Genomic DNA, 115,343 nt, shown 5'->3' on the forward strand with positions numbered 1-115,343 from the left:
TGACTGAAAAGTCAATACTCTTTTTCACCTGGCGCCGATAACGCGTATTATGCTGCGACCTTTTTAGCGTTTTCCGGAGTCGTTTTGTCTGCAACCCCGCTTAATCCCTGGCCCATCTACGATTTGCACAGCCATACCCGCGCTTCAGACGGCCTGCTAACGCCGGAAGAGCTGGTGCTCAGAGCCGTTGAGCACCGCGTCGGCGTGCTGGCTATCACCGATCATGATTCGGTGGATGGCATAGAAGCGGCCCGCGAGGCTATCGCAAAGCATCAGTTGCCTTTACGGCTTATCGCAGGCGTGGAAGTTTCTTCGCTATGGGAAAATCATGAAATTCATATTGTCGGCCTGGGCGTGGACAACCAGCATCCTGTACTGACACAGTTTTTGCAGGAGCAGAGCGATCGCCGTATGGAGCGAGCGCGGCTGATTGCTGAAAGGCTGGAAAAAGCGCGCATTCCCGGCGCGCTTGAGGGCGCGCTGGCGCTGGCCGACGGCGGAGCCATCACTCGCGGCCATTTCGCCCGTTTTTTAATCGCGCAGGGCAAAGCCGATAATATGGCGCAGGTTTTTAAAAATTATCTGGCGCGCGGTAAAACCGGCTACGCGCCGCCACAGTGGTGTACAATTAAACAAGCTATTGATGCCATTCATCATTCTGGCGGTCGCGCGGTACTGGCCCATCCGGGCCGCTACGGGCTTTCCGCTAAATGGCTGAAGCGTCTGATCGCCCACTTTAAAGAAGAGGGTGGCGACGCGATGGAGGTCGCACAGTGCCAGCAGGCGCCCAACGAGCGGACGCAGCTGGCACGTTACGCGCAGGATTATCAGCTGGCCGCGTCGCAGGGATCTGATTTTCATCAGCCCTGTTCGTGGATCGAGCTGGGAAAAAAATTATGGCTGCCGGCAGGCGTGGAAGCCGTCTGGCTGCGCTTCCCTGAAATTTAATCCGTTCGCCCGCTGCGCGACGGAGTTGAGGTTAACAATGAGTCAGTTTTTTTATATACACCCGGAAAATCCCCAGCCGCGCCTGATCAAGCAGGCCGTAGAGCTGTTGAACAAGGGCGCCGTTATCGTCTATCCCACTGATTCCGGCTATGCGCTGGGCTGCCGGCTGGAAGACAAAAACGCCATGGAGCGCATCTGCCGCATCAGGCAGTTGGACAGCGATCATAACTTTACGCTGGTTTGCCGCGATCTGTCTGAGCTTTCTACCTATGCTTACGTGGACAACACCGCGTTTCGCCTGATCAAAAATAATACGCCGGGTAATTACACGTTTATTCTCAAGGCGACCAAAGAGGTACCGCGTCGTCTGATGAACGACAAGCGTAAAACGATTGGCCTGCGCGTGCCGTCAAACCCGGTAGCGCTGGCGCTGCTGGAGGCGCTAAATGAACCTTTAATGTCGACTTCGCTGATGCTGCCGGGTAATGATTTTACCGAATCGGATCCAGAAACGATTCAGGAAGAAATAGGCAAACAGGTGGATTTAATCATGAATGGCGGCTATCTGGGACAGCAGCCGACCACGGTCATCGATCTGACCGAAAATACGCCACAGGTAATTCGCGAAGGCGCAGGCGACGTGAAGCCTTTTCTCTGAATAATGCGCGGCTCGCCGGTCAGCAGGCGAGCCATTAATAAAATAAGCATTAGTTCATCACTGGGGCTTAAGGTAAAATTAAGCTTTCCTTAAGAAGTGGTTTTCTGTAACCAATCCTTGAAGTCTTCATAAGGAATATAAAGCGAAACATCTTTCAGCGGGCCGCCAGCTTTATGGCGTTTAATTTCATTGGTAAAACCGACAATAACGCCGCCGATAGTATCGTCTTTGTTATAAACCGCACCGCCCGACATGCCTTTCACTACGCCCGCGTTAGAAGCCATCGCCACGCAGGGACGCTTATTCCACTCGTTGCGAATACCGGTTAGCGCCAGATTCACGCCGGAAGATTCCACCGGCATCGCGGTAATAAAGCTGTAGCCATACATTTTAACCGGCGCGCCGATTTCGCCTTCGCGGAATTTCGGCAGGGTTTTTATGTCGTTTTTATGGTAGATAATTGCCAGATCGCAGTAAGGATGATAGGCCTTAACGCGCTGTACCGAGAGCTTCGCCACGTGAGCGGCTGTCAGGCTGTACTCTGGCGTAATCGGAATGCTGGTGCCCAGCGAGCCAACGCCAAGCACGGTAGGGATGCCGGTAAAGTTCATATCGACACGTTTCAGGGCTTCGCTGCTGTACTCATATTTGCCTACAGAGCAGCCGGTCAGCGTCAGCAAAGCCAACGCCGCCAGGGGCATTATTTTTTTCATAATAGTCACGCTTATTCGGGCACGTCAGTAAATCCCTGGTGAGAACTGACGACGTGCAAGGCCGATGCCGATCGAAACCGGCGTTTTTCAGGGAGTCTGGCTCCCCTGTTTTTTGAAACTAATGTTTACTGCAAAATAGTTTTTTTACTTAACTTAAATTTTAATACGACTGCTTAACAGTTCATATATCAGGCTCTCTTTGGCCTGGGTGAATTCTACACAATCCTATTAATGGATCAAATAAATATAGGCGGGAAAATAAGGAAAGTGGTCAGCGTGAAGAACTAACTCAATCTGGTGCTAATATAACCTGCTTATTTAACGCTCTGTTTAGCTGTTATTTGTATGGTTTGTGTTAAGTCAGCTTTAAGCACTGGTATAATGGTAAAAGCTGGTTTTAACATCCAGAAAACATTTTGCTTAAAGGATTCAACTTCTGCGCAGCGAAAAAATTTGGCTTTATTTTGGATTATTTTCGGTAGCGGCGCAGTATCGGCAGAAATTACCCGAGCTTTAATTTCGCTTAATATAGCTGGCTAATTATTAACAGGGTAATAACATTTGCCTTAATCATGTTCTGAGAAGCGTGAATTAAATTGGCTTAGGGAAAGCGATTAGGTAAGCAAAAGCAATCAATAAAATGATTAGCGGGATTAACGGCGATGAGGGTAAAGCACGGCACGATACCTCCGCGGTTTTTTCCCGTTCGGACAGGCCGGTAGCGTTATCAATAGCCGATAACTTAGTGTAGAATGCGCTTCCCCTGAAAATGAGGCGAGCGTTACGGGCCATCTACCGTAAAAAAACCTTGCCTCCTGAGTAGCGGCACCTATTCATCTGATGACGCCTGGGAAGGCGACAAAGAGGCAGCGCCATGAGCGAAAAATTACAGAAAGTCTTAGCGCGCGCCGGGCACGGTTCCCGCCGCGAAATTGAAACCATGATTTCTGCCGGACGCGTCAGCGTGGACGGCAAACTGGCCACGCTGGGCGACCGCGTAGAGCCGAGCAAAGCACTGAAAATCCGTATCGATGGCCATCTGGTTTCCATCGCGGAATCCACCACCGAAGTATGCCGCGTGCTGGCTTATTATAAGCCGGAAGGCGAACTCTGTACCCGTAACGATCCTGAAGGCCGTCCTACCGTATTCGACCGTCTGCCAAAATTGCGCGGTGCGCGCTGGATCGCCGTAGGGCGTCTGGATGTTAACACCTGCGGCCTGCTGCTGTTCACCACCGATGGCGAGCTGGCTAACCGCCTGATGCACCCAAGCCGCGAAGTCGAGAGGGAATACGCTGTACGCGTCTTTGGTCAGGTAGACGACGAGAAGCTGAAGCAGCTGAGCCGCGGTGTGCAGCTGGAGGATGGCCCGGCATCGTTCAAAACGCTGAAATTTACCGGCGGCGAAGGCATCAACCAGTGGTACAGCGTCACGCTGACCGAAGGCCGCAACCGCGAAGTGCGCCGCCTGTGGGAATCCGTAGGTGTGCAGGTCAGCCGCCTGATCCGTACCCGCTACGGCGACATCACGCTGCCGAAAGGGCTGCCGCGCGGCGGCTGGACGGAGCTGGAGCTGGCGCCAACTAACTACCTGCGCGAGCTGGTCGGTCTGCCGCCAGAAACCACCAGCAAGGTAGCGCTGGAGAAAGATCGCCGCCGCACCAAGGCTAACCAGATCCGTCGCGCCGTGAAGCGCCACACTCAGGTCAGCGGCAATCGCCGCCCGGCCAGCAAGCGTTAAGCAAAAAGGGCGAAGAGATTCGCCCTTTGAGGTTGATGACAAACCCCAGGTCGCGTTTAAATCAGTGACAGAGCAGCAGAGGCAGATCGGAACACGGACACGCCGTAAATACTTCCATGTAGGCTCGGTTGGCGCGTCCATGCGCCAAACGGTCCGTTTATCCGCTCAGCCTCTGCCGCTATCAAGCTGCGGAGTTGCTATAAAAAAACTGATGTTCACTTAGGCTTTTTTAGCTTTGTCAGCAGTCTCAAAGGGCGAAGAGATTCGCCCTTTTTTATGCGCAGTTACCAGTCAATACCTTGCTGCGCCTGGATGCCTGCATCGAAAGCGTGCTTCACCGGACGCATCTCAGTTACGGTATCCGCCAGCGCCAGCAGCTCGCGATGACAGCCTCGGCCGGTGATAATCACGCTTTGATGAGGCGGGCGATTACCCAGCGCAGCGATAACTTCCTCCAGCGGCAAATAGTCAAAGCTCACCATATAAGTCAGTTCATCCATTACCACCAGATCCAGCGTCGGATCGGCCAGCATGCGTTTGCCGTGCTGCCAGACTTCCAGGCAGGCCGCCGTATCGGTTTCGCGATTTTGCGTATCCCAGGTAAAGCCGGTCGCCATCACCTGAAACTCTACGCCGTGCGGTTCCAGTAAATTACGCTCGCCGTTAGGCCATTCGCCTTTAATAAACTGGATCACGCCCACGCGTTTCTGATGGCCGACAGCACGCGCGGCGGTGCCGAAAGCAGCGGTAGTTTTTCCTTTGCCGTTGCCGGTGAACACCATCACAATGCCGCGCGTTTCGGTCGCGGCAGCGATGCGCGCCTCGACTTTTTCTTTCAGTTTCTGCTGGCGCTGCTGGTGGCTACCCATTACTCCGCCGCTCCGGGCTTGCGGCCCGGCTGGGCATCGAAACTTTTGCCGGTTTCCTGGCAGTCTGCGCCCATTGCGTAAAGGTAGGTTGGCATAATATCCGCAGGCGTTTTCAGCTTATCGGCATTCTCCTCAGGAAACGCGCTGGCGCGCATTTTGGTACGCGTGCCGCCGGGATTAATGCAGTTCACACGTAGCTGCCCGCGATACTCCTCGGCGAACACCTGCATCATACCTTCGGTAGCGAATTTAGAAACGGAGTAAGCGCCCCAGCCCGCGCGACCCTGACGGCCAACGCTGGAGGAGGTGAAGACCAGGGAACCGTTTGGCGATTTCAGCAGCAGCGGCAGCAGCGCCTGAGTCAGGAAAAAGGTGGCATCGACGTTAACGCGCATCACCTGCTGCCAGACAGCGGGATCCTGCTGCGCCATTGGCACCACGTCACCCAGCAGCCCGGCGTTATGCAGCACGCCATCCAGCCGGTCAATCTGGCCGGAGAGCTTATCCGCCAGCTGGTGGCAGGCTTCCGGCGTGGCGCTGTCCAAATCCAGCGTAAAAAATAGCGGGGCGGCTTTGCCGCTGGCGGCTATCTCATCCGCTACGGTTTGCAGTTTCTGCACGTTACGGCCCAGCAAAATAACCTGCGCGCCATGGCGGGCATAGGTCACAGCGGCTTCGCGGCCAATACCGTCGCTGGCGCCGGTAACAAGAATAATGCGGTCGTTCAGCAAGTTGCTGGCAGGTTGATAATCCATTGATGAGCCTCTGGCGATTCTTAGTGCGAAAGGCTACAGGGTACCGCTGCTGCTGCCCGGACCGCAACCGCCAGACGCTTTTATGCCTGGTCTTTGCGCGGCACGGCCGTCTTAAAACGGATCCGGGCGACGCCGGTCGCTGACTCAGCTACACTAGTCACTGATTTAATTGGATGTTAAACAAGGCGGAATGCGTGGAACTACTCTCTTATTATGGGCTTTTTCTGGCCAAGACGGTCACAGTGGTCGTGGCGATTGCGGCCATCGCTATTCTGATCACCCACCTGGCCGTACGTAAACGCAGCCAGGATGGCCAGCTGCGCCTGACGCGGCTCAATGAAGCATACCAGGATATAAAGGATGAAATGGCGCTGGCAAGCATGAAGCCGCAGGACAAAAAGCGCTGGCACAAAGAGCAGAAGAAAAAAGAAAAACAGCAGGCGAAAAACGCCAAAGCCGAGGCCAAACAGGGGATCAAACCCGCTGAAAGCAAGCCTACGCTTTACGTAATGGATTTCAAAGGCAGCATGGACGCCCATGAAGTCGCTTCGCTGCGCGAAGAAATTTCAGCGGTGATGACCGTAGCCAGACCTCAGGATGAAGTACTGCTGCGCCTGGAAAGCCCCGGCGGCGTAGTGCACGGTTACGGGCTGGCATCTTCCCAGCTCCAGCGCCTGCGCGATAAAAATATTCGCCTGACCGTAGCGGTAGATAAAGTAGCCGCCAGCGGCGGTTACATGATGGCCTGCGTGGCCGATCGCATTGTGGCAGCGCCATTTTCAATCATTGGTTCAATTGGTGTCGTCGCGCAGATCCCTAACTTCAACCGCCTGCTAAAACGCAACGAGATTGACGTGGAATTACATACCGCTGGCGAATACAAGCGGACGCTGACGCTGTTCGGCGAAAACACCGAACAGGGCCGCGAAAAATTCCGGGAAGATCTCAACGAAACACACCAGTTGTTCAAAGAGTTCGTTCATCGCATGCGTCCAACGCTGGATATCGACAGCGTGGCAACAGGCGAGCACTGGTTCGGGACTCAGGCGCTGGAAAAAGGGCTGATAGATGCCGTTGGCACCAGCGACGATCTGATTATCGACCAAATGAAAGATCGCGAAGTCATCGCCGTCCACTATGTGAAACGTAAAAAGATGATGGATCGTTTCACCCAGAGCGCCAGCCTCAGCATTGAACGCCTGCTGCTGCGCCTCTGGCAGCGCGGCGAAAAACCGCTGCTGTAATGACGAAAGCGCCCGCTCAGCGGGCGCTACGCCTCTAAATGATAAAGCGGCGACAGCTCAGTGGCTAAAAACTTAAAAACGTTAAACACCGTCGTGCTTTTCTTGCCCGGCAAACCTTGCTCATCCAGAAAATAATCGCCGCGAAACACCAGCACATCGCCTTTTTGCTCAACATCGGTAGCCTGCAGGCCCGGGAAAAAATCGTCGTGGGCGGCGATCAGCTCGTTGGCTTTTTGCAGCAGGCTGGCTTTATCAATGGCCTGAGTTTGCTTCACAGAATGCTCTCCTTTATAGAAGGGGGTAGTGAGCGGTATATTACGCCGCGCTGCCGCAAAATCTCAATGTTCAAAGGCATCTGGCGGCGCTCACGCTTTTATCTGTCCGGCTGGCGTAATCCGACAGCTGATGCTAATTAAGTTGCGTATCAGATTTTATCAGGTACAGTGTGGGCGTTTCGGGTTCCGGGCGTAAAACTGGCTTTACGCTTTGTTAGTGATTCGCTTAACAGGTTGTAAAAGGTGTCGTTAATCAGCCAGTTGGCTTTCTGGACGGAAAGCGTTAACAGGGAAAGCGCCGGGGGTTCGCCGTCGGCCATGCAGGTTATCACGCGCTGGATTGCCCCAGGCTTTCGGCACAATTTACTCTCGGATGTTTTAATCAGGTAAAGGTAAATATGGGTAAAGCTCTCGTAATAGTTGAGTCCCCGGCAAAAGCCAAAACAATCAATAAATATCTCGGAAACGACTACGTGGTGAAATCCAGCGTCGGTCATATCCGCGATTTGCCGACCAGTGGATCAACAGTTAAAAAGAGCGCTGACTCTACAACCAGTAAAACCACCAAAAAGGTGAAGAAGGACGAAAAAACGGCGCTGGTCAGCAGGATGGGCGTCGATCCTTACCACGGCTGGGAAGCTAACTATCAAATCCTTCCCGGCAAAGAGAAGGTAGTATCCGAGCTGAAGGCGCTGGCGGAAAATGCCGACCACGTCTATCTGGCAACCGACCTTGACCGCGAAGGGGAAGCCATAGCCTGGCACCTGCGGGAAGTGATCGGCGGCGATGATTCGCGCTTCAGCCGCGTGGTATTCAACGAAATCACCAAAAATGCGATTCGTCAGGCTTTTGAAAAGCCGGGCGAACTGAATATCGATCGGGTTAACGCCCAGCAGGCGCGCCGTTTTATGGATCGCGTGGTGGGCTATATGGTCTCGCCATTGCTGTGGAAAAAAATCGCCCGTGGACTGTCGGCCGGACGCGTCCAGTCGGTTGCCGTACGCCTGGTAGTTGAGCGCGAGCGCGAAATCAAAGCCTTCGTGCCGGAAGAGTACTGGGAGCTGCATGCCGATTTGAACACGCCGGAAGGCACGCTGCTGCCGATGGAAGTCACGCATCAGCACGACAAGCCTTTCCGCCCGGTTAACGGCGAACAGACTCAGGCTGCCGTCAGCCTGCTGGAAAAAGCGCGTTATCAGGTCACCGACCGCGAGGACAAGCCGACCAGCAGCAAGCCCGGCGCGCCATTTATTACTTCCACTTTGCAGCAGGCGGCCAGTACCCGTCTGGGCTTTGGCGTGAAGAAAACCATGATGATGGCGCAGCGTCTCTATGAAGCGGGTCATATCACCTATATGCGTACCGACTCTACCAACCTGAGTCAGGACGCGGTGAGCATGGTACGCGGCTATATTGAGAACGAATTCGGCGAAAAATACCTGCCGAAAGCAGCCAATACCTACGCCAGTAAAGATAACTCGCAGGAAGCGCACGAGGCGATCCGCCCTTCGGATGTCGCGGTGCAGGCCGAACAGCTGAAAGATATGGAAGCCGATGCGCAAAAGCTCTATCAGCTGATCTGGCGTCAGTTCGTTGCCTGCCAGATGGTTCCGGCACAGTATGATTCCACCACGCTGACCGTGACCGCTGGCGATTTCAAACTCAAGGCGAAAGGCCGCACGCTGCGCTTCGATGGCTGGACAAAAGTTATGCCCGCGCTGCGCAAAGGCGACGAAGACCGCACGCTGCCAGTGGTAGAAGTCGGCAAAGAGCTGGCGCTACAGCAGCTTAAGCCAAGCCAGCACTTTACCAAACCGCCGGCGCGTTTTAGCGAAGCCTCGCTGGTACGCGAGCTGGAAAAGCGCGGCATCGGTCGTCCTTCCACCTATGCGTCGATTATCTCCACTATCCAGGATCGCGGCTATGTGCGGGTGGACAGCCGCCGTTTCTATGCCGAGAAAATGGGCGAGATAGTTACCGATCGGCTGGAAGAGAATTTCCGCGAGCTGATGAACTACGATTTCACCGCGCACATGGAAAACAGCCTGGATCAGGTCGCCAACAACGAAGCGCAGTGGAAAGGTGTACTGGATAAGTTCTTCGCAGATTTCAGCCAGCAGCTGGAAAAGGCAGACAAAGATCCGGAAGAGGGCGGCATGCAGCCTAACCAGATGGTGCTGACCTCGATCGACTGCCCGACCTGCGGCCGCAAGATGGGCATTCGTACCGCCAGCACTGGCGTCTTCCTGGGCTGTTCAGGCTACGCGCTGCCGCCGAAAGAGCGCTGCAAGCAAACCATCAATCTGATCCCTGAGAATGAAGTACTGAATATTCTCGAAGGGGAAGATGCGGAAACCAACGCGCTGCGCGCACGCCGCCGCTGCGCAAAATGCGGCACAGCAATGGACAGCTACCTGATCGACAATCAGCGTAAGCTGCATGTCTGTGGTAACAATCCGAGCTGTGACGGCTACGAAATCGAGCAGGGCGAGTTCCGCATCAAAGGCTATGATGGCCCGATTGTAGAGTGCGAAAAGTGTGGTTCCGAAATGCACCTGAAAATGGGGCGCTTTGGGAAATACATGGCCTGTACCAACGACGAGTGTAAAAACACCCGTAAGATCCTGCGTAATGGCGATGTGGCGCCACCGAAAGAAGATCCGGTGCCGCTGCCAGAACTGCCCTGCGAAAAGTCGGATGCTTATTTTGTGCTGCGCGACGGTGCGGCAGGCGTCTTCCTGGCGGCCAACACCTTCCCGAAATCAAGGGAAACGCGTGCGCCGCTGGTGGAAGAGCTGCAGCGCTTCCGCGATCGTCTGCCAGAAAAACTGCGCTATCTGGCCGATGCCCCGGTTGCTGATGAAGAAGGCAATAAAACGGTAGTGCGTTTTAGCCGCAAAACCAAACAGCAGTACGTCAGTACCGAAAAAGAAGGCAAAGCCACGGGCTGGACGGCGTTTTACGTCGACGGCGAATGGCAGGTAACCGAAAAAGCGGCCGCCAAAGCCGGTAAAAAATAGTACTCCGGGCCGACAGCCGTCGGCCCGTTTTTTCTCTCCCCGCATATACATTCCAACCAGCTTTGGTATGATTGTTATAGATATACCTTTCCTTATTATAAAATCGCATTAGGCCAACAAGCTGTGCGTTTGTTTGCACGGGCTGTCGGCGCGCGGCGCCAAACTGGACGGATCAACTATGAAATTGCAGCAGCTGCGTTATATCGTTGAAGTGGTAAATCACAACCTTAACGTCTCCTCGACGGCCGAGGGCCTTTACACTTCGCAACCCGGGATCAGTAAACAGGTTCGTATGCTGGAAGACGAACTGGGCATCCAGATTTTCGCCCGCAGCGGTAAGCACCTGACTCAGGTAACGCCCGCCGGTCAGGAAATTATCCGCATCGCCCGAGAGGTGCTGTCGAAAGTAGAAGCAATAAAATCGGTGGCGGGCGAGCATACCTGGCCGGATAAGGGCTCGCTTTACGTTGCTACCACCCACACTCAGGCGCGCTATGCGCTGCCGAACGTGATCAAAGGCTTTATCGAGCGTTATCCGCGCGTTTCTCTGCATATGCACCAGGGCTCGCCAACGCAAATAGCGGAGGCGGTATCCAAAGGCAACGCGGATTTTGCAATAGCGACAGAAGCGCTGCATCTTTACGATGACCTGGTTATGCTGCCCTGCTACCACTGGAACCGTGCGATAGTGGTCACGCCGGATCATCCGCTGGCAGGTAAAGAAAAAGTCTCTATCGAAGAACTGGCGGAATACCCGCTGGTGACTTACACCTTTGGCTTTACCGGGCGTTCAGAGCTGGATACGGCCTTCAACCGCGCAGGTCTTGCGCCACGTATCGTGTTTACCGCCACGGATGCCGATGTGATTAAAACCTATGTACGGCTTGGACTGGGCGTGGGCGTGATTGCCAGCATGGCGGTAGACCCGGTTTCCGACCCGGATTTGGTCAGAATCGAAGCCACGGATGTCTTTACCTACAGCACCACGAAAATTGGTTTCCGCCGCAGCACCTTCCTGCGTAGCTATATGTACGATTTTATACAACGTTTTGCACCCCATTTGACCCGTGACGTCGTGGACACCGCTGTCGGCCTGCGCTCGAATGAGGATATCGAAGCAATGTTTAAAGATATTAAATTACCGGCTAAATAATTCCTCTCTTTACTATCCCGCTAACAGAGCCGCCGCGCGGCTCTGCGATTATCATTGGCCCTGCCTGTTATTGCGATTGATAAAATCTTTTTATTCTTTTTCGTAAATGACGCATTCATCACATGTTTTTCCATTGTTATTCATTAAATGCGAAACAGTACACATTTTTCAGCGGGCAACTTTGCGCACCTCCAGGATGATTCTCATACTCTGATTATCAGAGCGCGGCGAGGCCGCAACAAATGGGAGGATGTTAATAAATGCTGATTTATCAATGGTGCGGAAAAGCGGGCTGTGCCAGCTAATTTGGCTTAAGGTCTAACAGACTGAAAAAGTTTTGGTTAAGTCAGATCGACAAGTTTCATAAACTTTAATGAATACTATTAATCGTTCTGCATAATAAAAATAGCTGGATTTCGCGCCATAAAATGTTTAGGATTCCTCCTAATTTCTGATTGCTCAAAACAATCGTTTTAATGAGAGTGATTATCAAAAACTATGGCTAGCAGACTTACTGTAGAAACCGATTTCGGTCACAAAGCTTTAAAGGTTCAGCGTAACGGCAATCTGAGACGCAAAGCCTGGTTAGCGGTATTCGCCGGTTCAGCGCTGTTTTGGGGAGCTGTTGCAGTCGTGATTTGGCATATATGGGGGTAACGATGTACCTGCAGTATTTGAATCAAAAAACACAGCAAGCTGGCAAACTGAAGAAAGTGGATTGTAAAAGCAAGGCGAGAGAAGTTGTTATCCCGGAAAGCTGGGGCCTGAGCGAAACGCAACGCAACTTCATTAATTTTATGTCGGACAAAAGTAATAAAGCTTAAGGCTTACGCTTATTTCCGTTACCTTTTTTAACCATGACAATTATAAATATTAACTTTATTTAACAGGCCATCTATTTCTGGTCGGGGGCAAGCTGCGGCCCGCCATTGGCAAGTCAGCATTAAACGGTAAAACCTGCTCGCTGAAGCGGGAGGTTTTGAGGTAATACGTTTTGGTCGTAAAGACCTGAGAGAGGGCGAGAATGAATTTAACTCAAATGACGTGGTTCAGTGCCTGGACGTTTTCAGCCTTATTCTGGGCCAGTCTTCTCTGGATTGGCATGGTAATGCACTAAGAGTGCATACAAATTAACAACGCCTCGCTGAGCAATCAGCGGGGCGTTTTTTATTGGGCGCTACCCGCGACAACAGGTTCGATGTTATCAAAACGTTACGCTTACTTTGTACTATCTTTAAATCAAACCCTGCACTTACTCAGGTTATGAAAAGATAAACAAAGGAGGAGTCATGTCGTCTACCCTACGAGACATAACAAAAGACGCGCTGGAAGTAAAAGGTCAACGTTATCACTATTACAGCCTGCCTAAAGCTGCCGAACAGCTTGGCGATCTCTCCCGCCTGCCTAAATCCCTGAAAGTTCTGCTTGAAAACCTGCTGCGCTGGCAGGATGGCGATTCTGTCACCGCTGAAGATATCAGCGCGCTGGCCGGCTGGCTTAAGCAGGCGCACGCCGATCGCGAGATTGCCTATCGGCCAGCCCGCGTATTGATGCAGGATTTTACCGGCGTGCCAGCCGTAGTGGATTTGGCCGCCATGCGCGAAGCCGTGAAGCGACTGGGGGGCGATGTAGCTAAAGTTAATCCACTTTCTCCGGTGGATTTAGTTATCGACCACTCCGTTACCGTTGACCGTTTCGGCGATGATGACGCCTTCGAAGAAAATGTGCGGCTGGAAATGGAGCGCAACCACGAACGCTATGTATTTCTGCGCTGGGGACAAAAAGCATTTAATAAATTCAGCGTGGTGCCGCCTGGCACCGGCATCTGTCATCAGGTTAACCTGGAATACCTGGGCCAGGCCGTCTGGCATGAAAATCTGGACGGCGAAGAGATTGCTTATCCTGATACGCTGGTCGGTACGGACTCACATACCACTATGATTAACGCCCTGGGCGTGCTGGGATGGGGCGTAGGCGGCATCGAAGCCGAAGCGGCTATGCTGGGCCAGCCGGTTTCCATGCTGATCCCGGACGTGGTCGGTTTCAAGCTAACCGGCAAGCTTAATCCCGGCATTACCGCTACGGATTTGGTACTGACCGTTACCCAAATGCTGCGCAAACACGGTGTGGTAGGTAAATTTGTCGAATTTTATGGCGATGGTCTGGACGATTTGCCGCTGGCCGACCGCGCAACTATTGCCAATATGGCGCCGGAATATGGTGCAACCTGCGGCTTCTTTCCACTGGATGAAGTGACTGTAGGCTATATGAAACTCACCGGTCGCAGCACTGAGCAGGTAGCCCTGGTGGAAGCCTACGCCAAAGCGCAGGGGTTGTGGCGCAATCCTGGCGATGAGCCTGTTTTCACCAGTTCACTGGCGCTGGATATGGGCACCGTCGAGGCCAGCGTGGCGGGCCCAAAACGTCCCCAGGATCGCGTGTCGCTGGACGAAGTGCCACAGGCCTTCCAGGCCAGTAACGAGCTCGAAGTCAATCAGGCGCAGAAGCAGCATAAACCGGTCAGCTATAGTGACAGTGCAACAGGGCAGGAACATGAGTTAGAGGATGGTGCGGTAGTGATTTCCGCTATTACTTCCTGTACCAACACCTCTAATGCCAGCATATTAATGGCGGCGGGCCTGCTGGCGAAGAACGCAGTAACGCTTGGGCTGGATCGCAAGCCGTGGGTGAAAGCCTCGCTGGCTCCGGGCTCAAAAGTGGTTTCCGATTATCTGGCTGCGGCGCGGCTGACGCCTTATCTCGACAAACTGGGTTTTAACCTGGTCGGCTATGGCTGCACGACCTGCATCGGTAACTCCGGGCCGCTGCCGGATGAAATCGAAGGCGCAATCAAAAAGGGCGATCTGACCGTAGGCGCAGTACTGTCCGGCAACCGCAACTTTGAAGGCCGTATCCATCCTTATGTTAAAACCAACTGGCTGGCCTCGCCGCCGCTGGTGGTAGCCTATGCGCTGGCTGGTAATATGAATATCAATCTGGCGACGGATCCGCTTGGTAACGATAAAACAGGCAAACCCGTATACCTGAAAGATATCTGGCCATCGCCGGAAGCGATAGCGGAAGCAGTCCAGCTGGTTTCCACCGATATGTTCCATAAAGAGTATGCGGAGGTTTTCGAAGGCACGCCGGACTGGCAGGCAATCAGCGTCAGCGAAGCCGCTACCTACGACTGGGACGAGGGGTCTACCTATATCCGCCTTTCGCCGTTCTTTGATGATATGGAAAAAGAACCTAAGCCGGTTGTCGATATCAAAGGCGCCAGGGTTCTGGCGATGCTTGGCGATTCGGTGACCACTGACCATATCTCGCCAGCGGGCAGCATTAAAGCGGAAAGCCCAGCGGGGCGCTATCTGCTTTCTCACGGCGTAGAGCGAGGGGACTTTAACTCCTATGGATCGCGTCGCGGCAACCATGAAGTAATGATGCGCGGCACCTTCGCCAATATCCGTATCCGTAATGAGATGGTGCCGGGCGTGGAAGGCGGCATTACTCGCTTTGTGCCGGGCGATGAGCAGCTGGCTATCTATGATGCAGCTATGAAGTATCAGCAGCAGGGCACACCGCTGGCGGTGATCGCGGGCAAGGAATATGGCTCAGGATCCAGCCGCGACTGGGCGGCAAAAGGCCCAAGGCTGCTTGGCGTACGGGTCGTAATTGCCGAATCATTCGAGCGTATTCACCGCTCAAATCTGATCGGCATGGGCATTCTGCCGCTGGAATTCCCGCAGGGCGTGACGCGTAAAACGTTGGAACTGACCGGCGATGAGTTAATTGATGTAGAAAATTTAAATCAGCTGAAACCCGGCGGCACGGTGCAGGTAACCTTAACGCGCGTGGACGGTAGTCAGGTTGTATTGCAAACGCGCTGCCGTATCGATACGGGCAATGAGCTGACCTACTACCGCAACGACGGCATCCTGCACTATGTGATCCGTAATATGCTGGTGACAAGCTAGCCGAACACTGCTTCTGATTATTGTTCTTACAATGCCCCTTTCAGGGGCATTGTGCTATTGGTTGCTTTTCTAAGCTGCCTGTACGGCAGTGCGCTTTAAGCGGTAGAGAATGCGGGAGCGCTGGCGTGCTGCGGCGGTTCGGCATCGTGCTGATGTAGAAACTGAAAGCAAAAACGGGACGCTAAGTCCCGTTTATCCTGCTTACTCTTTCGACAGCAGATGGCCCATTTTCTCGGCCTTGGTATCCAGATAGTGCGCGTTTTCCGGATTACGGCCCACGATCAGCGGCACGCGCTCCACGATATTAATCCCCGCTTCGCTGAGGATCTCTACCTTACGCGGATTATTGGTTAACAAACGCACTTCGTTAACGCCCAGCAGCTTAAACATATCGGCACACAGCGTGAAGTCTCGCTCATCGGCGGCGAAACCAAGCTGATGGTTAGCCTCTACCGTATCAAAGCCCTTATCCTGCAGCGCATAGGCGCGGATTTTGTTCAGCAGGCCGATATTGCGGCCTTCCTGACGATGATAGAGCAGCACGCCGCGCCCTTCCTCGGCAATATGATTCAGCGCGGCTTCCAGCTGAAAGCCGCAGTCACAGCGCAGGCTGAACAGGGCATCGCCCGTCAGGCACTCCGAATGCACGCGCGCCAGCACCGCTTCGCTGTCCGTAATATCACCATAAACCAGCGCCACGTGGTCGTGACCGGTCGCGATTTCTTCAAAACCAACCATAAGGAAATCTCCCCATGGCGTGGGCAGTTTGGCTTCTGCTACCCGTTTAAGCTGCATGTGACTCTCCAGATACATCAGGGGCTGCGCTGGTTATTGCGCCGTCAGCAAGCTGACACCATTTAATCCAGCCATTTTGCCACAATTGGGCTGCGGACGGTTAACCTCTTCGAGCGATTGTTTTAATACCGCACAATTAACGCCATCTCAATCAGTATGTTATTATTTTTTATCATGTTGTCATCAAAAAAACGTTAATAAGCCGCGCTGCGCGCCAGGGAGAGTCATGTTTGAGATAGTCAAACGCACCACAGTAGGTGCCTTGCTGCTGTTAATTATGCCCGTTGGCGTATTGCTTACCGGCTGGCGATGGCAGCCGGGCGAAACCGGTGTCGGTCATCAGCTACTGTTCTGGCTGACCGAAACCGTTACCAGTCCCTGGGGCACGCTGACCAGCGCTATTCTTTGCGCCTGGTTTCTCTGGTGCCTGCGCTATCGCCTTAAGCCAGCGCTAATTCTGTTACTGATTTTGATATCGGCGATCCTGCTCGGGCAATACACTAAATCCTTTATCAAAGATCAGGTTCGCGAGCCGCGCCCTTACGTACTGTGGCTGGAACAAAATCACGGGCTGAATGAACAACATTTTTACGAGCAGAGCCGCAAGCAGCGCAGCCTGATAGTACGCGAGGCGATAGCAGAAGATCCGCGTCTTCCGGACTGGCTGAAAGCGCACTGGGAATTTGAAACCGGCTATGCTTTCCCCTCCGGCCATACTATGTTTGCTGCTAGCTGGGCGCTGCTGGGCATAGGCTTGCTCTGGCCGCGTCGTCGCATCGTCACGCTAATCGTACTCACGGCCTGGGCTGTTGGCGTAATGGCCAGTCGCCTGGTGCTGGGCATGCACTGGCCGCGGGATCTGATTACTTCCACACTGATAAGCTGGCTGCTGGTGACCCTCGCGACCTGGCTGGTGCAGCGTTACAGCGGGCCGCTGACCGTGCCGCCGGAAGAAGAGCAGGAAATAAGCGAACGGCAGCAAGAGTGATTGCGTTGCCGCCGTTTGCCCCCATAACCTGAAGTTAGCGCGGGCATTTCATGCGGGCGAAGCGCATCAGGCAAGCAACAGGGCTATTTTTTTGGCATAATTCATCTGGTTATCACCAGACTACGGGACGGACTGTGAAATACTTGCTGATTTTTTTACTGGTTTTAGTGATCTTTATTGTCTCCATCACGCTCGGAGCGCATAACGATCAGGTTGTCACCTTTAACTACCTGCTGGCTCAGGGGCAATACCGCGTCTCAACGCTGCTGGCTACGCTGTTCGCCGCAGGCTTTTTGATCGGCTGGGCGATTTGCGGTCTGTTCTGGCTGCGTCTTCGCGTTGCGCTGGCTAACTCACAGCGTAAACTGAAACGTCTTCAGCAGCAGCTGGGACAGGCAGAAGAAGCGGCGGCTCCGCCTGCCGTCAAGGAATAACACTCTATGTTAGAACTGCTGTTTCTGTTGCTGCCCGTTGCCGCTGCCTATGGATGGTATATGGGACGCAGAAGCGCGCAGCAGGACAAACAACAGGAAGCGAGCCGCCTGTCGCGCGATTACGTTGCTGGCGTCAACTTCCTGCTTTCTAATCAGCAGGATAAAGCCGTCGATCTTTTCCTGGATATGCTGAAAGAAGACAGCGGCACGGTGGAGGCGCACCTGACGCTGGGCAACCTGTTTCGTTCCCGTGGCGAGGTCGATCGCGCAATTCGTATTCATCAGGCGCTGATGGAAAGCGCTTCGCTCACTTACGATCAGCGCCTGCTGGCCGTGCAGCAGTTAGGGCGGGACTACATGGCGGCCGGTTTTTATGACCGCGCAGAAGAGATGTTCAGCCAGCTTACCGACGAAACGGATTTTCGCGTCGGCGCGCTGCAGCAGCTGCTGCTGATCCACCAGGCAACCAGCGACTGGCCAAAAGCGATTGAAGTCGCTGAGCGGCTGGTCAAGCTGGGCAAAGAGAAGCAGCGCATGGAAATAGCACACTTCTACTGCGAGCTGGCGCTGCAGGCAATGGGCAGCGACGATCTGGATCGCGCTATGGGCCTGCTGAAAAAAGGCGAATCGGCAGACCGGCAGAGCGCCCGCGTCTCGATAATGATGGGCCGCATCCATATGGCGAAAGGCGACTACGCCAAAGCGGTCGGCTTTCTGCAACGGGTTATCGAGCAGGATAAAGAGCTGGTCAGCGAAACGCTGGAAATGCTCGAAACCTGCTACCAACAGCTGCAGCAGCCGGAAGCCTGGGCAAGTTACCTTAAGCGCTGCGTGGAAGAAAACACCGGCGCAGCGGCCGAGCTTTACCTTTCCGACGTTATAGAAAAAGACGAAGGAGGCGAGGTTGCGCAAATTTATATCAATCGCCAGCTACAGCGTCATCCAACCATGCGGGTTTTTCATCGGCTGATGGACTACCACCTGCATGAAGCGGAAGACGGCAGGGCTAAAGAGAGCCTGATGGTGCTGCGGGATATGGTTGGCGAGCAGATCCGCACCAAGCCGCGCTATCGCTGCCAGAAGTGCGGATTCACCGCGCACGCGCTCTACTGGCACTGTCCTTCCTGCCGCGCCTGGTCGTCAGTGAAGCCAATTCGCGGCCTTGACGGCCAATAACAAGAGTCCGGACTGCGTGGCAGCGCCGGATTTTTTTAAAGACCTCAATAGTTACAACATACTAATAAAGCAGTACTAAACCGGCGATTTCAGCGGCGGCTTAGCAGGAAAAAGAGAAACTCGCCGCTAAACTGTGAATTCAACCGTGTCGCAGGTAGAATGCTTGCCGTTTATCTCCTGCACCTTGCGGTGCGCTATTTCAGAGGGTTTTAACATGCAATCACCTCACGGCCCCCGGATCCTGGTGGCGCTGGACTACGCTAACCACGCCAGCGCCATGGCATTTGTCGACCGTATCGATCCGCGCAGCTGCCGCCTCAAGGTTGGCAAAGAGATGTTTACGCTGTTTGGCCCGCAGCTGGTGCGGGATCTGCAGCAGCGCGGCTTTGAGGTGTTTCTTGACCTGAAATTCCACGACATTCCGAATACCACTGCACATGCCGTAGCGGCGGCGGCGGATCTTGGCGTCTGGATGGTCAACGTTCATGCCAGCGGCGGAGCGCGTATGATGACTGCCGCTCGTGAAGCACTGTTGCCCTTTGGCAAAGATGCGCCGCTGCTGATCGCCGTTACCGTGCTGACCAGCATGGAAGCAGAAGATTTGCGCGGCATCGGCATCGAGCTGTCGCCTGCCGATCATGCGGAGCGCCTGGCGCGCCTGACGCAGCAGTGCGGCCTGAACGGCGTTGTTTGCTCCGCGCAGGAAGCGGCCCGCTTTAAGCAGGCGCTGGGCAGCGAGTTCAGGCTGGTGACGCCGGGCATCCGTCCGGAAGGCGCCGCCGCAGGCGATCAGCGCCGTATTATGACGCCACAACAGGCGCAGCAGGCAGGTGTTGACTATATGGTGATTGGCCGTCCTGTTACCCAGGCCGCCGATCCGGCAGCAGCGCTTAACAACATTCTCGCATCGTTACAGGAGGCGTAATGGCGGATAACAACAGCCGTTTGGTTTACTCCACCGAAACCGGGCGCATCGATGAACCTAAAGCGGCGCCGCAGAGGCCGAAAGGCGACGGCATCGTACGTATCCAGCGCCAGACCAGCGGCCGTAAAGGCAAGGGCGTCTGTCTGGTCACCGGCGTGGATCTTCCTGATGCGGAGCTGGAAAAGCTGGCGGCCGAGCTGAAGAAAAAATGCGGCTGCGGCGGCGCGGTGAAAGAGGGCGTGATTGAGATTCAGGGCGACAAGCGCGACCTGTTGAAAACGCTGCTGGAAGCTAAAGGCATGAAAGTTAAGCTGGCGGGCGGCTAAATACAAAAGGCCGCGTCTGGCGCGGCCTTATATTTCAGACTGCGGATTAGCGGCTAATCTGATGGCCGATAATACCGCCAACTGCGGCGCCGCCGACGGTGCCCAGACCGCTGCCGTCAGAAAGAATCGAGCCGCCGATAGCGCCCGCGCCCGCGCCGATGGCGGTATTGCGATCGCGTTTCGACCAGTGTGAGCATCCGCTCAACGAAAGCACCAGAGTGGCGGCCAGCAGGCCAGCGGTAATACGTTTAATTGTTACTGACATAGTCACTTCTCCATCATTGCTGCTGCAGGAATTACGTTATAAGTATAGTGACGAACCGGACTCACAGTCCGGATAGCGTCCATTTCTTAGCGGTTTATCTCACGAATTTGACACGGCGCTAGCGCGCTTTTGCCCGCCCGCTCGTGAAGCAATACTTACACATTTGTTAAGTTTCAGACTTATTTCTGTAAAGGTATTGCTGGCACGTATTCTAAGCATAGTCGATGCGCTTCACAGGTAAAAAATCTTAATTTCCTGCCGTTTCCGGCGCGACCCAGCTATTTTCTGCCACGCATCCAGCGATTGCCTCCATACCCGGATAGCAGGTCTGCGGGGACAATGGGGAAAAAGCGGGAGAAACCAAATGCTGGAACAATTGAAACAACAGGTGCTTGAAGCTAACCTGGCGCTGCCGCGCCACGGGCTGGTGGTCTTTACCTGGGGCAACGTAAGCGCCGTCGATCGGGAACAGAACCTGATGGTGATCAAACCCTCCGGCGTCAGTTACGAAGCAATGAAGCTGGAAGATATGGTGGTGGTCGATCTGCACAGCGGCGAGGTGCGGGAAGGTGCCATGCGGCCATCTTCGGATACTGACACGCATCGCGCGCTTTATCTTGCCTGGCCGGAAGTAGGTAGCATTGTCCATACGCACTCCCGTCATGCCACTATCTGGGCGCAGGCCGGAAAAGAGATCCCTGCCTGGGGTACCACGCATGCCGATGACTTCTATGGTGCCATTCCCTGTAGCCGCCAGATGACGGCGGAAGAAATAGGTTCCCGCTATGAGTGGGAAACAGGCCAGGTGATTATCGAAACTTTCCGGCAGAAGGATCTGGATCCGCTGGCGGTTCCTGCCGTGCTGGTCAACTCTCACGGCCCGTTTTGCTGGGGAAAAACGCCGGAAAAGGCCGTCCATGCCGCCGTGGTGCTGGAAGAAGTTGCCTGTATGGGCATTTATAGCCAGTTGTTAACTCCTTCGCTGCCCGCCATCCAGCAGCCGCTGCTGGACTGCCACTATCTGCGCAAACACGGCAGCAATGCCTGGTATGGTCAGACAAAGTAATTTAATCAGAAAAAATAACTTAATTTCTGCCTGAGTATCGCTGCCGTAAAAAGCAGCGATTAACTCCGCTTTTTTCATCTAAAAGAGCGGAAAAGGGTAAGAATTTATCTGTTAAATCAAACGAAAGTTCAGCCTTCTCGCACTCTGCATTACGCTTGTGGCGCGCTTAAGCGTACCTATAAACAGAGGATGAGAATATGACCGTAATTAATCAGACCACCTGCAGGCTGTTTAGCGAAGCTGGACAAACCACGCAACTCTCCGCTTATTACGAAGAGGGACGGCGTACCCTGTGGATGATGTTGCGGGCGCAGCCGCGACCTAGTTTCAATCACGAGTTGATTGAGGAGATCATGAACCTCAGCTATGCCGCGCAGCGTTCAGGTTTACCCATCGATTTCTGGGTTACAGGCTCGCTGGTGCCGACGATGTTTAACGCCGGTGGCGATTTGGGCTTCTTTGTAAACTGCATCAAAAACGGCCGTCGTGAAGCGCTGCGCGCCTATGCGCGCGCCTGCGTGGATTGCATCCATGCGGCGGCAAGAGGATTTGATACCGGCGCGGTGACGATTGCCATGATTGAAGGCAGCGCTTTGGGCGGCGGCTTCGAAGCCGCGCTGGCGCACCACTTTATCCTGGCGCAGGACACCGCTCGCATGGGCTTTCCGGAAATTGCTTTTAACCTCTTTCCGGGCATGGGCGGCTATTCACTGGTGGCCCGCCGTTCCGGCATGAAGCTGGCGGAAGAGCTGATTTGCGATGGCGAATCACATACCGCAGAATGGTTTGAAACGCGTGGGCTGGTGGATCGGCTGTTTCAGCCGGGCGATGGTTATCAAACCACCCGCACCTTTATCGATACCATGAAGCCCAAGCTTAACGGCGTCCGGGCGATGCTGAAAGCGCGCCAGCGTGTACTCCAGCTGACGCGGGCGGAATTAATGGATATCACTGAAGACTGGGTGGATTTTGCTTTTTCTATCGAGCCAAAGGACATTGCCTATATGGAAAGGCTGGTTCAGCTGCAGAATCGCCACAGTGCGCAGGTAATGCGCAAGGCCGGTTAAGCCCCGGCATAGCGTTTTGCCAGCCACTGCTCCAGTTCTGCTGCGGGCATAGGCCTGGCGTATAAAAACCCCTGGCGGGCGTCTACATCGCTCGCCAGAATAAATTCCTCTTCTTCCGGCGTTTCTATTCCTTCGGCAATAACTCGCAGGTTCAACGCTTTAGCTACAGCGACAATAGCACGCACCAGCGACTGCGACACCGGCTGCCTGTTAACGCCGCGAATAAAGCTCTGATCCAGTTTGATAGCGTTAATCGGCACGCGCGCCAGCTGCGAAAGCGAAGAGTAGCCGGTGCCGAAATCATCCAGATGCACTTCCGCGCCCAGCTGCTGAAACTGCTTCATCAGCGCCAGCGCCTGCTCTTCGTTTTCGATCAGACAGCTTTCGGTCAGTTCGATATCAATCGGGCAGCGCGCCATCTTCGCCTTACCCAGCGCGCGTTTTAAATCAAGATAAATGCTCTCATCTATTAGCTGACGTGGCGATACGTTGACCGCCACGCGAAGATTGATGCCTTTTTCGCGCCATGCCGCTATCTGCGCAAGGGCGGTCAGCATCACCCAGCGGCCAAGCGGCACGATCAGCCCTGATTCTTCGGCATAGGCGATAAAATCCGCCGGCGAGATCAGCCCGCGTTCCGGTGAAACCCAGCGCACCAGCGCCTCCACGCTGTGCACCTCGCCAGCCTTATTGAGTTTTGGCTGATAGTGAATAATCAGCTGATCCTGCTCCAGCGCCTTGCGCAGGTTGGTATCCAGCCACAAATATTCGAACACGCGCTGGTTCATTTCGGCGGCGAAAACGCAATACTTACCGCGCCCGTTTTCTTTTGCCGTATACATTGCCGTATCGGCGTTACGGATCAGGCTCTCCCGATCTTCGCCGTGCTGCGGACTTAGCGCGATGCCGATAGAGCAGCCGGAATAAACCTCGATCAGGCCAATCCTGAAAGGCTGTTTGAGCTGGCTCAGGATACGCTTAGCCATCGCCTCCAGCTTTTCCTGCGTGGTATCGACGGCCAGCACCAGAAACTCGTCGCCGCCCAGCCGGGCCAGCGTCTGATCTTTGCCAAGGCAGCTTAAAATCGCCAGCGACACGGCTTTTAACAGCTGATCGCCAAACATATGCCCATAGGCGTCGTTAACCTTTTTGAAATTATCCAGATCGAGATAAACGATGCCGATTTGCTGCTTCACTTCCTCTGCCAGCGCCTCGGCGATGGCGTTATTGATCGCATTGCGGTTTGGCAGGCCGGTAATATTGTCGGTATTCGCCAGCACGCGCAGCCGCTCCTGAGCGCGCCGCTCTTCGGTGATATCGGTACCGGAGCAGATTAAATAGATCTCATTTTTGCCGCTGCCGCTGTGCACGAACTTATTGCGGAACAGAAACAGCCGCTGGCCCTGACGGGTTTTTACCCAGCGTTCGACTTCATAGGAGCTGCCGTCACGGAAAAAGCCGCTGATATTACGCCGTGACGAGGCCGCCTCCTGCCTGGTCATAAACAGCTGGAAGACGTTGCGGCCAATCACTTCCTGCTCTTTCAGCCCGGTGTACTCTTCGCTTTTCCGGTTAAAACGCTGAATATTGCCGCGCTGGTCGAGAATAACGATAACTGAATTGGCTTCCGAAACCACCTGCTCGGCAAAAGAGAGGCCCAGTGCCAGATCGCGCGCCACGCTTTCCGTATCGCCCCATGCGGATGCGCTGCCGGCCCATTCGGTCTGATTAACGCGACGGCCAACCAGATGCATAGGAATAGCCTCGCCATACAGCGATACCGTCAGATTGACGCTGGAGGTGATCACCGTCATGGCTCGCAGCAGATTAGCCTGAGAAGGCGTTAAGGGAATGACCACGTGCGTAGCCGCCGATTCATCCTCAGCAAACAACAGCGCATCGCTGTCGGCTTTTAAACGCCAATGAGGGCTGTTAGTACCAAACCAGGTATAAAGTAATGATTGCCCTTGCTCATCGGTCATCAGATTTCTCCCTGGAGGATGCAATGCAGGCTGTATCTTCTTATTTTAGCAACAGTATTCGGCAAACAGCATAATCTCAAGCGCAATGTTTAAGATATTTTTTCTGACGGAAATTAACGGTGGCGAAAAAAGCCCCGATCTGACGATCGGGGCCGGAATCAGCAGGGGCATTTTCCCACTTTTCCCGCGACGGAGGGAAAGCGGGCGTCGAGACAGTAACGATGAAATTCCTTTTCAGTCATAGGTTTGAGGTGAGGGTGGCGCGATTGCATATGGCGCAGGTAGTTTTGATAATCCTGCACGCCCACCATCAGACGAAAACACTGTGCCAGCCGCGACATTAGCAATGGTAACGTTAATCTCTTTTTAGTGACGATTGTGGGAGATGGCCCACAGCGCAGCACCCGGAACGCGTTCCTTTTAGGATGAGAAAAAACGGCTTTACCCATGGCGCGCCTCGCTTCGCAGAGATAGTTCGGCCTCGCGTACCGTGGGTTCTGTGCTATTCAGCGCACGGCGGATAACGAAAAATGCTGCAATCAGCATGGTCACCGCAACCAGCATAAAAAAGGCGCAGAGCGCGGCATTGATTTGATTGCTGAACACTATGGTCTGCATATCCGCTACAGTTTTGGCTGGCGCGATAATGACGCCGTTCTCAATACCTTGCGAAAACCTTTTGGCCTGGGCAAGGAAGCCAATAGCGGGCTTTTCATGAAAGATCTTTTGCCAGCCTGCATACATCGAAGTAATAAAAAGCCAGACGGTAGGTAAAATTGTCACCCAGGCGTAGCGCTGCTTTTTCATCTTGAATAACACTACGGTGCCAAGGATTAACGCCATTGAGGCCAGCATCTGATTACCGATACCGAACAGCGGCCACAGCGTATTAATACCGCCAAGAGGGTCGACCACGCCCTGGTAAACAAAGAAACCCCAGCCCGCAACCGCAACGGCGGTGCCAGCCATATTGCCGAGCCAGGAACGGTTATTCGCCAGCGAGGGAACCAGGGTGCCGATCAGATCCTGCACCATAAAGCGGCAGGCGCGAGTGCCCGCATCCACCGCAGTCAGAATAAACAGCGCTTCGAACAAAATGGCGAAGTGATACCAGAATGCCATCATGGCGCGGCTGTTAAATACCTCAGTAATAATATGCGCCATGCCCACGGCAAAAGTAGGCGCGCCGCCCGCACGGGAAAGAATAGTGCTCTCGCCCACGTCTCTGGCTATGCCGCTCAACATTTCCGGCGTAAGTACGAAGCCCCAGCCATTAATAGCCTGCGAGGCTGACTCAACGGTAGTCCCGATCAGCGCGGCGGGCGAATTCATGGCAAAGTAAACGCCGGGATCGATTACCGAAGCACAAATCAGCGCCATAATGGCGACGAAGGATTCCATCAGCATGGCGCCGTAGCCAATCATGCGAATATGGCTCTCACGTTCAACCAGCTTAGGCGTGGTGCCGCTGGAGACCAGCGCGTGAAAACCTGAAATAGCGCCGCAGGCGATAGTGATAAACAGAAAAGGAAACAGGCTGCCGGCGAAAACCGGGCCGCTGCCGTCGATAAAGCGGGTCACGGCGGGCATTTTCATCTCTGGCATGGCGAACAGAATGCCCACGGCCAGCCCGACGATTACGCCGATCTTCAGAAAAGTAGAGAGGTAATCACGCGGTGCCAGCAGCAGCCAGACGGGCAGCGCCGAGGCCACAAAGCCATAAACCACCAGCACCAAAGTGAGCGTAGTGCCTTTAAGAGTGAAAAACGGTCCCCAAAATGGATGCTGAGCGATATCACCGCCATAAATGATGGCCGCCATCATCAGCACGAACCCAATCACCGAAACTTCCGCGATTTTACCTGGCCGTAGAAAGCGCATATAGATGCCCATAAACAGCGCAATAGGGATGGTCGCGGCAATGGTAAAAAGCCCCCATGGGCTATTAGTCAGTGCCTTAACCACCACCAGCGCCAGCGCGGAAAGGATAATGATCATTACGCCCAGCGCGCCAAGCATGGTCACAACGCCAGCGAAGGCACCGAGCTCTTGCTTCGCCATCTCACCAAGCGAACGGCCATCGCGGCGGGTGGAGATAAAAAGGATCAGAAAATCCTGCACTGCGCCAGCCAGCATAACGCCGATTAAAATCCACAGCGTGCCGGGCAAAAAGCCCATCTGCGCCGCGAGGATTGGGCCAACCAGCGGCCCGGCACCGGCGATGGCGGCAAAGTGATGACCAAACAGCACCCATTTATTGGTAGGGACATAGTCCAGCCCGTCGTTAAGTCTTTCCGCGGGCGTCAGACGACGATCGTCAAGCTCAAATACATTTTTGGCAATAAAGCGGCTGTAAAACCGCCAGGCGATGCTGTAACAGGCGACGGCGGCAACCACCAGCCAGAGCGCGTTGACCTGCTCGCCGCGATTGAGCGCCAGCATAGCGAAAGCGCCCGCGCCAGCTATCGCCACGCCGACCCAGATCACCGCCGATTTGACATTGTTCATCACAAAACTCCTTGTTATCTCCCAGAGAGGTAAAGCTAAAGTAATGTTGATATTTCGTTAGTGAAAGCAATGCAGCAGAGAAGTGTGAGGCGGGCGGTTTTTTCGGCGCGGCTGATTGCGTCCCAGTGATAGAATCTACTAAAGCTCGCTGGCTAAAGGGAAACTCAAATTTCAGAATGATTTATCAGCCGGTTTACTCGGCATTTGTGAATTACGTTGAACGAGTGTGGCTGGTTCTTTGTAAACAGCCCACTTTCCATGCAGCCTCTGCCACATTATGTTCAGGTAACTTTTCTCTTGCGTACAATCCTGACAGACACAAAAAATCGCTATGGGCGGTAGCCAACCTTAACTGCATTTACGAAGCGGGTATTATTAAATGACAGCAGTTCTTGAAGAGTAAGCCTAACTATAGGTACACTTTTAAGCGACACCAGGCTACTGAACTCGTTTTAGCCCATTGTCACTGTTCAAAAATTTGCAGGTTTCTGAACCTTCGAAAAAACCACGTTGCCGGGTGGTTTTTGCCTTTACAGGGTAGCAAATTATGTCCTGATCTTTTATATCTCAAGAAGAAATGGCTACGTTGCTAAACCGATCTTGATAACTCCAGAATCACAAGGAATACTCTATGGCTGTATCTGGGATAAATTCTGAAAAAAACTTGCCGAGCTATGATTTTGCGAGAATGACAGGTTACGGAGCAGCAGACTTTGATTTTAAAGCGCTCAGCGCTGCTATGGACTGTAACCGCAATTTTTATCAAGCGGGTATTATCTATTCTGAAGGCTCCCGGCGTTATCTGGTAAGACCCAGCCAACGACATCCAAATGGACAAAGCGGTATCGTAACGCATGTAATCGTAACTAAAACAGCTCCACAACTTTCAACATACAGAGCCGGCAAAGCCCTGACTGAAGCAGTGGCCTTCAGCTCGATGGGGACTGAAATTGCTTCTACAGTACTCTCATGTGGTGCCATGATTATTACCGGAGCTGTTATCGTTGCAGGCTCTGCAGCAACACCGCTTACCGCAGGAGGCAGTAGTGCATTGGTTGCTATCGGATATGCCGGAACCGTCGCTACCGGTTTTCAATGTATTAACGGCTTATACCGTATCTATGATTTAATCGAAAACGGCGGTGACAATGTTGCATGGCTTGACTCCCAGGAGTGGTACATTGCCACCTCTACCTCGTTAGATGTCATTTCTCTAATCAGCGCAGGTGGGGCTTTAAAAGAAGCTATAATCACCTGGCGAGCGATGAAATCCGTATCATCCTTAAAAGCGTTAGAGTGGTTGAAAAGTTACCCCCGGCAGGATCGTGCAAGATTGACTGAGTTGATTATCCGCGCACAAAACCCTGGTATCAGTAATAAAGAAATCAAAGCTGTAATTCGCGCCGGTCTCTACCCCAAACGCTTCCCAACCGCACCGATACAGATAGAGATAACCCGGCAAATTGGGCAAGTCGTCACCAGCGCTGCGGCACTAGCTGGAAGCGCAGTTAGTGGTGTGATTGCTGCGCCAGGAAACATTCCGCGTACTGGTAAATACGTCGTTGGCACTATTCAGTCACTGGCGGTGTTCTGATGCAATTTTTGTCGCTGCTAACCGGCAGTATTTTTTATGAGTTACTACAGCATGGCCGGGAAACCGAAAGCGCTATTGAGCGCAACGACACCGGTCTGCTTAATCACTTTACACCTGAACCAGAGCGCTATTTTTCCCCTCAGCCCGGTGAGCATCTCCGGCAGAACGCTCTTCCAGTAGCGGCATTGCTCCCATTATTTGTGATAGCTTTTGCTTTTAACCTGCTTCCCTTCCTTCATGCTCTTCCCGGCCTATCGCCGCAGCTTCATGCATTGAGCTTTTTTGTGCCGTCACTGATGATGCTCGTCGCGCTAATAACAACAAGCGTACTTCTGGCTCGTGGTTTTACCAGAGGACTGACTGGATTCTTATATCTGTTCCTGATTCTGTTAGCGCTGACGGTATTACAGGGATTACATCAGCTGCTTGCTGGAACCGGAGGAGGGTGGCCCCTGGTAATTGCCGCCTTTGCAATACTGGGTTGCCGATTGCTGTTCAATAGCCGGGGATTTGTGCTGTTTACGATTTATTGCCGTACTCGACGTCTGACAACTGTAATGGCAAAAATACGCCAAAAAAACCATTAACTTCTTATCAATATGGTGCAAAGTTCTGGACTGTCTCGATATTTCCCCCCCTATTCATCTGCAATATACTCAATAGCCACGGTGAACAGCAATAGGATCCAGCAACCGTATGGCGCGTAGCGCTGGCAGGTCAAGGTCAAGCTGACGACACAATACGCTCTGGTGGCGTCAGGAAGACTGGAAAGCGTACAACGACGCATTCATCAATTCTGAAAGTTATCAGAAAACGCAGAAAGAGTTTGGTACCGGCAGCGCCATTCAGCAGGGTATGCAGGCGGCAACGGCGGCAGGACAGGGTTTACTGGCAGGTAATGTACAGGGCGCGGTTGCAGGAGCTTCAGCCCCTTATCTTGCAGGGCTAATCCATAAAGATAAACCGCCAGGGAACGGTATCGGTTAACCAGACCCCGTTATCGGCCTGATAAAACTTAAAGCCCTGTTCGTACATGTTCAGGGTTTTTATTTTTAATACTATCGGTTTACCATGACGTTGGCCTACCTGAACTGCTGTTTCTTCATCAGCTGAAAGATGTACATACTGGCGTGATAAAGGTATCAGACCTTGTTCCCGAATTGCAGACATAAAACGGGTGGCTGTTCCATGGTATAAATTGTCGGGAGGCGTTTTCTCTTCGTAGATGATATTAACTTGATTTGTTGAGTGTCCCTGAGCGGCCCGGATACGCAACCCATCTTCAGAAATCATAAAGCGTTTTTTATCACTGCTATCAACAATGTTACAAATAATATCATTGTTGAGTATATAGCCTTGCTGAGCGGAACAAAAAATAAGATCTTTTATAACAGCCCATCCCTCTTTATCTAAAAATAATCCAATGGCTTCTGGTTGATGACGCAATGTAAAACTTAAAAACTTGCTGATATCTTTATCTTTATTACTCATGATATTAGTCTCGAAAGAACCAGCCAGCTGGCTGGGGTATGTGCTTTATAACCAGCCAGTTATCCTGAAGAGACCACCACTCAACCCTTCCTGGCTGGCTCCTCTACGGCGTGGCGATGGCTTTGATAAACTCTACATCTGCTGCTTGCGTGAAGTCAGCTTCTTACAACCAGCGGCTGTCCAGCATGATAGCCAGTATCTAAAATGATTTCTTCATTATACCCAGTTTTAATCTTTAACGGACTAATTTTCATATAGACTTTTGTGCCAAAACCTGTGACCAGCAGTTGAACTGCCACGGTCGACAACAACACCATTCAGCATCCGTCTTACGCGCTGCATCGGCAGGTTAAGGTCAGTTTCAACAGCCAGATGCTGGTGGTTTTGAACCGGCGACCAGATGTCAGGGCATCATGCATAAAATAAACAGACCAGGTCTGCTTAAGCCGCTCCGTTACTGCTGGCGTAGCATACAGGCAGAAGCTGTCTGCCTTTCGGGCAGACCGAACCTCAAAAAATAAATGGTAAGGTTGCGCGTAATGACCACCATAAGGAGGCAAGCCTACTATAATTTTCATATACTAAAATGTTTATTCCAGAAAATAAGTCGGTAACCTGGAAAACAAGGGCTGCCGGTTTTTTGACAACCTGGCGTTGTTAGTTTAACAGAGGGGAAAATAATGCCATTGCTATTTGGTGAGTTATCTGGCTTTCCATCATGGGTGCCTGCTGTATTGCTCGTCACGCTCTCTCTCGCACTGGGTTTTTTACTGCGCTTTATGCTTCTCAGATTTATCCGATACTGGCAGGATCGGGACAGAAAACTGTTTAAATCACTTGAAAAACACCTTCATGGCTCAATGTTTCTTTTTATTCCTCTGCTGTTGATAAGGGCGGGGGTTAATTATGTCAATATTGAACCAGGATCCATTGATTTTATTACGAGTGCTGCGCATATCTTTATTATATTATCATTTTGTTCAGTTCTTATTCGACTAATTAATGTCGCGCAGGATATGCTGTTTATTCGTTATGACATTAACCTCTCCAATAACCTTCGTGCTCGTAAGATCCGCACCCAGATAATTTATGTAAAAAAAGTCGCTATCGTCATACTGGTGACATTATGTCTATCCCTAATCCTGCTCAGTTTCCCTGGCGTAAGGCAGTTCGGCACTACCATCCTCGCAGGGGCCGGGGTTGCCGGGATAATCATTGGCTTTGCCCTACAGAAATCGCTTGTTAACTTGTTTGCCGGCATTCAGATAGCCTTTACGCAACCGATTAAAATCGATGATGCTGTAGTCGTTGAAAAAGAATGGGGCTGGATCGAAGAGATAAACCTGACCTATGTGGTGGTACGTCTCTGGGATTTGCGCCGACTGGTCTTGCCCATTACCTATTTTACAGAAAACCCGTTTCAGAACTGGACGCGCAATAACGCCCAAATTTTAGGTTCTGTATTTCTTTATCTTGATTACTCAATGCCATTGGCGCCGCTCCGTGAGCACTTTGAAAAAGTACTCAGTGAGACCAGGCTTTGGGATCAGGAAACCCAGGTGCTTCAGGTTACCGATACTGACGATAAAACCATGACTATCCGATTATTGATGACGGCACAAAATTCGCCTACGGCCTGGGATCTGCGCTGCTATGTGCGGGAGAAAATGATTGAGTTTATTCAGCAAAATTATCCTCAAAGTCTGCCTCGTTTTAGAGCGACGCTGACCGATTCCGATAATTGATAGTCTGACAATAAACTGATGTGAAAGAGGATGAAAGGCCGTTACCGGTCGGGCAAACAGGGGAATTGTTCTCAGGAAGAGCAGGCGGGATCAAGCCCCCGCCTGAGGTTGATGACAAAGTATGCCGGTGCCGGCTCAGGAGGGCCTGTGTCTTCCGTAAAGACGCAAAAAAGCGCCGTCCGTGGCAGCTCAGTACGGGCCGTCCATGGCCCGTAATGCTTTACTCCAGTCACAGGCCCTCCATCGCTTCAGGTTCGTCAGCAATCTGAGGCGGGATCAAGCCCCCGCCTGTAAAGCCGTTAAGCGACCGGGCGAGCCACGATGCTGCGGGTTTCCATACGGACTTCCGCGATAGTGACCTCAATCAGATCGGTAACGCGATAAACTACCTCGCCTTTAATCTGCACCGAGCCGTTCTCCTGGCTGCAAACCAGCTCATCACGCACCGCGTGAATAAACGGCGCAGGAATAAAGGCCACGGCACCGTTCTCTGTCAGGCGCACGCGCATGCCGCCGCGGGAAACATCAATAATCTCCGCCGCAAAGCGGGTATCGGTGCCAGCTGATTTCTGCAGGAAGCGCGAATAGAGCCAGTCACCAACGTCGCGCTCCGCCATGCGGTTCAGACGGCGACGTTCGCTCATCTTCAACGTGATCTCATCCTGCGGACGCTCGGCCGCTTCGCCTTTGATCACCGCTTTCAGCAGGCGATGGTTAATCATATCGCCATACTTACGAATCGGTGACGTCCAGGTAGCATAGGCTTCCAGACCAAGACCAAAATGCGGACCTGGCTCGGTGCCGATTTCGGCAAAAGACTGGAAACGGCGAATACGGCTGTCCAGGAACTGGGTCGGCTGCGCGTCCAGTTCACGGCGCAGTACGCGGAAGCCTTCCAGCGTGGCGATGGCCTGTGGATCCGCTTCCACACCGTGATTTGCCAGCACGTTAGCAGCCTGTTCGGCATTTGCCGCATCAAAGCCGTGATGAAGGTTATAAATACCGAAGCCCAGCTTCTCGCGCAACACGGTAGCGGCGCAGATATTAGCCGCGATCATGGCTTCTTCCACAATACGGTTAGCGATGCGGCGATGTTCAGCGATGATATCCAGCACTTCGCCTTTTTCGCCTAACAGGAAGCGGAAGTCCGGGCGGTCTTTAAAGACCAGCGCGTGCGTCTGACGCCATTCAGCGCGGGACAGGCACAGCTTGTGCAGCAGGCGGATCTGCGTGGCGATTGCCTCGCTCTGCGGCTGCCAGTCGCCTTTCTCTTCCAGCCAGTCGGAAACCTGGTCGTAAACCAGTTTGGCTTTGGACTCGATCCAGGCGGCAAAGAAATGCATATCTTCGCCCAGCGTGCCGTCAGCAGCAACCGTTACGCGGCAGGCAAGTACCGGACGACGCTCGTCAGGGCGCAGCGAACAAAGATCGTCGGAAAGCTGGCGCGGCAGCATCGGGATATTAAAGCCCGGCAGATAGTTGGTAAAGGCTCGTCCGGCAGCAATGGCATCCAGCTCGCTGCCTGCCGCAACATAAGCGGTAGGATCGGCGATAGCGATAGTCAGCTGCAGCTTGTCTTCCGGCAGTTCCTCAACATAAAGCGCATCGTCCATATCTTCCGTGCTGGCGCTGTCGATGGTGACAAAATCCAGCGCGGTTAAATCTTCACGCTCAAGCTGCTCGTCCAGCATCTCGCCGGTCACGGCTTCCGGCGCTTCGCGCTCCAGATTATGACGTGAGAGCGTCACCCACCACGGCGCCAGATGATCTTCGCCGGTAGTGATAAATTCCGTTAGCTCTGCATAGAAGGTGCGATCGCCTTTCAGCGGATGGCGCTTCATCTCCGCCACGGCCCAGTCGCCGGCCTGGAAGTCATGTTTCAGATTGCGGTCAGGACGGCACTGAATGGCATCTTTCAGCAGAGGATGATCGGGTACGATAGAAAGACGGTCGTCTTTCTTCTGCACGCGGCCCACAAAACGAGTCAGGAAAGGCTCAACGAGTTTTTCCGGGTCGGCGACCTCACGGTCTTTATCGGTTTGCAGCACGGCAATAATGCGATCGCCGTGCATCACTTTTTTCATAAATGGCGGCGGAATAAAGTAGCTTTTTTGCGCATCAACTTCCAGAAAGCCGAAGCCTTTTTCGGTACCTTTTACCACACCTTCAACACGCGGCGTCTGGGAGTGGAGTTTCTCTTTGAGCTGCGCGAGCAGCGGGTTATCCTGGAACATAATCTCAACGTTTTCGTGGCCTAAGAGCGGCAGACAGTTTTACGCGATTAACCGCCGCGCGGCAAGTAAAAAGCCCGGCAAAACCTTAAGGAATCCCACCTGGCAGCGTAAAAAAGCAGCATGCCTGAGCGACATTTGCCAGGGGTTACTTTCAGCTCTTCCTTGCCGAACCGGTTACGGGCGACTAAGCCAGCGCAACAGGTTAAAAAATGCTGATAGTTCAGCTTGTCTGGTGACTCACTGAAGTAAAGAGGAATTTAATGCTGGTTATATAGCTTAAGGGGAGGCATCTAACCTTTGCGGCGGAAAAAATAAGCAGGAAACTAACAACTTTTTTAGGTATTACTCTGAGAAGAAGTAAATCACGCTGTTGAATAAAAGATTAAAGAAAGTGAAAAAACTGTACGGGTATTAATCAGGAACTGATGCTTTAAGTAGAAAAAATTAAAGGTTTCAGACAAAAAAAACGAAAAAAAACCGCAACTTAAAATCCGAAAAATGGGTTAGAGCTTATAAAGCATTGGTCTGGGTACGTTTGTGGCAGAAAAAGGCTGTCAGAATCGAGCTCAACAAATAAAAAATTGCTGAATGAACAAGGTGAGAGAAAAAAGACGTAAAATTCAAAAGATCGGCCAGGCTTCAGGTAGCTGACGGTCATAACAGCACGCATGAAAAAAAAATTATCTTTTACAATTATGAAAGTTTATAAAGGGATTGACTGTTTTGATTGAAAAAAGTAGAGCGCCGATAAGTCAGCGTGGACTTTACATAACATTGCACAAGCTAAATAAAATCTGGCGAAATCGAGGTGGATCTTAAGGGATAATAAATTTTCATGCTGCATAAACGGGCTAATGAGTCTTAAAGCCCACGACATACAGGTTTACTTTCTATGCAGCGAAAGCCCGATTATCGGCTCTTGATATTGCGGTATTGCCTCATCCCTTAAGGCCGGAACCTGAATTTTCATAATAATTCCATTAAGCCATCACTATTAAAATAAAAAACAGTATGACGGCTGCCGCCATAACAGTGGATGGAACAAAGTTTCGTAAAAAACGGGGAGGTAATTATTTTGTTAATATCAAGTAATTGCGAATGATTATTTCTTGATAATGAGTTAATTTTTTCTTGATTTTATGGATTTATTCAGAAAAAAGTAGAGGCTTCTTCTTAAGAAAGCGGACGTTTTTTGCAAGATTTATGGACTCAGGCGCTTCACTATGACTGAACAACCACCAAAATGAGGAGAACTAAAGTGTCTGTAGGCTCTTTTACACCCGTTAATTCAAAAATATTCAATCAGATTGAACAGTGTGCAATCAAGGCTCAGAACGCAGGAAAGGTTACCAAATCAAACCTGAAAAACCTGGTTCGAATCTGCAATAGTGCAGAAAAATTATCACTGCAGGAAGCTGTCGGAATTAAATCTCAATTTGGCAAACTGGCGGAGGTACTCAAAAAACAAGGTTCAAAAATAGAAGGAAAAAAATCGGCTATGCTCGATAAGGCCTTTTCATCGCTCAAAGAAAAATTGCCTGAGAATGCGCTTGAGAAAATGGATCAGACCAGAGTAGTTAAGAACGTAATAAAACACATAGGTGAAGACTTAAGTATCGCCGTCTCTGAGCTAAAAACGAAAATTGAAGATAAACTTAACCTGGCGGAGGATTTAATAGAGAAACTGCTCGATCGGAACTTAGGAGAAAAGGTTAAGGACTACCTTAGCAAGGTATCGCCTGCCTGTGCGGAAAAGAAATTCGGTCAGCTTCGGCACCAGCTGCAAGCGGCACCCGTTGCTAATAATAACGAAAAAATCACCAGGCCAGATTTAGGGGGGCATGAAGATCTTAGTAAGCTCATTAACAGCCTGATCAGGGACGAAGCAAGGCTACAAAAAGCTGAAAATATGCAAAATGAAAACTTAGAGCAGGCTATTGGATTAGAGAAGGATCGCTTCGGCAATATAGTACAACTTGATAAAGTTGCAGAACTTTTAGAAGGGGACAACAAACTCCTTAAACGTAGCCATATCAAAGTGGTCCGCTGAAATGAGTTTAGCCCGGCTCCATGCTTTTTTCCTGCCGATAAAAAGGAGCGCGCTCAGGCGTGCTCCTTTATTGTCATTATCAGGCGATACGCAGTCCTTGTTTGACTTCTGACAGCGTAATTTTTACCGGCACCGATTTAGAGGTCGGCGTACCGCTGCCGTCGCCAAAGCTGGAGAGCGGCACCAGCGGATTGGTTTCCGGATAGTAAGCTGCCAGGTTACCTGCAGGGATGTTGTAAGGCACCAGCTTAAACTCGGTGACTTTACGCGTAATGCCATCGTTCCACAGCGTCTCAATATCCACGTTATCGCCCGCGGAGAAGCCCAAACGTGCCATATCTTCCGGGTTGATAAACAGCACTTCGCGCTGGCCGTACACGCCGCGATAACGGTCATCCAGGCCGTAAATCGTGGTGTTGTACTGGTCGTGCGAGCGCAGCGTTTGCAGCGTAAACGGCACTTCCTCATCCAGCTGCGGGAACAGCGAATCCGGCAGGCTGGCCGCGCTGAACTGCGCTTTGTTATTCAGCGTGTTAAAGCGGAACTCAGCTGCTGCGTTACCCAGGTAGAAACCACCTTTGATTTCGCACTTGGCGTTAAAATCAGCAAAACCTGGAATAGTCGCGGCGATATGGTCACGGATCAGATTGTAATCTGCCGCCAGTCCCAGCCAGTCAACTTTTTCCGAACCCAACACCGCGTGCGCGATACCGGCAACGATTGCCGTTTCGGAACGCTGCGTGTCGGCGATAGGCTTGCCAACGCCTTCAGAAGCGTGAACCATGCTGAAAGAGTCTTCAACGGTAATAAACTGCGGGCCGCTCGCCTGAATATCCTGCTCGGTACGACCCAGCGTAGGCAGGATCAGCGCGTCAACGGCGCCAGGGCAGAGGTGGCTGCGGTTCAGTTTGGTGCTGATCTGCACGGTCAGACCGCAGCGGCGCAGCGCCTCTTCGGTACGCGGGCTGTCTGGCGCGGCAGCGGCCAGGTTGCCGCCTAGTGCGATCAGAACTTTGATTTCGTCGCGCAGCATCGCTTCCAGCGCTTCCACGGTGTTATGACCGATTTCGCGCGGCGGTTCAAAGCCGAAGTGGTTAGCCAGGCTGTCGAGGAAAGCCTGAGAAGGCTTCTCATCGATACCCATAGTGCGGTTGCCCTGCACGTTACTGTGACCGCGAACCGGGCAAAGGCCTGCGCCTTTTTTGCCCAGCTGGCCGAACAGCAATTGCAGGTTAACGATCTCACGCACGGTATCTACGGAGTGCTTGTGCTGAGTCACGCCCATTGCCCAGGTACAAATCACGCGTTCGGCGCTCTGGTAGATAGCTGCGGCTTCGCGGATCTGCTGCTCGGTAAGGCCGGACTGCTGAACGATATGCGACCACTCGGTAGCAGCGACTTCGGCCAGATAGGCATCCATCCCTTCGGTTTTCGCATTAATAAAGACTTCGTCAAAAATGCCCGGTTCGCCAGCCGCAATACGCGCGTTGTGGATTTCCGCCAGCGCTTTCACCATACCGCGCACCGCAGCCATATCGCCGCCAAGGTTCGGCTGGTAATAGGTTGAGCTGATGGTGCCCGCTTTGCTGGTAACGACTTCCAGCGGCTTTTGAGGATCCGCAAAGCGCTCAAGGCCGCGCTCGCGCAGCGTGTTGAACGTTACGATTTTTGCGCCGTGATCGGCAGCGTGACGCAGGCTGTGCAACATGCGTGGGTGGTTAGTACCAGGGTTCTGACCAAACACGAAAATCGCATCCGCATGATCGAAATCATCCAGACGAATGGTGCCTTTACCCACACCGATGCTGCGCTTCAGGCCGGTACCGCTGGCCTCGTGGCACATATTCGAGCAGTCAGGGAAGTTGTTGCTGCCGTTCATGCGGCCAAATAGCTGATAGAGCCATGAGGCTTCGTTGCTGGCGCGACCGGAAGTGTACAGCTCCATCTGGTCAGGATTATCCATTGCTTTGATATGTTTAGCGATCAGAGCAAAGGCATCATCCCAGCTGATGGGTTCATAATGATCGGTTTCACGGTTATAGCGTAGCGGCTCGGTCAGGCGGCCCTGATATTCCAGGAAGTAGTCGCTCTGCTTATAAAGCGCGGAAACGCTGTGCTGAGCGAAAAAGCCGGCATCGATAAAGCGACGCGTTGCTTCCCAGGTTACGGCTTTGGCGCCGTTCTCGCAGAAGCTAAAGGTGCTCTTGTTGTCATCGCCCCAGGCGCAGCCGGGACAGTCAAAGCCTTTGGCCTTGTTCATGCGCATCAGGTTGCGCATATTCTTCAGAACTTGCTTGCTGTCAAAAACGAAACGGGTTGTCGCTTCCAGTGATCCCCAGCCGCCCGCCGCCGCCTGGTAGGGTTTGATTGCAGTTTTAAATTTCATAGTGCTTCGCAGGTGATTTGAATGTTTTTGTCTTGTTAAGAAGTTATTACTTCTTTTATCGGCACAGTCTGTGACTTCTTAACAAAATTGTCTAATTGATTGCTTTAATCATGCGATAGGTAAGGTTTATCGCTAAAGCGTGAGATATATCAAAGAATCACCCGGAAACTTGTGCGTTTCTCCGCCGCCCGCTTTGCGCTGGATCATACTCAGGCTTTCAGCCGCGAAAGAAGAGGGGCCTGTGAAAGAATTTGCCAGCAAAATTCATGCGTTCGGCAAGGCGCTGATGATGCCGATCTCCGTTATCGCCGCCGCAGGCATCTTCCTGGGCGTGGCGGCGGCGCTGCAAAATCCAGCTATTACCGGCGACGCTTTCGCCAGTCTGCATATACCGCAGTTAATTATCGGGTTTATTCGAAAAGTTGCAGGCGCGCTATTTGCTAATCTGCCGCTCTTTTTCGCCGTTGCCAGCGCTATCGGCCTGGCGAAAGCAGAAAAGCCTACCGCCGCTTTCGCTGCCGTTATCGGTTTTATTGCCATGCATGTCGGCGTCAGCGCTACGCTGGCTGCGCAGGGGCTGACGGCAGCCACGACCACACCAGAAGCGCTACAGGCAAAAGGCATGGCGCAAACCGCTGCGATGATGACCTCAGCGGAATATATTCCGATGCTTGGTATCTTTACCTACAATATGAGTGTAATGGGCGGGGTAATTGCCGGGCTATTAACCGCCGCTATCCATAATCGTTTCTATACCACGCAGCTTCCTACCGCTATCAGCTTCTTTGGTGGCCGACGTCTGGTGCCCATTATTACTGTATTGGTGCTGCCGCTGACAGGCGTATTACTTGCGGCGGTCTGGCCGACTATTGGCGCGGGTATCGCATGGATAGGCGAGCTGATTGGCAAAAGCGGGCAATACGGCGCATTTTTATATGGTACCAGCGAAAGGTTGCTGATCCCCACCGGGTTACACCATATCCTCAACGAAACGGTACGCTTTACGCCTATTGGCGGCGTTGCCACAGTAGATAACCAGACTATCGTAGGCGCACTAAATATCTTTAATACTGCGCTGACTCATCCCGGTTCAGTGCCGGATAACGTTATTCGCAACGCTACGCAATTTTTGGCCCAGGGTAAAATTCCGGTGATGATGTTCGGTTTGCCTGCGGCGGCGCTGGCGATCTATCACTGCGCTAAACCCGAGCACAAGCAGCGAGTTAAAGCACTGATGCTGGCGGGCGCGCTCACTTCTTTTACCACGGGTATCACTGAGCCGCTGGAGTTCTGTTTTATTTTTGTTTCCCCAGCGCTTTATCTGCTGCATGCCTTTCTCAGTGGCCTCTCTTTTATGCTGATGTCAATGCTACACCTGATGATCGGCAATATTCAGGGCGGCGCTATCGATCTGGTGGTGTTCGGCATCCTTGGCGGCAGCAAAACCCAGTGGTGGTGGACGCTGGCTCTGGGCGCAATCTATATACCGCTTTACTACTACGGTTTCCGCTTTATTATCCTGCGGATGCGGGTGGAAACGCCAGGCCGTGAAACAGAAGAAGCCCAGCCGGACAGCAAAACAGTTACAGCCGACCAGCGTACTCAGGTCATCATTAGCGGGCTGGGCGGCGAAAGCAATATAGAGGAGGTCGATTGCTGCTTTACCCGGCTGCGCGTAAGGGTAAAAGAGATGAAAGAGGTGGTCGACCAAAAGCTGATGACCACAGGCGCCAATGGGGTTAACCGCGTCAGCGATCACGATGTGCAGGTTATTTATGGCCCGCAGGTAGAAAAAATCGCCAGCGAGGTGAAAACCGCGCTGGGCGTTACCTGACAGAGAGAGGTCTAACAGTGGCGGCTATGTTTGCAGAACATTTCCACCAGACTCTTTGGCGTCAGGCTTTCGCAGCATGTGCGGCGGCTACCAGTCCATCCAGCCACTCCTGATGTCCGTTAATCATCGGGTTTGGCGAAGCCTTTGCCAGTTCTTTGGCCGGATTGCCGTTCTGCGTCTCCTGCGTCAGGATCCGCACGCGACCGCCGGAAAGATCCTCCAGCAGCCAGGCGTGATGCACATCCAGCCGCGTCTCGCCTTCGCCTGACCAGCCATGCCAGGCTATGCGAGCCGGTTCGCCTGCGGCAGGCGGCACGTATTCAGTAACCCGGGCCTCCACCGGAAAACCAAAAGTCGTGAAATAAAAGCGTACATCCTGCTCCAGCATTGGCCCTTTTTTATTATAAAAGCGAATATCGGCAGAGTTCTTGTAATAGGTCGGCCACAGCGATGGCGTGTTCAGCAACGGCCAAATCTCTTTTACGGAAAGACCGGCCATAATGACCTCATTGGAAGCGAAGTTATCGCAGAATCCTGGAATATAGCCTTCGGGCCAGATAATAGCGTTCATGGTTTTCCTTCTTTTAAAGAAAATGGCGACGGTCGCCGTTCGGTAAGGGCAGTATGCTGGTGGCGTAGATATAAGACTAATCATGGTTAATGATTGCTGATATCATGCAGGCTTATATCATCGGCAGGAGCGGCAAGTGAAAAACGACATCCGTAGCATGGATTTAAATCTGCTGAAAGCGCTGGACGCGCTGCTGGATGAGCGAAGCGTAACGCGGGCGGCAGTCCGGCTCTCGTTAACCCAGCCAGCCGTTAGCGGCATGCTGGTAAGGTTGCGCGAATGTTTTAACGATCCTTTGTTTAATCGTAGTCAGCGGGGCATAGAGCCAACGCTGCGCGCGCTGGAACTTGCCGCGCCGGTAAAAAGAATACTTGCAGAGACAGAAGCGTTGTTGCAGCCAAAGGTTTTCGAGCCAGCGAGCGCAGCAATGACTATAACTATTGCCGCAACGGATTATGCGCTTAAAGCGGTTATCGTCCCTTTTATCGCAGCGCTGCGGCTCAGGGCGCCCACTATTAAGATTTCCGTGGTGGCGGTTAACTACGAGCGGCTTGCAGAGCAAATGGCGCGGGGTGAAATCGATTTAGCCCTGATTACGCCAGAAACCACGCCGCCGGATCTGCATGCCCGCGCGCTTTTCGATGAACAATATGTCTGCATGATGCGTGCAGAGCATGCGGATGCCGGGCCTAAGCCTCTGACGCTGGATCGCTTCTGCGAACTTGATCAGGTATTGGTTTCTTTTACTGGCGACAAATTTTCTGGCGTAACGGATGAGGCCTTAGCCAGGCTGGGCCGGGCGAGAAAAGTGGTTATGGCCGTCAACAGTTTTCTGATGCTGCCGGAAATTCTGCGGGTCAGCGATCTTATTACGGTGGCACCTTCACGTCTGGCAACGGGCATTGATGGCATAAGTGTTAAACAGCCGCCGCTTATGATTAAGGGATTTACCAAAACCCTGGCCTGGCACGAACGTACTCATCGGGATGCCGGCAATCGCTGGCTGCGCTCGCTGCTGGCAGAGCTTTTTAGCGATCCGCAAAATAGCGAGTCAGCAAATTAAGCGCAGCGCTAAATATCATAAAATATCCTGAAAGATATGTTTACACCTATATTTCTCCAAATCTCGTCGTGAGAAAAGTAAATATTTCATTGAGAATTGTCTTATTTATACATCGGTAGCTAATCTTAAAAAAATCGTTATTTAGCCTTGCGGCCTGGCCAGCTATTGCTATAGTTATTCATGCACGACGTTCATCGGCGTTCGGTAAAATAGCGTTAACCGAGCTACAGATTATCCGGTGAGAAATTTGTTACACGAAGAGGAAATTTATATGACTCAGCATCGTGGAAATTCCGGCAACTTTGCCGAAGATCGTGAAAAAGCATCAGAAGCAGGTAAAAAAGGCGGCCAGAGCAGCGGCAGCGGCAGTTTCAAAAACGACCGTGAGAAAGCCTCCGAGGCCGGTAAGAAAGGCGGCCAGACCAGCCGCCGCAGCTAGATAACGTCATCAGACAGGCCAGCCAGGGAGCAGAATAGGGCGGTACTAAATAAGGAAAGTTAATCAGGCACGTTATCAGTTAAACCCGCATCCCTCTGTTTCAGGGTTAGCGGGTTTTATTCTTTTCCTCCCGGTAAATTATTCTTAAGATTGTCTTTCGAAATAAAAAATGCGAAAAAATAAGTTGTCTGTTACTGGAGCAACTTATGTCTACACCCCATTCTATTGGCCTTCTGTTATTCCCCAATCTGACTCAGTTGGATCTGACCGGCCCCTTCGAAGTTTTTGCGCGCGCGCCCGGAACCACTGTGCATTTAATCTGGAAAACGAAAGAGCCGGTTATATCCGATCGCGGTATGGCTATTCTTCCTTCTACGACATTCGCAGACTGTCCGGCACTGGATGTGATTTGTATACCCGGTGGGCCGGGACAAATTGCGCTAATGGAGGATGAGGAAACGCTGGCTTTTATCCGGCGTAAAAGCGAGCAGGCCAGTTTGACCACTTCCGTCTGCACGGGCTCGCTGGTATTGGGTGCTGCCGGGCTGTTGCGGGGCCGCAAAGCGACAAGCCACTGGGCATCGCTTGAGCAACTGGCTTTATTAGGCGCTGAACCGGTCAGCGAGCGCGTAGTGCGTGACGGCAACATTATCACCGGCGCAGGCGTTACTTCCGGCATCGACTTTGCGCTAAGCGTGGTGGCCGCTCTTTATAGCGATGAGATAGCGCAAAACATCCAGCTGCATATGGAATACGATCCCGCGCCGCCTTTCGCCTGCGGCTCGCCGCGCGTAGCCTCAAAAGAGCTGGTGGAAAAAGCCGCCGCACAGGCTGCGCTTTTTATTGCCAAAAGGCTGGAAGCGACAAAAAGAGCGGCCTCGGCGCTGTTTTCTGCGGGGAGAGGCCGCAGCGGCTAATTCTGAATCCAGGCCTAAAAGACAATATCAGCGTGAATCCGGCGGCAGAATATGGATAAATAGCCCAACTTTATTGCAACTATTTTAAGCCTGGACTGGCGCTATCTGCGGGGAAACTGATGCTGACCGAAACCGTGCAAACCGACGAGCTGGAAGGAAAAGCTTTAGAGTGGGCCGTTCTTAAAGCCATCGGCGGAGCCTGGCCCGCCGGACTGGTCAGCTCATGGGATAAAACCGGCTACCTGATAACCAATCTGAATCTCTTTCTGAGTAGCGGCGGTAATAAGCATCTCTACATTGCCTACCTGGACGAAAGAGCGCCTTCCGTGGGGAAAACGTTGCCGGAAGCTGTCTATCGCGCGGTTGTTCACTCTTCTATAGGAAGCTGGATTTCCGTGCCGGTCTCGTTATTAAAAGCTTAGCCTGGCGCTACAGCAACGGCGAACTGGCAGCGGCTGCCGTTCGCTTTTTCCACCTTCCTGAGCCGATATCTGCATAGCCATTTTAAGTTTTACCTCTTCCAGCAAGAGACAGCATCGCCTGGATAAACCACCGCCTTTTGACAAATAATCAGGGTATGACTACATATCTTGTAAGAGTGGGTTTTCATAACCCTTCGGCCCTGACCTTCAGGCAGCTCGATGAAATTCTGGAGCAGCAGCGCTTCTGGAGAACAACCTCGCGCAGCAGCACTTTTCGTTATTTTATGGAGTATGAGTATGAATCCGAAATGCGCGACCTTTGCGAAGTCTGCGAGCTGGCCTATTCTCAGGCCTGCAAAGTAAAAAAATGCCCTTTGGTGCTGGTCGTGCCACAGCCACCGAATGAATAAGTTTTTGTCAACGGCATAAACGGCAAGCTGGCAGCAAGGGCTGGCGCTACAGTTGTTGAAGAAAGGGTACAGGCCCGGCTAATGCCGGGCTGCGATTTTAATCATACAGCCAGCGGCCAGCTTTTGCTGATTCAACAAACATTTTTACAGTCAGCGGCTTGCTTATTTGCCTGACGGGTTTATTTGTAAACCACTTTCTAAAAAACCATGCTGAATGCCAGGGGAAATAATTATCGAGGTTTAAACTTGAGGCATCAATATTAATACAATCAACAATTTCATTAATTGCATATATTAAATCATCTGAATCACAATATTCTTGCAGAACATCATCCATTTTCAGGGAAATAGATTTAAAGGTAAGCGTAGCTTGTTCAGGCAACTTTTTTCGAAATAGTTCTAATATTTCCTGTTCATCTACCATATCTTATCCTCACCGCAGTTGAAGATGATTTTCGAAGGCTGGAAGCTTTATCATATCAGGCAAAGCGCCGCACTGAGGCAAACCTACAGGCTGGCATGTCTCCGGCTGTTGTTTGGCAACCAGATCGTGCATTGATGCCGTCAGGTACTGACGACATTGTTGGCTAAGAAGCATTACTTACCCAGCTTTTGGAGAAAAGAGGGTATAAAGTGTCAGAAGCTGAGTAGATTTTTCAGTACATTTTTTTGCATCAATCCAATCCTTTTAGCTTAACTTATTGAAAAATAAAAATAATGGATATCAAACAACTAATTTACCTGTGTAACCTGGAACGCGAGCGTCACTTTGGTCGCGCGGCGGAGGCGAGCTTTGTCAGCCAGCCGACGCTGTCGATGCGGCTGAAAAACCTGGAGCGTGAGCTGGGGTTGTCGCTGATCAACCGCAGCAACAACTTCGACGGTTTTACGCCGGAAGGCGAAAGGGTACTGACGTGGGCGCGCGAAATCGTCTCTGTCTATCAGGGGTTAAAATTAGAGGTCGAATCGCTCAAACACGGCGTTTCCGGCACGCTGCGTATTGGCGTCGTGCCGCAGTGCAGCATCTCGCTGCCGCTGATGCTAAAGGGCGTTCAGGAGCGCTATCCCCAGCTTAATTATCGCGTTTCGGTGCTGAGTGCCGACCAGCTGCTGGATGCGCTAAACAGCTACACGGTAGATGTAGGGATCGGCTTTTTCGAACTGGTCACGCTACGCGAGCTGCACTTCCAGACCGAGCCTTTGCAGGATGACGGCGTGGAGGTGGTCTTCCACCCAGACCACTTTTCTCAGCTGGTTGGGGAAGAGCCTGTAGAGCTGGCAGAGCTTAAAGCGATCCCTCTTTGTCTTGCAGAACAAACGCGTTATTTCAGGCGCTATCTGGATACGCATTTTCGCGAGGCGGATCTCCAGCTGCGGGTTATTCTTGAGACTACTTCGGTTTTTCAACTGCTCCAGGGCGCGCAGGTAGGATTAGGCTGCTTAATCTCTCCAGTAGGCCATTTGCCGTCGCAAATGACGCCGGGTCTGAAATCCAGAAGATTAGCGATTGCGCCGATGAGTCGACAGGCGGCGATAGTGATTGCCGAGCCGGGCAGAGCAACGCCGCTGTCCCAGCACTTTTTTGACGAGGTGCGCCGCTGGCTAAACGAGCGGTAAGCCAGCATCAACAACTGCCCAATGACTGCATCAGCCGGTTATTCCAGCCAGCCAGACCGGTACTGAAAATAACGTGTAACGTAGCCTGTAGTGATAAACCCGCTTCTGCCAGCGGCTGCAAATGCGCGGCGCTGAAACGCTCTGGGGAGCGGGTAAGCTGCGCGGCGGCCTGAATAATGGCTTGTTCGCTGGCATTCGCGCTGGTCATAGCCTTATCCACGCTTTCTTTCAGCGCATTACGCAGATGCGCTGGCGCGTAGCGCTCAAAACAGACCGGGCTGCCATTGATACGCGCCGCCACAGCCGCAGCAAGCCTGGCTTCCGGCGCGGCCAGCCGCTCCTCCAGCATATTAATCAACTGGCTCCAGCCATATAAGGTATCGCCGTCATGCGCCAGCAGCCAGGCGCTATTGTTCAGGGCGCGCTGCGGCTGGCAAAAAGTCAGCGCTGCCAGCTGGCTCTCTGAAGCGTAACGTAGCTCAACGGGCGTCAGTCTTGGCTGCCAGCCTGATTGTCCGCCGAAACAACAGCTGTCTGCATCGGGCGGGACGGTAACGCCGGGTATCCAGCGTACCGGCAGGGCCAGCAGGGCATGAAAGCCAGCCGCCACGCGAGCCTGATAGCAGACAAAGCCGATAATCTGACTGAAGGTAATGATATCCGGTGCGGTCAGGCCCGCTTCATCCAGCCGCAGCAATGCTGCCTCGTCAATCAGCGTCGGCTGCATCGCCAGCTGGCGGGCATATTCAGTAATCTGTGTCAGGCGACGATTGCTCTCGCGGGACGAATCCGGGCCGCTCAGAGGATTAAGACGAGCGGCATAATGGTTGCACAGGCGCTGCACGCCGGTAACTTGCGCCACGGTAAGCGCGGTGCTCAGGCGGTCATACAGCGTCAAAGTATGCGTCAGCGTGGTTGTCAGGACTTGTGGAAACAGCAGCTGATAGAGATCTCTGGAGGCCAGCAGCGCTGGCTGCGCCTGCTGAAGATGCTGGCGCAGTTCGCCCTGGCAAAGCGTAGCCAGGCCCAGCAGAAAACGGTCTTCGATTTCAGCGGCTTCCGGCACCAGCGGCTGAGCCTGGGCGGCGAGCGTGGACTGGGTTTCATGATACCAGTGGCTGTTTGCAAGCCGACGCTGTTCCATAGTCATTCCTTCTGCAAGTTAGCCGACCCTTAATGGGCCGGAGAGCAGCTTTATCCTCGCGCAAGCGGAATAACCGGCAAAGACCGATCGGTGCTAACAAATAGCAGAAAAGCATAATGGCGAAAGGAACAGCAGAATCGGTGGGAAAACCGCTTATTTCTGGCGAAATAAGCGGTTTTTATGCGGTGGCTAACGGTCTTTGCGCCAGGCGTCGGCGGTAAGGGCTTCGCCGAAGTGGCTATTAATCAGGCGTTTAGTCAGATCGTGCAGCGGGCAGGCCAGCACCTCAGCGGTGCTGCCGCGTTCAACGACTTCCCCCTGGTGCATCACCAGCACCTGATCGCTGATATGTTTCATCATGCCCAGATGCTGCGTCACATAAATATACGAGATGCCGTGTTTATCCTGTAACTCTAGCATCAGATTAACCAGCTGGGAACGCATTGACATATCCAGCGAAGCCAGTGCCTCGTCGGCCACAATCACTTTAGGCTGGAGGATCAGCGCACGCGCCAGACCTACGCGCTGCTTTTGCCCTGGCGCCAGCATATGGGGATAATAAGCGGCATGATCGCGCAGCAAACCAACCTGACGCAGCGTGGCGATAATGCGCTTTTCTCGCTCTTCGGCAGAAAGATCGGTATTCAGCCGTAGCGGAAAGTCCAGGATCTGGCCGATACGCTGGCGCGGATTCAGCGAGGTTGAAGGATCCTGGAAAATCATGCGGATACGCTGGCTGCGGTAGCCATAGTCGCCATACTCCAGCGGCCTGTCATCGATTAAAATATCGCCCGAGCTGGGCGCGACCATACCGCTCAGCATCTTCGCCAGCGTCGATTTGCCGGAACCGTTTTCGCCGATAATCGCCAGCGTCTGCCTTTCCCGCAGCGTAAAGCTGACCTCTTTGACCGCCTCCACATGTTGACGCCGGAACAGACCAGTGCGGTAACGCCAGGTTTTACTGAGGTTGCGCACCTCCAGCAGCGTTTCAACCATTACTGACTCTCCATATTGAGCGGGAAATGGCAGGCGAACAGATGCGATTTGCCGCCCGCCAGGCGTGGCGTCTCGATACATTTCTTCTGCGCATAGGGACAGCGTGGCCCCAGACGGCAACCGATGGGCAAATGTTCCAGCGAGGGAATGGCGCCGGGCAGCGTATTCAGGCGGCTTTTATGCGGCAACGAGCGGCCAAAATCCGGCATTGCTCTGATCAAAGCCTGGGTATAAGGATGGTGCGGCTGCACGATCAGATCTTCACTGGCAGCGGTTTCCACCGTCTGGCCGCAGTACATGACGTTGATGCGGTTCGCCCAATGGCTGAGCATTTGCAGGTCGTGGCTAATCAACAAAATAGTGGTGTTGTTGTTTTGGTTAAGCCGCGACAGCAGGCGAAAGATCTGCGCCTGGGTTGTTGGCTCCATTGCGTTGGTCGGCTCATCGGCTATCAGCAGGCGAGGCTGATTAGCCAGCGCGATAGCGATCATCACCTTCTGGCATTCCCCTTCGGTCAGCTCGTAGGGAAAGCTGCGCATAATATCTTTGTGATCTTTAATGCCAACGCGGTGCAGCAGTTCAATGGCGCGACGGTGGCGCCAGCGAAAACGCTGATACCATCGGCCTTTCCATGTCCAGCCGGGAATCGCCTGTTTCAACTGCTGACCGATGCTTTCGGAAGGATCGAGACAGGATTGCGGCTCCTGGAAAATCATTGATACGTTATGGCCGACGATTTTGCGCCTTTCGCGCGCCGAGAGCTTAAGCAAATCGATATCATCAAACCGCATGCGGTCGGCGGTGACCCGCCAGTTATCTTTAGTGACACCGCAGATAGCTTTGGCAATCAGGCTCTTACCCGACCCGGATTCGCCTACCAGCCCGCGCACTTCGCCTTCGGTCAGTGTGATACTGACGCGATCGACCGCTTTAACCGGCCCGTCGGCGGTCATAAACTCAATGGTCAGATTACGAATATCAAGCAAGGGCATCTATTCAACTCCCGCAACGATAGCCCGGCGAATGCCGTCGCCCAGCAGATTGACAATCAGCACGCTCAGCATAATTGCTGCGCCGGGCAGCATAACCGTCCAGGGCGCGACATAAATCAGCTCCAGCGCATCGCCGAGCATGGCTCCCCATTCCGGGGAAGGCAGCTGCGCGCCCAGATCCAGAAAACCCAGCGCAGCGATATCCAGAATCGCCATCGACAGCGCGCGGGTAAATTCGGACACCAGCAGCGCCAGAATATTAGGGAAAATCGCGTGGCGCAGAATATTCATATTGGTCGCGCCATCCAGACGAGCGGCGGTAACATACTCTTTTTCCAGCTCGTCATGCACGGCGGTATAAACCGATCTCACCAGGCGTGGAATAATCGCCAGAAAAACCGCCAGCCAGGCATGGCTTAATCCGGGACCGAAAAAGGCCACCACGATAATCGCCAGTAGTAGCGAAGGAATCGACAGAAAAGTATCCAGAACATGGTTCATTACCGCCGAACGCAGCCCGCGCGTCAGTCCGGCAAAAACGCCCAGCACCATCGCGCAGATCGAGGCCAGCACGGTAATAGCTATAGCGGAGCCTACTGTCGGCGCCGCGCCGCTCAGCAACCGGCTTAATAAATCGCGGCCCAAATCATCGGTGCCCAGAAAGAAAGAGACATCGCCATAACGCGACCACGACGGCGGCAGCAGCTGATAGCCCAAAAACTGCTGATCCAGCCCGTAAGGCGCCAAAAGCCGCCCAAAAACGCACAGCAGCAGCAGCGCGATAAACAGATAAAAGCCGATCATCGCGGTAGTGTCATGGTAAAACAGCCGCCAGGTTGTGCGGAAGGTACTGGGCAGCCGCTGTTCGGCGTAAATCTTATCGGTGGGCATAAGGTTCCACTTTACTTCTCGTCAGAGTGTTGCATTTTATAGTCATATCATAGGGTTGCAAACGTTAGCTGTTTTGCCGCTCCCCTGAAGTTTAGCCTGAAGCGCCGTCGCTGGCATAAATATGGATGCCAGGCCTGGCTCAGGCTTCCGCGGCCGTCCGGCTATTGCCGGACAGCACCTCAACGCAGCGCGTACCATTCCTTATGCTTGAGCGGCGTTGTTAAAGCGCCAAGGATATCGGCCAGCACGTTTACGGTAATGACGAGACCGCCCACCATCATCACGCCAGCGGAAATTGCCGCATAATCCTGTTGCCTGATGGCATCCACCAGCCAGCGTCCAAGGCCCGGCCAGCTAAACACTACTTCCGTAATCATCGCCAGCGTCAGCATAGTGGAAAACTGCAGGCCAAGCCGGGGAATAACCGGCGGTAGCGCATTATGCAGCACGTGGCGACGGATCACCGTCAGGCGGGAGAGGCCACGAGTGGCGGCAGCCTTGATATAATTCTGTTCCATAACCTCGCGCGTACTGATACGCAGCAGGCGTACTACTTCCGTAGTCGGGGCCACAGCCAGCGCCGTGACCGGCAGGATCAAATGGAGCAGCACGCTTTTCAGCATTTCGTGCCGCCACGGGGCGGGGCTGAGCCAGGCATCGATTAGCGCAAAACCCGTGATGTTTTTCATCGGGTAAAGCAGGTCGACGCGGCCCGAAACCGGCAGCCAGCCCAGATCCAGCGAGAAAAAAAGCGTCAGCAGCAGCGCCAGCCAGAATACCGGCATAGAAAAGCCGAGCAGGGCGAGCGCGCTAATAGTTTTATCCTGCCAGCGATTACGCATGACGCCAGCGGCGATACCAAAAGGGATGCCGATAGCCATCGCCAGCACAAAAGCCAGGATGCATAACTCCAGCGTAGCGGGAAACACCTCCAGCAGCTGTTGCGAAATAGGTTCGCCATTGATGCTGGAGACGCCAAAATCAAACTGGAAAAGGCCCTGATACCAGAACAGCATGGCGTCGCCAGGGGAAGCGCCCTGTAACGGCGCGTGCGGCGTAAAGTAGCTCAGACTGAAACCCACCAGCGTCAGCAGAAATAGCGTCACCAGCCAGAGCACCAGCCTTCTCAGGGTATAGATAATCATGGCTTAGTTCCTTTATCGCGGTAAACACCGGCAAAAGAAGCGTTGCCGAAGGGACTGAGCACCAGCCCGTGAATATCGTGACGATAAGCCTGCAGCCGTAGCGAATAAGCCAGCGGCAGTACGGGAAGCGACTGCGCCAGCATCGCCTGGGCTTTATCGTAGTAATCGATACGTGAGGCCAGCTGCTGCGAAAGCAGCGCTTTTTGCAGCGTTTCGTCAAAGGCGGTATCGCACCAGTGAGCGTAATTAGTCTGTGAGCCGATAGCGGCGCAGCTTAATAAAGGACGGAAGAAACTGTCGGGATCGTTACTGTCCGTGGCCCAGCCGGTCAGCGTCAGGTCGTGATTCATCTCCATCAGCCGCGCCTCCTGGAAGCGCCCCTCTACCGGTACTATCTTTACGGTCACGCCGACCTGTGCCAGATCGGCCTGAATCAGCTCGGCGGTCTTCAGCGGGCTGGGATTCCAGGCTTGTGACGTCGCTGGCACCCACATGGTTAGCTGCAAATCTTCCACGCCAAGCGCTTTAAGCGTATCGCGCGCTTTTTGCGGATTATATTCAGTAACGCGGGCATTGTTATCGTAAGCCCAGGAAGCGCGCGGCAAAATAGAAGCCGCAGTTTCCGCCGTGCCGTAATAAACGGATTCCATCAGCCGCTCATTATTGATTGCCAGCGCCAGCGCCTGGCGTACTTCAGGACGATCCAGCGGCGCTTTGCGCGTATTAAAGGCCAGATAGGCGATATTCATGCCGGGACGCAGCGTCAGCCGCAGGCGCGGATCGTCCCGCAGCACCGAAATCTGGCTGGCGGCCGGATAGGCCAGCACATCGCACTCGCCGGTCAGCAGCTTTGAGAGACGGCCAGTGCCGCCCGCGCCCATATCAATTACCACCTGCGGCATGCGCGGCAACCCTTTCCAGTAGGCAGAATTACGCGCCAGGCGAACATATTGGCCGGTACGATACTCGCTAAGCTGGAACGGGCCGGTGCCGACAGGCTGGCGATCCAACAGCTCCTGGCGATCGACTTTGGTCAGCTGCGCGGCATACTCGGCGGAAAGCACCGGCGCGTAGTGCGTTGCCATATGCCAGAGAAAAGAAGCGTCCGGCGCGTTCAGGCGAATCTCGACGGTATCGTTGCTCAGCTTTTTCACGCTGGCGACGCTGTCGGCAAACTGCAGGCTGTCAAAATAAGGGTAGCTGCCGCCGTTGACGTTATGCCAGGCGGACTTGCGATCGAAAATGCGCTGAAAGCTGAAGACTACGTCATCCGCGTTCATGGGACGCGTAGGGCTAAACCAGCCCGTTTTCTGGAAAGAGACCTTATGGCGCAGGTGAAAACGGTAGGTCGCGCCGTTGTCCAGCACTTCCCAACTCTCCGCCAGCTCCGGGATCAGCCGATAGGTGTAGGGATCGACATCCAGCAGGCGATCGTAAAGCTGTGCCGCCAGCGTATCCACCACCAGCCCGCCGCTGGCCAGCTGGGGATTAAAGCTGGTGGCCGAGCCGTTGACGCAGTAAACGAAACCGCTCTGGCGGATATCATCCGGCGTGGCGGCTCTCGCGGCGTTAAACAGGCCGGGAAGGAGAAGCAAAAGAGAGAGTAGTGTGCGCATAAGTTATCTGAAATATCAGGCAATCATCAGAGTGTACCGCACTCTGCGCCCGGCCCCAAAGTTTGTCGGGACAACCGGTGCTTTTTCACGCTGGCGGCGCGGCAGAAAACTCTGCTCCTGTTAACAAAATACGCCTAATCTTATTATGGTAATGAGAATTATTATCAACAAAAAGCTTTACAGCTCTCTATGAGAATGATTATTATTCCTCTGCGCTTCAACGGTGGCTCTACCGAAGAAGAGCACGACATTGCTCACATTGCTTCCAGTATTTTTAGCCCGCCCTGCGCGGGCTTTTTTTTGCCCGGCTTAGGGGGGCGAGCAGCCTGAAAAAAAATTAGCGAATATACGGCAGCTGTAAACGAAAACACGAGCCGCCCAGCTCGCTGGCCTCGCAGGATACCTGGCCGTTATGCGCTTCGGTAATGGCTTTGACCACGGCCAAACCAAGCCCGCTGCCGCCGCTATCGCGGGTACGGGCGTTTTCTCCACGGCTGAAAGCGTCAAACAGCTTCTCTGCAATACCTTCTGAAATTCCCGGCCCTTCATCCTCCACGGTAATTTCCACACCGGCAGCAACGCTGGCGCAGGAGACCAGAACTATGCCCGGCGTGGCGTAGCGTCGGGCATTCTCCAGCAGGGCAAGCAGCGCCTGGCGGATACGCGCGGCATCGCAGCTTAACCTGACTTCATCAAGTCGGGTGGCTAGCGAAAGCTGCTTTTCTGCAAAGGCGGGCCGAAGAAGCTCGACCAGGGTAACAATTTCCTGACCAATATCGACCTCTTCCCGGCGCAGGGAAAGATAGCCGCTTTCCGCCAGGCTGAGCGTGCGCAGATCGTCAATCAGTCGCGCCAGGCCGTCCGTTTGTCTGATTAGGTTCTGGAAAAGGGCCTGTTCCGGCGGGAAAATACCGTCGGCCAGCCCCTGAAGCCTCCCGCGCAGAATAGTAACCGGCGTGCGCAGCTCGTGGGCGATAGCGGCATGCCAGGTTCTTATCTCACCAGAGGCTGCCTCCAGCTTGCCAGCCATGATATTGAAATCGTTGACCAGTTCGCTAAGCTCGGTCAGACGCTGGTCGCCCGTTACGGCGCGCGCGCTTAGCTCGCCACCAGCGATTTTCCGGGCGCTGTCGGCAAGCGAGTCCAGCGGCAGAACAAGTTTGCGGGCGAAGCTGCTGGCCACCAGGCCAGCCACCAGCAGCGACAGCAGGGTAGCGACTCCCAGCTGCAGCCAGTCTTCCGGCTGGATGGTATAAAGCATCTCCGGCAGATGAGCGCCAAAAAGCCAGACGCAGAGCCCTAGCCAGATATAGTAGACGGCGAAAGAGATAAGAATGGAGTAGCAGGTGACCTGAGTCATCAGTACCACCAGATGCCTTTTCAGGCCGGTATATTTCATCGCTACTCTCCTAAACGATAGCCGAAGCCGCGTACGCTTTCAGGCAGGCCGGAAAGGCCCGCTTTCTCCAGCTTTTTACGCAGCTTGCTGATATGGCTGTCCACGGTGCGTTCCAGCGTTTCGCCTTCTGGCAGGCAGGCTTCCAGCAGCTCCAGCCGGCTAAAGACCTTACGCGGCTGCTGCGCCATCCGAGTCAGCAGGCGGAATTCGGTGGTAGTCAGCCCGGCGGCGATATTTTCGCCCGAGTGGCGCAGGATAATGCGGTGCTCTTCGGCAAACACCGCCAGCCGTGAATTACCGGCTACGCCCTGTGGCGGAAATTTGTTAGCCTGTCCGGCGCGCCGCAAAATTGCCTGAGCGCGGGCAACAACTTCTGCCGGATTAAAAGGTTTAACCACATAATCGTCGGCCCCAATACGCAGCGCGGCAAGCTTGTCCGCGTCATCGTCGTTGGCCGTTAGCATCAGCACCGGCGTATCGCCGCGACGGCGCAGTTCCGCCAGTACCTGCCAGCCGTCCAGTTTCGGCATGCGGATATCAAGAATGACCAGCGCGGGCTGGTGTTTTTCATGCAGCGCCAGCGCGACCACGCCGTTTTCCGCGTGCAGCAGGCTGAATCCCTCGCGCCGCAAATAGGCAATAAGGATATCGGCAATGTCGGCTTCGTCTTCGGCCACCAGGATCAAGGAATTATTATTCATGGCGTGTACCTTAGTGGATTAGCAAACCGCTGTTAAGGCCTGAATTTTTCTTTTTAATCTCCATGCAATCTCCATAAAAGCTGCACGGAAACGCAATGCGGAAGGTCTATTTTATGCCTGGCGGATTATCGCTGCACGACCCAACCTAACGAAAGGAATCTTTGATGTCGCAATTTTTTATCCATCGCCCGGTGTTTGCCTGGGTTATTGCCATTTTTATCGTGCTTTTTGGGCTGATCAGCATTCCACAGTTGCCCATCGCGCAGTATCCGTCAGTAGCGCCGCCCAGCGTCTCGATTACCGTCAGCTATCCGGGCGCTACGCCGCAAACTATGAACGAGTCAGTGATCTCGCTGATTGAACGCGAGCTTTCCGGCGTGGACGATCTGCTCTATTTCGAATCCTCCAGCGATACTTCCGGCATGGCGACTATTACCGTCACCTTCAAACCCGGCACTGATATCAGGCTGGCTCAGGTCGATGTCCAGAACCAGATAAAAGTAATTGAGCCGCGCCTGCCGCAGACCGTGCGGCAGTATGGGCTGACCGTGGAAGCGGCCACCTCAAACTTTCTGATGATCGTGGGGCTTAATTCACCAAACGGCGCTTTTTCCGCCGCTGATTTAAGCGATTATTTCGCCCGCAATATGACCGATGAGCTAAGGCGAGTCGAAGGCGTTGGCAAGGTACAGGCCTTTGGCGCAGAGAAAGCGATGCGCGTTTGGCTGGATCCGCACAAGCTGGTTGCTTACAACCTGACAGTCAGCGATGTTACGGCAGCTATAGGCGAGCAGAACGCGCAAATTGCGCCGGGCCAAATTGGCGATGCGCCCAGCGTCCCTGGTCAGCGTACTGGTTACCCGCTGACGGTTAGCGGTCAGCTCGGCACGCCGGAAGAGTTTCGCCAGATTACTTTAAAAGCCAATACGGATGGATCCAGGGTAAAGCTGGGCGATGTGGCAAGGGTTGAGCTGGGCCTGCAGACATACTCATTCTCTACCCGGGAGAACGGCGTGCCTTCCACCGCTGCGGCTATCCAGCTTTCGCCAGGCGCTAACGCGGTGAAAACGTCGGAAGCGGTGCAGGCAAGGCTCAAAGATCTGGCAAGCGCTATGCCGCCAGGCATGACTTTTTCCGTACCTTTCGATACCTCGCCGTTTGTAAAAATCTCCATTGAAAAGGTACTGCATACCTTTCTGGAAGCGATGGCGCTGGTATTCGTGGTGATGTTTCTGTTTTTACAAAACATTCGCTACACCTTTATTCCCGCTATCGTTGCGCCAGTCGCACTGCTCGGCACCTTTACCGTGATGTTGCTCAGCGGGTTTTCCATCAATGTGCTCACTATGTTCGGTATGGTGCTGGCTATTGGCATCATCGTGGATGATGCCATAGTCGTGGTCGAAAACGTCGAGCGGCTTATGGCGGAAGAGGGGCTATCGCCGCGCGAAGCCACAGAAAAAGCGATGCGGGAAATCACCGGCGCAGTAATAGGGATCACCCTGGTGCTGACTGCCGTCTTTATTCCTATGGGGCTGGCAAGCGGATCCGTCGGCATTATTTATCGCCAGTTTACGCTATCAATGGCGGTTTCCATTCTGATTTCCGCTTTCCTGGCGTTGAGCCTGACGCCAGCTCTCTGCGCCACGTTACTAAAGCCAGTGACCGCACAATCGCATAAAAAAGGCCGCTTTTTCAGCGCCTTTAATAGCGGGTTCGATCGTCTGTCGCAGCGCTATGAGTCCTGGCTGGGCAAATTGCTGAAGAAAACCGGTCGGATGCTGCTGCTTTACGTCGCGCTCTGCGCCGCGCTGGTTTTCGGCTTTTCCGCGCTGCCGTCGGCGTTTCTGCCGGAAGAAGATCAGGGCTATTTTATGACCTCAATCCAGCTGCCGTCCGATGCCACGCTGGAACGTACCGAAGACGTCATCGAAAAATTTGAAAGTATTGTCAGCAACCGTCCGGGCATCGATCGCAATATTTCAGTGCTTGGCTTTAGCTTTGCCGGATCCGGCGCTAACTCCGCGCTGGCGTTTACCATGCTTAAAGACTGGCAGGCGCGCAACGGCGCAACGGCACAGGGCGAGGCCGGTTATGTGCAGCAGGCGATGGAGGCCGTGCCGGATGCCACCGTAATGAGTTTGCTGCCGCCGCCCATTGCCGAACTGGGCAACTCGTCAGGCTTTACGCTGCGGCTGGAAGATCGTGGCGGGCACGGCTATCAGGCGCTGAACCAGGCGCTTTACATGCTGCTGGGCGCAGCGGCGCAAAGCCCTGTGGTGGCCTATGCCTATCCGGATGGCCTGCCGGAGGGCAGCAGCATCAACCTGAAAATCGACCGGCAAAAAGCCGAGGCGTTAGGCGTCTCGTTCAGCGATATCAGCCAAACCCTGTCGGGCGCGATGGGCTCAAGCTACGTCAATGATTTTCCCAATAATGGCCGCATGCAGCAGGTCATTGTGCAGGCCGATGCGCCTTACCGCATGCAGTTAAAAAGCGTGCTTTCGCTCTATGTGCGCAACAAAACGGGTGGCATGGTGCCGCTGTCGGAAGTGGTGCGCGGCGAATGGCAGACTTCGCCGTTGCAGCTAATTCGCTATCAGGGCTATCTGGCTTTCCGCATTGCGGGTGCCGCTGCGCCTGGCTACTCCACAGGCGATGCGATGGCTGAAATGGAGAAGCTGGCTCGCCAGCTGCCGCCAGGTTTTGCCGTAGAGTGGACAGGCCAGTCATTGCAGGAACAGCAGTCCGCTGCCCAGGCACCGATGCTGATGGCGCTGTCAATGTTGGTGGTCTTCCTGGTGCTGGCTGCGCTCTATGAAAGCTGGACGATCCCGTTTTCAGTTATGCTGGTGGTTCCGCTCGGGCTGTTGGGCGCTGTCAGTGCGGTGCTGCTACGGGATATGTATAACGATGTCTTTTTCAAGGTTGGCCTGATTACCATCATCGGCCTGTCGGCGAAAAACGCCATTCTGATTGTTGAGTTTGCCAAACAGATCTACGAAGAAGAGGGCAACCTTCTGAAAGCGACCATCAGAGCGGCCCGATTGCGCTTGCGGCCAATACTAATGACTTCACTGGCATTCACCCTGGGCGTAGTGCCGCTGATGGTGGCAAGCGGCGCCAGCGCCACGACCCAGCACGCCATCGGCACCGGCGTCTTTGGCGGCATGATTAGCGGCACGCTGCTGGCCATTTTCTTCGTTCCGCTCTTTTTCGTCTCTGTACTGGTGGGCGTGGAAAAGCTGCGCGGGCTATTTAACCGCAAGCAGCAGGGATAAGAACGCGCGCCCGGCGAGAGCTATCCGCCGGGCTATACTCAAAGAAAAGGAGGCGTTTATGTCCGATAAAATTCATTTGCTACAAGGCGATATCACGCAAATCCCGGTTGAAGCTATCGTCAACGCGGCTAATTCTTCGCTGCTGGGCGGCGGCGGCGTGGATGGCGCGATACACCGCGCGGGCGGTAAATCGATTCTGGCGGAGTGCCAGGCTATACGCGATCGTCAGGGTGGCTGCAAACCGGGCGATGCGGTGATTACTGGCGCAGGCAATTTACCGGCAAAATACGTGATTCATACCGTTGGGCCAGTCTGGCAGGGCGGCGAGAAAGGCGAGGCGGAAGTATTACGTAGCGCTTACCATCGCTGTCTTGATTTGGTGGAGGAACATCGTATAAGCGCTGTTTCTTTCCCTAATATCAGCACCGGCATCTATGGTTTCCCCAAAGCGCTGGCGGCGCAGATAGCCTTTGAAGCAATATCGGCCAGGCTAAGCGAGCAAATCGGGCAGGTGAATATCGTCTGTTTTGATACGGAGAACTACGCCATCTGGCGCGATCTGCTCAGCGCTTAGTTTTCACTATCAGCATTGATCTCAACGTTGTGCTTTTTCATCATGGCGCGTAGCTGATGATAGGTGACGCCAAGCAGGTCGGCGGCGCGCCGCTGGTTGTAACGGGCCTGAGCCAGGCTGCGCTGAAGTAAATCTTGTTCCTGCTGATGCTGCCAGCGGCGTAAATCCAGCGGCAACGTGGGCAGAGAATCAGCGGCGGCCACCTCTTCGGGCGCGGCCCAGCTTCGCTGGAAAGGATTAAGGATAACCGCATCCAGCGCCTCTTCAGTGTCGCCGTGGCGATAGACGGAGCGCTCAACCACGTTTTTCAGCTCGCGTACGTTGCCCGGCCAGCTATAGGCCAGCAGCGTTTGCTGCGCCCGTGGGGTAAAGCCCGGGAAAAAAGGCAGCCCCAGCTCACGGCACATCTGGATAGCAAAATGTTCTGCCATCACCAGAATATCGTCACGGCGCTCGCGCAGCGGCGGCAGTTGTACAACGTCGAAGGCGAGCCTGTCCAATAAATCGGCACGAAAATGCCCCGTTTCGGCAAGCTGCGGTAAATCGGCGTTAGTGGCGCATACCAGCCGCACGTTGACCTGCAACGGCTGGCTGCCGCCAACGCGCTCCAGCTGACCATACTCAATAACCCGCAGCAGCTTTTCTTGCACCAGCATCGGCGCTGTTGCCAGCTCGTCCAGAAACAGGGTGCCGCCGTCGGCCCGCTCGAAGCGGCCCAAATGACGCTTTTGCGCGCCGGTAAAAGCGCCCGCTTCATGCCCAAAGAGTTCGGAATCCAGCAGGCTTTCGTTGAGTGCCGCGCAGTTCAGCGAGACGAACGGCCCTTGCCAGCGTTCGGAAAGATAGTGAAGCCGACTGGCGATCAACTCCTTGCCGGTGCCGCGCTCGCCGATGACCAATACCGGTTTATTTAGCGGCGCCAGGCGGGAAACCTGCTCCAGCACCTCGAGAAAGTGATTTGACTCGCCCAGCAGCGTTTCTTTATCCATTATTTTCACCAGATGTTGGTTAATTACGCCACCTTAAGCAATTTCATCGCGCCTGTAAATTGCTATAGTGCAGCAAAATCAAAAAGATAAAAGTTGGCACGCGCTTTGAATAGTAATAGCAGCAACATACAATTAATCAGAGGAACACTATTATGGGTATTTTTTCTCGTTTTGCCGACATCGTGAACGCCAACATCAATTCGCTGCTGGAAAAAGCGGAAGATCCACAGAAGCTGGTGCGCCTGATGATTCAGGAAATGGAAGACACGCTGGTGGAAGTCCGTTCTACCTCTGCCCGCGCGCTGGCAGAAAAGAAACAGTTGCTGCGCCGCATCGAACAGGCCGAGCTGCAACAGGCAGAGTGGCAGGAAAAAGCAGAGCTGGCGCTGCGGAAAGATAAAGAAGATCTGGCTCGTGCCGCGTTAATCGAAAAGCAGAAGCTAAGCGATTTAACCGCCACGCTGACGCGCGAAGCAGAACAGGTTGAAGAAACCCTGCTGCGTATGAAAGGCGAAATCGGCGAGCTGGAGAAAAAACTGGGTGAAACCCGTGCTCGCCAGCAGGCGCTGACGCTGCGTCACCAGGCCGCTTCCTCTTCTCGTGACGTGCGCCGCCAGCTGGACAGCGGTAAAATCGACGAGGCGATGGCGCGTTTCGAATCCTTCGAGCGCCGTATCGATCATATGGAAGCCGAGGCGGAAAGCCACAGCTTCGGTAAGCAGAAAACCCTGGATCAGCAGTTCGCCGAGCTACAGGCTGATGATGCCATCTCAGAGCAGCTGGCTGCCCTGAAAGCAAAAATGAACCGTAGCGAGTAACTCTGCCGACGGCATTCCACGGAATGCCCGGCTTTTTAATTCAAGGAGAATGAATGAGCGCGTTATTTCTGGCGATCCCGTTGACAATATTTATGCTGTTTGTCGCGCCCGTCTGGCTATGGCTGCATTACAGCAACCGTCATAACAGTGATGCCACACTGTCGCAGGACGAGCTGCAGCGCTTGCAGCAACTGACTCAGGATGCGCGCCGCATGCGCGAACGTATCCAGGCGCTGGAGGCCATTCTGGATGCCGAACATCCCAACTGGAGGCAGCCATGAGCGGCAAAAAGCTTTATCGCATACCTTCGCGCGGCCATGTAAAAGGCGTTTGCGCCGGTATCGCGGACTATTTCGATATTCCGGTACGGCTGGTGCGCGTCATGGTAATACTGTCGATGATTTTCGGGCTGTTTATGATTACCCTGGTGGCCTATTTTATTCTGGGCTTCGTGCTGGATGAAAAACCGCTAAGCGAAGAGCAGCAGGAACAGGCGCCCACGGCACATATGCTGCTGGACAAACTGGAGGCGGAATTGCGCGGCGGTGAAGGAAATTTGCGGGATATTGAACGCTACGTCACTTCTGAGACCTTCAGCGTGCGTAGCCGCTTCCGTCAGCTTTAATCCCTAATTACCGGAGATAAAAATGCGTAACTGGCAATCTGCTGTACAGCGTAACGCCGCGTCCACGCTGAAAAAGGCCGGTAAATTCGTGCTGCTGGGCGCGTTAAGCTACGGCCCGGCAGGTCTGGCTGGCTGGGCGGTAAAAGCGGTTGCTCATCGCCCGCTGAAAATCGTGCTGGCCTGGGCGCTGGAACCACTGATCCGCCGTGCGCTACGCGGAGCCACGGCGCGCTGGCACAAACCCTGAGAGTTGCGGCTATGCTATCCTGAACCGCAAAACGGAGCGGCCATAAGGATACTGACCCATGAAACGACTTCAAACAGAGCTGCGGTCTCTAATCGATCGCGGCGCGGATCGTCATCTGCGCCTGGCGGTTACCGGCCTGAGCCGCAGCGGCAAAACAGCCTTTATTACCTCGCTGGTAAACCAGTTACTTAACGTTAATGCAGGCGCGCGTCTGCCGATGTTCTCCGCCGCACGCGATGGCCGTCTGCTGGGCGTAAAACGCGTGCCGCAGCGCGACATGGGAATCCAGCGTTTTACCTATGATGAAGGCATGGCGCAGCTTTACGGCGAACCGCCAGCCTGGCCAACGCCAACGCGCGGCGTCAGCGAGATGCGCCTGGCGCTGCGCTTTCGGTCGCGTGAATCCCTGCTGCGCCATTTCAAAGAAACCTCCACGCTTTATCTGGAAATCGTTGATTATCCGGGTGAATGGCTGCTGGATCTGCCGATGCTGGCGCAGGACTATTTAAGCTGGTCGCGGCAGATGACAGGTCTGTTGCAGGGCGATCGCGCGATTTGGTCAGAAGAATGGCGCAGGCTATGCGAAGGCCTGGATCCGCTGGCGCCCGCGGATGAGAACCGGCTGGCAGAAATTGCGGCGGCCTGGACCGACTACCTGCTGAAGTGTAAGCAAGAAGGGCTGCATTTTATCCAGCCAGGCCGCTTTGTGCTGCCTGGGGATATGGCAGGCGCACCTGCGCTGCAATTTTTCCCATGGCCGGAGGTGGAAGAGGCGGGCGAATCCAGGCTGGCGCAGGCGGATGCTGGCAGCAACATCGGCATGCTGCGCGCACGTTACCACTATTACTGCCAGCATGTAGTAAAGGGTTTTTACAAAAATCATTTCCTGCGCTTTGACCGACAAATCGTGCTGGTGGATTGCCTACAACCATTAAACAGCGGGCCGCAGGCCTTTAACGATATGCGGCTGGCGCTCACGCAGCTGATGCAAAGTTTCTCTTATGGCCAGCGCACGCTTTTTCGCCGCCTTTTCTCACCGGTGATCGATAAACTACTGTTCGCCGCTACCAAATCCGATCACGTCACCAACGATCAGCACACAAACCTGGTGGCACTTTTGCAGCAGCTGGTACAGGATGCCTGGCAAAATGCCGCCTTTGAAGGCATTGAAATGGATTGCCTGGGGCTGGCCGCGGTACAGGCAACGCAAAGCGGGCTGGTCGATCACCAGGGCGAAAAAATTCCTGCGCTGCGCGGACACCGGCTGGCGGACAACGAGCCGCTGACCGTTTATCCGGGCGAAGTGCCGCCGCGCCTGCCGGGCAGTGCTTTCTGGCAGCAACAGGGATTTCATTTTGAACAGTTCCGGCCGCAGCTGGAGACGGACAGGCCTTTGCCGCATATCCGCCTGGATGCGGCGCTGGAATTTTTACTGGGAGATAAATTGCGATGAACGCACCGCTTAAACCACGTATTGATTTCGCGCAGCCGCTGGCGGCGGAGCAGCAGGAAGCCATTAAAGCCGCCCGAGTCTTCGCTCCGCAGGAAACCGGGTTTGTCGCCGATGTCCCGGAAGCGGAAGAAGAGGACGCGGGCGAAAAAGCGGTAGAAGCCGCGCTGCGCCCTAAACGTAGCCTCTGGCGTACGCTGGTAAAAACGGGGCTGGCGCTGTTTGGCGTAAGCGTGGTGGCGCAGGGCGTGCAATGGACATACCAGGCCTGGCAGGCTCAGGACTGGATTGCCTTAGGCGGCTGCGCGGCTGGCGGATTGATAGCTATCGCCGGAGCGGGTTCGCTGATTGCCGAATGGCGCAGGCTTTACCGGCTGCGAGAACGTGCAGAAGAGCGCGATATTGGCCGCGAGCTGTTAAACAGCCAGAGCATGGGTAAAGGCCGTGAATTTTGTGAGCGGCTGGCCCGCCAGGCTGGGCTGGATCGGGGGAACCCGGCGCTACAGCGCTGGCATGCTGCGCTACACGAAACGCACAACGATCGCGAAGTGGTGGCGCTCTATGCGCAAATAGTCCAGCCGGTGCTGGATAACCAGGCGCGCCGGGAAATCGGGCGTAGTGCTGCCGAATCCACGCTGATGATCGCCGTTAGCCCGCTGGCGCTGGTGGATATGGCATTTATCGCCTGGCGCAACCTGCGGCTGGTTAACCGCATCGCGGCGCTTTACGGCATCGAGCTGGGCTACTTCAGCCGTATTCGCCTGTTCCGGCTGGTGCTGTTAAATATCGCTTTTGCGGGCGCTTCCGAGCTAATCAGAGAAGTGGGTATGGACTGGATGTCACAGGATCTTGCCGCGCGCTTTTCCGCTCGTGCCGCTCAGGGCATTGGCGCAGGGTTGCTGACGGCCAGGCTGGGCATCAAAACCATGGAGCTATGCCGGCCTTTGCCCTGGCTGGAAGGCGACAAGCCGAAACTGGGCGATTTCCGTCGCGATTTAATGGTAAAACTCAAAGAGACGTTGCAGAAATAGGCAACCGTAAACTTTCCGTGCCAGGATGCTTCTGGCCCTTGCCTCTATGGGGTATTATTAACATCCGCCCGGAATGAATAAAGGTTTTTACATGCGTCTGGAAGTCTTCTGTCAGGATCGTCTTGGTCTGACCCGTGAACTGCTCGATCTGCTGGTTGAAAGAAACATTGACCTGCGCGGCATCGAGATTGCCCCCGTCGGTCGCATCTACCTTAATTTCTCCGCTGTGCCTTTTGAGCAGTTCAGCCAGCTGATGGCGGAGATCCGCCGTATTCCCAGCGTAACGGATGTGCGCACCGTGGCGTTCCTGCCTTCTGAACGCGAACACCGTGCGCTAAGCGCGCTGCTGGTGGCGCTGCCGGAGCCGGTTTTTTCCATCGATATGAAAAGCAAAATCGAGCTGGCGAACCCGGCGGCACAGGCGTTATTTGCCCTGAACGAAGAGAAAATGCGCAATTACGGCGCAGGCGCGTTAATCAGCGGTTTCAACTTTCAGCGCTGGCTGGAAAACGACCGTATTGAGCCGCAGGCACAGCATGTCGTCATACACGGGCGCGATTTCCTGATGGAAATTACCCCGGTTTTCACCACCGGCGAGAATGAACAGGCGGGCAGCCCGGCTGGCGCGGTGGTGATGCTGAAATCTACCGCCAGGATGGGCCAGCAGCTGCAAAACCTGGCGGTCAATGATGACAGCGACTTTCAGCATATTGTGGCGGTGACGCCTAAAATGCGCCAGGTGGTGGAGCAGGCGCGTAAGCTGGCAATGCTCGACGCGCCGCTGCTTATCGTGGGCGATACCGGCACCGGCAAAGATATGCTGGCGCGCGCCTGCCATCTGCGCAGCGCGCGTGGCAAAAAACCTTTCCTGGCGCTGAACTGCGCCTCGCTGCCGGACGACGTAGCGGAAAGCGAACTGTTTGGTCACGCGCCGGGTGCCTATCCTAACGCGCTGGAAGGCAAAAAAGGCTTTTTTGAGCAGGCTAACGGCGGCTCGGTGCTGCTGGACGAAATCGGTGAAATGTCGCCGCGCATGCAGACTAAATTGCTACGTTTTTTGAACGACGGCACTTTCCGACGGGTAGGCGAGGAGCATGAGGTACATGTAAACGTGCGGGTCATCTGCGCCACGCAGAAAAACCTGACGGAGATGGTGCAGCGCGGCGAGTTCCGCGAGGATCTCTTCTATCGCCTGAACGTGCTGACGCTGAACCTGCCGCCGCTGCGCGATCGTCCGCAGGACATCCTGCCGCTCACGGAAATGTTTGTCGCCCGTTTCGCCGACGAGCAGGGCGTCGCTCGTCCTAAACTCTCTTTGCAGCTAAACGCTTTCCTTAGCCGTTACACCTGGCCCGGCAACGTACGCCAGCTAAAAAATGTGCTTTACCGCGCGCTGACCCAGCTGGAAGGCTACGAGCTGCGCCCGCAGGATATTGTTCTGCCAGAGTTTACGATGGATATACAGCTGGGCGAGGAGGCGATGGAAGGATCGCTGGACGATATTACCAGCCGCTTTGAGCGTTCGGTACTGACCAAACTCTATCTTTCCTATCCCAGCACTCGCAAACTGGCTAAGCGTCTTGGCGTATCCCATACCGCTATCGCTAATAAGCTGCGCGAATATGGTCTGAGTAAAAAAGCTGAGGGCGAAGGTAAATAGCAAATCAGTTAAATTTTTTTTACTAAAAAGATGAAACTATTTCGAGATAAAAAGAGCAGTCACCTTTATTGAAGGTTGCTGCTCGTTTTTACCCCGGCCTTTTAGCTCGACGATTGCAGCCTGGAAGAGCAATTTCATAGATTTTTACCCTTAAAAAAGGTTAGATTTGGTTGAAAATATTGCAGTAGAGTCTGAGACAGTTGAACTGCCAAAATTGGGCAAGAACAATAACTAAATTTCAAAAGGGAATCCAAAATTTCAGTTGCAACTATGATTGGTAAGCTGTATTTTTCATTTACTCTTAATGATATGGTTTTATGTGAGCATGCAAGCTTATTCTGCATAAAACTTGGCTTATTACCCTCTGGCTAGTGGAGATTGTTAACAATGAAGAAGGAATTTCACCTTGGCGCTATTCTTAAAGAATATCTTAAAACGGCGCTGGAGGAGTTTGGGGATTTAACATGGGCCTATGTAGTTCTCCATAAAAAAAACATGTCAAACATATTTCATGTCACTAACTATCCAGATGAATGGGTCAGACATTATCAGGATAATAGTTTGCAATACACTGATCCGGTTGTCATTACTGCATTAAATCGGTTAACGCCCTTTTCATGGGATGAAAAAATAAAAATAGGTAAGGATTTTGACCTGTCTGAAATATTTCTCAAAGCAAAAAAACATGGTGTGATTAATGGCTATACTTTTGTTCTGCACGACTATAAAAACAATTTAGCTACATTGTCATTTATTATTGATCCTGAAAAAAAGGATCAGATCGAGAAGTGCTTTACTGAAAATAAAGGCAAAATTGATTTATTATTGGCTATGGTACATGAAAAATACCTGGCTTTAATGCTCTTATCAGATGAAGTAGATAAGACGAACGCTAATAGCAACCTTTTTACGGAAAGAGAAAACGAAATATTATATTGGGCAAGTATTGGAAAAACTTATCCAGAAATCGGTATTATTTTGGGTCTTAAAACCACTACCGTCAAATTCCATATGACAAACATAGTCAAAAAATTAGGTGTCACTAATGCAAGGCATGCGGTGCGTCTCGGCGTGGAACTTCAACTCGTGAAACCGGTTAATTAGCTATTAGATATCTTTTGAAACAAGAGGCCAGCTATCTAATAAGCGCTCTGTCAAAGTATTTTTGCCCGTAAGGATTTTTTCTTTCAAATTCTTACAACTAATATAATCGACGTGTCCTAGCAATAAGTAGACAGGTTCATTTTTCTCCGATAAACCTGTATCCAATATTGTTACATGCCATCCTGACTGCCTGATTATATGCATCATCGCATGACTGGCAACGGCTATTATACCATCGTAATCATGTTGCTGTGCAAAATTGATTAAGGATAAAAAAAGCGTCAGAGTAACAGGATAATGATAACCTAATAGCTCCTTTGCCCTCTTTTTATCAACAAAAAATCGCGTGGATTCAACATAACAGCCTGGCGGAATTTTGGCGTTTTTAAAAAAAACAGCAAAAGCGCTCTCAAGCATATTTTTATTGCTCATCGCTATAAGTCGAGTGCCGCATATTATTTCCTCATTCATGATTCCAAGAACGTAATTAGTATCTATACCGTCAAATACATCTCTTTCCAGACCGTTTTCACTGGTAACAGCCCATCCGAGTCTGTCAGCAAACGTCGCTTTTCTCAGAGAGAAAAGATCTTTGGCTTTTTCTTTTGAAAGTGACATATAGTTAATGATGTGAATATTAAACATAAGGTTGCCTACTATGAATTTAGAATTTTATGGGCAACACGGTTTGATTTCCTGCGGTAACGCCGAGACATGCAGATAATAATAGGTATTTGGGGTTAATAGAACGATTTTATGAAGTCATTTAGTGGAGTGAGTTTTTGACCAGGCAGGTTATTTTAAAAATATTATAAAAGGTTGGCGCTAATAATGAAGGTTGCTTTACTGATTTTTTGAGATAACCCAAGGCTGGAAAGGTAATAATTGGCAGGTGAATGATAGATTAATTAGCCCGGGGCCTAATACATATCCCCTTTGTACCCCATATTTACAAGCAAAAAGCCGGCCTGAAGCCGGCCAAAAAATATACATTACTTCAGTACGGCCAGCGCGGCATCGTAGTCCGGCTCGGTGGCGATCTCATCTACCAGCTGGCTGTACAGCACCTTATCCTGCTCGTCCAGCACCACTACCGCACGGGCCGTCAGGCCCTTTAAAGCGCCATCATTCAGCGCCACGCCGTAATCCTCTTTAAACGCCGCGCCGCGCAGCGTAGAGAGCGTAACCACATTATTCAATCCCTCTGCGCCGCAGAAGCGAGACTGGGCGAAAGGCAGATCGGAAGAGATACACAGCACCACGGCATTATCTGTTTTGGCGGCAAGCTCGTTGAACTTACGCACCGAGGCGGCGCAGATACCGGTATCCACGCTCGGGAAAATATTCAGTATCTTGCGCTTGCCCGCATAGTGGGAAAGCGATACATCGGAAAAATCTTTCGCGACCAGCGTAAAGGGTTTAGCGGTCTGGCCCGGCTTCGGCAGCTCGCCAGCAACGGCAACCGGGTTACCCTGAAAATGGACAGTCTGAGTCATAACCTTTCCTTAAGCGCAGTAAATTAAGTTCAGAGTGTATGACATGGCGCTAAACTCCAACAGGTAAAAGCAAAATATTTCCCGCTTCATTGCTAAAATATTCCTGAAGTGACCAGGGTGTTGAAGGAAAATTTCTCTGCTAAAAGGAAGCGCTAATGAGAAGAGTCAAAGTCTGGCCGGAAGTCTGGCCGTTACGCGTTCCCTTTGTTATCGCACGCGGCGGCCGTAGCGAGGTTGGCGTGGTGGTAGTTTCGCTGGAAGAAGAGGGCCTGACCGGCATTGGCGAATGCACGCCTTATGCGCGCTATGGCGAGACGGCAGCCTCAGTGCAGGCGCAAATTACCTCGCTGCTCGACAAACTGGAACAGGGAATGACGCGTGAGCAGTTACAACATGCGCTACCGGCTGGCGCAGCGCGCAACGCTGTCGATTCGGCATTGTGGGATCTTGAATCCCAAAAATTAAATAGCGATCTTTGGCGGTTAACCGATGTCGTTCGTCCCGTCTCGGTAGAAATGGCGCAGACTGTCAGCATCGACTCGCCGGAGGTCATGGCCAGCGGCGCGCTGGCGCTGTGGCAAAACGGCGCCCGACTGCTGAAAATTAAAATGGACAATGCGCTAATCACCGAGCGGCTGGTCGCTATTCGTGCTGCCGTTCCGGAGGCAACGTTAATTGTGGATGCGAACGAATCCTGGCACAGCGAAGGCCTGGCGGCGCGCTGCCAGCTACTGGCCGACCTCGGGATTGCTATGCTTGAGCAACCTTTGCCGGCAGCGGAGGATGCGCCGCTGGCAAACTTTATTCATCCTTTGCCAATCTGCGCCGATGAAAGCTGCCATACGCGGGAAAGCCTGCCGCAGCTGGCTGGCCGTTATGAGATGGTTAATATCAAACTGGACAAAACGGGCGGCCTGACGGAAGCGCTGGCGCTGGCCGCTGCTGCTCAGGCGGCCGGGCTGGAGGTGATGCTGGGCTGTATGCTCTGCACCTCCAGGGCCATCAGCGCAGCTTTGCCATTAACGAGCGGCGCGCGATTCGTCGACCTGGACGGCCCGACCTGGCTGGCGCAGGACGCCACAGGCGCGCTGGACTTTCGCTGCGGCAAAATCGTGCTTTCAGAAGGATTTGCTCAATAGCTCCACCAGCGCATCCAGATATTTTTCGCTGGCTTCGTCGGCCGAAACCGGCGGCAGTTCGACGGTAATCACCGGCAGGCTCAGATCGGCGCACCAGCTGCCGAACGAGCCTGGCGTGGCATAGCCGACCGAGGTCACCAGCGGCAGCGCCAGCTTTTGCGCCAGCCAGCCGCCGATTTCACTGCCCTGAGGATCTTCCACACAGGCCAGGGGCTCATGAAAACTCACCACCCACGCCGGATCGAGCTGATGGATAAGCGTGCACAGCGCCTGGGTTTCAGGTTCCGAACCCGCATTTTCGCCCGCTGAAAGCGTTACGTCGCGCTCATCCGCCGCGCTGTTCCAGCGGTAAACTGTTTCGCCCGGCAGCCAGTTTGCCGCCGGAAAGTTACGGTTTAAATCGACGCCGCTGGCGTTGGCCCGCAGGCCAAACTGACAGCCATCGGGGTTGACGGCCAGCACCACATGGTGCCGCCGGTGATTTTCCTGCAAAGTCCGCATGGCACAGGAAAGCGTAATTACCGCCGCCGTTTCGTCGCCGTGGGTACCAGCCAGAATCAGCCCACTTTCGCTGTCACCTTGCGGAGCGGGGAACCACAACAAAGGCGCGCCCAATACGCTGCTACCGTAGCGACGGCGTTCGGCGTTGAGCTTGCCGCGACGTGGACGAGGATGGTGCAAATGCATAGCGACTCCGTAAACGTTAAGCGAAAGCCTTTTTATAGCAGAGTCAGCGCCTGCAGGGGATGGCAAATTCATATCCTGTGAGGTGACAAAGGGGAAAATGCTGTAATTATCACAAGGAGTTGCGCTAAAGTTCCTTGCACCGCCCCATACCGCATACCGAGGTATCCTGATGAGGAACGCTATCTATTCTACGCTGACGCTGCTGGCCCTGAGCGTCAGCGCTGCTGTTAATGCCGCCGAGGTGCCGTCCGGCGTTGAACTGGCTGCCCGCCAGGAGATTGTTCGCCATATCAAAGACGAGCCTGCCTCGCTCGATCCTGCTAAAGCCGTAGGGCTGCCGGAAATTCAGGTTATCCGCGATCTCTTTGAAGGGCTAACCAGCCAGGACGCTCAGGGTAAAAGTGTGCCTAGCGTGGCCACGCAGTGGCAAACCACCGATAACAAAACCTGGATTTTTACCCTGCGTAAAGATGCGCGCTGGTCAAATGGCGATCCCGTAACCGCCAACGATTTTGTTTATAGCTGGCAGCGGCTGGTGGATCCCAAAACCGCCTCGACGTTTGCCTGGTTCGCCGATCTGGCCGGTATCGCCAACGCTGCCGCCATCACCAAAGGCGAACTGCCGCCCGCTAAGCTGGGCGTGACCGCGCTGGACGATTACCGGCTGAAAGTCACGCTGGATAAACCCGTACCTTATTTCGTCAGTCTGACCGCTAATTTCAGCCTCTATCCCGTCCCGCAAAAGGTTATCGCGCAGCAGGGCGCAGCCTGGACGCAGCCCGGCAAGCTGGTAGGCAACGGCGCCTATCAATTAGAGGAAAGGGTAGTCAATGAAAAACTGGTGCTGGCGCGCAACAAAAATTACTGGGATAACGCCCATAGCGTGCTGAATAAAGTCACCTTCGTACCCATTAGCGAAGAATCGAGCGCCACCAAACGCTATCGCGCTGGCGATATTGATATCACCGAATCTTTTCCCAAAAATATGTACGGCCTGCTGAAAAAGCAGATCCCCAATGAGGTTTATACGCCGGATCAGCTGGGGACTTATTACTATGCTTTTAATACGGTAAAAGGGCCAACAGCGGACGAGCGAGTGCGTAAAGCGCTCTCCTGGAGCATAGACCGCCGCATTATCGCCGATAAAGTGCTGGGCACCGGCGAAAAGCCTGCCTGGCATTTTACGGCAGATGTTACCGCAGGTTTTCAGCCACAGCCGGGCTTTTTGCAGCAGCACAGCCAGGCAGAGCTCAACGAGCAGGCAAAAGGGTTGCTGGCGGCGGCGGGCTACGGGCCAACGCATCCGCTTAATCTGACGCTGCTGTATAACAGCTCGGAAAACAACCAGAAAATCGCCATTGCCGTCGCCTCAATGTGGAAGAAAAATCTGGGCGTTAACGTAAAGCTGCAAAATCAGGAGTGGAAAACCTATATCGACAGCCGTAACAGCGGTAATTTCGATGTTATTCGCGCCTCCTGGGTGGGCGACTACAATGAACCCTCTACCTTTTTAAGCCTGCTCACCAGCAGCCACAGCGGCAATATTTCCCGTTTTAAAAACGCCGCCTACGATGAGCTGCTGGCGAAAGCGAGCCGGGAAACCAACAGCGAAATCCGCAACCAGGATTATAACCGCGCCGAGCAAATCCTGGCGGACAAGGTACCTATAGCGCCAATTTATCAGCTCTCCAACGGCCGCCTGATTAAGCCCTGGGTCAAAGGCTATCCGATAACTAATCCGGAAGACGTCGCCTATAGCCGCATGCTCTATATCCTTAAACATAATTAAGCTTCAGGCCGGCAGCGCTGCCGGCTAACGAGCAATAAACCAGCAAATAGTGTCGCTGCTTTATGCATCGTTATCTTGCCGCCGGAGGATAATCGGCTGTAAGACTCTTCTTAACCAGGTGCTTTATGAACAAAATCGGTGTTGTGCTCACTCTTGCGTTACTGCTGTCTGGCTGCGCGTTAAAACAGTATCCCGCATCGCCGCCGGTCAGCGATGTGCAGCAAACCCAGCTCGATTGTCCCGCCGTGGAAAAAGAGATTGCCAGCCAGCAGCAGGTTCAGCAGCAGATTGATAAAACCGGGGAATTTAACGGACTCACCGTGCTGGGCTTTATCGGCGATTTTGGCATCGGTAACGGCGTGGCGAAAAGCCTGGCGCAAAAACATGCCGACCAGCGGATGGACCAGCTGAAAACGCTGGAAAAAGCCAAATGTTCCGCCGGGCTAACCAGCTAAAACAAAACGAATTCCGGGACATCTCACAACTTTGTCACCGTATGCTTGAGCTGAATCCGCAATGAATTAAGGTAGCGACTGGATCGTTACTGCTTCGCTGCAGGCAAAACCTGACCCCGGCGCGATCCGAAAGTCAGGTTTTTTTATGGGCGGGTATCAGCATGGAAATTATCAAAATACTCAATAACAACGTGGCGGTAGTGCTCGATAAGCAGGGCAAAGAGCAGGTTGTCATGGGGCGCGGCCTCGCTTTTCACAAGCGGCCGGGCGAAGAGCTCGACGCCACACAGGTCGAAAAGGTGTTCACCTTGCAGGATAGCCAGCTGGCAGGCAGGCTGGGTGAACTGTTGATGGCGATCCCGCCCGAGGTTATTGCCGCCAGTGAATGCATTATCACGCTGGCCCGGCAGTCGCTGACCGGCATTCTGCATGAAAGCCTGGTCATTAGCCTGACCGATCACATTAATTTCGCGCTGCAGCGCCAGCGGCAGCAGATCCCGTTGCGCAACGTGCTGCGTTGGGAAATCCATTCGCTTTATCCCAAAGAATATGAGCTTGGCCTGGCGGCGCTGGAGATAATCAACCAGCGGCTGGGCGTGCGCCTGGAAGAGGACGAAGCGGGCTTTATCGCGCTGCATCTGGTTAACGCCCAGCTGCACAGCGATATGCCGGAGGTACTCTATATCACGCGGTTTATGCAGCAGATCCTCGATATCGTAAAGTATCAACTGCAAATTGAGTACCAGCGCGATTCGCTAAGCTATAACCGCTTTGTCACCCATCTTAAGTTTTTCGCCCAGCGCATATTGGGAAAAAAGAGCGTTGCCAGCGGCGATCGAGCGCTGCAGGAGATGGTGCGCAACCGCTATCCGCAGGCCTGGCGCTGCGTGGATAAAATTGCACGCCACGTAGAAAAGCATTACGCCTGGTCGCTGGAAGGTGAAGAGCAACTCTTTCTGACTATCCATATCGAGCGGATCAGAAATGAAACGCTGGCGCCGGAAGAGCGTGAGGGCGAGACCTGAGCACGGACTGCGCTGCCGTTTTATGCCGGGCGCCAGCATGCAGCAAAAAATAGCAGCAGGACAACTGGCCCTGTCACGCTGGGGTTTATTTCAGCGTGGCGCCGTGGCTCTTAATCACATCCTGGTACCACCAGAAGCTTTTCTTTCTTTTGCGCGCCAGCGTGCCCTTGCCCTGGTCGTCACGGTCAACGTAGATAAAGCCGTAGCGTTTTGACAGCTCGGCCTTAGAGGCGCTGACTAAATCTATCGGCCCCCAACTGGTATAGCCCCAGATTTCCACGCCATCCTCAATCGCCTCGCGCACCTGAACCAGATGATCGTTCAGATAGGCGATGCGGTAGTCGTCATTGATGCTGCCGTCCGCTTCGATTTTATCTCTGGCGCCCAGGCCGTTTTCCACGATAAACAGCGGTTTCTGGTAGCGATCGTAAAGCTCGTTCAGCAGCAGGCGCAGCCCCAGCGGATCGATCTGCCAGCCCCATTCCGTAGCGGGCAGGTGCGGGTTGGGCACCATATTCAAAATGTTGCCGCGCGCCTGCGCCTGCTCTTTATCCGCCGTGGCGCAGCCGCTCATGTAATAGCTAAAAGAGATATAATCTACCGTTTCGCGTAAATCGATCTTATCCTGCTCGCTTATCTCCAGCTCTACGCCGCGCTGTTTGAAAAAGCGGCTCGCCCAGCTGGGGTAGGCGCCGCGTGCTTGTACATCGCCGAAGAACAGCCATTCCCGATTCTTTTGCAGCGTTTCCAGCATATCTTCTGGCCGGCAGCTAAGCGGATAGAGTAGGCCGCCCAGCAGCATATTGCCGATTTTCCCGTCCGGCACGATTTGGTGACAGGCTTTGACCACGCGGGCGCTTGCCACCAGCTGGTGGTGAATTGCCTGATAAACTGCCTGGCTGCTGCTCTCTTCCGGCAGGCCCACGCCGGTGAAAGGCGCATGCAGCGACATATTGATTTCGTTAAAGGTCAGCCAATATTTTACCTTGTGCCTATAACGTTCAAAAAGCGTGCGGGCATAGCGCTCGAAGAAAGCGATGGTGTTACGGTTACCCCAGCCACCGTAGTTTTTCACCAGACCCCAGGGCATTTCGTAATGCGAAATCGTTACCATCGGCGCGATGTTATATTTCGCCATTTCGTCAAACACTCGATCGTAAAAAGCCAGGCCGGCTTCGCACGGCTGCTCTTCGTCACCCTGAGGATAAATACGCGTCCAGGCGATAGAAATGCGTAAAACAGTAAAACCCATTTCAGCGAACAGACGGATATCTTCCGGATAGCGATGATAAAAATCGATGGCGATATCCTTGATATTGAAGTCGCCCGGCTGGCGCTCCACTCGCTCACCAAAGATGCCGTGAGGCTGCAAATCGGAGGTAGAAATGCCTTTGCCGTCCTCCTGCCACGCGCCCTCGACCTGATTAGCGGCAATCGCGCCGCCCCAAAGAAAGTGCTGCGGAAACTTGCTCATCTTTTACTCCTTGTTGCGATTAAATAATCAGCGTCAGCAGCTCGCTGTTCTCCTCTACCTGCTGCCGATCTTCGCCAGGTAACACATCCAGATAGTCGTCGCTGTTGCTGACGATAACCGGCGTAGTCAGGTCGTATCCCGCTTCCCGTATCGCGGCGATATCAAACTCAATCAGCAAGTCCCCGCGCCGGACTGGCTGATTCTGGCTGACGTGCACGGTAAAGTGCTTACCGTTCAGCTTTACCGTATCTACGCCAATATGAATCAGTAGCTCCACACCGCTATCGGCGAGCAGGCCTATGGCATGGCCGGTATGAAACAGCGAGGCCACAGTGCCGTCTACCGGAGCGATAACGCGGCCTCTGTCGGGAATAATGCCGGTGCCTTTGCCCAGCAGTCCGCTGGCGAAAGTTTCATCTGCTATCTGTTGCAGCGGGACGATTTTGCCGCTTAGCGGGCTGGGCAGGATAATTTTATTGATCAAGGTAGCGGGGGATTGCTGCGTTTCATCAGTAGCGGCCACCTCCGCGCGCGTCACCGGCATGCCAAAAAGAAAAGTCGCTACCGTGGCGAAAATCCACGCCAGTGCGGCGCCCGCGATGACGGCATAGACGGTGATATCAATGCCGGTTTTCGGCACGCTCTGAAAAATAGTGAATACACTGGCCAGCCCGAACGAATAGACGCTCGCATGGAAATAGCCGATCAGCGCCGCACCCAGCGCGCCACCGACACAGCCGAAAATAAAGGGGCGACGATTGGGCAGGGTGACGCCATACACCGCCGGTTCGGTAATACCGAAAATAGTGGCGCTGAAAGCGGAAGCCGCAATGCCTTTCAGCTTGTTATCGCGGGTTCGCAGCATTACGCCCAGCGTTGCACCGCTTTGCCCCATGACGGCGGCGAACAGCAGCGGCGCCATAAAATCCTGGCCGTGCATGCTGAGGTTATTAATCATCAGCGGCACCAGTCCCCAGTGCAGGCCAAAAATAACGAAAACCTGCCAGAACCCGCCCAGAAAAAGCCCGGCAACCAGCGGGCTGAGCCCGTAGATCCATAGATAGCCGTCCGCCAGCAGCCTGCTTAGCCAGGTAGCAACCGGGCCAATCACCAAAAAGCTCAGCGGTACCACCAGAACCAGACAAATCAGTGGTGTAATAAAATTACGTATGGCATCCGGCATGCGTGGATTGACTGTTCGCTCAATCAAACTGGCGAGCCAGGCGGCCAGCACTATCGGGATCACCGAAGAGGCATAGTCGATGAGCACCACCGGAATGCCAAGAAAAGAGAAAGCGGCTTCGCCAGACCCGGCATCGCTGAAGGCCTGCCGCATAACCGGATGGACTAACGCGGCGCCGATCGCCATTGCAATAAAAGGATTGCCGCCGAATTTTTTGCCTGCGCAATAGCCCAGCACCACCGGGAAAAAGAAAAACAGCGCGTCGCTGGTGACAAACAGGATTTGATAGCTGCCGCTCTGCTCCTCACAGATCCCCAAAGCCAGCGCCAGCGCCAGCAGGCCTTTGAGCACGCCGGAGGCCGCCATAACGCCGAGAAACGGCGTAAAAATGCCGGAAACAATATCGATAAAGCGGTTAAACAGTGACTGTTTTGCGGGCGCGGCGCCAGACTGCTCGCCTTCGCTCAGACCGCCTTCGGTGAGCACAGCCCGGTAAACATCGCCAACATGATTGCCAATCACTATCTGATGCTGGCCGCCGCTTTCCACCACGGCAATGATACCCTGATTTTTTTCCAGCGAGGCTATATCGGCCTGGGCAGCGGATTTTAGCCTGAAGCGTAGCCGGGTGGCGCAGTGCACCAGTGACTCGATATTTTGTGGACCGCCCACGCCCTGCAAGATTTGTCGGGCCAGCTGCTGATATGACATGTCGGACTCCCTGCGATCTTCGCTACCGCCGCGGCTGGCGGCAAGCCAAAAAAAAACCTGAACCCGCTATTTTGCGCAGTGGCGAAAATAGCGGGTTCAGGTTTTGCCTGCTTAAACAGTAACAATCCTGATGAGCAGCCAGAATAATTTCCCGTCCGTGGTGAAAAAACAAGCACAGAAACAAGACAAATACCTGGATTGTGAACCGGGTCGGATTTTAGTTGCAGAATGACATGCTTTTTAACGCCTGCCGCCAGAAAGGGGATTTTGCATTGCCATAGCGGCAGGCTAGACTGTAGCGCATTGATTATGCTGAGCGTGGAGCAGTTGTGGAAAGCATAGCAGGTAAAGCCCTACAGGTATCGGACGCCATTATTTCCTGTCAGTTAGATGGCAAGGGCGGTTTGATTCCGATTGATGACAAAGACGTAATTCACTGTGATAAGCCCTGCTGGCTGCACCTTAATTACACGCACCGCGAAAGCGCAGAGTGGCTGATGTCCACGCCGCTGATCCCGGACGCCGTCCGCGACGCGCTGGGTGGCGACAGCATGCGGCCAAGAGTCAACCGGCTTGGCGACGGCACCATGATTACGCTGCGCAGCGTTAACCTGAACAGCGAATCGCGGCCCGATCAGCTGGTGGTTATTCGCGTATTTATTAACGAGAAACTGATTGTTTCCACTCGTCAGCGCAAAGTATTCGCTATTGACGAGGTACTGACCGATCTGCAAAACGGCAACGGCCCGGTAAACGGCGGTAGCTGGCTGGTGGACGTCTGCGATGCGCTGACCGATCACACCAGTGAATTTATTGAAGATCTGCACGATAAAATCATTGAGCTTGAGGATGCGGTAGTGGATCAGCAGGTGCCGCCAAGAGGCGAGCTGGCGCTAATCCGCAAGCAGCTAATTATTATGCGGCGCTATATGGCACCACAGCGGGATGTCTTTTCGCGTATCGCCAGCGAGCGCCTGCCCTGGATGAGCGATGACGATCGGCGGCGCATGCAGGATATCTCCGACAGGTTAGGGCGCGGGCTGGACGATCTGGATGCCAGCGTGGCGCGCACGGCGGTGCTGGCGGATGAAATCAGTTCGGTAATGGCAGAGGCGATGAACCGCCGTACCTATACCATGTCGCTGCTGGCGATGGTGTTTTTGCCTACCACCTTCCTGACCGGCCTGTTTGGCGTCAACCTTGGCGGCATTCCCGGCGGTAACTGGCGCTTTGGCTTCGCCACTTTTTGTTTTTTGTTAGTGGCGCTGGTGCTGGGGGTTGCCTGGTGGTTACGTCGTCGTAAATGGCTGTAATTTATCGTGGCTCTGCGGGATAAAGCGCAAAAAGCGGGCAAAAAGCTGATCGACATCAATAAAAGGCCGCAGCGGCTGGGGCAAACTCTCTCTCGCAGGTGAATGCAACGTCAAGCGATGGGCGTTGCGCTCCATATTGTCTTACTTCCTTTTTTGAATTACTGCATAGCACTTTTAATTCATACGAGCCGGCGTTAGCCGGCTTTTTTTTGCCCGTTTGCCAGCATGGACGTGGCTGCCTATGCTTAAGGTTCACCTTAAGTCTGAGGAGGAAGATATGCTGTCCGACTACGTAATGGATACACCGCGAGCTTCCGACCCGGTTCCGACCGATCCTATTCCAACCGATCCCGTACCTATTCCGGAGCCGATTCCGTCACCGCAGCCGATGCCCGATCCGCCGCCGGACGTGCCGGATCCTATTACCGATCCGCCACCACATATGTAATAGCGCTTGTCCGGTGGCAGACTGATCCCAACGTCAACGCCTTTGTTTTCTGGCCGGTTAGCGCAACCGGCCTTTTTAATCAGCCGCAGATGAAGACTTGCCGAATATTTCCACCTCCGTTAAAAACCCGTATAATCCGCGACAGTTCAACGCCCAACCAGGAAACCCGCCGCCGGTTCGACCGCTCGGTGCAATAAGTATTTATGAACCAGACTGATACAAGAAAAGAGACGCTCGAGTTTAACAAGCTGCAGAAGCGCCTCAGAAGAAACGTCGGCAACGCCATTATCGATTACAACATGATTGAAGAAAACGATGTGGTGATGGCCTGTATGAGCGGCGGCAAAGACTCCTTCGCCATGCTGGATATCCTGCTTAACCTGCAAAAAGTCGCGCCCGTGAAGTTTGAGGTGGTGGCCGTTAACCTTGACCAGAAGCAGCCCGGTTTCCCCGAGCATATTCTGCCGGATTATTTTGAAAGCCTGAATATTCCTTACTATATCGTCGATAAAGACACCTATTCGGTAGTTAAAGAGAAAATCCCGGAAGGCAAAACCACCTGCGGCCTCTGCTCCAGGCTGCGTCGCGGCACGCTGTACTCGTTCGCCGAGCGCATTGGCGCCACCAAAATCGCGCTGGGCCACCATCTGGACGATATAGTGGAAACCCTGTTTCTGAATATTTTCCACGGCGCGCGCATGAAGGCGATGCCGCCGAAGCTGCGCTCCGACGATGGTCGCAATGTGGTGATCCGTCCGTTGGCTTACTGCCGGGAAAAAGACCTGATCGCTTATTCTGAGCAGAAAAACTTCCCGATTATTCCGTGCAACCTTTGCGGCTCGCAGGAAAACTTACAGCGTCAGGCTATCAAAGCCATGCTGGCCGAGTGGGATAAAAAAGAGCCGGGCCGCGTGGAAAGCGTTTTTAAATCGCTGCAAAACGTTAGCCCAAGCCAGCTGGCGGATCGCAACCTGTTCGACTTTGTTAATCTGCCGCTGGATCGCGAAGGCGAAAGGGAAGAGTACGCCTTTAGCGAAGCGACGGTTTCCTCGACCAATATAGATAAATCGATGTTTATCGATGTCACTAATATCTAGTTGCCGGGAGGCGTAAAGCCTCCCACATTCAGCCCAGGGCTTGCCGACGGCAGTAACCTCCGCCAGCGCTTTCTGCTACACTCTGGGCCAATCCCTCCTCCGGTTTTTCAGAGAGTAATTTGTGAGCGCTTTTTCAACCCTGACTTCCCTGCCAGCCAGCCAGATCGCCAATCTTAACGAGCTGGGCTACCACAGCATGACCCCGATCCAGGCTGCGGCGCTGCCCGCCATCCTCGAAGGCCGCGATGTCCGCGCCCAGGCGAAAACGGGCAGCGGCAAAACCGCCGCTTTCGGGCTTGGCGTTATGCAGCGTATCGACGCCGCGCAGTTCGTAACCCAGTCGCTGGTGCTTTGCCCAACGCGTGAACTGGCTGACCAGGTAACCAAAGAGCTGCGCCGTCTGGCGCGGTTCGCCGCTAATATCAAAATTCTGACGCTGTGCGGCGGCCAGCCGATGGGCGCCCAGCGCGATTCGCTGATCCATGCTCCGCATATTGTCGTTGGTACGCCGGGACGCATCCTTGACCATCTGCAGCGCGAAACCCTGAAGCTGGATAGCCTGGCTACGCTGGTGCTGGACGAGGCCGATCGCATGCTGGAAATGGGCTTCCGCGAGGATATCGACGCCATTGTAAGTTATGCGCCGCCAGCGCGTCAGACGCTGCTCTTTTCCGCTACCTGGCCGCAGGATATCGCGCAGATCAGCCAGCGCATTCAGCGCGAGCCGCTGAGCGTGGAAACGGATGTGGTCAGCGATTTGCCAGCGGTCGAGCAGGCATTTTATGAAGCCAGCGGCCGGGAAAAACTGCCCGCGCTAATCGGCTTGCTTAGCGACAGGCAGCCTGCATCCTGCGTCGTGTTCTGCAACACTAAGCGCGAATGCGATGATATCGCCGCCGTGCTGGAGAGCCATCAAATAAGCGCACTGGCGCTGCATGGCGATCTGGAACAGCGTGAAAGGGATCAGGTGCTGGTTCGCTTTGCCAACGGTAGTTGCAGAGTATTAGTCGCAACGGACGTTGCAGCACGCGGGCTGGATATCAAAGCGCTGGCGATGGTGGTGAACTATCAGCTCTCTTACGATCCGGAAGTGCACGTGCATCGTATCGGGCGTACGGCACGCGCTGGCGCAGAGGGAACTGCAATCAGCCTGGTATCGCCAGATGAGATGATCCGCGCCCATGCGCTGGAAGATTTTTTGCAGCAAAAGTTAAACTGGCGCAGCGTGGCGGAACTGAAAAGCATCGCGCCGCGCCCGCTGCCAGCGGAAATGGTGACGCTGAGTCTGGATGGCGGTCGTAAAGCAAAAATCCGTCCGGGCGATATTCTGGGGGCGCTTACCGGCGAGGCGGGGCTGAGCGGCGAGGCGATTGGCAAAATTGATATTGGCCCGACCCAGGCCTGTGTTGCTATCCGACATGACAGCGCGCGCCAGGTCATGAAGCAGCTGCAGCAGTTGAAAATCAAAGGTAAGAACTGCCGCGCACGGCTGTTGAAATAGCCGAAAGACGAGCCCCGCTTGCGGCGGGGCTCAGCAGCCGAACTCAGAATTTTATCACTTCCGGCGGCTGCGCCAGCAGCGGCTCGGCGTCGGCCATCAGGGTTTTAAAGTGGGGCTGTCCGCCGTGAATATCGACTGCCTGCGCATCCTGCCAGGTTTCATGAAACAGAAAGACATTGCCGTCTTCTACGCTGCGGTACAAATCGTAATGAACGCAGCCAGCTTCCGCGCGCGCGGGCTTAACGCCTGCGTTCAGCACTCTTTTTAACTCGTCCGCTTTGCCTGCTCTGGCAGTAAATTTAGCCACGATACGAACTTGTTGATCGCTCATTTCCCTCTCCTTAGATAAAACCTTATTTAGCCTGGCCTCTGTTAAGCTGCCGAAACGTGACAGATATCATGCCATAAAGTTTCTGGCGCTTCAGGCTGTTGCTGTATGCCTTTTTGGCTTAAAGCACATAACGCCAACCCTTGTAAGCAAAAGGTTTGTGACGCTGTCACGCAGGGTTGGCGGCGAATGAGTGATAAATAAGAATAGCGGCTATTGCCATTCACCGTTTTTAATTTGGTAAATATTCGTGACTGCGCTCGACCCGGCCTGCAACCTGACATATGCTGACCCACGCCTATTTACCACTCCCGGAGTTTTCAGATGAGAGCAGCGACCTTTCTGTTTATCGGCTGCACCCTGCTTGCAGGCTGTAGCAGCAGCGATAACGAACCGCCGCAACAGGCCACCAGCGCCCATGTCCCGCCTAAAGTCGTGATGTCCGATTTAGCGGCCAGCGCCTGTGAAAACGCCGGGGGAACGCTGGCGCTTTCGCGCCAGCTGGATGGCAGTTCGGTAGGCATGTGCCAGCTGGCTAACGGCCGCCGCTGTGGTGAAAGCGCGCTGGCCAGCGGCAGCTGCATTCGCTAAACGCCCGTCGCGGTCAGCTCGTTCCCGCAGGGCTCGCCTTTTTCAAGCTGGCGCAGGTTTTGCAGCGTGGTGGTGGCGATGCTGGTTAAGGCTTCCGCCGTCAGAAAAGCCTGATGGCCGGTAAACAGCACGTTATGGCAGGCCGAAAGGCGACGGAAGATATCATCCTGAATAACATCGTTGGACTTATCTTCAAAAAAGAGATCGCGTTCGTTTTCATAAACGTCCATACCCAGCGAGCCGATTTTTTGCATTTTCAGCGCGTCGATTGCCGCCTGTGAATCAATTAAACCGCCGCGGCTGGTATTAATGATCATTACGCCATCTTTCATCTGCCGGAAAGCCGCCATGTTCAGCAGATGATTATTCTCCGGCGTTAGCGGGCAGTGCAGCGAAATAACATCTGCTTCCTTAAACAGCGTTTTGATATCCACATAGCTCGCACCCAGCTCAAGCGCCTGCGGGTTAGGATAAGGGTCAAACGCCAGCAGGCGCATGCCGAATCCTTTAAGAATACGCAGCGTGGCGATGCCGATTTTGCCTGTGCCGATGATACCGGCGGTGCGGCCATGCATATTAAAACCAATTAAGCCTTCCAGCGAAAAGTTAGCATCGCGGGTGCGCTGATAGGCCCGGTGGATACGGCGATTCAGCGTCATCATTAAACCGACGGCATGTTCGGCAACGGCTTCAGGTGAATAGGCAGGCACGCGCACTACCTGCAATCCAAGCTCTTTGGCAGCATCAAGATCGACGTTATTAAAGCCAGCGCAGCGCAGCGCGACAAATTTGATGCCCAGCGCCGCCAGCTCTTCCAACACTTCGCGGCCGCCGTCATCATTAACGAAAATACACACGCCGTCGCAGCCTGTCGCCGTTTTCGCCGTCTTTGCCGTCAGCAGAAAATCGAAAAATTCCAGCTCGAAGCCATAGCTTTCATTAACCTGCTCCAGGTATTTCCGATCGTACTGTTTGGTACTGTATACCGCGAGTTTCATGCATTCTCTCCCTTAGCCGTCAGATAACCTAAGCATAACAATATTTCTCATCCTGCGGCTGCGGTAAAATTTACCTGTATGGGTATAATTCGGGCTGAAATCTTCTCGCGGCGCGCGGGACGTGCCATGATTTACGCCTGCTTATAAGGAATGGATGGAGCTATGACCCGGGGCTGGAAGCTTTTTTTGGTTGCGACAGCGGCCGCAGCGGCACTAACTGGCCTGATGCTGCTGACGCTAAGCTGGTGGCTGCCGCGCCTGGCCGGATTCTGGCTGCCCGCCGCCACTACGGTCAGGCTGGAAGGAAATCCGCACTGGCGCACTGGCGGACTATGGTTACCCGGCATTCACTATCGGGTAGAGGGCTGTGAGCTGGCAGAGGCCAAAGATATCACCTTGCAACGGCATGCAGGGCGCTGGGCTCTGGGCGCAAAGCGGTTGCAGATCGACAGCGCCTGCTTTGCTAAACTGCCGGAAAGCAGCAGCCAGCCCGCCGCGCCGCGTTCGTTGGCACAATGGCAGGCGATGCTGCCAAAAGCAGATGTGGTAATAGGTGAGCTAAGCCTGAATCCGTGGCAGACCTGGGCTGGTGAACTGCGGCTTAGCCTGGAACCACGCCAGCAAATTATCCGCTGGCGGAGTAACAACCTCTCTTTGCAGGCTGATCTTACAGGTCGGCAATTACTCTTACAGTCCCTGACTCTGAACGCACCTGGCATGACCGAGCCCGTCACCCTCAAAGGGGAGCTCAGGCTACCGGAAGTGCCAGATCGCCTGCCCGACAGCGGCGAGCTGGCTGCTGAGCTAAACATTGCCAGCGTGCCGCAGCCGCTTCGGGCCAGCCTTATCTGGCGGCAAAACAGCGGCACGCTGGCGGTTAGCGCGCAAAATGACGAGCTGCCGCTGGTAAGCCTGCCCTGGCAAATTACCGCGCAGCAGATAGCTGTTAAGCAGGGAAGCTGGCGCTGGCCTTATGCCGCGCAGCCGCTGTCGGGCGGCGTGGCGCTAACGCTGGATAACTGGCAGCAGGGCCTGCCAGCCATGGAGGTAACCGGTCGTCTGAACGTGCTGACGCAGGGGCGCGGCGGCAAAGGCAACGTAGTGCTGTCGCTGGGGCCAGGCCATCTCGACTGGGCACAAAGCCAGCTGCCTTTTCGCCTGACGGGCGAGAGCAAACTGGCGCAGCTGCTTTTCTTTGCCGGGATCCCGGGCGAGCTTCAGGGGCCGGTTCTCGACCCCATACTACGGCTTGAGCCAGGCGCACTGTTGCGGATGCGCGGGCGTTTGCTCTCCACGCTGGAGGTAGATGAAGCGCGCTGGCCGCTTTCCGGGCTGGCCGTTTCGTCCGCGGGCATCGATGGGCGACTGCAGGCGATCCTTTCCGCACACGATCCGCAAATGGGCAGGTTCCGGCTGCATCTGGACGGCCGCGCTGCGGCATTCTGGCCGGATAAAGGGCGCTGGCAATGGCGTTACTGGGGCGACGGGCTGATGGCGCCGCTGGCGGCAAAATGGGATGTAAAGGGACAGGGAAGCTGGCAGGATCGGCAAATTGAGCTGGCCTCGCTTTCTACAGGCTTCGATCAGATCCGCTATAGCGGCGTAAAAATCAATAGCCCCAGGCTAACGCTGGCGGAACCGGTACGCTGGCAGCGCGATACGGCTACGCCAGGCTTTAGCGGAAAGTTCCGCCTGAATGCGCAGCGTACCGACTTTACCAGCGGCGGCTATCTGCCGCCCGCTGAGCTGCAGCTTGATGTAACGGGCAGCGATCCGGCGAATTTCAATTATAAGGGCAGCCTGGCTGCCGAGCCGGTTGGGCCAGTCAAAGTGCAGGGTCGCTGGGACGGCGAGCGGCTGCGTGGCCAGGCCTGGTGGCCGCAGCAGTCGCTGAAAGTTTTTCAATCGCTGCTCAGCGAGGATTTAAAAATGACCATCCGCGACGGCACGCTCAGAGCACAGGCCGCTTTTTCCGCCGCGGCCGGGCAGGGATTTACGGCGGGCGGACACTGGGTGGTTAACGGCGGCAGCGTGCGAACGCCAGATAACCGCTTTAGCGGCATCGATTTTTCTCTGCCGTTCCGGCTAAATGCGGGCCAGTGGCGCTTTGGCGCGAAAGGCCCGGTTGAGCTGCGCATCAAAGAGGTAAAAAACCAGTTTGCGCTAAGAAATATTCATGCCGATCTGCAAGGCTGGTATCCCTGGAGCAGCAGGCAGCCGCTGCGCTTAAGCAATGTTGGCGTTGATGTGCTGGGCGGCCAGCTTAGCCTGGTCAGTCTGCAAATGCCGCAAACCGAAGCGGCAACGCTGCGGCTGAAAAACATCAGCATGAGCGAGCTGGTTACCGCTATCCAGCCGAAAAAGATCGCCATGTCCGGCCATATTGACGGCGCGCTGCCGCTGTGGCTGCAAAACTCGGCCTGGCTGGTGAAAGACGGCTGGGTGAACAATAACGGCCCGCTGACGCTGCGGCTGGACAAGGATTTCGCCGACGCGCTTGCCACCGGTAATATTGCAGCCGGTGCGGCAATGGACTGGCTGCGCTATATGGAAATTTCCCGCAGTCGGGCCACGCTGGATATAGACAGCGAAGGTAATATGCTGATGAAGGCACAGGTTAAGGGCACCAGCCGCTTCAGCGATAAAAATCAGCGCGTGGCGCTGAACTATCAGCAGCAGGAAAATCTTTTCCAGCTCTGGCGCAGCCTGCGCTTTGGCGATAATTTGCAGTCGTGGATGGAACAACACGCCGCTCTGCCAGCACAAGGAAAACCTGAATGAATAAAGCTTTGCCGATCCTGGCGGGCGCGCTGCTCAGCGGCTGCGTTCCGCGCATTGAGATCGCCGCTCCGAAAGAGCCGATTACCATCAATATGAACGTAAAAATCGAGCACGAGATTGAGATCAAAGCGGATAAAGATGTGCAGAAGCTGCTAAAAAACGGCGAAGACGCGCCGCTGCGGCAATAAAAAAGCAGCCGTCAGGCTGTTTCAGACTGCTGAACCTAAAGCGATGGAGGGCCTGTGGAGCACTACGGGACAGGGACGTCCCGTACTGAGCCGCCACGGATGGTGCTTTTTGCGTCTTTGCGGAAGACACAGGCCCTCCTGAGCCGGCACCGGTATACTTTGTCATCAACCACAAGCAGCCGTCAGGCTGCTTGTGGTCAGACGGGTAAAACGCCGTTAACTCAGGCGGCAACGAGCTGTTTCAGCGCGGCTTTTGCCTCTTCGCTGGCTTTGGTGGCCGCTTCCGGGCCGTACGCCATGCCTTCAGCGAACACGAACTGCACGTCGCTCAGGCCCAGGAAGCCCAGGAACAGCTTCAGGTACGGCGTCAGCAGATCGCTTGGGGTATCTTTATGAATGCCGCCACGGCTGGTGATCACAATCACTTTTTTACCGGTGATCAGACCTTCCGGGCCTTTCTCGGTGTAGCGGAAAGTCACGCCAGCGCGGGCTACCAGGTCAAAATAGTTTTTTAACTGCGTTGGGATATTGAAATTGTACATTGGCGCCGTAATAACTACGGTATCCACAGACTGAATTTCAGCAATCAGCTCGTCGGACAGTGCCAGCGCTTCCTGCTGGCGCGGCGTCAGAGCAGCATCGGAAGGGCGCAGCGCGCCGACCAGCTCGCCGTCCAGTACCGGAATCGGGTTTGCAGCCAGATCGCGAACCACGATCTCATCGCCGCCGTGCGCCGCTTTCCACTCAGCAACAAAGTGATCGGCCAGCTGGTTGGACTGTGAATAGCCTGCAAGGATGCTCGATTTCAGTACTAAAACTTTGCTCATGATGAATTTCCTGTGTGTTACGCGGAGGGATATCCGCTCAATGCTTTACACTCTATTGATAAACCCGTTACAGAGATAGTGCAATATTCTGAAGCCCGTGTTCGAATTTACTGAACAAGCTTAGCGCGACGCTGCCGAAGCTAAGTGTTTGTCTGTGCTACAATGCGCAGCAATATTTTCATGTTTGCCAGCCTGCTGGCGATTAGCGAGCCTTTTTTATGTCTGATACTCCCCATTCGCCCTTAACGACGCTGGTGCCGCGCCTGGATGCGCTGATGCTCCGGGATCGTCAGCGGCTGCAAAAACGCCTGTATGGTGCCAAAAAAGTAAAAAACCCGGCCGCTCAGCAGGCTATTGCTGAAGAGCTGAGCGGTGAGATCGCCGCAGCGGAACAGCGGGTAGCTGCACGTAAAGCCGCTACGCCGACCATCCGTTACCCGGAAAACCTGCCTGTCAGCCAGAAAAAGCAGGAAATTGCCGATGCTATTCGCGACCATCAGGTGGTGATTGTGGCAGGTGAAACCGGCTCGGGCAAAACCACCCAGTTACCAAAAATCTGTATGGAGCTGGGTCGTGGCATCACCGGGCTGATTGGTCACACTCAGCCGCGCAGGCTGGCCGCCAGAACCGTAGCCGACCGTATTGCGGCAGAGCTGGAAACCTCGCCTGGCGGCTGCGTTGGCTACAAGGTGCGCTTTAACGATCAGGTCAGCGAAACCACGCAGGTCAAGCTGATGACCGACGGTATCCTGTTGGCGGAAATCCAGCAGGATCGTCTGTTAATGCAGTACGACACCATCATTATCGATGAGGCGCACGAGCGCAGCCTGAATATCGATTTTCTGCTGGGTTATCTGCGCGAGCTGCTGCCGCGCCGCCCGGATCTCAAAGTGATCATCACCTCGGCCACTATAGATCCGCAGCGCTTTTCCCGGCATTTCCATAATGCGCCGGTGATTGAAGTCTCTGGCCGTACTTATCCGGTGGAAGTGCGCTATCGTCCAATAGTGGAAGAGGCGGACGACACCGAGCGCGATCAGCTTCAGGCGATATTTGATGCAGTGGACGAGCTGGGCCAGGAGAGCCGTGGCGACATCCTGATCTTTATGAGCGGCGAAAGAGAAATCCGTGATACCGCCGATGCCCTGAACCGTCGCGATCTGCCGCATACGGAAATTTTGCCACTTTACGCGCGTCTTTCTAACGCCGAACAGAACCGTGTTTTCCAGTCGCATACCGGCAGGCGTATCGTGCTGGCGACTAACGTGGCGGAAACCTCGCTGACCGTGCCGGGCATCAAATATGTTATCGATCCCGGTACGGCACGTATCAGCCGCTACAGCTTCCGTACCAAAGTTCAGCGCCTGCCGATCGAGCCGATTTCCCAGGCTTCGGCTAACCAGCGTAAAGGGCGCTGCGGCCGCGTTTCCGAAGGCATCTGTATCCGCCTTTATTCGGAAGAGGATTTCCTGAGCCGTCCGGCATTTACCGACCCGGAAATTCTGCGCACCAACCTGGCCTCGGTTATTTTGCAGATGACGGCGCTGGGGCTTGGCGATATCGGCGCCTTTCCTTTTGTGGAAGCGCCGGACAAGCGCAATATCCAGGATGGCGTAAAGCTGCTGGAAGAGCTGGGCGCGATAACCCTGGACGACCAGCACTACAAGCTGACGCCATCCGGCCGCTCGCTGGCGCAGCTACCGGTCGATCCGCGGCTGGCGAAAATGGTACTAGAGGCGCAGAAATACGCCTGTACCCGCGAGGTAATGATTATCACCGCAGCGCTCTCTATTCAGGATCCGCGCGAGCGCCCGGTGGAAAAACAGCAGGCGTCGGATGAAAAACATCGCCGCTTTGCAGATAAAGAGTCCGATTTTCTCTCTTTCGTTAATCTCTGGAACTACCTGCAGGAGCAGCAAAAGGCGCTTTCTTCCAGCCAGTTCCGGCGGCTGTGCAAAATGGATTACCTGAACTACCTGCGCGTGCGTGAGTGGCAGGATATCTACACGCAGCTACGCCAGGTGGTACGCGAGCTGGGCATTCCGCTTAACAGCGAACCGGCGGATTTCCGGGGCGTGCATACCGCGCTGCTGACCGGCCTGCTTTCCCATATCGGCCAGAAAGACGTCGAAAAGCAGGAGTATTCCGGCGCACGCAATGCGCGGTTCTCTATTTTTCCTGGTTCTGGCCTGTTTAAAAAGCCGCCTAAGTGGACGATGGTCGCCGAGCTGGTGGAAACCAGCCGTTTATGGGGACGTATCGCCGCCCGTATTGAGCCTGAGTGGATAGAGCCGCTGGCGCAGCATCTGATTAAGCGTAGCTACAGCGAGCCGCACTGGGAGAAGGCGCAGGGCGCGGTGATGGCCAGCGAAAAGGTCACGCTCTACGGCCTGCCGATTGTTGCGGCGCGTAAGGTGAACTATGGCCAGATTGATCCGGTACTGTCGCGTGAGCTATTTATCCGGCACGCGCTGGTTGAAGGAGACTGGCAGACGCGTCACGCCTTCTTCCGCGCTAACCTGAAGCTGCGCGAAGAGGTCGAGGAGCTGGAGCATAAATCACGCCGCCGCGATATTTTGGTGGATGACGAGACGCTGTTTGCCTTTTACGACCAGCGTATTCCGCATGAGGTCATTTCCGCCCGCCACTTCGATAGCTGGTGGAAGAAGGCAAGCCGCGAGCAGCCTGAACTGCTGAATTTCGCCAAAGAGATGCTGATCCGTCAGGGTGCAGAGAACATCAGCAAGCTCGACTACCCTAACTTCTGGCAGCAGGGCAACCTCAAGCTCAAGCTAAGCTATCAGTTCGAACCGGGTACGGATGCGGATGGCGTCACTGTACATATTCCGCTGCCGCTACTGAACCAGATTGAAGAAAAGGGCTTTGAATGGCAGATTCCGGGCGTGCGCCGGGAATTGATTATTGCGCTGATCAAATCCTTGCCGAAGCCGTTACGCCGTAACTTTGTACCGGCGCCCAACTACGCTGAGGCTTTTCTGGCACGGGTAACGCCGCTGGAGCTGCCGCTGGAAGAGGCGCTGGAACGGGAGTTCCGCCGGATGAGCGGCGTCACTATTGAGCGCGAAGCCTGGCAATGGGATCAGGTTCCCGACCATCTGAAAATGACTTTCCGCGTGATTGATGAGCGTAACCGCAAGCTGGCCGAGGGGCGCGACCTGACCGCGCTAAAAGAGCAGCTTAAGGCCAAAGTGCAGGAGACGCTGTCGCTGGTGGCGGATGACGGTCTGGAACAAAGCGGTCTGCATATCTGGAGCTTTGGCGATCTGCCGGACCATTTCGAGCAGAAGCGCGGCAGCTATAGCGTCAAAGCCTGGCCCGCGCTGGTGGACGAGAAAGAAAGCGTGGCGATCCGGCTCTTCGATTCGGAGCACGAACAGAAAAAAGCAATGTGGCGGGGCCAGCGCAGGTTGCTGTTGCTGAATATCCCTTCGCCGATCAAATACCTGCACGAGAAGCTGCCGAATAAAGCCAAGCTGGGGCTTTATTTCAACCCTTACGGCAAAGTGCTGGATCTGATTGACGACTGCATTGCCTGCGGCGTGGATAAGCTGATTGCTGAATACGGCGGCCCAACCTGGCGGGAAGAAGGGTTCCAGCAGCTGCATGAAAAAGTGCGCGCGGAGCTGAACGAAACCGTTGTAGAGATCGCGAAAAAAGTGGAGCAGATCCTGACGGCGGTTTTCAATATCAACAAGCGGCTGAAAGGGCGCGTGGATATGACGATGGCGCTGGCGCTCTCCGATATCAAAGCCCAGATGAACGGCCTGGTCTATCGCGGCTTCGTCACCGGCAACGGCTGGAAAAAGCTTGGCGACACGCTGCGCTATTTGCAGGCCATCGAAAGAAGGCTGGAAAAACTGCCGGTCGATCCGCACAGCGATCGCGCTCGCATGGTGAAAATCGATAAAATCCAGCAGGCCTGGCAAAGCTGGTTTAACAAGCTGTCGCCGGTACGGCGTGACGATGAAGATGTGAAAGAAATCCGCTGGATGATCGAAGAGCTGCGGGTTAGCTACTTTGCCCAGCAGCTGGGTACGCCTTATCCGGTTTCGGAAAAGCGCATCCAGCAGGCAATGGATGAGATAATGGGCTGACAAAAAAAGTCGCAGATGCTTCTTTGATGAAGTATCTGCGACGCTTGTTAATAAAGTGAAAACCTTATCTGAACTGAAATGTTGAGCCAAACTGGCGTTCAGCAATAAGACGCCCGGCTCGCCGTATGCGGGTTTTCTGGATCCACTGAACTGTACTGTAGGCTGTAGCAAATTCAGCGTGATTTATGCCAGGCATTATCCTTATGAACTGAAACACTAATTAAAGAACGTAAAAAATTTATTTTACGCTGACCGGCTTTGCTATTCTGCTTTGCAAAAATGTCTTTTATTAACTTTAACTGCGAATTTCTGAATTTGATATTTTCATCTGAATAGAATTTTTTATCATTATTATTCAATGACTTAACTGAGTTTACGAATGATTTCATATCCGACGTTGAAAGTTTATTTTTCTCAGTGCACTGATTAGCAAGAATTCTAAGATGCATATTAAAAATCGACGCGTTAACGTTCATTTTGAATCCCCTTAAACTTAAAGAATGAAAATTCTATAGCTTTGGGAAAGGGGAAGATTTCAAAAAACGACCAAATTATCTATAAAAACATTATTGGCTGCGCCTTACAGAAAAAAACGCTTTTTCTGTACTACTCTTGCGCCAGTGCTTCTAACTTTTCCCGAAAAGCGGTCACGGCAATCGCGCGGTTGTCCGCTTCATAGCGATCTTTTGCTGCTGGTGCGGAGCTTTGCACCGCAATCAGCCGCCAGCCATCATCACTTTTCAACAGCAATGGCGAACCGCTGTCGCCCGGCAGCGTATCGCACTGATGCGATAACACGTTTCTTTGCGCCCAGCCGGTAATCAGACAATCGCTGTGCGAATAGAGCGTATCAAGATGATCTTCGGGATAGCCAGCCTGGGTGACGCGGCGCTGCTGCGTTTTTAGCGCGGCGGTCAAATCACTGCGGCTGCCGTCAAACAGTGGCAGAGGCGTAATGCCGGATGGCGGATTATGCAGGATCACCAGCCCATAATCGTAAGGCGCGGCGGAAGAGGGAACTATCCAGCCGTCGCCGTCAGCTTTGAGCTTTTTACCTAGTGCGGGATCGACGCGCGTTTCCACATCATGAATTTCATAACGCCACTTGCCGTCAAGGGCAATAAAGCGCAGGGCGATAACTTTATCGATTTTACCCGGCGGCGTTACCAGGCAGTGACCGGCGGTCAGAGCTAAATGAGGGGAGATCAGCGTGGCGCTGCACAGATTGCCGCTGGCGGTTTCCAACTGGCCTATAGCTTCCCACGGCTGGCTGGCAGTATCGCTAACGGGGCGACGATCGTCTTTACCGAAAAACAGCGTCTGAATATCCTGAGCGCTTTCCGCGTCATCATCGGCATAGCTAAAACATGAAAGGGCTAAACATCCCATTAAAAAAACAGCTTTCAGGCGCATGTCTCTCTCTGACTGGAGAATTTTAAGGAAACTGCAGGTGACTATAACTATAGTCGGCCAGGAGAAAAAAGGAAAATCAATACAAATCAGCAGGCTATCTTTGCTAAAGATAAAAGCTAAAGGCGACAAGGCCACAAAGGATCATCAAACCCAGGATAATTTCGAATAAATAGCGACGCACCATCATCCGATACTCCAGCAAAGAAACACCCGGCGGAACCGGGTGTTTGAGTTAGCAATCTAAGGTGTTGGCTCGCTCTGGCGATTAAGCTTTAGGGGCAGCGGCTTTCTTAGCGGTTTTCTTGTGGTGCACTTTCTTCGCAGCCTGGGCTTTCTGAGCTACTGGCTTAGCGGCTTTCTTGTGGTGCACTTTCTTGGCAGCCTGGGCTTTCTGCGCTACTGGCTTAGCAGCTTTCTTGTGGTGCACTTTCTTAGCGGCCTGGGCTTTCTGAGCTGCTGGCTTAGCGGCTTTCTTGTGGTGCACTTTCTTGGCAGCCTGAGCTTTCTGAGCTGCTGGCTTCTTAGCTGCTTTTTTGTGTTTTTTAGCAGCCTGCGCTTTCTGCGCTGCTTTCTTATGAGCTTTATGATGTTTGGCAGCATGAGCTGGCGCAGTGGTAGCAGCGGCAGCAGGTGTAGTAGTGGCCGGCGCGGCGGTGGTTTCAGCAGCGAAAGCAACTGAAGAGATACCCATAGCAGCGGCTACAACCAGAGCGAATAATTTTTTCATTGCACAACCCTCAAAGTTTTATTTCACATGTCAGCCCACTGCGGGGCCGGTGAAGAGACTATACGGGATGGGCGAAGGGCTTTCCGTGAGTGATTGGTATCGGCGTGTTACCGATTGTACAAAGCCCGCCTTCCGGCGTTAGCGGACTCTGTCGTGGGGATTAGCCGTTCAGGTAACGGTTTTCCAGATGCGCTTTAAAAAACAGGGGGTTGAGATCTTCGCCGGTGGCATTTTCGATCAGCTGGCGGGTGCTGAAACGGCTGCCGTGCTGCCAGATATTCTGCTGTAGCCAGTCGAAAATCGGCTGCAAATTGCCTTCACGGATATCGCTATGCACCTGCGGCAGCGCTTTTTTCACGCTCTGGAACAGTTGCGCCGCATACATGGCGCCCAGCGTATAGGTAGGGAAATAGCCGAACGAGCCGTCTGTCCAGTGGATATCCTGCATGCAGCCGTCGCGGTAGTTGCCGCTGGTATCCAGCCCCAGCAGATCCTGCATTTTTTCCTGCCACAGCGTGGGAATATCTTCGACCTCAATTTCGCTTTCGATCAGCGCGCGCTCAATTTCATAACGCAGAATAACATGTGCCGGGTAGCTCACTTCATCTGCGTCCACGCGGATCAGACCAGGCTTAACACGCTGATTAAGGGCGATAAAGTTTGCTTCTTCCAGCTCAGGGCGATCGCCCATCAAGGTTTTGACCTGAGGCAGCAGCAAACTTAAAAACTCCGTGCTGCGGCCAAGCTGTTTCTCAAAAAAGAGGCTTTGCGATTCGTGAATAGCGGTAGAGCGCGCCAGCGCCACCGGCTGACCGGCCCACTGTTTCGGCAGGTTCTGTTCATAGCAGGCGTGGCCGGTTTCGTGGATTACGCCCATCATTGCGCTGATAAACTCATTAGCGTTATAGCGGGTAGTGATACGAACATCCTCTGGTACGCCGCCGCAGAACGGATGCGCGCTAACGTCCAGCCGACCGGCATTAAAATCGAAGTTAAGCATCTTCATCAGCACCTGGCCCAGCTGCTGCTGTGACTCGATGGCAAAAGGGCCGACCGGAACGGCTACCGGCTGACGAGACTGCTTCTCAACGATACGGCTCAGCAGCGAAGGCAGCCACGTTTTCAGCTCGCCAAAGGTTTTATCCAGCTTTGCAGCGGTCATGCCGGGCTCATAGATATCCAGTAATGCGTCGTAGCGGGAGCCGCCGCTGGCCTGAGCGCGCAGTTCGGCTTCCGTGCGGCTAAGCCTCACGACCTCTTTCAGATTGGCGGCAAAACCCTGCCAGTCGTTGGCAGGACGCTGCTGGCGCCAGGCGTGTTCGCAGCGTGCGCCCGCGATGGATTTCTCTTCCACCAGCGCGGCGGGAAGCAGTGCGGCCTGGTCGTAAGCGCGGTGCATCTCCAGCAGGTTAGCGCGCTCCACGTCGTTTAATTCTTCTTGCTCAGCCTGAGCCAGCCACTGCGCGACGGCTTTATCGGTCAGGATCTCATGCCGTAACACGCTCAGTTCGGCCAGCGCCGCGCCGCGTGCGCTACTGCCGCCTGGCGGCATCATGGTCATCATATCCCAGCCAGCGATAGCGGAGAGATGGCCGAAGCGGGAAAGACGAGTGAAAGTTCGGGTCAGGTTTGCATAGGCGGATGACATAGCTATCCTTTTAGTCATGGCGCTGTCAGACAGCGCGGGGAGGAGATAAGGGTAAATCAACCGGCCAGCAAAAGCGAACGCTCGCGCCGCCAAGCGGGCTGGCATCAATGGCAACAAAGCCGCCGAAGGCCTGCGCTACGGAGTGCACAATCGCCAGTCCCAGCCCGCAGCCGCCGGTAGCCCGGTCACGGCTGGGATCGAGGCGAACGAAAGGCTCGAAAACGCGTTCGCGCTCGGCCTGCGGAATGCCCGGCCCATCATCCTCTACCTGTAAACAAGCGGTGTTGCCGTCAAACCAGAGGCCTACGCGCAGACGCCTGTCCGCATAGCGCAGCGCGTTATTCACCAGATTATCCAGCACGCGTTCCATCAATCGCGTATCGGCCACGCCCAGGTTTTGCCGCTGCGGCGTATCCAGCTCAATAGTAAATTCGGGATGGACAGTACGAATATCCTCCAGACGCTCGCTCAGCCAGGCGGCCAGATCCAGCGACTGAAGATGCAGATCGACTTTTGGCCTGTCCAGCCGGGCATAGGTCAGCAGCTCTTCAATCAGCGACTCCAGCTGGCCGATATCGCGATTAAGTGCGGTGGCCTCGCTTTCGCTGAGATTATCGCTCATCTCCAGCCGGTAGCGCAGCCGCACCAGCGGCGTGCGCAGCTCATGGGCAATACCGTCGATTAGCTGTTTCTTGCTGACGACCAGCGTATTGATATTGTCGGCCATCTGATTAAAGGCGACGCCGAGCCGGTAAAGACTGGAAGCATTATCAAAATGAATCCGTTCGTCCAGATGCCCCTGGCCGAAACGCTGCGCTGCGGATTCCAGCCGCAGCATATCTTTCCAGTGCGGGCGCATCCAGATAAAGACCGGCAGCGCCAGCGAGATGCCGATAAAAGCCAGCAGTACGATATCCAGAATCCGCATCTCATGCAGAAAAAAGAGATAGGGGATCGGGCCGACGGCCAGCACATAGTGGCTGCGCGGAATATGCTGCAGAAAAGTGTACTCGTCATCCAGCGCCACAATGCCGCCCGCGCGCAGACGACGCATTGTCGGCGCGTCCAGCTGATATTTGCTCATCGGCTCAATATGTAGCTTAAACGAAAGATTCAGATCCAGATTATCAATGGTTTTATTCCAGTCGCGGGGCGGGATTTCCCGTAGCTCGCTGCGCATCAGGTAGAGCGAGCTTTTCATTAAATCGTCCATCGATTCACGGCCGGCGCGCTCGGCGGTGAATTTATAAACCAGCCCTACCAGCATCGCCATTACCAGAAAGCAGACAAACAGCAGCAGGTAAAACTGAATAAACAGCTTTTTCATTAAACGGCACCGATAGAAGTTAGTCAGGCAGCATTAAAAATTTTTGCGCAGGCCGGGCTGATTACGTATCCCAGGCGTGCGGCGCAAACAGATAGCCTTTATTGCGAATAGTTTTAATACGATAAGGCTCGGTTGCGTTATCCAGCAGCTTTTTACGCAGGCGTGAAATTGCCACGTCAATACTGCGATCCATGCCGTCATAGCTAACGCCGCGCAGCGTTTTCAGCAGAGCATCGCGATTAAGGATAGTGCCCGCATGGGTTGCCAGTTCCCACAGCAGGTCGAAATCCGCGGTAGAGAGCGCAATAATCTCGCCGCCCAGCGTTACCTGACGGTTGACGGGATCTACGGCAAGCGTGCCGAAACGCAGGGCTTTCTGCGTGCTCACGGCAGGTGCGATAGCTGTTTCTTCGCCGCTGCCGTGCGCTGCGGCCTGGCGCAGATGCAGCCGTAAGCGGGCCAGCAGCACCGCAGGCGGCGTAGTTTTCAGAATATAATCGTTAGCGCCCATTTCCAGCGACAGGATATGGTTCATATCGCTGTCCAGCGAAGTCAGCAGCACTATCGGGCCCGACCAGCCCTGGCTGGCGCGCAGGTCGCGGCACAGCGTCATACCGTCTTTACCCGGCAGCATGATATCCAGCATCACCAGATCCGGCATAGCGGCGGCGATGGTGGCTTCAGCACGATCGCCACGGCTTTCGACAATAACTTCAATATCATGACGGCTCAGATAGGCGGCGATAAGCTCGCCTACATCGTGATCGTCCTCAACGAATACAATTTTATTCATAGCGGCATTTTTTTCAGAAGGAACAGCAAGATTACCGAATGTTTACGCAGACTACTATGATGTCCTGCTAAATAACTCTCGATGTATAGTATAAATAGCGTAAAATATGCCATTATATTCGACAGGGTTGTTTCCTGGCGGCGCATGGCGTCGTTTAACGGAGAATGAGGAGAAAAGGGTGTCTGATAAAGAGCTGGCTTCAACGGGACGGGATGGCCATATCTGCCTCAATTATATCGATTTTCTCGCGGCTTCCTGCAAAAAACGCTGGCGCTTCGTCGATGCCATCTACGGCGTTATGCCGATTTTCGGCATGGTAACAAAAAACTCACCGGATCTGCCCGGCGCGCCTTCAGAGCGGCTTAAGGCGCTGGCGCTGCAAATCATCTCTACCCAGGTCAGCGACGAGATAAATATCGCCCGATTGATAACCCTGGCTGAACAACAGCATATCGAACGCTTTGAAATCCTGCTGCCTTATCCGCTTTCCGAAAAGCAGCTTGAAACCATCCGTGAAGAATACGTTAAGCCGCTTTCGCTGGAACAGCATGACGATCGTTTAACCATCGCCATGCCGGCCTTATCCCACTAGCGCAGCAGCATCCACATCGCCGGCGCGCTGCCTGCAATCAGCACGCCCATCGCTAATTTTTCCAGTTTATTCAGCTTGCCACCGCCACGGCCGTCACGGCGCGCCCAGAGAAACAGCAGCATGCCCGGCGCATAGAGCACCACCGAAAGCAGCAGATGCAGCGGGCCGGAAGCGTACAGCAGCCACAGCCCATAAGCGCTGGCGCCCAGTGCAATCACCAACGCTGCCGTTTTTTGCTGCGCTCGCGCTACCTTATACAGATAGGCGCCGACCAAAAAGTAGGGCACCAGCACCATTTCCGAAGCGATAGTCAACAGCGTGTTGTAGTCGGAGCCGGTTAACCAAATCAGGATCAGGCAAGTTTGTACGCAAAGGTTAGTAAGCCACAGTGAAGCGGCAGGCGCGCCGCGCACATTCTGTTTTGCCAGCGAGCGGGGAAAAGTGCCGTTTTCCGCCGCCAGCATAGGGACTTCTGCGGCCATAATTGTCCAGCTCAGGTAGGCACCACTTACCGAAACTATCAGACCCAGCGCGATAACCATATCACCCCAGGAGCCGATCAGCCTGCTCAGCAGGCCCGCCATGGAAGGATTGCGCATCTGTGCCAGCTCTGCTCGCGGCACTATGCCCAGCGCAAGCAGCGTGACCAGCAGATAAACAATCAGCGCGGCCATGACCGCCAGCAGGGTGGCGCGACCCACATCTTTTTTATTTCTTGCGCGCGCGGAAACCACTACCGCGCCTTCCACACCGATAAACACCCACAGGGTTATCAGCATAGTATTTTTGACCTGTTCCCAGACCGGTACGCCCAGCTCAAGGCCGGAGAAATCAAAGCGGAACCGATCGAGATTAAATGCGGCTATCGCCAGCACCACAAACAGCCCCAGCGGCACCAGCTTGCCGAGCGTGGCGACAAGATTAATACTGGCCGCCGTCTGTACACCGCGCAGCACCAGCCAGTGCACCAGCCACAGCAGCACAGAAGCACCCAGCATCGCCTGCCAGGTATTACCGTCGCCAAAAACCACATGGCCTGGCGAATCGGTGAAAAAACTCAGGGCAGAAAAGACGATAACCAAATAGGAAACGTTGGCTATTACCGCACACAGCCAGTAGCCCCAGGCGGAGCAAAAGCCAACCAGCTCGCCAAAACCGGCGCGGGCGTAGGTATAGATGCCGCCGTCCAGTTCGGGTTTAAGACGGCTTAACAGCAGCAGCGCCAGCGAAAGCATAATAATGCCGACGCCGGTAATCGCCCAGCCCGTCAGCAATGCTGCCGGCCCGGCCACCGCAGCCATATTCTGCGGCAGGCTGAAAACGCCAGCGCCCAGCATTGAGCTCAGTACCAGCGCCGTCAGGGCGGTAAGTCCTAATTTTTTGTCCAAAAAAGCATCCCAAAACCAGAATAAAAAACCCTATCAGGATGAATAATACGCGATTTATCCGTGTAACACGGCTAAATCCGAAAAGATCTCCTGAAACCGGCGGCGATTTTACGGAGTGGCCTGGCGAGATGCAATGCGTAACAGGGCGAAAAATGCCTGATTATGCAAATAAGGATGGAAGGTATGCAGGAGTTTGCGCTGTTGAGACACGAAAAAACCGCGCCATGGCTGACGCGGTTATCTGTTCTTACTTAAACAGGTCGGCAGAAACGGTCAGGTTACCGCCGCTTTGGTTAGACCACTGGCGGGTGATGTGATAATACTTCGCGCCTTTCTCAATGGCGGCACGGCCTACGGCATCGGAGATTTCTGTCGGCGTACCGAAGTGACCGGTGAAGGTCACGCTGTCAAACGGCTGCATTTGCGCAGCGGTAACGGCGTTAACTTCCTGCACGCTTTTGCCCTGCGGCGTTCTCACGGTATAGCGTTGGCCGGTAGAAGACTGCGTTTCAAAGAAACGGCCCACTTTATTGCTTGGCGTTTCGGAAGAGGCTACGCCTGGGATCTGCACGCTTTTTGCCGCCGCGCCGCCTGAAGCCAGCGCCGCTTTGCCCGCCTGTGAATCGGCCGGGATCAAATCTGGCGACTGCACTTTGCGCTCCTGAGCATCCGCTTTATAGATATAGGCGGTGACATACTGATTGCCGCCGTTGTTAGCGTCGATCTGGCGAATAATAAAGAAGGCGGCCGCGCCTTTCTCTTTGGCTTTTTTGGTAATGGCATCGTTCACTTCAGGCTGGCTATGGAAATATCCGCCGACGGAAACGGTATCAAAAGGCTCCAGCCTGTACGCTTCTGCTTTGGCCAGTTCGCGTACGCCGTTAATGCTGCGATCTTCTTTTTTCGGCGCAGGCGGCGCATCTTCATGATAGAGATCGGCTACTACGCGCCAGTTGCCGCCGTTGTTATTACTGTCGTTAATGCTCTGAACGTAGAAAGCTTTAGCGCCCAGCTCGTCGGCACGTTTTGAAATGGCCTCGTTGGCTTCGTTAATCGCGTTAAACCGGCCGTTAATGCTGATGCGATCGAAAGGCTTCAGCGACGCCGCCTTCTCCGGCGTTAGTTCCTGGGCCGCGTAAGCGGAAAGTGAGGTAAGCGACAACAGGGCTGATGCCAGAATAGTAATCTTCAGCTTCATAAAAATAATCCTTCGCCTTGCGCAAAAAAAATGAGTACGAAAACGTGCTGGACTCTTGATGTGTAACAGATTAGCTGAGGATTATTGCATGTAATAATACATTCTGTCTCAGCCATTTTACGCCGGATGCAACGGCCTTGAGCGCAGCGGTAGCTGGTCATATTACAAAAATGTTAAATCTGGCGATTTCCCGCTGCTTTACCACTTAAGCCGCTAAACCTTATCGCCATTCCAGTTAATTGACTGTTTAACAGGGATTTTTATTGCTGTATCCTTGCTGTTTTCATCCTGATCCTTAGCAGATTGTGCCCCGGATGCCGACCGCTAAACGCTTAAAATCGCGTTTTTGCAGGCCATCCCGAATTTTTCAGACAGAAAAGGGTAAAACCAGCGGAATGCCGCTGGTATGGCAGCGCCGTTTTCAGTAGTTTATAGAACGTTTGCAGTAAAAATGGCGGCCTTATCGGGCTGCCGCCAATAGAGTTCGTTTTACCTCTGATGAAAGGGAATACTATGCTGATTGGAATTACCAAAGAGCGGTTGCCCAACGAAGCGCGAGTCGCCGCTACGCCGAAAACGGTCGAACAGCTGCTGGCGCTGGGCTTCAGCGTGGCCGTCGAACAGGGCGCGGGTAAATTAGCCAGCTTTGACGATGCCGCCTACGCCGCCGCAGGCGCGACGTTGGTCGACACCGCCGCGGTCTGGCAGTCGGATATCGTGCTGAAAGTCAATGCGCCGACGGAAGACGAAATAGCGCAGGCCCGCGAAGGCAGCACGCTGGTTAGCTTTATCTGGCCCGCGCAGAATCCGCAGCTGCTTGAGCAGCTGGCGGCGCGCAAAGTGACCGTGCTGTCAATGGATGCCGTGCCGCGTATCTCGCGCGCGCAGTCGCTGGATGCGCTTAGCTCCATGGCCAATATTGCAGGCTATCGCGCTATTGTCGAAGCTGCCCACGAATTTGGTCGCTTCTTTACCGGCCAGATCACCGCTGCCGGTAAGGTGCCGCCAGCCAAAGTCATGGTGATTGGTGCAGGCGTGGCTGGTCTGGCCGCTATTGGCGCGGCGGGCAGCCTTGGCGCTGTCGTGCGCGCCTTTGATACCCGTCCGGAAGTCAAAGAGCAGGTGCAGAGCATGGGCGCCGAGTTCCTTGAGCTCGACTTTGAGGAAGAGGCGGGCAGCGGCGATGGCTATGCCAAAGTCATGTCCGAAGCCTTTATCAAAGCGGAAATGGCGCTGTTCGCCGCCCAGGCGAAAGAAGTGGATATTATCGTCACCACGGCGCTTATTCCGGGCAAACCGGCACCGAAGCTGATCACCGCCGAAATGGTGGCCTCGATGAAACCCGGCAGCGTTATCGTTGATCTGGCAGCGCAAACCGGCGGCAACTGCGAACTGACCGTCGCCGATCAAATCACCACCACGGAAAACGGCGTGAAGATCATCGGCTACACCGATCTGCCCAGCCGTTTGCCTACCCAATCCTCGCAGCTCTACGGCACCAACCTGGTCAACCTTCTGAAACTGCTTTGCAAAGAGAAGAATGGCGAAATCGCTATCGACTTCGAAGATGTGGTTATTCGCGGCGTCACCGTAGTGCGCGAGGGGGAAATTACCTGGCCTGCGCCGCCAATTCAGGTTTCTGCCGCGCCTAAAGCAGCCCCTGCGGCCGCGAAAACTCCAGAAAAGCCAGAGGCAAAACCCGTTTCGCCGTGGCGTAAATATGCGCTGTTCGCGCTGGCTATTATTTTGTTCGGCTGGCTGGCTAACGTGGCGCCGCCTGCATTTCTTACCCACTTCACCGTGTTTGCGCTTGCCTGCGTGGTGGGCTACTACGTGGTGTGGAACGTCAGCCATGCGCTGCATACGCCGCTGATGTCGGTTACCAATGCCATTTCCGGCATTATCGTGGTCGGCGCGGTGCTGCAAATGGGGCACGGCGGCTGGATTAGCTTCTTCTCCTTTATTGCCGTGCTGATTGCCAGCATCAATATTTTTGGTGGCTTCACCGTAACTCAGCGCATGCTGAAAATGTTCCGTAAGAACTAAGGGGTAATCAATGTCTGGCGGATTAGTGACTGCAGCATACATTGTTGCCGCAATTCTTTTTATTTTCAGCCTGGCGGGGCTGTCAAAGCATGAAACCTCCAAACAGGGCAACCTGTTTGGCATCAGCGGCATGGCTATCGCGCTGCTGGCAACTATTTTTGGCCCATACAGCAGCAGCGTAGGCTGGGTACTGCTGGCGATGGTGATCGGCGGCGCTATCGGCATCCGGCTGGCAAAAAAGGTCGAAATGACCGAGATGCCGGAGCTGGTGGCCGTGCTGCACAGCTTTGTTGGTCTGGCCGCGGTGATGGTGGGCTTTAACAGCTACCTGGATCATGCGCCTGGCATGGACAGGGTGATGGAAAACATTCACCTGTCAGAGGTCTTTATCGGCATCTTTATCGGCGCCGTGACCTTTACCGGCTCGCTGGTCGCCTGGGGCAAGCTGTGCGGGAAAATTTCCTCCCGGCCGCTGGCGCTGCCGCACCGGCACCGGCTTAACCTGCTGGCGCTGGTGGTTTCGCTCTGCCTGCTGATCATCTTTGTGCGCACCGACAGCGCGGGCTGGCAGGGCTTTGCACTGCTGATGATGACCCTTATCGCGCTGGCCTTCGGCTGGCATCTGGTGGCTTCTATCGGCGGCGCGGATATGCCGGTAGTGGTCTCTATGCTTAACTCTTATTCGGGTTGGGCCGCCGCCGCCGCGGGCTTTATGCTTAACAACGATCTGCTGATCGTGACCGGCGCGCTGGTTGGCTCAAGCGGCGCTATTCTCTCTTACATTATGTGCAAGGCGATGAACCGTTCATTTATCAGCGTGATCGCGGGCGGCTTTGGCACTGACAGCAGCTCCACCGGCGAAGGTGAAGAGCAGGGCGAACATCGTGAGATAGACGTGCAGGGCACGGCAGAGCTGCTGAAAAACTCTCGCAGCGTCATCATTACCCCAGGCTACGGTATGGCGGTGGCGCAGGCGCAGTATCCGGTGGCGGAAATTACCGAGAAGCTGCGTGCCCAGGGCATTAAGGTGCGTTTTGGCATCCATCCGGTTGCTGGTCGTCTGCCGGGCCATATGAACGTGCTGCTGGCGGAAGCGCGCGTGCCTTACGATATCGTGCTGGAGATGGACGAAATCAACGACGATTTCAGCGAGACGGATACTGTGCTGGTGATCGGTGCTAACGATACCGTCAACCCGGCTGCGCAAGAAGATCCGCGTAGTCCAATCGCAGGCATGCCGGTGCTGGAAGTGTGGAAAGCGCAGAACGTGGTGGTCTTCAAGCGTTCCATGAATACCGGCTACGCTGGCGTGCAGAACCCGCTGTTCTTCCGCGAAAACACCCAGATGCTGTTCGGCGATGCGAAAGCTACCGTAGATGCAATCCTGAAAGCGCTGTAAGCGCATATAATGAGCAAAGCCGGGAGTCATCCCGGCTTTCAGACTGCTGACAAAGCTAAAAAGCTCAGGTGAACATCTGTTTTTTTACAGCAACTCCGCAGCTTCATGGCGGCAGAGGCTGAGCGGCCAGGCGGGGCGCATGGACGCGCCAACCGAGCCTACACGGAAGTATTTACGGCGTGTCCGTGTTCCGATCTGCCTCTGCTGCTCTGTCACTGATTTAAACGCGACCAGGGGTTTGTCATCAGTCCCGGCTTTTTTATATTGCCTGACAGCGTTTGCCGAAGACTTGCGTCTTACTATTGCGCTTAATCATCCTCATCCTCATCCAGCTCAATCGGCGAGGTAAAGCCTTCCGGCTTGATCGCCAGCAGATCGCAGCGTAAATGATCGATAACCTGTTCCGCAGTATTGCCCAGGAAAGCGGCGGAAAGCCCGGTTCGGCCTATGGTGCCCAGCACTACTACGCCCGCATCCAGCCTGTCGGCGAGATCCGGGATAACTTCTTCCGGCAGCCCTTTTGCAACATGGGTAAATTTCTCGTCGATACTGAAACTCTGGCGCAGCGCCTTCATCGCCAGCAGATGCTGGCCGCGGATCGCATCGTTATATACGCTGGGATCGAAATCGGGCAGCTCAATGGCGATATTAACGGGCGTCATCGGATAGGCGCCGACCAGGTGCACTTCGGTATGGTTGACCTGTTCCGCCAGCTCCAGCGTCTCTTTTACCAGCCGGGTATTCAGCGGATCGTGATGGGGTTCTTCACTGGCCAGGTTTACCGCCACAACCGCTTTACCGCCTTCCGGCCAGGGCTGATCTTTCACCATCCAGACCGGGCAGGGACACTTACGCAGCAAATGCCAGTCGGTAGGCGTAAACACTACGGCCTGTAGCCTGTCGTGCTGATGCGCCATCTTCAGCAACAGATCGTAACCGCCGTCCAGCACTTCCTGGATAATCGCCTCGTAAGGGCGGTTATGCCAGATAACCTTGATATTGATATTAACGCCCGCGGCCAGGTAAGCCTTAGCCTGTTCGCGGATCCATTCGGTGCGCTGGCTGATAACGCCTTTGCGCATGGTAACGCGCTCGTCCGGCGACAGCAGCGTAGTCATCTCATAAGAAAAATCATAAATGGGCAGAAAAGCGGTGATCTGACCACCGAGGCGCTGATTAAGATAAACAGCACGGCGCAGCGCTGGCTGGTCGTCCTGTTGCGCGTCGATCGCCACGAGAATGTTTTGATATTTAGCCATAACGGGTTCTCCCTACGCTGATTAGCTTAAAAGATAGCCCAATCATCGCCGGGAAAGAAAGAAAAAGTTATAGCCAGATCAATATTATAACAAAAGCGGCCCGGCCTCAGGCTGGCCCAGGCTTTTGCCCGCCTGCTGCTGGCGCGAGAGCCGCAGGGAAAACCTGATTTATCAGAGGATAAAGCGGCAGGATAATAAAAAAGCCGGAGGGTTAATCCGGCTTAAGACTGCTGGCAAACCTGACGTATACGGAAAGCGAAGTTAGTCACCAACCTCTCTTGCTGTCAGGCAATCGCGCGGCTTTGACCAGCCAGCTGCGACAGCACCTCGTGATTTTCGATAGTGATATATTTACCTTTTACCGCCAGCATGCCGCTTTTCTGGAAACGACCCAGTAGCCGACTGATGGTCTCTACCGTCAGCCCAAGGTAGTTACCGATATCGCCGCGGGTCATGGTCAGACGGAATTCGCGCTGGGAAAAGCCGCGTTCACCAAAGCGACGAGAAAGGCCGTAAATAAAGGCAGCCAGCCGCTCTTCGGCATTTTTCTTCGACAGCAGCAGGATCATCTCCTGATCGCCTTTGATCTCGCCGCTCATCAGCCGCATCATCTGCTGGCGCAGGCTTGGCATTTTGCCGGAAAGGTCGTCGAGCGTTTCAAAAGGGATTTCGCAAACCATTGCGGTCTCCAGCGCCTGCGAGAAGCTGGGATGCTGGCCGCCGCTGATGGCATCGAAGCCCACCAAATCGCCCGCCAGATGGAAACCGGTGATCTGCTCATCGCCCTGTTCGGTGATGGTATAGCTTTTAATCGTCCCGGAGCGAATAGCATAGAGTGATTTAAGCTCATCGCCTGCTTTAAACAGCGTCTGGCCCTTCTGGATAGGTTTTTTTCGCTCGATGATATTGTCTAACTGATCGAGTTCGTGCTCGTTCAGGGTGAAAGGAATACAGAGCTGGCTGATGCTGCAATCCTGACAGTGAATCGCACAACCGCCAGACTGGATACGTCTGTTGATAACACGTTTTTCCGGGATCATAGTGTTGGCTCGAATGATTATTGATTGAGGTCAATTTTAACATTTTTTGCGCAGCAAAGGGAACTCATCAAAGCTTTTTTAGCCACATAAAAGGCAGGGATGTCACTTTGAGTGAGCTGCCGTTTAAAAAAGCGTCAAAAGCCAAACTTAAGGCTTGTCCGGGATCATGGCGATAAAATCGCAGCGATTAACGCTATTTTTTGAAAATTTCGTAGCGCGAGATTCCGGATAAAAAATAAGCGTTAACTTATTGAAAAGCAGCGATGTCCGATACCCTCCGGGCTTTAGCATACTTAAATTTCTCTGACTAATTAGCAGGCCGGGGAAAGCCATAATTGCCTGAATATCAGCCAGTCTTCCAATGAGCCAGTTTGATTTTTTGCTACGGCGGCGCGCCCGGGATACCATTACGCTATCCTTTAAAGTGACCATCGGGGGAGCCTTATCATGAACTGTAATGACGAAGACCTGTTCAAAGACGCGATGGAAGATGTCACCCCGCTCAAGGACTGCAGCAATATTCTCTGGTTGAAATCACCCTCGACCAAATCTCCGCGTCAGCGCGAAGAAGAACTGCAGCTGGATAATCCCCTGACCAGCGGCTTTCTTACTCTGATCCCGCGCGAAACGCCGCTGGAATATAAAAAAGAGGGTATCCAGCAGGGCGTGCTGGATAAGCTGCGGCTGGGCAAATATCAGCTCGATGCCAGCCTCAACCTGTTACGCCAGCCGGTTGAGACCTGCCGCCGGTCGCTCTATAGCTTTATGCTGCAGGCAGAACGGGAAAATTATCGCAATTTGTTGATTATTCATGGTAAAGGCAAAGAAGATGAAGCCCATGCTAATGTCGTACGCAGCTATCTGGCGCGCTGGCTGCAGCAGTTTGACCAGGTGCAGGCTTACTGTAGCGCTCAGCCCCACCATGGCGGCGGCGGAGCCTGCTACGTTGGGCTACGTAAGAGCGAGCAGGCGCGCCAGGATAATCGTGAACGGCATGCCAAACGCAGCCGCTAGCCTGAATGAGACTTGCGGATAGTTGCCATTAGCGCTTCGGCGCTACGGCTGAGAGGCAAACCGGTACGGGTAATAATACCGACCGGTTCGCCAGGCCCGTGCGAGGCAACGGGCAGGGCAGCAAGCGCGTTGTGTAGCAGGTCATCTTTGATCGCGCCTGAGGGCACAAACCAGACGTAGTTATAGCGCAGCGCCAGCTGGCGGGCGAGCGAAGTGGCGGAGGTTTCCACCAGCGTATCGGGCAGACGGCAGCCATGATCCTGTAACATCGCCTCTGCTATCCTGCGCGGAGCCGTACCCTCAGGCGAGATCACCACGGGCCATGTCATCGCACGTGATAAAGTAACGTTGTCACTTAACAGCGGATGATCGGGCCTGACTACCAGACGTAAAGACTCAAGGAACAGCAGCTCATAAGTCAGTCCCGTCATCATTTCCGTTTCCGCCATCCGGCCGATGCCTACCTCAAACTCCCCCGCTCTTAAACCGGCAAGCAGCACATTATTGTGTAGCGTAGCCACCTGGACTAAAGTGCCTGGCTGCTGTTGATGGAAGCGCTCAAGAATAGAAGGCAGCATACCTAAGGCTACCGTAGTCAGGACGCCGACTCTTAAAACAGCCGGGTTGCTACTCATCACAGGGCTAAGTGACTGGCCTGCATGATGAAGCGCATCAAGAATACGCACTGCATGGGTTAAAAACTGCTCGCCGACCAGCGTCAGCTGCGCGCCGAGTCGGCCTCGTTCAAGTAGTCTTGCGCCTGCCATCTCCTCCAGTTCATTAAGCGTCTTCGACAGAGCTGGCTGGCTGAGCGACAGTACCTCGGCGGCGCGCCCCAGCGTACCCTGCTGAGCCACGGCAACAAAAGTATGAAGATGACGCAGGCGAATGCGTTGATCGAACAGATAATTTTTTTCCATAAAAGCAGCCTGGCTGCAAGCGGGCACAGAGGCAAGCGGGTGATTTGATAATTGTTAACCTTATTGCAAAATTTATTTAACATTAGCGCGCTTTTTCATCAGTTTATGTCGTAATGGCTGCTTAGCCCCATCATTTTTATTGATAAATGCCCGTATTTTCCTTACGGATGCTTGCTTTTTCAGAGAAAATCGCTACCTGAAAGCGTAATTCGCTGGGTTTAATGCATAACAATCCGTTATGATAGCCGACACTTTTTTTCGGAATCGAAGCCAGCCCGGAGCAGAACGCTGGCCATGGAGCGCTAACGTGGAAAGTATTGTCGCGACGGATGTCCGCGCCCTGATTAACGAAGGCGGCGTGACTCGCTATCAGCAACGTATTATCGCACTTGGCTTCGCCGTAGTGGCGATGGACGGCATGGATATCGCTCTGATGGGCTTTATCGCACCGGCCCTGAAGGCTTCCTGGAGCGTTTCTACCCAGCAACTGGGCGCAGTAATCAGCGCAGCGCTGATTGGTCTGGCGCTGGGCGCGATGTTTGCCGGGCCGCTGGCCGATCGCTTTGGCCGCCGGGTGATCATTATCAGCAGCGTTTTTTTCTTTGGCCTCTGGACGCTGGCGACCGCCTTTTCGCATAACGTCGAACAAATGATGCTGTTCCGCTTTCTGACCGGGTTGGGGTTGGGCGCAGCCATGCCTAATGTCGGCACGCTGGTGGCGGAATATTCTCCCGAACGTAAGCGAGCTTTTATTATCACTGTCGTGTTCTGCGGCTTCACTTTTGGCGCGGCAGGCGGCGGCTTCGCTGCTTCCTGGCTTATCCCGAATTACGGCTGGCATGCCGTGCTGATCCTTGGCGGCCTGTTGCCGCTGCTCATCGTCCCTGCGCTGTTAAAATGGCTGCCGGAATCGGTGCGTTTTCTGCTGTCGCGCCGGGCGCCGGAAGAACAAATTCGCCGTATTGTCGAGCAAATGGCGCCAGGACAGATCCAGGCAGGCAGCTCGTTCGCCATGAGTGAAAAGGCGCAGCGTCATGGCGCAGTAAAACTGGTGCTATCCCGACCTTATCTTCCCGGCAGCGTACTGCTGTGGGGCAGCTACTTTATGGGGCTGTTTCTGGTCTATTTGATCGGCAGCTGGCTGCCATCGCTGGTTAAAGATATGGGCATGACGGTGACTCAGGCTGCGCTTGTCACCGCGATGTATCAGGCTGGTGGTACAGTCGGCTCGCTGTTTGCCGGCTGGATGATGGATCGGTTCAACGCTAATCTGGCGCTTGCCGCCATCTACTTTACCGGTGCCATCGCTACGGTGGCGATAGGCTACGCGCCAGCGGAAACGCTAATCCTGAGCCTGATCGCTTTTTGCAGTGGCTTTTGCCTGAACGGCGCCAATACAGGTATGAACGCGCTTTCGGCCAGCTATTATCCTACTCACGCGCGAGCGACAGGCTCAAGCTGGATGCACGGTGTAGGGCGCATGGGCGCAATTCTCAGTGCTTTTGCTGGCGCGCAGATGCTGGCGATGGGCTGGCATATCACACAAGTCTTTTCCAGCCTGGCTATTCCCGCCGTGCTGACCTCGCTGATGCTGCTGGCGAAGTACCGTTATGGGCACCAGCGTACTGAAGAGTAACCTTGCCTGAAATCGGGCCACTCTGGCCAGATTCAATTAGCCCGAGCCGCTTCAATTGGCTCGGGTTTCTTCTGTAAACCCATATGTACGCCATCAGCCAAACGCGGATTTAATCAGCCGCCTTTTCACTTATAAAGTTGTCAAATCAGCGTGGCTGTAAGGCTGTCATTTCTTTTATTTATTTGTTTTTAAATATATTTATAACAAAGTTCTCAGACGAATTGTTAAGAAAAAGTAAGCATTTTCTGTAAATGTGCTCGCCCGTTGGACATTGCCCTGGCGCATGCAAATAATGAGGAGCAGATTACTCAGGATGCAATGATGAAAAACGAACGTTTGATAAGGATCGGGACAGCGGAAGGGACGCTGTGCGGCAGTCTGGATAAGGATGTTTTCGTTTTCAAAGGTATTCCCTACGCCGCTCCGCCTACCGGCCCAAGGCGTTGGCAGCCGCCAAAGGCCGTCGTTCCGTGGCGGGGTGAGCGTGACGCGACCAGGTGGGGCGCGGCAAGCTGGCAAAACAGGCAGTATTGCGTAGCGGTTGGCGGTGGCGATCCAGGCGCGTTTAGCGAAGACTGCCTTTATCTGAACCTGTGGACGCCGGATACCGAACCTGCCAGTGCGATGCCGGTTATGGTCTGGATCCACGGCGGCGGATTTACTATCGGGGCTGCGGGTCTGGCGCCTTACGTCGGGCGGCCACTAGCTTCGCGCGGCGTAGTAGTGGTCACGCTCAATTATCGACTGGGGCACCTGGGTTTTTTTGCTCATCCGGCATTGGATAAAGAATACGCGGCGGGCGAGGTAGTAAATAATTTTGCCTTACTGGATCAGATTGCGGCTCTGCAGTGGATACAGCGCAATATCGCTGCATTTGGCGGCAACCCTAATAACGTTACCATTTTTGGCGAATCTTCTGGCGCACGCAGCGTGCTGTCGCTTTTTTCCTCACCGCTTGCCGCAAAGCTATTTCATAAAGGTATTGCTCAAAGCCCCTATGCGCTGCCTGATATCCCGCGAGAAAAAGCGCTTGAAAACGGCGTGAGACTGGCGCGTCACTTTAACTTAGAGAACGCTACGTCTGAGCAACTGCGTGCGCTGCCCGCAGACGCCTTTTGGCCGCTGGAAAATTCGCTGGCCAATGGTCCGGTAGCGATAGCTGGCGATCGGGTACTGCCCGTGCCAATGCTGAAAGTTTTTACCAGCGCCGGTCAGCACAAACTGCCGCTGATGATTGGCAGTAACAGCGACGAAGCCAGCGTGCTTAGCTATTTCGGTGTGGATCCTGCGGCCATTATCAGGCAACTGCGTGATACGCAGCGGTTGGGATTGCGGATGAAGATGATAAGAATGCTTTATGACGGCCTGTATGATGATGAAAAGCTCGGCAAACAGGTGGCCAGAGATATGACCTTTACCGCTATGGGCTATATCGCAGCGCTATCACAGTACCGCAATGGCATACCGGTCTGGCGTTACTATTTTGATTATGTCTCGGAAAACTCCCGCGTTATCTATCCCGACGGCACCTGGCACGGCAATGAAATTCCTTACACATTCAACACGCTTGACGAGCTGGATGAACAAATGGGAGCACGACCATTTACAGCCAGCGATCGAGAATTCGCAGAAAAAGTCAGCGGCTACTGGTTAAACTTTGCTCGTCACGCCAGCATTTTTTCAAATCGGCTGGAAGGCGAGATCGACTGGCCTGCCTGGCAGCCCGCCAGTGATTTAACGATGCGCTTTGGTGAAACCGGGCCGACGCTAAAGCTTGAAAAAAACTTTATGCGCCGACGAATGCAGCTTTTCCGACTATTGATGAAAAGTATGGTCAAACTCAGAAGCTGAATATTTAACATTATTTTTTCAAGATGATGAAAGCATAAAGGCTAAAAAGAGAACCGCAGCAAAGGCTTAGCGCTAAGTATGCTTCAGTAACATCATGAATGGCAAAGAAATAACTACTCATGCTTCCGGCAATGATGCCGATAATCCCTGTCAGGCGTCCATCACTCAGGACGAGCATACGGGTTTATATATCGTTACGGAGTAGTTATGAATATGCTAAAAGATTTTACCATCCGCAGCGTAATGCTGTGGATCCTCGGGCTTTTCTGTTTGTTATGGACGGCCGTAGGCATTTACAGCGTCTGCGCGCTCAACTCCTTGGGTAAGGGCAATGAGGTCGACCGCGAGCTGGTTAATCAGATGACCACCTTAAGTAAGGGCAACGATCAATACTTCCGCTTTATTACTCGCCTGACGCGCGCCGTCGAGTCTCGTCAGTCAGGTAGCCCGACCGCCGCAGCTGATATGGCCTCTGTGCAGAAGGCGCTGGATAATATGACGAAGCTGCTGGCTGATTTCAAAGCCGAGGCGCCAGGGCCGCTGGATCCGGGTTATTCAGCCGCCGTCATTGCCAGCTGGCAGAAACTGCTGGACGAGGGTGTGCTGCCGCAGATGCAGCTGGCGCAGCAGCCAGCGCTGGAAGAGTTCCGTCGTCATGCAGCCAGCGTAACGCCGCCGCTCAGCCGTGCGTTTGGTGCCAGCGTAGATAAATTCAATGTTGCCGCAGGCGATAAGCTGGATGTGACCAGGGTAACCGTCGATCATCTTACCGATATGACCAAAATGATAATCGTTCTGGCGGTTATTGCTGGCCTGCTGATCCTGCTGTTTACCGACCGTTATCTGGTCAAAATGCTGGTTCGTCCGCTGGACGGCATGCGCGAGCATTTCCGCCGTATTGCCGAGGGCGATCTGAGCCATCCGCTTGAAGATATTGGCCGCAACTGCGTAGGCAAATTAGTGCCGCTGCTGCGAGCGATGCAGGATAGCCTGCGTGAAGCCGTCAGCGCTATTCGCAACGGTACTGATAATATCTACCGTGGCGCGGCAGAAATTTCTTCCGGCAACAACGATCTTTCCTCTCGTACGGAACAGCAGGCGGCTGCGCTGGAAGAAACCGCAGCCAGTATGGAACAGCTAACGGCTACGGTAAAATTCAACGCCGACAACGCGCGTCAGGCCAGCGAGCTGGCGCAAAGCGCTTCCGCAACGGCCAGCAAAGGCGGCAAGCTGGTTAATGATGTGGTTAATACCATGCAGGGCATTTCCGGCAGTTCGCGCAAAATCGCGGAGATTACCAGCGTCATCAATAGTATTGCATTCCAGACTAATATTTTGGCACTTAACGCGGCGGTTGAGGCGGCGCGGGCAGGTGAGCAGGGCCGTGGTTTTGCCGTCGTGGCCAGTGAAGTGCGTAACCTGGCTCAACGCAGCGCGGGCGCGGCCAAAGAGATAGAAACGCTGATCGCCGATTCCGTCACCCGCGTGAACCAGGGATCTAAGCTGGTTGGCGAAGCTGGCAGCACGATGGACGACATGCTGCAGGCGGTAGCGGAAGTCGTGGAAATCATGAAGCAGATCGCTTCCGCTTCAGAAGAGCAAAGCAAAGGTATTTCACAGATAGGCACCGCTATTACTGAAATGGACAGCGTTACGCAGCAAAACGCCTCGCTGGTGGAAGAAGTATCGACGGCAGCAAGCGCGCTGGAACGTCAGACTGAAGAGCTAACGCTCTCCGTCTCTAAATTCCGTCTTTCACCTATATCTACTATAGTATCCCCTGTGCCAGCAATGAAGACGGCGCCAGCAGGAGCGCGAGTTCAGGCTGTTAAAGCGGCTACTGACGACTGGGTATCGTTCTAATCCGAAAATAACTCTCTTTAGCGGCCGTAGTAATACGGCCGCCTCCTGAATAACAGGTATCTGAGCCTGTAAGAAAAAGCGAGCCCCGCTTACTGTCAGAATAGACGCCGTCTGATTCGCACTGCAATTGAAGCAAGTTATACGTCTTCATTGAAATAATTTTCGACAGCATCCGTTTCTTTTTTTTCTCCCTCTATTTTACTTAATTCATAAAAAACGTTGCATTTGTTTTATTTTTTACTCTGGCTTGAACGTTTGCGTTGGAATCTTTAGTCAAGATTAGTCGCGGTATTATGCTTTTTAATCAGCTTATGGTGATGATTCCTCTGTTGAACAAAAGAATCTCGTGGCAACGATTCAATTTTATTTTGCTATTGAGGAAATATAATAGCGGGTTAATGATAATAAAATTTTACTCAGTAGTATAGCAGGTGATTTTTTTTAACAAAAAAGCCACAGAGCATATAAAACCACCATTGGCAATATACAATTAACTCTTAATGATTAAAAATAAGATTCAGGCTTCTTCTTAAGTAATTTAAATATTTAATCAACTTATTATATAGCGAGTTTAAGGTTGGTTATAGAAAAGAAAAGTATTATTAATTTCTGATTTTATAGGTGGATTATGATGGTTTTTGCGGGTAAGTTTTATCTGAGGTTTTAAATGTTCCGTGCTTTTCGAAAATGGCCTTAATAGTAAGCCAGGGGTAATGATAATGAGATATAATATTTTTTGCTTTGATGATTATGTATTAATAAGAAATGAAATATTACGAAAAGGGGAGGAAGTCATTAAACTTCCTCCAAAAGAATTACAAATGTTAACTGTTCTGGTAGAGAATGCAGGTAAACTTATTACGAAGGATAAGTTGGTTAACGACATCTGGAAAGGAGGCGACGTCAGTGATGAATCGTTGGCGCGGTGCATCTGTTCTTTACGCAGAAGACTGGGTGAAAAAAAAGATAATATTTTTATAACGACTTTATATGGAAAAGGGTACATCTTTGCAAAGAGCTGTACTTTCTACGAAAAGGAAGATGAGATTATCAGGCAGGAGAAAAGAAAAGCTACGCCACTAACAGGCGTGTGCCGGATCAATAATGCAACATGTAGTTTCAACAGAAATAGCGTTACGCATAAAAATCCCAATAATCTGGATAATTTGTTAGCAGCTGCGGAAAAATTGCTTAAACAACTTTTCTATAAAAAACAGCTAATGAGGGAGATAACCTGTAGCGGAATTCAAAAAAAAATGGAGAAAGTATTGCATGTTGAACCTTTCAACGCATTAGCTCTGGCAATAATGGGTATAATAAAAACCCTGAAAAATGATAACACTACCGGTTATCTCTGCCTCACTCAGGCAAAGTGTCTTGAACCTGATAATGCTGATATTGATTTTTATTACGCCTGGCATTTGACATTGAAAGGGGATTTAACCAGCGCCGAGATCGTGCTTAATCACTTAAGGATATATAATTATAACAAATATGATATTAATTTATTAAAAAAGACTGCCATCAATGAAAGGGGGCGCGCTATGCTTAAAGGGAATAAAAAAGAATATTTTACGCACATTCGTCATTTAGCTGTGCTTAACCATTGATTTAAAATTGAATTTTTAGTTGAAATTTATTGTAGTTAAATAACGTACTGTTTGTTATGTTAATGAGAGTTAATCGTATTATATTTAAATGGAAAAATAGAATCTGGGTGATAATTTTTCTAATAATTTTTCCTTGTTGGTCTGCAGTTGCCGACTGCTGGAACCTTGCTTCACAGCATTTTAATATTGAAAAAAAACTTCTGGTTTCCATTGCCAAAGTTGAGTCTGGAATGAAAATGCAGGCCGTTGGCATTAATGATAACGGCACCAAAGATTATGGGTTAATGCAGATCAACAGTAGCCACCTTAACTGGCTAAAAAAACAAGGGATTGATGAGGATATGCTGTTAAGCGATCCTTGTGTTTCGATCCTGACGGGTGCTTACATATTACGAGATATGTTCAATATTTATGGTTACGGCTGGGAAGCTGTCGGCGCATACAACGCCGGAACGGTAAAAAACAGGCATGCCTTAAGGATGAACTATGCCAGAAAAGTTTGGCAAAGTTATAAGAATTCATCCGTACAAGGAGCAGCAGTGCCTGTACAACACTGGCACTATAGTCTGGGTATTTTGCAAGCAAAAAAATGATCAATGTCAGCTATGAGTCCCATAATCATGTTTTAATCATGAAGATTTTATGCGGGTCCGGCAAAATGGATAATTAACGAAGAATAAAAGTTATGCTGAAAATATCATTTTGTTCAAAAATATTAACAGCCGGGAAATCTGTCAGTTTTTCTCGGCACAAGTTAATTTTAATAAAAAGCAGCGTTCGTGCTTCCGTTATTTCCATTAACAACAAGGAAAGGCTAAGCCTGGAGTCCGGAAAGCAAGGTATCTTACTGTTAAAGTCAGGTGCAATTAAAGTAATTTCAGGTGAAATAAAATTTACCACACTGGATTTTAACCGCCTTGCCAAGCTGCAGGTCTTTGTTGATAAGGCAAACGGAGGTGGTAAGGGAACGGAAAAAGCTAGCTGGAGCTATCTTCCTGTACCAATGAAAAAAAGACCAGGCGCTAAAGAGTTAGAGTACTGGTTGATTACACAATGCATGCATAACACGCCCGGTATTGAAAATTTTTGCGCAATACTCAGAAGCAGCGAGTGCTATATGATAGTTCATTTTTTACTTAATGAATCCAGAGA

The 115,343-nt window shown here is 53.6% G+C and carries 102 protein-coding genes (1 of these 102 cut by a window edge); 58 read left to right on the forward strand and 44 right to left on the reverse strand.

Going from position 1 to position 115,343, the window contains the following annotated elements; translation table 11 throughout:
- The first annotated feature begins 84 nt into the window (after positions 1-84).
- Both ACETPC_RS01610 and ACETPC_RS01615 read left to right on the forward strand, forming a co-directional pair.
- On the forward strand, positions 85-948 hold the full coding sequence (locus ACETPC_RS01610) for a PHP domain-containing protein (RefSeq protein WP_380177984.1): 864 nt from the start codon (positions 85-87) through the stop codon (positions 946-948).
- A gap of 37 nt (positions 949-985) precedes the next feature.
- Complete coding sequence (locus ACETPC_RS01615; RefSeq protein ID WP_380177986.1) at positions 986-1,606, forward strand: L-threonylcarbamoyladenylate synthase; 621 nt, start codon at positions 986-988, stop codon at positions 1,604-1,606.
- A gap of 89 nt (positions 1,607-1,695) precedes the next feature.
- On the opposite strand, the gene ACETPC_RS01620 is transcribed toward ACETPC_RS01615, so the two are convergent.
- Positions 1,696-2,319, reverse strand: coding sequence for a serine protease (locus ACETPC_RS01620; RefSeq protein WP_380177988.1), 624 nt, complete (start codon positions 2,317-2,319; stop codon positions 1,696-1,698).
- Positions 2,320-3,193: 874 nt separating this feature from the next.
- Here ACETPC_RS01620 and rluB point away from each other — a divergent pair.
- Positions 3,194-4,060: a 23S rRNA pseudouridine(2605) synthase RluB gene (rluB, locus tag ACETPC_RS01625; protein ID WP_380177989.1), complete on the forward strand. Its 867-nt coding sequence runs from the start codon at positions 3,194-3,196 to the stop codon at positions 4,058-4,060.
- 284 nt (positions 4,061-4,344) lie between these two features.
- On the opposite strand, the gene cobO is transcribed toward rluB, so the two are convergent.
- The gene (cobO, locus tag ACETPC_RS01630) at positions 4,345-4,929 is read right to left on the reverse strand and encodes a cob(I)yrinic acid a,c-diamide adenosyltransferase (RefSeq protein ID WP_380177991.1); all 585 of its coding nucleotides are present in this window, start codon (positions 4,927-4,929) and stop codon (positions 4,345-4,347) included.
- Complete coding sequence (locus ACETPC_RS01635; RefSeq protein ID WP_380177993.1) at positions 4,929-5,684, reverse strand: YciK family oxidoreductase; 756 nt, start codon at positions 5,682-5,684, stop codon at positions 4,929-4,931. The genes cobO and ACETPC_RS01635 overlap by 1 nt, the downstream gene beginning before the upstream one ends.
- Before the next feature lie 194 nt (positions 5,685-5,878).
- Here ACETPC_RS01635 and sohB point away from each other — a divergent pair, with 194 nt between their 5' ends.
- Positions 5,879-6,928: a protease SohB gene (gene sohB / locus ACETPC_RS01640; RefSeq protein ID WP_380177995.1), complete on the forward strand. Its 1,050-nt coding sequence runs from the start codon at positions 5,879-5,881 to the stop codon at positions 6,926-6,928.
- A gap of 26 nt (positions 6,929-6,954) precedes the next feature.
- Here the strand turns inward: sohB and ACETPC_RS01645 are convergent, their stop codons facing one another.
- A complete protein-coding gene (locus ACETPC_RS01645; protein WP_380177998.1) occupies positions 6,955-7,203 on the reverse strand; it encodes a DUF2498 family protein in 249 nt (82 codons plus the stop codon).
- 398 nt (positions 7,204-7,601) lie between these two features.
- Between ACETPC_RS01645 and topA the strand changes: the two genes are divergently transcribed.
- The 4 genes from topA (at position 7,602) to acnA (ending at position 15,353) form a co-directional block, all read left to right on the forward strand.
- Positions 7,602-10,223, forward strand: coding sequence for a type I DNA topoisomerase (gene topA / locus ACETPC_RS01650; protein ID WP_380178000.1), 2,622 nt, complete (start codon positions 7,602-7,604; stop codon positions 10,221-10,223).
- A 178-nt stretch (positions 10,224-10,401) separates the two neighbouring features.
- Positions 10,402-11,376: an HTH-type transcriptional regulator CysB gene (cysB, locus tag ACETPC_RS01655; protein WP_380178002.1), complete on the forward strand. Its 975-nt coding sequence runs from the start codon at positions 10,402-10,404 to the stop codon at positions 11,374-11,376.
- A 498-nt stretch (positions 11,377-11,874) separates the two neighbouring features.
- Entirely contained in the window at positions 11,875-12,033 is a 159-nt protein-coding gene (locus ACETPC_RS01660) for a YmiA family putative membrane protein (RefSeq protein WP_380178004.1), read from the forward strand.
- Between the two features lie 632 nt (positions 12,034-12,665).
- Complete coding sequence (acnA, locus tag ACETPC_RS01665; RefSeq protein WP_380178007.1) at positions 12,666-15,353, forward strand: aconitate hydratase AcnA; 2,688 nt, start codon at positions 12,666-12,668, stop codon at positions 15,351-15,353.
- 201 nt (positions 15,354-15,554) lie between these two features.
- Here the strand turns inward: acnA and ribA are convergent, their stop codons facing one another.
- Positions 15,555-16,148, reverse strand: coding sequence for a GTP cyclohydrolase II (ribA, locus tag ACETPC_RS01670; protein ID WP_380178009.1), 594 nt, complete (start codon positions 16,146-16,148; stop codon positions 15,555-15,557).
- 226 nt (positions 16,149-16,374) lie between these two features.
- On the opposite strand from ribA, the gene pgpB reads away from it, so the two are divergent.
- The 5 genes from pgpB (at position 16,375) to yciH (ending at position 19,997) form a co-directional block, all read left to right on the forward strand.
- On the forward strand, positions 16,375-17,136 hold the full coding sequence (gene pgpB / locus ACETPC_RS01675) for a phosphatidylglycerophosphatase B (protein ID WP_380178011.1): 762 nt from the start codon (positions 16,375-16,377) through the stop codon (positions 17,134-17,136).
- A 134-nt stretch (positions 17,137-17,270) separates the two neighbouring features.
- Positions 17,271-17,570: a LapA family protein gene (locus tag ACETPC_RS01680; protein ID WP_380178013.1), complete on the forward strand. Its 300-nt coding sequence runs from the start codon at positions 17,271-17,273 to the stop codon at positions 17,568-17,570.
- A gap of 6 nt (positions 17,571-17,576) precedes the next feature.
- Entirely contained in the window at positions 17,577-18,746 is a 1,170-nt protein-coding gene (gene lapB, locus ACETPC_RS01685; protein WP_380178015.1) for a lipopolysaccharide assembly protein LapB, read from the forward strand.
- A gap of 163 nt (positions 18,747-18,909) precedes the next feature.
- Positions 18,910-19,671 (forward strand): orotidine-5'-phosphate decarboxylase, encoded by a 762-nt coding sequence (pyrF, locus tag ACETPC_RS01690; RefSeq protein ID WP_380178834.1) that lies wholly within the window; start codon positions 18,910-18,912, stop codon positions 19,669-19,671.
- Complete coding sequence (yciH, locus tag ACETPC_RS01695) at positions 19,671-19,997, forward strand: stress response translation initiation inhibitor YciH (protein WP_380178017.1); 327 nt, start codon at positions 19,671-19,673, stop codon at positions 19,995-19,997. Before pyrF ends, yciH begins: the two co-directional genes overlap by 1 nt.
- A 46-nt stretch (positions 19,998-20,043) precedes the next feature.
- Here the strand turns inward: yciH and osmB are convergent, their stop codons facing one another.
- Positions 20,044-20,262, reverse strand: a complete 219-nt coding sequence (gene osmB, locus ACETPC_RS01700) for an osmotically-inducible lipoprotein OsmB (protein WP_380178019.1) — start codon at positions 20,260-20,262, stop codon at positions 20,044-20,046.
- A gap of 364 nt (positions 20,263-20,626) precedes the next feature.
- Between osmB and ACETPC_RS01705 the strand changes: the two genes are divergently transcribed.
- Together ACETPC_RS01705 and ACETPC_RS01710 are read left to right on the forward strand one after the other, a co-directional pair.
- Positions 20,627-21,328: an L-ribulose-5-phosphate 4-epimerase gene (locus ACETPC_RS01705; RefSeq protein WP_380178021.1), complete on the forward strand. Its 702-nt coding sequence runs from the start codon at positions 20,627-20,629 to the stop codon at positions 21,326-21,328.
- 197 nt (positions 21,329-21,525) lie between these two features.
- Positions 21,526-22,395 carry a crotonase/enoyl-CoA hydratase family protein gene (locus tag ACETPC_RS01710; RefSeq protein ID WP_380178023.1) on the forward strand — a complete coding sequence of 290 codons (870 nt, stop codon included), beginning with the start codon at positions 21,526-21,528 and terminating at the stop codon, positions 22,393-22,395.
- Here ACETPC_RS01710 and pdeR read toward each other — a convergent pair.
- From pdeR to ACETPC_RS01725, 3 genes are all read right to left on the reverse strand, one after another.
- A complete protein-coding gene (gene pdeR / locus ACETPC_RS01715) occupies positions 22,392-24,377 on the reverse strand; it encodes a cyclic di-GMP phosphodiesterase (protein ID WP_380178025.1) in 1,986 nt (661 codons plus the stop codon). The two genes, ACETPC_RS01710 and pdeR, sit on opposite strands and share 4 nt — an antisense overlap.
- A gap of 158 nt (positions 24,378-24,535) precedes the next feature.
- On the reverse strand, positions 24,536-24,826 hold the full coding sequence (locus ACETPC_RS01720) for a YbdD/YjiX family protein (protein WP_380178027.1): 291 nt from the start codon (positions 24,824-24,826) through the stop codon (positions 24,536-24,538).
- Positions 24,819-26,885, reverse strand: a complete 2,067-nt coding sequence (locus ACETPC_RS01725) for a carbon starvation CstA family protein (RefSeq protein ID WP_380178029.1) — start codon at positions 26,883-26,885, stop codon at positions 24,819-24,821. Before ACETPC_RS01725 ends, ACETPC_RS01720 begins: the two co-directional genes overlap by 8 nt.
- 631 nt (positions 26,886-27,516) lie before the next feature.
- Here ACETPC_RS01725 and ACETPC_RS01730 point away from each other — a divergent pair.
- Both ACETPC_RS01730 and ACETPC_RS01735 read left to right on the forward strand, forming a co-directional pair.
- Positions 27,517-28,479, forward strand: coding sequence for a hypothetical protein (locus ACETPC_RS01730; protein WP_380178031.1), 963 nt, complete (start codon positions 27,517-27,519; stop codon positions 28,477-28,479).
- The gene (locus tag ACETPC_RS01735; RefSeq protein WP_380178033.1) at positions 28,479-29,066 is read left to right on the forward strand and encodes a hypothetical protein; all 588 of its coding nucleotides are present in this window, start codon (positions 28,479-28,481) and stop codon (positions 29,064-29,066) included. The genes ACETPC_RS01730 and ACETPC_RS01735 overlap by 1 nt, the downstream gene beginning before the upstream one ends.
- A 358-nt stretch (positions 29,067-29,424) precedes the next feature.
- Here ACETPC_RS01735 and ACETPC_RS01740 read toward each other — a convergent pair whose 3' ends face one another.
- Positions 29,425-29,970: an RNA 2'-phosphotransferase gene (locus tag ACETPC_RS01740; RefSeq protein ID WP_380178035.1), complete on the reverse strand. Its 546-nt coding sequence runs from the start codon at positions 29,968-29,970 to the stop codon at positions 29,425-29,427.
- A 155-nt stretch (positions 29,971-30,125) separates the two neighbouring features.
- Positions 30,126-30,287: a hypothetical protein gene (locus ACETPC_RS01745; protein ID WP_380178036.1), complete on the reverse strand. Its 162-nt coding sequence runs from the start codon at positions 30,285-30,287 to the stop codon at positions 30,126-30,128.
- Between the two features lie 363 nt (positions 30,288-30,650).
- Between ACETPC_RS01745 and ACETPC_RS01750 the strand changes: the two genes are divergently transcribed.
- Positions 30,651-31,715 carry a mechanosensitive ion channel family protein gene (locus tag ACETPC_RS01750; protein ID WP_380178038.1) on the forward strand — a complete coding sequence of 355 codons (1,065 nt, stop codon included), beginning with the start codon at positions 30,651-30,653 and terminating at the stop codon, positions 31,713-31,715.
- Positions 31,716-32,014: 299 nt separating this feature from the next.
- On the opposite strand, the gene ACETPC_RS01755 is transcribed toward ACETPC_RS01750, so the two are convergent.
- Entirely contained in the window at positions 32,015-33,949 is a 1,935-nt protein-coding gene (locus tag ACETPC_RS01755; RefSeq protein ID WP_380178040.1) for an exoribonuclease II, read from the reverse strand.
- Positions 33,950-35,207: 1,258 nt separating this feature from the next.
- Between ACETPC_RS01755 and ACETPC_RS01760 the strand changes: the two genes are divergently transcribed.
- On the forward strand, positions 35,208-35,999 hold the full coding sequence (locus ACETPC_RS01760) for a hypothetical protein (RefSeq protein ID WP_380178042.1): 792 nt from the start codon (positions 35,208-35,210) through the stop codon (positions 35,997-35,999).
- A 79-nt stretch (positions 36,000-36,078) separates the two neighbouring features.
- On the opposite strand, the gene ACETPC_RS01765 is transcribed toward ACETPC_RS01760, so the two are convergent.
- Positions 36,079-38,385, reverse strand: a complete 2,307-nt coding sequence (locus ACETPC_RS01765; RefSeq protein ID WP_380178044.1) for an FdhF/YdeP family oxidoreductase — start codon at positions 38,383-38,385, stop codon at positions 36,079-36,081.
- 286 nt (positions 38,386-38,671) lie between these two features.
- Between ACETPC_RS01765 and ACETPC_RS01770 the strand changes: the two genes are divergently transcribed.
- On the forward strand, positions 38,672-40,219 hold the full coding sequence (locus ACETPC_RS01770) for a PTS transporter subunit EIIC (protein ID WP_380178836.1): 1,548 nt from the start codon (positions 38,672-38,674) through the stop codon (positions 40,217-40,219).
- Between the two features lie 61 nt (positions 40,220-40,280).
- Here ACETPC_RS01770 and ACETPC_RS01775 read toward each other — a convergent pair whose 3' ends face one another.
- On the reverse strand, positions 40,281-40,790 hold the full coding sequence (locus ACETPC_RS01775) for an SRPBCC domain-containing protein (RefSeq protein ID WP_380178046.1): 510 nt from the start codon (positions 40,788-40,790) through the stop codon (positions 40,281-40,283).
- Between the two features lie 136 nt (positions 40,791-40,926).
- Here ACETPC_RS01775 and ACETPC_RS01780 point away from each other — a divergent pair, with 136 nt between their 5' ends.
- The 5 genes from ACETPC_RS01780 (at position 40,927) to ACETPC_RS01800 (ending at position 44,041) form a co-directional block, all read left to right on the forward strand.
- On the forward strand, positions 40,927-41,853 hold the full coding sequence (locus ACETPC_RS01780) for a LysR family transcriptional regulator (RefSeq protein ID WP_380178048.1): 927 nt from the start codon (positions 40,927-40,929) through the stop codon (positions 41,851-41,853).
- A gap of 271 nt (positions 41,854-42,124) precedes the next feature.
- The gene (locus ACETPC_RS01785; RefSeq protein ID WP_380178050.1) at positions 42,125-42,292 is read left to right on the forward strand and encodes a general stress protein; all 168 of its coding nucleotides are present in this window, start codon (positions 42,125-42,127) and stop codon (positions 42,290-42,292) included.
- 206 nt (positions 42,293-42,498) lie between these two features.
- Entirely contained in the window at positions 42,499-43,209 is a 711-nt protein-coding gene (locus ACETPC_RS01790) for a DJ-1/PfpI family protein (protein WP_380178052.1), read from the forward strand.
- A 119-nt stretch (positions 43,210-43,328) separates the two neighbouring features.
- A complete protein-coding gene (locus ACETPC_RS01795; protein WP_380178054.1) occupies positions 43,329-43,631 on the forward strand; it encodes a hypothetical protein in 303 nt (100 codons plus the stop codon).
- Between the two features lie 155 nt (positions 43,632-43,786).
- Positions 43,787-44,041: a hypothetical protein gene (locus ACETPC_RS01800; RefSeq protein ID WP_380178056.1), complete on the forward strand. Its 255-nt coding sequence runs from the start codon at positions 43,787-43,789 to the stop codon at positions 44,039-44,041.
- Between the two features lie 97 nt (positions 44,042-44,138).
- Here the strand turns inward: ACETPC_RS01800 and ACETPC_RS01805 are convergent, their stop codons facing one another.
- Positions 44,139-44,465 (reverse strand): DUF1493 family protein, encoded by a 327-nt coding sequence (locus tag ACETPC_RS01805; RefSeq protein ID WP_380178058.1) that lies wholly within the window; start codon positions 44,463-44,465, stop codon positions 44,139-44,141.
- A 293-nt stretch (positions 44,466-44,758) separates the two neighbouring features.
- Between ACETPC_RS01805 and ACETPC_RS01810 the strand changes: the two genes are divergently transcribed.
- On the forward strand, positions 44,759-45,658 hold the full coding sequence (locus ACETPC_RS01810) for a LysR family transcriptional regulator (RefSeq protein ID WP_380178060.1): 900 nt from the start codon (positions 44,759-44,761) through the stop codon (positions 45,656-45,658).
- 7 nt (positions 45,659-45,665) lie between these two features.
- Here the strand turns inward: ACETPC_RS01810 and ACETPC_RS01815 are convergent, their stop codons facing one another.
- The 8 genes from ACETPC_RS01815 to ACETPC_RS01850 form a co-directional block, all read right to left on the reverse strand.
- Positions 45,666-46,802 carry a CMD domain-containing protein gene (locus ACETPC_RS01815; protein ID WP_380178062.1) on the reverse strand — a complete coding sequence of 379 codons (1,137 nt, stop codon included), beginning with the start codon at positions 46,800-46,802 and terminating at the stop codon, positions 45,666-45,668.
- 189 nt (positions 46,803-46,991) lie between these two features.
- Positions 46,992-47,798 (reverse strand): putrescine export ABC transporter ATP-binding protein SapF, encoded by an 807-nt coding sequence (sapF, locus tag ACETPC_RS01820; RefSeq protein WP_380178064.1) that lies wholly within the window; start codon positions 47,796-47,798, stop codon positions 46,992-46,994.
- Positions 47,798-48,790 carry a putrescine export ABC transporter ATP-binding protein SapD gene (gene sapD, locus ACETPC_RS01825; protein ID WP_380178066.1) on the reverse strand — a complete coding sequence of 331 codons (993 nt, stop codon included), beginning with the start codon at positions 48,788-48,790 and terminating at the stop codon, positions 47,798-47,800. The genes sapF and sapD overlap by 1 nt, the downstream gene beginning before the upstream one ends.
- The gene (sapC, locus tag ACETPC_RS01830) at positions 48,791-49,681 is read right to left on the reverse strand and encodes a putrescine export ABC transporter permease SapC (RefSeq protein ID WP_380178068.1); all 891 of its coding nucleotides are present in this window, start codon (positions 49,679-49,681) and stop codon (positions 48,791-48,793) included. It lies immediately after the preceding gene.
- Positions 49,682-49,860: 179 nt separating this feature from the next.
- Positions 49,861-50,826 carry a putrescine export ABC transporter permease SapB gene (gene sapB / locus ACETPC_RS01835; protein WP_380178071.1) on the reverse strand — a complete coding sequence of 322 codons (966 nt, stop codon included), beginning with the start codon at positions 50,824-50,826 and terminating at the stop codon, positions 49,861-49,863.
- Positions 50,823-52,442, reverse strand: coding sequence for an ABC transporter substrate-binding protein SapA (sapA, locus tag ACETPC_RS01840; protein WP_380178073.1), 1,620 nt, complete (start codon positions 52,440-52,442; stop codon positions 50,823-50,825). The genes sapB and sapA overlap by 4 nt, the downstream gene beginning before the upstream one ends.
- A 337-nt stretch (positions 52,443-52,779) precedes the next feature.
- Entirely contained in the window at positions 52,780-53,841 is a 1,062-nt protein-coding gene (locus ACETPC_RS01845) for an ATP-binding protein (RefSeq protein ID WP_380178075.1), read from the reverse strand.
- Positions 53,842-53,843: 2 nt separating this feature from the next.
- Positions 53,844-54,542 (reverse strand): response regulator, encoded by a 699-nt coding sequence (locus ACETPC_RS01850; protein ID WP_380178077.1) that lies wholly within the window; start codon positions 54,540-54,542, stop codon positions 53,844-53,846.
- A 164-nt stretch (positions 54,543-54,706) separates the two neighbouring features.
- Here ACETPC_RS01850 and ACETPC_RS01855 point away from each other — a divergent pair, with 164 nt between their 5' ends.
- Both ACETPC_RS01855 and ACETPC_RS01860 read left to right on the forward strand, forming a co-directional pair.
- A complete protein-coding gene (locus tag ACETPC_RS01855) occupies positions 54,707-57,823 on the forward strand; it encodes a multidrug efflux RND transporter permease subunit (RefSeq protein WP_380178079.1) in 3,117 nt (1,038 codons plus the stop codon).
- Between the two features lie 58 nt (positions 57,824-57,881).
- Positions 57,882-58,397, forward strand: coding sequence for an O-acetyl-ADP-ribose deacetylase (locus tag ACETPC_RS01860; RefSeq protein ID WP_380178081.1), 516 nt, complete (start codon positions 57,882-57,884; stop codon positions 58,395-58,397).
- Here ACETPC_RS01860 and pspF read toward each other — a convergent pair.
- Complete coding sequence (gene pspF / locus ACETPC_RS01865) at positions 58,394-59,386, reverse strand: phage shock protein operon transcriptional activator (protein WP_380178083.1); 993 nt, start codon at positions 59,384-59,386, stop codon at positions 58,394-58,396. The genes ACETPC_RS01860 and pspF overlap by 4 nt on opposite strands.
- 152 nt (positions 59,387-59,538) lie before the next feature.
- Between pspF and pspA the strand changes: the two genes are divergently transcribed.
- The 8 genes from pspA (at position 59,539) to ACETPC_RS01905 (ending at position 66,321) form a co-directional block, all read left to right on the forward strand.
- Entirely contained in the window at positions 59,539-60,204 is a 666-nt protein-coding gene (gene pspA / locus ACETPC_RS01870) for a phage shock protein PspA (protein WP_380178085.1), read from the forward strand.
- 53 nt (positions 60,205-60,257) lie between these two features.
- Positions 60,258-60,485 (forward strand): envelope stress response membrane protein PspB, encoded by a 228-nt coding sequence (pspB, locus tag ACETPC_RS01875; RefSeq protein WP_380178087.1) that lies wholly within the window; start codon positions 60,258-60,260, stop codon positions 60,483-60,485.
- A complete protein-coding gene (pspC, locus tag ACETPC_RS01880; RefSeq protein ID WP_380178089.1) occupies positions 60,482-60,829 on the forward strand; it encodes an envelope stress response membrane protein PspC in 348 nt (115 codons plus the stop codon). The genes pspB and pspC overlap by 4 nt, the downstream gene beginning before the upstream one ends.
- Before the next feature lie 22 nt (positions 60,830-60,851).
- Complete coding sequence (gene pspD, locus ACETPC_RS01885; RefSeq protein WP_380178091.1) at positions 60,852-61,076, forward strand: phage shock protein PspD; 225 nt, start codon at positions 60,852-60,854, stop codon at positions 61,074-61,076.
- Between the two features lie 58 nt (positions 61,077-61,134).
- The gene (locus ACETPC_RS01890; protein WP_380178093.1) at positions 61,135-62,529 is read left to right on the forward strand and encodes a YcjX family protein; all 1,395 of its coding nucleotides are present in this window, start codon (positions 61,135-61,137) and stop codon (positions 62,527-62,529) included.
- Positions 62,526-63,557 (forward strand): TIGR01620 family protein, encoded by a 1,032-nt coding sequence (locus ACETPC_RS01895; protein WP_380178095.1) that lies wholly within the window; start codon positions 62,526-62,528, stop codon positions 63,555-63,557. Before ACETPC_RS01890 ends, ACETPC_RS01895 begins: the two co-directional genes overlap by 4 nt.
- Positions 63,558-63,648: 91 nt before the next feature.
- The gene (gene tyrR / locus ACETPC_RS01900; RefSeq protein ID WP_380178097.1) at positions 63,649-65,217 is read left to right on the forward strand and encodes a transcriptional regulator TyrR; all 1,569 of its coding nucleotides are present in this window, start codon (positions 63,649-63,651) and stop codon (positions 65,215-65,217) included.
- Between the two features lie 387 nt (positions 65,218-65,604).
- Positions 65,605-66,321: a LuxR family transcriptional regulator gene (locus ACETPC_RS01905; protein ID WP_380178100.1), complete on the forward strand. Its 717-nt coding sequence runs from the start codon at positions 65,605-65,607 to the stop codon at positions 66,319-66,321.
- A gap of 3 nt (positions 66,322-66,324) precedes the next feature.
- Here ACETPC_RS01905 and ACETPC_RS01910 read toward each other — a convergent pair whose 3' ends face one another.
- Positions 66,325-66,966: an acyl-homoserine-lactone synthase gene (locus ACETPC_RS01910; protein WP_380178102.1), complete on the reverse strand. Its 642-nt coding sequence runs from the start codon at positions 66,964-66,966 to the stop codon at positions 66,325-66,327.
- A gap of 347 nt (positions 66,967-67,313) precedes the next feature.
- Positions 67,314-67,817 (reverse strand): thiol peroxidase, encoded by a 504-nt coding sequence (tpx, locus tag ACETPC_RS01915; RefSeq protein WP_380178104.1) that lies wholly within the window; start codon positions 67,815-67,817, stop codon positions 67,314-67,316.
- 155 nt (positions 67,818-67,972) lie between these two features.
- Between tpx and ycjG the strand changes: the two genes are divergently transcribed.
- Positions 67,973-68,956 carry an L-Ala-D/L-Glu epimerase gene (gene ycjG, locus ACETPC_RS01920; RefSeq protein WP_380178106.1) on the forward strand — a complete coding sequence of 328 codons (984 nt, stop codon included), beginning with the start codon at positions 67,973-67,975 and terminating at the stop codon, positions 68,954-68,956.
- Here the strand turns inward: ycjG and mpaA are convergent.
- Positions 68,936-69,643: a murein tripeptide amidase MpaA gene (gene mpaA, locus ACETPC_RS01925; RefSeq protein WP_380178108.1), complete on the reverse strand. Its 708-nt coding sequence runs from the start codon at positions 69,641-69,643 to the stop codon at positions 68,936-68,938. The two genes, ycjG and mpaA, sit on opposite strands and share 21 nt — an antisense overlap.
- Before the next feature lie 169 nt (positions 69,644-69,812).
- On the opposite strand from mpaA, the gene ACETPC_RS01930 reads away from it, so the two are divergent.
- From ACETPC_RS01930 to licT, 3 genes are all read left to right on the forward strand, one after another.
- The gene (locus tag ACETPC_RS01930; protein WP_380178109.1) at positions 69,813-71,432 is read left to right on the forward strand and encodes an ABC transporter substrate-binding protein; all 1,620 of its coding nucleotides are present in this window, start codon (positions 69,813-69,815) and stop codon (positions 71,430-71,432) included.
- A gap of 125 nt (positions 71,433-71,557) precedes the next feature.
- Positions 71,558-71,887, forward strand: coding sequence for a hypothetical protein (locus ACETPC_RS01935; protein WP_380178111.1), 330 nt, complete (start codon positions 71,558-71,560; stop codon positions 71,885-71,887).
- A 161-nt stretch (positions 71,888-72,048) separates the two neighbouring features.
- On the forward strand, positions 72,049-72,912 hold the full coding sequence (licT, locus tag ACETPC_RS01940) for a BglG family transcription antiterminator LicT (RefSeq protein ID WP_380178112.1): 864 nt from the start codon (positions 72,049-72,051) through the stop codon (positions 72,910-72,912).
- An 85-nt stretch (positions 72,913-72,997) separates the two neighbouring features.
- Here the strand turns inward: licT and ascB are convergent, their stop codons facing one another.
- Positions 72,998-74,386, reverse strand: coding sequence for a 6-phospho-beta-glucosidase (gene ascB, locus ACETPC_RS01945; protein ID WP_380178114.1), 1,389 nt, complete (start codon positions 74,384-74,386; stop codon positions 72,998-73,000).
- 19 nt (positions 74,387-74,405) lie between these two features.
- Positions 74,406-76,280 (reverse strand): PTS beta-glucoside transporter subunit IIABC, encoded by a 1,875-nt coding sequence (bglF, locus tag ACETPC_RS01950; protein ID WP_380178116.1) that lies wholly within the window; start codon positions 76,278-76,280, stop codon positions 74,406-74,408.
- A gap of 329 nt (positions 76,281-76,609) precedes the next feature.
- Between bglF and zntB the strand changes: the two genes are divergently transcribed.
- Positions 76,610-77,593 (forward strand): zinc transporter ZntB, encoded by a 984-nt coding sequence (gene zntB / locus ACETPC_RS01955; protein ID WP_380178118.1) that lies wholly within the window; start codon positions 76,610-76,612, stop codon positions 77,591-77,593.
- On the opposite strand, the gene ACETPC_RS01960 is transcribed toward zntB, so the two are convergent.
- Complete coding sequence (locus tag ACETPC_RS01960; protein WP_380178120.1) at positions 77,570-77,728, reverse strand: hypothetical protein; 159 nt, start codon at positions 77,726-77,728, stop codon at positions 77,570-77,572. The two genes, zntB and ACETPC_RS01960, sit on opposite strands and share 24 nt — an antisense overlap.
- Positions 77,729-77,888: 160 nt before the next feature.
- On the opposite strand from ACETPC_RS01960, the gene ACETPC_RS01965 reads away from it, so the two are divergent.
- From ACETPC_RS01965 to dbpA, 3 genes are all read left to right on the forward strand, one after another.
- Positions 77,889-78,041 (forward strand): hypothetical protein, encoded by a 153-nt coding sequence (locus ACETPC_RS01965; RefSeq protein WP_380178838.1) that lies wholly within the window; start codon positions 77,889-77,891, stop codon positions 78,039-78,041.
- Positions 78,042-78,244: 203 nt separating this feature from the next.
- Positions 78,245-79,138, forward strand: coding sequence for a tRNA 2-thiocytidine(32) synthetase TtcA (ttcA, locus tag ACETPC_RS01970; protein ID WP_380178122.1), 894 nt, complete (start codon positions 78,245-78,247; stop codon positions 79,136-79,138).
- Positions 79,139-79,259: 121 nt separating this feature from the next.
- The gene (dbpA, locus tag ACETPC_RS01975) at positions 79,260-80,639 is read left to right on the forward strand and encodes an ATP-dependent RNA helicase DbpA (protein ID WP_380178124.1); all 1,380 of its coding nucleotides are present in this window, start codon (positions 79,260-79,262) and stop codon (positions 80,637-80,639) included.
- A gap of 43 nt (positions 80,640-80,682) precedes the next feature.
- Here dbpA and ACETPC_RS01980 read toward each other — a convergent pair whose 3' ends face one another.
- Positions 80,683-80,970 (reverse strand): putative quinol monooxygenase, encoded by a 288-nt coding sequence (locus ACETPC_RS01980; protein ID WP_380178126.1) that lies wholly within the window; start codon positions 80,968-80,970, stop codon positions 80,683-80,685.
- 321 nt (positions 80,971-81,291) lie between these two features.
- Here ACETPC_RS01980 and ACETPC_RS01985 point away from each other — a divergent pair, with 321 nt between their 5' ends.
- The gene (locus tag ACETPC_RS01985; protein ID WP_380178128.1) at positions 81,292-81,558 is read left to right on the forward strand and encodes a DUF333 domain-containing protein; all 267 of its coding nucleotides are present in this window, start codon (positions 81,292-81,294) and stop codon (positions 81,556-81,558) included.
- Here the strand turns inward: ACETPC_RS01985 and ACETPC_RS01990 are convergent.
- Positions 81,555-82,556 (reverse strand): 2-hydroxyacid dehydrogenase, encoded by a 1,002-nt coding sequence (locus ACETPC_RS01990; RefSeq protein WP_380178130.1) that lies wholly within the window; start codon positions 82,554-82,556, stop codon positions 81,555-81,557. The two genes, ACETPC_RS01985 and ACETPC_RS01990, sit on opposite strands and share 4 nt — an antisense overlap.
- 162 nt (positions 82,557-82,718) lie before the next feature.
- Here ACETPC_RS01990 and ACETPC_RS01995 point away from each other — a divergent pair, with 162 nt between their 5' ends.
- Together ACETPC_RS01995 and ACETPC_RS02000 are read left to right on the forward strand one after the other, a co-directional pair.
- A complete protein-coding gene (locus ACETPC_RS01995; protein WP_380178132.1) occupies positions 82,719-85,337 on the forward strand; it encodes a YdbH family protein in 2,619 nt (872 codons plus the stop codon).
- A complete protein-coding gene (locus tag ACETPC_RS02000; RefSeq protein WP_380178134.1) occupies positions 85,334-85,525 on the forward strand; it encodes a YnbE family lipoprotein in 192 nt (63 codons plus the stop codon). Before ACETPC_RS01995 ends, ACETPC_RS02000 begins: the two co-directional genes overlap by 4 nt.
- Positions 85,526-85,746: 221 nt before the next feature.
- Here ACETPC_RS02000 and ACETPC_RS02005 read toward each other — a convergent pair whose 3' ends face one another.
- Entirely contained in the window at positions 85,747-86,352 is a 606-nt protein-coding gene (locus tag ACETPC_RS02005; RefSeq protein WP_380178136.1) for an FMN-dependent NADH-azoreductase, read from the reverse strand.
- A 218-nt stretch (positions 86,353-86,570) separates the two neighbouring features.
- Between ACETPC_RS02005 and hrpA the strand changes: the two genes are divergently transcribed.
- On the forward strand, positions 86,571-90,467 hold the full coding sequence (gene hrpA, locus ACETPC_RS02010) for an ATP-dependent RNA helicase HrpA (RefSeq protein WP_380178138.1): 3,897 nt from the start codon (positions 86,571-86,573) through the stop codon (positions 90,465-90,467).
- A 606-nt stretch (positions 90,468-91,073) separates the two neighbouring features.
- Here the strand turns inward: hrpA and ACETPC_RS02015 are convergent.
- From ACETPC_RS02015 to rstA, 5 genes are all read right to left on the reverse strand, one after another.
- Positions 91,074-91,880 carry a trypsin-like serine peptidase gene (locus ACETPC_RS02015; protein WP_380178140.1) on the reverse strand — a complete coding sequence of 269 codons (807 nt, stop codon included), beginning with the start codon at positions 91,878-91,880 and terminating at the stop codon, positions 91,074-91,076.
- A gap of 265 nt (positions 91,881-92,145) precedes the next feature.
- On the reverse strand, positions 92,146-92,607 hold the full coding sequence (gene asr / locus ACETPC_RS02020) for an acid resistance repetitive basic protein Asr (RefSeq protein ID WP_380178142.1): 462 nt from the start codon (positions 92,605-92,607) through the stop codon (positions 92,146-92,148).
- Between the two features lie 160 nt (positions 92,608-92,767).
- The gene (locus ACETPC_RS02025) at positions 92,768-94,255 is read right to left on the reverse strand and encodes a carboxypeptidase M32 (protein WP_380178144.1); all 1,488 of its coding nucleotides are present in this window, start codon (positions 94,253-94,255) and stop codon (positions 92,768-92,770) included.
- Positions 94,256-94,280: 25 nt separating this feature from the next.
- The gene (gene rstB, locus ACETPC_RS02030; protein ID WP_380178146.1) at positions 94,281-95,582 is read right to left on the reverse strand and encodes a two-component system sensor histidine kinase RstB; all 1,302 of its coding nucleotides are present in this window, start codon (positions 95,580-95,582) and stop codon (positions 94,281-94,283) included.
- Positions 95,583-95,643: 61 nt separating this feature from the next.
- Complete coding sequence (rstA, locus tag ACETPC_RS02035; RefSeq protein ID WP_380178148.1) at positions 95,644-96,375, reverse strand: two-component system response regulator RstA; 732 nt, start codon at positions 96,373-96,375, stop codon at positions 95,644-95,646.
- Between the two features lie 178 nt (positions 96,376-96,553).
- Between rstA and ACETPC_RS02040 the strand changes: the two genes are divergently transcribed.
- A complete protein-coding gene (locus tag ACETPC_RS02040) occupies positions 96,554-96,967 on the forward strand; it encodes a hypothetical protein (RefSeq protein ID WP_380178150.1) in 414 nt (137 codons plus the stop codon).
- Here ACETPC_RS02040 and ACETPC_RS02045 read toward each other — a convergent pair.
- Positions 96,964-98,355, reverse strand: a complete 1,392-nt coding sequence (locus ACETPC_RS02045) for an amino acid permease (RefSeq protein ID WP_380178152.1) — start codon at positions 98,353-98,355, stop codon at positions 96,964-96,966. The genes ACETPC_RS02040 and ACETPC_RS02045 overlap by 4 nt on opposite strands.
- Positions 98,356-98,602: 247 nt before the next feature.
- On the reverse strand, positions 98,603-99,553 hold the full coding sequence (gene ydgH / locus ACETPC_RS02050; protein ID WP_380178154.1) for a DUF1471 family protein YdgH: 951 nt from the start codon (positions 99,551-99,553) through the stop codon (positions 98,603-98,605).
- 513 nt (positions 99,554-100,066) lie between these two features.
- On the opposite strand from ydgH, the gene pntA reads away from it, so the two are divergent.
- On the forward strand, positions 100,067-101,599 hold the full coding sequence (gene pntA / locus ACETPC_RS02055) for a Re/Si-specific NAD(P)(+) transhydrogenase subunit alpha (RefSeq protein WP_380178156.1): 1,533 nt from the start codon (positions 100,067-100,069) through the stop codon (positions 101,597-101,599).
- 10 nt (positions 101,600-101,609) lie between these two features.
- Entirely contained in the window at positions 101,610-102,998 is a 1,389-nt protein-coding gene (gene pntB, locus ACETPC_RS02060; RefSeq protein ID WP_380178158.1) for a Re/Si-specific NAD(P)(+) transhydrogenase subunit beta, read from the forward strand.
- A 308-nt stretch (positions 102,999-103,306) separates the two neighbouring features.
- On the opposite strand, the gene uspE is transcribed toward pntB, so the two are convergent.
- The 3 genes from uspE to ACETPC_RS02075 form a co-directional block, all read right to left on the reverse strand.
- Entirely contained in the window at positions 103,307-104,257 is a 951-nt protein-coding gene (gene uspE / locus ACETPC_RS02065; protein ID WP_380178160.1) for a universal stress protein UspE, read from the reverse strand.
- Positions 104,258-104,541: 284 nt separating this feature from the next.
- A complete protein-coding gene (locus ACETPC_RS02070) occupies positions 104,542-105,297 on the reverse strand; it encodes an FNR family transcription factor (protein ID WP_125287641.1) in 756 nt (251 codons plus the stop codon).
- A gap of 147 nt (positions 105,298-105,444) precedes the next feature.
- On the reverse strand, positions 105,445-105,729 hold the full coding sequence (locus ACETPC_RS02075) for a hypothetical protein (RefSeq protein ID WP_380178163.1): 285 nt from the start codon (positions 105,727-105,729) through the stop codon (positions 105,445-105,447).
- A 15-nt stretch (positions 105,730-105,744) separates the two neighbouring features.
- Between ACETPC_RS02075 and smrA the strand changes: the two genes are divergently transcribed.
- A complete protein-coding gene (gene smrA, locus ACETPC_RS02080; protein WP_380178165.1) occupies positions 105,745-106,311 on the forward strand; it encodes a DNA endonuclease SmrA in 567 nt (188 codons plus the stop codon).
- Here smrA and ACETPC_RS02085 read toward each other — a convergent pair.
- Positions 106,308-107,231: a LysR substrate-binding domain-containing protein gene (locus ACETPC_RS02085; RefSeq protein ID WP_380178167.1), complete on the reverse strand. Its 924-nt coding sequence runs from the start codon at positions 107,229-107,231 to the stop codon at positions 106,308-106,310. The two genes, smrA and ACETPC_RS02085, sit on opposite strands and share 4 nt — an antisense overlap.
- Before the next feature lie 307 nt (positions 107,232-107,538).
- On the opposite strand from ACETPC_RS02085, the gene ACETPC_RS02090 reads away from it, so the two are divergent.
- From ACETPC_RS02090 to ACETPC_RS02115, 6 genes are all read left to right on the forward strand, one after another.
- Entirely contained in the window at positions 107,539-108,867 is a 1,329-nt protein-coding gene (locus tag ACETPC_RS02090) for an MFS transporter (RefSeq protein ID WP_380178169.1), read from the forward strand.
- Positions 108,868-109,188: 321 nt separating this feature from the next.
- Positions 109,189-110,718 carry a carboxylesterase/lipase family protein gene (locus tag ACETPC_RS02095; RefSeq protein ID WP_380178840.1) on the forward strand — a complete coding sequence of 510 codons (1,530 nt, stop codon included), beginning with the start codon at positions 109,189-109,191 and terminating at the stop codon, positions 110,716-110,718.
- A 207-nt stretch (positions 110,719-110,925) separates the two neighbouring features.
- The gene (locus ACETPC_RS02100; RefSeq protein ID WP_380178171.1) at positions 110,926-112,581 is read left to right on the forward strand and encodes a methyl-accepting chemotaxis protein; all 1,656 of its coding nucleotides are present in this window, start codon (positions 110,926-110,928) and stop codon (positions 112,579-112,581) included.
- 719 nt (positions 112,582-113,300) lie between these two features.
- Complete coding sequence (locus ACETPC_RS02105; protein WP_380178173.1) at positions 113,301-114,191, forward strand: winged helix-turn-helix domain-containing protein; 891 nt, start codon at positions 113,301-113,303, stop codon at positions 114,189-114,191.
- A gap of 56 nt (positions 114,192-114,247) precedes the next feature.
- The gene (locus tag ACETPC_RS02110; RefSeq protein ID WP_380178175.1) at positions 114,248-114,784 is read left to right on the forward strand and encodes a transglycosylase SLT domain-containing protein; all 537 of its coding nucleotides are present in this window, start codon (positions 114,248-114,250) and stop codon (positions 114,782-114,784) included.
- Between the two features lie 92 nt (positions 114,785-114,876).
- Positions 114,877-115,343 carry the 5' portion of a helix-turn-helix domain-containing protein gene (locus tag ACETPC_RS02115; protein ID WP_380178177.1) on the forward strand. Its footprint extends 283 nt past the window's final position, so the window shows 467 of its 750 coding nt (coding positions 1-467); it begins with the start codon at positions 114,877-114,879; its stop codon lies beyond the right edge, outside the window.

The sequence above is a fragment of the Pantoea sp. sgz302252 genome, from assembly GCF_042610525.1.
Lineage (GTDB): Bacteria > Pseudomonadota > Gammaproteobacteria > Enterobacterales > Enterobacteriaceae > Erwinia.

Excerpts from the sequence above, each read along its gene's own strand:
- pspD (WP_380178091.1), top strand. The coding sequence starts at position 60,852 with ATGCGTAACTGGCAATCTGCTGTACAGCGTAACGCCGCGTCCACGCTG.
- tyrR (WP_380178097.1), top strand. The coding sequence starts at position 63,649 with ATGCGTCTGGAAGTCTTCTGTCAGGATCGTCTTGGTCTGACCCGTGAA.
- ACETPC_RS01615 (WP_380177986.1), top strand. The coding sequence starts at position 986 with ATGAGTCAGTTTTTTTATATACACCCGGAAAATCCCCAGCCGCGCCTG.
- ACETPC_RS01705 (WP_380178021.1), top strand. The coding sequence starts at position 20,627 with ATGCTGGAACAATTGAAACAACAGGTGCTTGAAGCTAACCTGGCGCTG.
- ACETPC_RS01710 (WP_380178023.1), top strand. The coding sequence starts at position 21,526 with ATGACCGTAATTAATCAGACCACCTGCAGGCTGTTTAGCGAAGCTGGA.
- ACETPC_RS01980 (WP_380178126.1), bottom strand. The coding sequence starts at position 80,970 with ATGAGCGATCAACAAGTTCGTATCGTGGCTAAATTTACTGCCAGAGCA.
- cysB (WP_380178002.1), top strand. The coding sequence starts at position 10,402 with ATGAAATTGCAGCAGCTGCGTTATATCGTTGAAGTGGTAAATCACAAC.
- ACETPC_RS01985 (WP_380178128.1), top strand. The coding sequence starts at position 81,292 with ATGAGAGCAGCGACCTTTCTGTTTATCGGCTGCACCCTGCTTGCAGGC.
- ACETPC_RS01960 (WP_380178120.1), bottom strand. The coding sequence starts at position 77,728 with ATGGAGCGCAACGCCCATCGCTTGACGTTGCATTCACCTGCGAGAGAG.
- pspA (WP_380178085.1), top strand. The coding sequence starts at position 59,539 with ATGGGTATTTTTTCTCGTTTTGCCGACATCGTGAACGCCAACATCAAT.
- ACETPC_RS01890 (WP_380178093.1), top strand. The coding sequence starts at position 61,135 with ATGAAACGACTTCAAACAGAGCTGCGGTCTCTAATCGATCGCGGCGCG.
- ACETPC_RS01740 (WP_380178035.1), bottom strand. The coding sequence starts at position 29,970 with ATGAGTAATAAAGATAAAGATATCAGCAAGTTTTTAAGTTTTACATTG.
- pspC (WP_380178089.1), top strand. The coding sequence starts at position 60,482 with ATGAGCGGCAAAAAGCTTTATCGCATACCTTCGCGCGGCCATGTAAAA.
- rluB (WP_380177989.1), top strand. The coding sequence starts at position 3,194 with ATGAGCGAAAAATTACAGAAAGTCTTAGCGCGCGCCGGGCACGGTTCC.
- ACETPC_RS02015 (WP_380178140.1), bottom strand. The coding sequence starts at position 91,880 with ATGCGCCTGAAAGCTGTTTTTTTAATGGGATGTTTAGCCCTTTCATGT.
- sapC (WP_380178068.1), bottom strand. The coding sequence starts at position 49,681 with ATGCCCACCGATAAGATTTACGCCGAACAGCGGCTGCCCAGTACCTTC.
- ACETPC_RS01810 (WP_380178060.1), top strand. The coding sequence starts at position 44,759 with ATGGATATCAAACAACTAATTTACCTGTGTAACCTGGAACGCGAGCGT.
- ACETPC_RS01995 (WP_380178132.1), top strand. The coding sequence starts at position 82,719 with ATGACCCGGGGCTGGAAGCTTTTTTTGGTTGCGACAGCGGCCGCAGCG.
- ycjG (WP_380178106.1), top strand. The coding sequence starts at position 67,973 with ATGAGAAGAGTCAAAGTCTGGCCGGAAGTCTGGCCGTTACGCGTTCCC.
- ttcA (WP_380178122.1), top strand. The coding sequence starts at position 78,245 with ATGAACCAGACTGATACAAGAAAAGAGACGCTCGAGTTTAACAAGCTG.
- sapB (WP_380178071.1), bottom strand. The coding sequence starts at position 50,826 with ATGATTATCTATACCCTGAGAAGGCTGGTGCTCTGGCTGGTGACGCTA.
- ACETPC_RS01805 (WP_380178058.1), bottom strand. The coding sequence starts at position 44,465 with ATGGTAGATGAACAGGAAATATTAGAACTATTTCGAAAAAAGTTGCCT.
- ACETPC_RS01910 (WP_380178102.1), bottom strand. The coding sequence starts at position 66,966 with ATGTTTAATATTCACATCATTAACTATATGTCACTTTCAAAAGAAAAA.
- pspB (WP_380178087.1), top strand. The coding sequence starts at position 60,258 with ATGAGCGCGTTATTTCTGGCGATCCCGTTGACAATATTTATGCTGTTT.
- ACETPC_RS02075 (WP_380178163.1), bottom strand. The coding sequence starts at position 105,729 with ATGGTCACTTTAAAGGATAGCGTAATGGTATCCCGGGCGCGCCGCCGT.
- ACETPC_RS02000 (WP_380178134.1), top strand. The coding sequence starts at position 85,334 with ATGAATAAAGCTTTGCCGATCCTGGCGGGCGCGCTGCTCAGCGGCTGC.
- uspE (WP_380178160.1), bottom strand. The coding sequence starts at position 104,257 with ATGGCTAAATATCAAAACATTCTCGTGGCGATCGACGCGCAACAGGAC.
- ACETPC_RS02095 (WP_380178840.1), top strand. The coding sequence starts at position 109,189 with ATGAAAAACGAACGTTTGATAAGGATCGGGACAGCGGAAGGGACGCTG.
- pntA (WP_380178156.1), top strand. The coding sequence starts at position 100,067 with ATGCTGATTGGAATTACCAAAGAGCGGTTGCCCAACGAAGCGCGAGTC.
- ACETPC_RS01860 (WP_380178081.1), top strand. The coding sequence starts at position 57,882 with ATGTCCGATAAAATTCATTTGCTACAAGGCGATATCACGCAAATCCCG.
- ACETPC_RS01990 (WP_380178130.1), bottom strand. The coding sequence starts at position 82,556 with ATGAAACTCGCGGTATACAGTACCAAACAGTACGATCGGAAATACCTG.
- sapA (WP_380178073.1), bottom strand. The coding sequence starts at position 52,442 with ATGCGCACACTACTCTCTCTTTTGCTTCTCCTTCCCGGCCTGTTTAAC.
- ACETPC_RS01965 (WP_380178838.1), top strand. The coding sequence starts at position 77,889 with ATGGATACACCGCGAGCTTCCGACCCGGTTCCGACCGATCCTATTCCA.
- acnA (WP_380178007.1), top strand. The coding sequence starts at position 12,666 with ATGTCGTCTACCCTACGAGACATAACAAAAGACGCGCTGGAAGTAAAA.
- pdeR (WP_380178025.1), bottom strand. The coding sequence starts at position 24,377 with ATGACCGATGAGCAAGGGCAATCATTACTTTATACCTGGTTTGGTACT.
- ACETPC_RS01750 (WP_380178038.1), top strand. The coding sequence starts at position 30,651 with ATGCCATTGCTATTTGGTGAGTTATCTGGCTTTCCATCATGGGTGCCT.
- ACETPC_RS01895 (WP_380178095.1), top strand. The coding sequence starts at position 62,526 with ATGAACGCACCGCTTAAACCACGTATTGATTTCGCGCAGCCGCTGGCG.
- ACETPC_RS01785 (WP_380178050.1), top strand. The coding sequence starts at position 42,125 with ATGACTCAGCATCGTGGAAATTCCGGCAACTTTGCCGAAGATCGTGAA.
- ACETPC_RS01660 (WP_380178004.1), top strand. The coding sequence starts at position 11,875 with ATGGCTAGCAGACTTACTGTAGAAACCGATTTCGGTCACAAAGCTTTA.
- sapF (WP_380178064.1), bottom strand. The coding sequence starts at position 47,798 with ATGGTTGAAACGCTGCTGGAGGTGCGCAACCTCAGTAAAACCTGGCGT.
- mpaA (WP_380178108.1), bottom strand. The coding sequence starts at position 69,643 with ATGCATTTGCACCATCCTCGTCCACGTCGCGGCAAGCTCAACGCCGAA.
- ACETPC_RS01845 (WP_380178075.1), bottom strand. The coding sequence starts at position 53,841 with ATGAAATATACCGGCCTGAAAAGGCATCTGGTGGTACTGATGACTCAG.
- asr (WP_380178142.1), bottom strand. The coding sequence starts at position 92,607 with ATGAAAAAATTATTCGCTCTGGTTGTAGCCGCTGCTATGGGTATCTCT.
- ascB (WP_380178114.1), bottom strand. The coding sequence starts at position 74,386 with ATGAGCAAGTTTCCGCAGCACTTTCTTTGGGGCGGCGCGATTGCCGCT.
- ACETPC_RS02105 (WP_380178173.1), top strand. The coding sequence starts at position 113,301 with ATGAGATATAATATTTTTTGCTTTGATGATTATGTATTAATAAGAAAT.
- ACETPC_RS01815 (WP_380178062.1), bottom strand. The coding sequence starts at position 46,802 with ATGGAACAGCGTCGGCTTGCAAACAGCCACTGGTATCATGAAACCCAG.
- bglF (WP_380178116.1), bottom strand. The coding sequence starts at position 76,280 with ATGTCATATCAGCAGCTGGCCCGACAAATCTTGCAGGGCGTGGGCGGT.
- ACETPC_RS01930 (WP_380178109.1), top strand. The coding sequence starts at position 69,813 with ATGAGGAACGCTATCTATTCTACGCTGACGCTGCTGGCCCTGAGCGTC.
- ydgH (WP_380178154.1), bottom strand. The coding sequence starts at position 99,553 with ATGAAGCTGAAGATTACTATTCTGGCATCAGCCCTGTTGTCGCTTACC.
- topA (WP_380178000.1), top strand. The coding sequence starts at position 7,602 with ATGGGTAAAGCTCTCGTAATAGTTGAGTCCCCGGCAAAAGCCAAAACA.
- ACETPC_RS02070 (WP_125287641.1), bottom strand. The coding sequence starts at position 105,297 with ATGATCCCGGAAAAACGTGTTATCAACAGACGTATCCAGTCTGGCGGT.
- hrpA (WP_380178138.1), top strand. The coding sequence starts at position 86,571 with ATGTCTGATACTCCCCATTCGCCCTTAACGACGCTGGTGCCGCGCCTG.
- pspF (WP_380178083.1), bottom strand. The coding sequence starts at position 59,386 with ATGGATAAAGAAACGCTGCTGGGCGAGTCAAATCACTTTCTCGAGGTG.
- tpx (WP_380178104.1), bottom strand. The coding sequence starts at position 67,817 with ATGACTCAGACTGTCCATTTTCAGGGTAACCCGGTTGCCGTTGCTGGC.
- ACETPC_RS02100 (WP_380178171.1), top strand. The coding sequence starts at position 110,926 with ATGAATATGCTAAAAGATTTTACCATCCGCAGCGTAATGCTGTGGATC.
- ACETPC_RS01755 (WP_380178040.1), bottom strand. The coding sequence starts at position 33,949 with ATGTTCCAGGATAACCCGCTGCTCGCGCAGCTCAAAGAGAAACTCCAC.
- licT (WP_380178112.1), top strand. The coding sequence starts at position 72,049 with ATGGAAATTATCAAAATACTCAATAACAACGTGGCGGTAGTGCTCGAT.
- ACETPC_RS01905 (WP_380178100.1), top strand. The coding sequence starts at position 65,605 with ATGAAGAAGGAATTTCACCTTGGCGCTATTCTTAAAGAATATCTTAAA.
- ACETPC_RS01730 (WP_380178031.1), top strand. The coding sequence starts at position 27,517 with ATGGCTGTATCTGGGATAAATTCTGAAAAAAACTTGCCGAGCTATGAT.
- lapB (WP_380178015.1), top strand. The coding sequence starts at position 17,577 with ATGTTAGAACTGCTGTTTCTGTTGCTGCCCGTTGCCGCTGCCTATGGA.
- rstA (WP_380178148.1), bottom strand. The coding sequence starts at position 96,375 with ATGAATAAAATTGTATTCGTTGAGGACGATCACGATGTAGGCGAGCTT.
- ACETPC_RS01935 (WP_380178111.1), top strand. The coding sequence starts at position 71,558 with ATGAACAAAATCGGTGTTGTGCTCACTCTTGCGTTACTGCTGTCTGGC.
- pntB (WP_380178158.1), top strand. The coding sequence starts at position 101,610 with ATGTCTGGCGGATTAGTGACTGCAGCATACATTGTTGCCGCAATTCTT.
- ACETPC_RS01775 (WP_380178046.1), bottom strand. The coding sequence starts at position 40,790 with ATGAACGCTATTATCTGGCCCGAAGGCTATATTCCAGGATTCTGCGAT.
- ACETPC_RS01735 (WP_380178033.1), top strand. The coding sequence starts at position 28,479 with ATGCAATTTTTGTCGCTGCTAACCGGCAGTATTTTTTATGAGTTACTA.
- ACETPC_RS02110 (WP_380178175.1), top strand. The coding sequence starts at position 114,248 with ATGTTAATGAGAGTTAATCGTATTATATTTAAATGGAAAAATAGAATC.
- sapD (WP_380178066.1), bottom strand. The coding sequence starts at position 48,790 with ATGCCCTTGCTTGATATTCGTAATCTGACCATTGAGTTTATGACCGCC.
- smrA (WP_380178165.1), top strand. The coding sequence starts at position 105,745 with ATGAACTGTAATGACGAAGACCTGTTCAAAGACGCGATGGAAGATGTC.
- rstB (WP_380178146.1), bottom strand. The coding sequence starts at position 95,582 with ATGAAAAAGCTGTTTATTCAGTTTTACCTGCTGCTGTTTGTCTGCTTT.
- ACETPC_RS02085 (WP_380178167.1), bottom strand. The coding sequence starts at position 107,231 with ATGGAAAAAAATTATCTGTTCGATCAACGCATTCGCCTGCGTCATCTT.
- ACETPC_RS01770 (WP_380178836.1), top strand. The coding sequence starts at position 38,672 with ATGATGCCGATCTCCGTTATCGCCGCCGCAGGCATCTTCCTGGGCGTG.
- ACETPC_RS01790 (WP_380178052.1), top strand. The coding sequence starts at position 42,499 with ATGTCTACACCCCATTCTATTGGCCTTCTGTTATTCCCCAATCTGACT.
- ACETPC_RS01635 (WP_380177993.1), bottom strand. The coding sequence starts at position 5,684 with ATGGATTATCAACCTGCCAGCAACTTGCTGAACGACCGCATTATTCTT.
- ACETPC_RS01800 (WP_380178056.1), top strand. The coding sequence starts at position 43,787 with ATGACTACATATCTTGTAAGAGTGGGTTTTCATAACCCTTCGGCCCTG.
- yciH (WP_380178017.1), top strand. The coding sequence starts at position 19,671 with ATGGCGGATAACAACAGCCGTTTGGTTTACTCCACCGAAACCGGGCGC.
- ACETPC_RS01725 (WP_380178029.1), bottom strand. The coding sequence starts at position 26,885 with ATGAACAATGTCAAATCGGCGGTGATCTGGGTCGGCGTGGCGATAGCT.
- ACETPC_RS01620 (WP_380177988.1), bottom strand. The coding sequence starts at position 2,319 with ATGAAAAAAATAATGCCCCTGGCGGCGTTGGCTTTGCTGACGCTGACC.
- ribA (WP_380178009.1), bottom strand. The coding sequence starts at position 16,148 with ATGCAGCTTAAACGGGTAGCAGAAGCCAAACTGCCCACGCCATGGGGA.
- ACETPC_RS01795 (WP_380178054.1), top strand. The coding sequence starts at position 43,329 with ATGCTGACCGAAACCGTGCAAACCGACGAGCTGGAAGGAAAAGCTTTA.
- ACETPC_RS01720 (WP_380178027.1), bottom strand. The coding sequence starts at position 24,826 with ATGGGTAAAGCCGTTTTTTCTCATCCTAAAAGGAACGCGTTCCGGGTG.
- ACETPC_RS01850 (WP_380178077.1), bottom strand. The coding sequence starts at position 54,542 with ATGAATAATAATTCCTTGATCCTGGTGGCCGAAGACGAAGCCGACATT.
- ACETPC_RS01745 (WP_380178036.1), bottom strand. The coding sequence starts at position 30,287 with ATGGTGTTGTTGTCGACCGTGGCAGTTCAACTGCTGGTCACAGGTTTT.
- ACETPC_RS02005 (WP_380178136.1), bottom strand. The coding sequence starts at position 86,352 with ATGAGCAAAGTTTTAGTACTGAAATCGAGCATCCTTGCAGGCTATTCA.
- ACETPC_RS01765 (WP_380178044.1), bottom strand. The coding sequence starts at position 38,385 with ATGAAATTTAAAACTGCAATCAAACCCTACCAGGCGGCGGCGGGCGGC.
- cobO (WP_380177991.1), bottom strand. The coding sequence starts at position 4,929 with ATGGGTAGCCACCAGCAGCGCCAGCAGAAACTGAAAGAAAAAGTCGAG.
- pgpB (WP_380178011.1), top strand. The coding sequence starts at position 16,375 with ATGTTTGAGATAGTCAAACGCACCACAGTAGGTGCCTTGCTGCTGTTA.
- ACETPC_RS02025 (WP_380178144.1), bottom strand. The coding sequence starts at position 94,255 with ATGTCATCCGCCTATGCAAACCTGACCCGAACTTTCACTCGTCTTTCC.
- ACETPC_RS01855 (WP_380178079.1), top strand. The coding sequence starts at position 54,707 with ATGTCGCAATTTTTTATCCATCGCCCGGTGTTTGCCTGGGTTATTGCC.
- osmB (WP_380178019.1), bottom strand. The coding sequence starts at position 20,262 with ATGTCAGTAACAATTAAACGTATTACCGCTGGCCTGCTGGCCGCCACT.